The organism is Streptomyces sp. NPDC058000, from assembly GCF_042886435.1.
Classification (GTDB): Bacteria; Actinomycetota; Actinomycetes; order Streptomycetales; family Streptomycetaceae; genus Streptomyces.
The window spans coordinates 1-113,811 of record NZ_JBHVQS010000017.1; the positions used below are offsets into that span (position 1 = coordinate 1).

At 71.4% G+C, this 113,811-nt stretch carries 94 protein-coding genes, 4 pseudogenes and 2 riboswitches; of the genes and pseudogenes, 42 read left to right on the top strand and 56 right to left on the bottom strand.

Features of this window, described 5'->3' with window-relative positions; all coding sequences use genetic code 11:
* Window positions 1–15: 15 nt before the first annotated feature.
* The 5 genes and pseudogenes from ACFVT2_RS18620 to ACFVT2_RS18640 form a co-directional block, all read right to left on the bottom strand.
* A pseudogene (locus ACFVT2_RS18620) lies at window positions 16–236 on the bottom strand (transposase); the annotation flags it as partial.
* A 71-nt stretch (window positions 237–307) separates the two neighbouring features.
* On the bottom strand, window positions 308–3,574 hold the full coding sequence (locus ACFVT2_RS18625) for a tetratricopeptide repeat protein (RefSeq protein WP_390018855.1): 3,267 nt from the start codon (window positions 3,572–3,574) through the stop codon (window positions 308–310).
* A gap of 266 nt (window positions 3,575–3,840) precedes the next feature.
* Entirely contained in the window at window positions 3,841–4,767 is a 927-nt protein-coding gene (locus tag ACFVT2_RS18630) for a LysR family transcriptional regulator (protein WP_390018858.1), read from the bottom strand.
* A 2-nt stretch (window positions 4,768–4,769) separates the two neighbouring features.
* Window positions 4,770–5,606, bottom strand: coding sequence for a formate dehydrogenase accessory sulfurtransferase FdhD (gene fdhD, locus ACFVT2_RS18635; protein WP_390018860.1), 837 nt, complete (start codon window positions 5,604–5,606; stop codon window positions 4,770–4,772).
* A 130-nt stretch (window positions 5,607–5,736) separates the two neighbouring features.
* On the bottom strand, window positions 5,737–8,046 hold the full coding sequence (locus ACFVT2_RS18640) for an FdhF/YdeP family oxidoreductase (RefSeq protein WP_390018863.1): 2,310 nt from the start codon (window positions 8,044–8,046) through the stop codon (window positions 5,737–5,739).
* Window positions 8,047–8,635: 589 nt separating this feature from the next.
* Between ACFVT2_RS18640 and ACFVT2_RS18645 the strand changes: the two genes are divergently transcribed.
* Window positions 8,636–9,826, top strand: coding sequence for a molybdopterin molybdotransferase MoeA (locus ACFVT2_RS18645; RefSeq protein ID WP_390019100.1), 1,191 nt, complete (start codon window positions 8,636–8,638; stop codon window positions 9,824–9,826).
* A gap of 89 nt (window positions 9,827–9,915) precedes the next feature.
* Here ACFVT2_RS18645 and ACFVT2_RS18650 read toward each other — a convergent pair whose 3' ends face one another.
* A complete protein-coding gene (locus ACFVT2_RS18650) occupies window positions 9,916–10,674 on the bottom strand; it encodes a BTAD domain-containing putative transcriptional regulator (protein WP_390018865.1) in 759 nt (252 codons plus the stop codon).
* Between the two features lie 1,104 nt (window positions 10,675–11,778).
* Here ACFVT2_RS18650 and ACFVT2_RS18655 point away from each other — a divergent pair.
* From ACFVT2_RS18655 to ACFVT2_RS18685, 7 genes are all read left to right on the top strand, one after another.
* A complete protein-coding gene (locus tag ACFVT2_RS18655) occupies window positions 11,779–12,198 on the top strand; it encodes a hypothetical protein (RefSeq protein WP_390018866.1) in 420 nt (139 codons plus the stop codon).
* Window positions 12,156–12,431: a hypothetical protein gene (locus tag ACFVT2_RS18660; protein WP_390018869.1), complete on the top strand. Its 276-nt coding sequence runs from the start codon at window positions 12,156–12,158 to the stop codon at window positions 12,429–12,431. Before ACFVT2_RS18655 ends, ACFVT2_RS18660 begins: the two co-directional genes overlap by 43 nt.
* 62 nt (window positions 12,432–12,493) lie before the next feature.
* A complete protein-coding gene (locus ACFVT2_RS18665) occupies window positions 12,494–13,027 on the top strand; it encodes a nitroreductase family protein (RefSeq protein WP_390018872.1) in 534 nt (177 codons plus the stop codon).
* Complete coding sequence (locus ACFVT2_RS18670; protein ID WP_390018874.1) at window positions 12,984–13,310, top strand: DUF6092 family protein; 327 nt, start codon at window positions 12,984–12,986, stop codon at window positions 13,308–13,310. The genes ACFVT2_RS18665 and ACFVT2_RS18670 overlap by 44 nt, the downstream gene beginning before the upstream one ends.
* Before the next feature lie 30 nt (window positions 13,311–13,340).
* Window positions 13,341–14,123 carry a tRNA-dependent cyclodipeptide synthase gene (locus ACFVT2_RS18675; RefSeq protein ID WP_390018877.1) on the top strand — a complete coding sequence of 261 codons (783 nt, stop codon included), beginning with the start codon at window positions 13,341–13,343 and terminating at the stop codon, window positions 14,121–14,123.
* A gap of 581 nt (window positions 14,124–14,704) precedes the next feature.
* A complete protein-coding gene (locus ACFVT2_RS18680; RefSeq protein ID WP_016578941.1) occupies window positions 14,705–14,908 on the top strand; it encodes a cold-shock protein in 204 nt (67 codons plus the stop codon).
* 86 nt (window positions 14,909–14,994) lie between these two features.
* On the top strand, window positions 14,995–16,728 hold the full coding sequence (locus ACFVT2_RS18685; RefSeq protein WP_390018880.1) for a DEAD/DEAH box helicase: 1,734 nt from the start codon (window positions 14,995–14,997) through the stop codon (window positions 16,726–16,728).
* A 298-nt stretch (window positions 16,729–17,026) separates the two neighbouring features.
* Here ACFVT2_RS18685 and ACFVT2_RS18690 read toward each other — a convergent pair whose 3' ends face one another.
* On the bottom strand, window positions 17,027–17,854 hold the full coding sequence (locus ACFVT2_RS18690; RefSeq protein WP_390018882.1) for a 3-hydroxybutyrate dehydrogenase: 828 nt from the start codon (window positions 17,852–17,854) through the stop codon (window positions 17,027–17,029).
* A gap of 167 nt (window positions 17,855–18,021) precedes the next feature.
* Between ACFVT2_RS18690 and ACFVT2_RS18695 the strand changes: the two genes are divergently transcribed.
* Window positions 18,022–18,183 (top strand): hypothetical protein, encoded by a 162-nt coding sequence (locus ACFVT2_RS18695; RefSeq protein WP_390018885.1) that lies wholly within the window; start codon window positions 18,022–18,024, stop codon window positions 18,181–18,183.
* Between the two features lie 6 nt (window positions 18,184–18,189).
* On the opposite strand, the gene ACFVT2_RS18700 is transcribed toward ACFVT2_RS18695, so the two are convergent.
* The 3 genes from ACFVT2_RS18700 to ACFVT2_RS18710 all read right to left on the bottom strand — a co-directional run bounded on the left by ACFVT2_RS18700 (window position 18,190) and on the right by ACFVT2_RS18710 (window position 20,664).
* Window positions 18,190–18,966, bottom strand: coding sequence for a methyltransferase domain-containing protein (locus ACFVT2_RS18700; protein ID WP_390018887.1), 777 nt, complete (start codon window positions 18,964–18,966; stop codon window positions 18,190–18,192).
* 52 nt (window positions 18,967–19,018) lie between these two features.
* A complete protein-coding gene (locus tag ACFVT2_RS18705; RefSeq protein ID WP_390018889.1) occupies window positions 19,019–19,354 on the bottom strand; it encodes a TetR family transcriptional regulator C-terminal domain-containing protein in 336 nt (111 codons plus the stop codon).
* Between the two features lie 83 nt (window positions 19,355–19,437).
* Complete coding sequence (locus ACFVT2_RS18710) at window positions 19,438–20,664, bottom strand: MFS transporter (RefSeq protein WP_390018891.1); 1,227 nt, start codon at window positions 20,662–20,664, stop codon at window positions 19,438–19,440.
* A 54-nt stretch (window positions 20,665–20,718) separates the two neighbouring features.
* On the opposite strand from ACFVT2_RS18710, the gene ACFVT2_RS18715 reads away from it, so the two are divergent.
* The gene (locus ACFVT2_RS18715) at window positions 20,719–21,078 is read left to right on the top strand and encodes an ArsR/SmtB family transcription factor (protein ID WP_390018893.1); all 360 of its coding nucleotides are present in this window, start codon (window positions 20,719–20,721) and stop codon (window positions 21,076–21,078) included.
* A 143-nt stretch (window positions 21,079–21,221) separates the two neighbouring features.
* On the opposite strand, the gene ACFVT2_RS18720 is transcribed toward ACFVT2_RS18715, so the two are convergent.
* Both ACFVT2_RS18720 and ACFVT2_RS18725 read right to left on the bottom strand, forming a co-directional pair.
* A complete protein-coding gene (locus ACFVT2_RS18720; RefSeq protein WP_390018895.1) occupies window positions 21,222–21,644 on the bottom strand; it encodes a hypothetical protein in 423 nt (140 codons plus the stop codon).
* A gap of 75 nt (window positions 21,645–21,719) precedes the next feature.
* Window positions 21,720–22,334: a CatB-related O-acetyltransferase gene (locus ACFVT2_RS18725; protein ID WP_390019101.1), complete on the bottom strand. Its 615-nt coding sequence runs from the start codon at window positions 22,332–22,334 to the stop codon at window positions 21,720–21,722.
* A 392-nt stretch (window positions 22,335–22,726) separates the two neighbouring features.
* Between ACFVT2_RS18725 and ACFVT2_RS18730 the strand changes: the two genes are divergently transcribed.
* Entirely contained in the window at window positions 22,727–23,386 is a 660-nt protein-coding gene (locus ACFVT2_RS18730) for a TetR/AcrR family transcriptional regulator (RefSeq protein WP_390018897.1), read from the top strand.
* A 264-nt stretch (window positions 23,387–23,650) separates the two neighbouring features.
* On the opposite strand, the gene ACFVT2_RS18735 is transcribed toward ACFVT2_RS18730, so the two are convergent.
* From ACFVT2_RS18735 to ACFVT2_RS18755, 5 genes are read right to left on the bottom strand one after another with little or no spacing between them, the layout of a single operon-like run.
* Window positions 23,651–25,093 (bottom strand): MFS transporter, encoded by a 1,443-nt coding sequence (locus ACFVT2_RS18735; protein ID WP_390018899.1) that lies wholly within the window; start codon window positions 25,091–25,093, stop codon window positions 23,651–23,653.
* Window positions 25,090–26,385, bottom strand: coding sequence for a hypothetical protein (locus ACFVT2_RS18740; RefSeq protein WP_390018901.1), 1,296 nt, complete (start codon window positions 26,383–26,385; stop codon window positions 25,090–25,092). The genes ACFVT2_RS18735 and ACFVT2_RS18740 overlap by 4 nt, the downstream gene beginning before the upstream one ends.
* Window positions 26,382–27,164, bottom strand: a complete 783-nt coding sequence (locus ACFVT2_RS18745; RefSeq protein WP_390018903.1) for a creatininase family protein — start codon at window positions 27,162–27,164, stop codon at window positions 26,382–26,384. The genes ACFVT2_RS18740 and ACFVT2_RS18745 overlap by 4 nt, the downstream gene beginning before the upstream one ends.
* Entirely contained in the window at window positions 27,161–28,060 is a 900-nt protein-coding gene (locus ACFVT2_RS18750) for a dihydroorotate dehydrogenase (RefSeq protein WP_390018906.1), read from the bottom strand. The genes ACFVT2_RS18745 and ACFVT2_RS18750 overlap by 4 nt, the downstream gene beginning before the upstream one ends.
* Window position 28,061: 1 nt before the next feature.
* Entirely contained in the window at window positions 28,062–28,577 is a 516-nt protein-coding gene (locus tag ACFVT2_RS18755; RefSeq protein ID WP_390018908.1) for a hypothetical protein, read from the bottom strand.
* 695 nt (window positions 28,578–29,272) lie between these two features.
* Here ACFVT2_RS18755 and ACFVT2_RS18760 point away from each other — a divergent pair.
* The 8 genes from ACFVT2_RS18760 to ACFVT2_RS18795 are packed head-to-tail and all read left to right on the top strand — an operon-like array spanning window position 29,273 to window position 35,642.
* Window positions 29,273–29,542 carry an acyl carrier protein gene (locus ACFVT2_RS18760; RefSeq protein WP_390018911.1) on the top strand — a complete coding sequence of 90 codons (270 nt, stop codon included), beginning with the start codon at window positions 29,273–29,275 and terminating at the stop codon, window positions 29,540–29,542.
* Entirely contained in the window at window positions 29,539–30,924 is a 1,386-nt protein-coding gene (locus ACFVT2_RS18765) for an aminotransferase class III-fold pyridoxal phosphate-dependent enzyme (protein ID WP_390018913.1), read from the top strand. The genes ACFVT2_RS18760 and ACFVT2_RS18765 overlap by 4 nt, the downstream gene beginning before the upstream one ends.
* A complete protein-coding gene (locus tag ACFVT2_RS18770; protein ID WP_390018915.1) occupies window positions 30,921–31,469 on the top strand; it encodes an acyl-CoA thioesterase in 549 nt (182 codons plus the stop codon). Before ACFVT2_RS18765 ends, ACFVT2_RS18770 begins: the two co-directional genes overlap by 4 nt.
* A gap of 7 nt (window positions 31,470–31,476) precedes the next feature.
* On the top strand, window positions 31,477–31,860 hold the full coding sequence (locus ACFVT2_RS18775) for a 3-hydroxyacyl-ACP dehydratase FabZ family protein (RefSeq protein ID WP_390018917.1): 384 nt from the start codon (window positions 31,477–31,479) through the stop codon (window positions 31,858–31,860).
* Complete coding sequence (locus ACFVT2_RS18780) at window positions 31,854–32,963, top strand: beta-ketoacyl-[acyl-carrier-protein] synthase family protein (protein ID WP_390018919.1); 1,110 nt, start codon at window positions 31,854–31,856, stop codon at window positions 32,961–32,963. The genes ACFVT2_RS18775 and ACFVT2_RS18780 overlap by 7 nt, the downstream gene beginning before the upstream one ends.
* On the top strand, window positions 32,960–33,478 hold the full coding sequence (locus tag ACFVT2_RS18785; protein WP_390018921.1) for a polyketide synthase: 519 nt from the start codon (window positions 32,960–32,962) through the stop codon (window positions 33,476–33,478). The genes ACFVT2_RS18780 and ACFVT2_RS18785 overlap by 4 nt, the downstream gene beginning before the upstream one ends.
* On the top strand, window positions 33,475–34,833 hold the full coding sequence (locus ACFVT2_RS18790) for a class I adenylate-forming enzyme family protein (RefSeq protein WP_390018924.1): 1,359 nt from the start codon (window positions 33,475–33,477) through the stop codon (window positions 34,831–34,833). Before ACFVT2_RS18785 ends, ACFVT2_RS18790 begins: the two co-directional genes overlap by 4 nt.
* Window positions 34,830–35,642 (top strand): TIGR03619 family F420-dependent LLM class oxidoreductase, encoded by an 813-nt coding sequence (locus ACFVT2_RS18795; protein ID WP_390018927.1) that lies wholly within the window; start codon window positions 34,830–34,832, stop codon window positions 35,640–35,642. The genes ACFVT2_RS18790 and ACFVT2_RS18795 overlap by 4 nt, the downstream gene beginning before the upstream one ends.
* Window positions 35,643–36,013: 371 nt before the next feature.
* On the opposite strand, the gene ACFVT2_RS18800 is transcribed toward ACFVT2_RS18795, so the two are convergent.
* Complete coding sequence (locus tag ACFVT2_RS18800; RefSeq protein ID WP_390018929.1) at window positions 36,014–36,607, bottom strand: TetR/AcrR family transcriptional regulator; 594 nt, start codon at window positions 36,605–36,607, stop codon at window positions 36,014–36,016.
* 41 nt (window positions 36,608–36,648) lie between these two features.
* Between ACFVT2_RS18800 and ACFVT2_RS18805 the strand changes: the two genes are divergently transcribed.
* Window positions 36,649–37,209, top strand: coding sequence for a GNAT family N-acetyltransferase (locus ACFVT2_RS18805; protein WP_390018932.1), 561 nt, complete (start codon window positions 36,649–36,651; stop codon window positions 37,207–37,209).
* Window positions 37,210–37,266: 57 nt separating this feature from the next.
* On the opposite strand, the gene ACFVT2_RS18810 is transcribed toward ACFVT2_RS18805, so the two are convergent.
* The 12 genes from ACFVT2_RS18810 to ACFVT2_RS18865 all read right to left on the bottom strand — a co-directional run bounded on the left by ACFVT2_RS18810 (window position 37,267) and on the right by ACFVT2_RS18865 (window position 50,702).
* On the bottom strand, window positions 37,267–38,934 hold the full coding sequence (locus ACFVT2_RS18810) for a glycoside hydrolase family 13 protein (protein WP_390018935.1): 1,668 nt from the start codon (window positions 38,932–38,934) through the stop codon (window positions 37,267–37,269).
* On the bottom strand, window positions 38,931–39,800 hold the full coding sequence (locus ACFVT2_RS18815; RefSeq protein ID WP_390018937.1) for an endonuclease/exonuclease/phosphatase family protein: 870 nt from the start codon (window positions 39,798–39,800) through the stop codon (window positions 38,931–38,933). Before ACFVT2_RS18815 ends, ACFVT2_RS18810 begins: the two co-directional genes overlap by 4 nt.
* A complete protein-coding gene (locus ACFVT2_RS18820; protein ID WP_390018939.1) occupies window positions 39,797–40,792 on the bottom strand; it encodes a methyltransferase in 996 nt (331 codons plus the stop codon). Before ACFVT2_RS18820 ends, ACFVT2_RS18815 begins: the two co-directional genes overlap by 4 nt.
* A gap of 52 nt (window positions 40,793–40,844) precedes the next feature.
* Window positions 40,845–41,462 carry a DUF1349 domain-containing protein gene (locus tag ACFVT2_RS18825; protein ID WP_390018942.1) on the bottom strand — a complete coding sequence of 206 codons (618 nt, stop codon included), beginning with the start codon at window positions 41,460–41,462 and terminating at the stop codon, window positions 40,845–40,847.
* Window positions 41,459–42,316: an SDR family NAD(P)-dependent oxidoreductase gene (locus ACFVT2_RS18830; protein ID WP_390018945.1), complete on the bottom strand. Its 858-nt coding sequence runs from the start codon at window positions 42,314–42,316 to the stop codon at window positions 41,459–41,461. The genes ACFVT2_RS18825 and ACFVT2_RS18830 overlap by 4 nt, the downstream gene beginning before the upstream one ends.
* Complete coding sequence (locus tag ACFVT2_RS18835; RefSeq protein ID WP_390018948.1) at window positions 42,313–43,689, bottom strand: glycosyltransferase; 1,377 nt, start codon at window positions 43,687–43,689, stop codon at window positions 42,313–42,315. Before ACFVT2_RS18835 ends, ACFVT2_RS18830 begins: the two co-directional genes overlap by 4 nt.
* The gene (locus ACFVT2_RS18840) at window positions 43,670–45,454 is read right to left on the bottom strand and encodes a 1-deoxy-D-xylulose-5-phosphate synthase N-terminal domain-containing protein (protein WP_390018950.1); all 1,785 of its coding nucleotides are present in this window, start codon (window positions 45,452–45,454) and stop codon (window positions 43,670–43,672) included. The genes ACFVT2_RS18835 and ACFVT2_RS18840 overlap by 20 nt, the downstream gene beginning before the upstream one ends.
* Complete coding sequence (locus ACFVT2_RS18845; RefSeq protein WP_390018952.1) at window positions 45,451–46,767, bottom strand: aspartate aminotransferase family protein; 1,317 nt, start codon at window positions 46,765–46,767, stop codon at window positions 45,451–45,453. The genes ACFVT2_RS18840 and ACFVT2_RS18845 overlap by 4 nt, the downstream gene beginning before the upstream one ends.
* Window positions 46,768–46,935: 168 nt before the next feature.
* Window positions 46,936–48,018, bottom strand: coding sequence for a phosphotransferase (locus ACFVT2_RS18850; RefSeq protein WP_390018954.1), 1,083 nt, complete (start codon window positions 48,016–48,018; stop codon window positions 46,936–46,938).
* 43 nt (window positions 48,019–48,061) lie between these two features.
* Window positions 48,062–49,309, bottom strand: coding sequence for an ATP-grasp domain-containing protein (locus tag ACFVT2_RS18855; protein ID WP_390018956.1), 1,248 nt, complete (start codon window positions 49,307–49,309; stop codon window positions 48,062–48,064).
* A 46-nt stretch (window positions 49,310–49,355) separates the two neighbouring features.
* Window positions 49,356–50,099: an HAD family hydrolase gene (locus tag ACFVT2_RS18860; RefSeq protein ID WP_390018959.1), complete on the bottom strand. Its 744-nt coding sequence runs from the start codon at window positions 50,097–50,099 to the stop codon at window positions 49,356–49,358.
* Window positions 50,100–50,138: 39 nt separating this feature from the next.
* The gene (locus ACFVT2_RS18865) at window positions 50,139–50,702 is read right to left on the bottom strand and encodes a sugar O-acetyltransferase (RefSeq protein WP_390018961.1); all 564 of its coding nucleotides are present in this window, start codon (window positions 50,700–50,702) and stop codon (window positions 50,139–50,141) included.
* Between the two features lie 721 nt (window positions 50,703–51,423).
* Between ACFVT2_RS18865 and ACFVT2_RS18870 the strand changes: the two genes are divergently transcribed.
* Window positions 51,424–52,539: a SagB/ThcOx family dehydrogenase gene (locus tag ACFVT2_RS18870; RefSeq protein ID WP_390018963.1), complete on the top strand. Its 1,116-nt coding sequence runs from the start codon at window positions 51,424–51,426 to the stop codon at window positions 52,537–52,539.
* Window positions 52,540–52,624: 85 nt separating this feature from the next.
* Here the strand turns inward: ACFVT2_RS18870 and ACFVT2_RS18875 are convergent, their stop codons facing one another.
* A complete protein-coding gene (locus tag ACFVT2_RS18875; protein WP_390018965.1) occupies window positions 52,625–55,399 on the bottom strand; it encodes an AAA family ATPase in 2,775 nt (924 codons plus the stop codon).
* A gap of 241 nt (window positions 55,400–55,640) precedes the next feature.
* A complete protein-coding gene (locus ACFVT2_RS18880) occupies window positions 55,641–55,991 on the bottom strand; it encodes an ArsR/SmtB family transcription factor (RefSeq protein ID WP_390018967.1) in 351 nt (116 codons plus the stop codon).
* Window positions 55,992–56,081: 90 nt separating this feature from the next.
* On the opposite strand from ACFVT2_RS18880, the gene ACFVT2_RS18885 reads away from it, so the two are divergent.
* Entirely contained in the window at window positions 56,082–57,059 is a 978-nt protein-coding gene (locus ACFVT2_RS18885; protein ID WP_390018969.1) for a zinc-binding alcohol dehydrogenase family protein, read from the top strand.
* A 346-nt stretch (window positions 57,060–57,405) separates the two neighbouring features.
* Here ACFVT2_RS18885 and ACFVT2_RS18890 read toward each other — a convergent pair whose 3' ends face one another.
* From ACFVT2_RS18890 to ACFVT2_RS18905, 4 genes are all read right to left on the bottom strand, one after another.
* A complete protein-coding gene (locus ACFVT2_RS18890) occupies window positions 57,406–58,389 on the bottom strand; it encodes an acyl-CoA dehydrogenase family protein (RefSeq protein WP_390018972.1) in 984 nt (327 codons plus the stop codon).
* A complete protein-coding gene (locus tag ACFVT2_RS18895) occupies window positions 58,386–59,552 on the bottom strand; it encodes an acyl-CoA dehydrogenase family protein (protein WP_390018975.1) in 1,167 nt (388 codons plus the stop codon). Before ACFVT2_RS18895 ends, ACFVT2_RS18890 begins: the two co-directional genes overlap by 4 nt.
* Window positions 59,553–59,599: 47 nt before the next feature.
* Complete coding sequence (locus ACFVT2_RS18900) at window positions 59,600–60,427, bottom strand: enoyl-CoA hydratase/isomerase family protein (RefSeq protein WP_390018977.1); 828 nt, start codon at window positions 60,425–60,427, stop codon at window positions 59,600–59,602.
* Window positions 60,428–60,488: 61 nt separating this feature from the next.
* On the bottom strand, window positions 60,489–61,676 hold the full coding sequence (locus ACFVT2_RS18905; protein ID WP_390018979.1) for a CaiB/BaiF CoA transferase family protein: 1,188 nt from the start codon (window positions 61,674–61,676) through the stop codon (window positions 60,489–60,491).
* A gap of 121 nt (window positions 61,677–61,797) precedes the next feature.
* On the opposite strand from ACFVT2_RS18905, the gene ACFVT2_RS18910 reads away from it, so the two are divergent.
* A complete protein-coding gene (locus ACFVT2_RS18910; protein WP_390018982.1) occupies window positions 61,798–62,724 on the top strand; it encodes a LysR family transcriptional regulator in 927 nt (308 codons plus the stop codon).
* A 181-nt stretch (window positions 62,725–62,905) separates the two neighbouring features.
* Here the strand turns inward: ACFVT2_RS18910 and ACFVT2_RS18915 are convergent, their stop codons facing one another.
* The 5 genes from ACFVT2_RS18915 to ACFVT2_RS18935 form a co-directional block, all read right to left on the bottom strand.
* Window positions 62,906–64,165 (bottom strand): VWA-like domain-containing protein, encoded by a 1,260-nt coding sequence (locus ACFVT2_RS18915; protein ID WP_390018984.1) that lies wholly within the window; start codon window positions 64,163–64,165, stop codon window positions 62,906–62,908.
* Window positions 64,162–65,466: an AAA family ATPase gene (locus tag ACFVT2_RS18920; protein WP_390018986.1), complete on the bottom strand. Its 1,305-nt coding sequence runs from the start codon at window positions 65,464–65,466 to the stop codon at window positions 64,162–64,164. The genes ACFVT2_RS18915 and ACFVT2_RS18920 overlap by 4 nt, the downstream gene beginning before the upstream one ends.
* Before the next feature lie 96 nt (window positions 65,467–65,562).
* Window positions 65,563–67,026 (bottom strand): hypothetical protein, encoded by a 1,464-nt coding sequence (locus tag ACFVT2_RS18925; protein ID WP_390018987.1) that lies wholly within the window; start codon window positions 67,024–67,026, stop codon window positions 65,563–65,565.
* 391 nt (window positions 67,027–67,417) lie between these two features.
* On the bottom strand, window positions 67,418–69,310 hold the full coding sequence (locus tag ACFVT2_RS18930; RefSeq protein WP_390018988.1) for an alpha-keto acid decarboxylase family protein: 1,893 nt from the start codon (window positions 69,308–69,310) through the stop codon (window positions 67,418–67,420).
* The gene (locus ACFVT2_RS18935; protein ID WP_390019103.1) at window positions 69,307–71,361 is read right to left on the bottom strand and encodes a flavin monoamine oxidase family protein; all 2,055 of its coding nucleotides are present in this window, start codon (window positions 71,359–71,361) and stop codon (window positions 69,307–69,309) included. Before ACFVT2_RS18935 ends, ACFVT2_RS18930 begins: the two co-directional genes overlap by 4 nt.
* A gap of 691 nt (window positions 71,362–72,052) precedes the next feature.
* Here ACFVT2_RS18935 and ACFVT2_RS18940 point away from each other — a divergent pair.
* Entirely contained in the window at window positions 72,053–73,339 is a 1,287-nt protein-coding gene (locus ACFVT2_RS18940) for an ATP-binding protein (protein ID WP_390018989.1), read from the top strand.
* On the opposite strand, the gene ACFVT2_RS18945 is transcribed toward ACFVT2_RS18940, so the two are convergent.
* From ACFVT2_RS18945 to ACFVT2_RS18955, 3 genes are read right to left on the bottom strand one after another with little or no spacing between them, the layout of a single operon-like run.
* Window positions 73,317–76,076: a molybdopterin-dependent oxidoreductase gene (locus tag ACFVT2_RS18945; RefSeq protein WP_390018992.1), complete on the bottom strand. Its 2,760-nt coding sequence runs from the start codon at window positions 76,074–76,076 to the stop codon at window positions 73,317–73,319. The two genes, ACFVT2_RS18940 and ACFVT2_RS18945, sit on opposite strands and share 23 nt — an antisense overlap.
* Window positions 76,073–76,915 carry an FAD binding domain-containing protein gene (locus ACFVT2_RS18950; protein WP_390019106.1) on the bottom strand — a complete coding sequence of 281 codons (843 nt, stop codon included), beginning with the start codon at window positions 76,913–76,915 and terminating at the stop codon, window positions 76,073–76,075. The genes ACFVT2_RS18945 and ACFVT2_RS18950 overlap by 4 nt, the downstream gene beginning before the upstream one ends.
* A gap of 32 nt (window positions 76,916–76,947) precedes the next feature.
* Window positions 76,948–77,514: a nucleoside deaminase gene (locus ACFVT2_RS18955; RefSeq protein WP_390018994.1), complete on the bottom strand. Its 567-nt coding sequence runs from the start codon at window positions 77,512–77,514 to the stop codon at window positions 76,948–76,950.
* Between the two features lie 208 nt (window positions 77,515–77,722).
* Between ACFVT2_RS18955 and ACFVT2_RS18960 the strand changes: the two genes are divergently transcribed.
* Entirely contained in the window at window positions 77,723–78,706 is a 984-nt protein-coding gene (locus ACFVT2_RS18960; RefSeq protein ID WP_390018997.1) for an antibiotic biosynthesis monooxygenase, read from the top strand.
* Between the two features lie 161 nt (window positions 78,707–78,867).
* On the opposite strand, the gene ACFVT2_RS18965 is transcribed toward ACFVT2_RS18960, so the two are convergent.
* Window positions 78,868–80,286 carry an amino acid permease gene (locus ACFVT2_RS18965; RefSeq protein ID WP_390019000.1) on the bottom strand — a complete coding sequence of 473 codons (1,419 nt, stop codon included), beginning with the start codon at window positions 80,284–80,286 and terminating at the stop codon, window positions 78,868–78,870.
* Between the two features lie 276 nt (window positions 80,287–80,562).
* Here ACFVT2_RS18965 and ACFVT2_RS18970 point away from each other — a divergent pair.
* The 3 genes and pseudogenes from ACFVT2_RS18970 to ACFVT2_RS18980 all read left to right on the top strand — a co-directional run.
* Window positions 80,563–80,736: pseudogene (locus tag ACFVT2_RS18970) on the top strand (enoyl-CoA hydratase-related protein); the annotation flags it as partial.
* 6 nt (window positions 80,737–80,742) lie between these two features.
* Window positions 80,743–80,895, top strand: a riboswitch (cobalamin riboswitch).
* A gap of 35 nt (window positions 80,896–80,930) precedes the next feature.
* Window positions 80,931–81,152 carry a CbtB-domain containing protein gene (locus ACFVT2_RS18975; protein WP_390019002.1) on the top strand — a complete coding sequence of 74 codons (222 nt, stop codon included), beginning with the start codon at window positions 80,931–80,933 and terminating at the stop codon, window positions 81,150–81,152.
* A 21-nt stretch (window positions 81,153–81,173) separates the two neighbouring features.
* Window positions 81,174–81,926 carry a CbtA family protein gene (locus ACFVT2_RS18980; RefSeq protein WP_390019005.1) on the top strand — a complete coding sequence of 251 codons (753 nt, stop codon included), beginning with the start codon at window positions 81,174–81,176 and terminating at the stop codon, window positions 81,924–81,926.
* A gap of 131 nt (window positions 81,927–82,057) precedes the next feature.
* On the opposite strand, the gene ACFVT2_RS18985 is transcribed toward ACFVT2_RS18980, so the two are convergent.
* From ACFVT2_RS18985 to ACFVT2_RS19000, 4 genes are all read right to left on the bottom strand, one after another.
* The gene (locus ACFVT2_RS18985; RefSeq protein ID WP_390019008.1) at window positions 82,058–82,648 is read right to left on the bottom strand and encodes a histidine phosphatase family protein; all 591 of its coding nucleotides are present in this window, start codon (window positions 82,646–82,648) and stop codon (window positions 82,058–82,060) included.
* Window positions 82,649–83,101: 453 nt separating this feature from the next.
* The gene (gene metE / locus ACFVT2_RS18990; protein ID WP_390019010.1) at window positions 83,102–85,411 is read right to left on the bottom strand and encodes a 5-methyltetrahydropteroyltriglutamate--homocysteine S-methyltransferase; all 2,310 of its coding nucleotides are present in this window, start codon (window positions 85,409–85,411) and stop codon (window positions 83,102–83,104) included.
* 191 nt (window positions 85,412–85,602) lie between these two features.
* Window positions 85,603–85,823, bottom strand: a riboswitch (cobalamin riboswitch).
* 200 nt (window positions 85,824–86,023) lie between these two features.
* Window positions 86,024–87,034, bottom strand: coding sequence for a M56 family metallopeptidase (locus ACFVT2_RS18995; RefSeq protein WP_390019012.1), 1,011 nt, complete (start codon window positions 87,032–87,034; stop codon window positions 86,024–86,026).
* 4 nt (window positions 87,035–87,038) lie between these two features.
* The gene (locus ACFVT2_RS19000; protein ID WP_390019014.1) at window positions 87,039–87,452 is read right to left on the bottom strand and encodes a BlaI/MecI/CopY family transcriptional regulator; all 414 of its coding nucleotides are present in this window, start codon (window positions 87,450–87,452) and stop codon (window positions 87,039–87,041) included.
* A gap of 214 nt (window positions 87,453–87,666) precedes the next feature.
* Here ACFVT2_RS19000 and ACFVT2_RS19005 point away from each other — a divergent pair, with 214 nt between their 5' ends.
* From ACFVT2_RS19005 to ACFVT2_RS19035, 7 genes are all read left to right on the top strand, one after another.
* The gene (locus ACFVT2_RS19005; protein WP_390019016.1) at window positions 87,667–89,070 is read left to right on the top strand and encodes a glycosyltransferase; all 1,404 of its coding nucleotides are present in this window, start codon (window positions 87,667–87,669) and stop codon (window positions 89,068–89,070) included.
* Window positions 89,067–89,795, top strand: coding sequence for a polysaccharide deacetylase family protein (locus tag ACFVT2_RS19010; RefSeq protein WP_390019019.1), 729 nt, complete (start codon window positions 89,067–89,069; stop codon window positions 89,793–89,795). Before ACFVT2_RS19005 ends, ACFVT2_RS19010 begins: the two co-directional genes overlap by 4 nt.
* Window positions 89,796–89,889: 94 nt before the next feature.
* Complete coding sequence (locus tag ACFVT2_RS19015; protein ID WP_390019022.1) at window positions 89,890–91,005, top strand: M20 family metallopeptidase; 1,116 nt, start codon at window positions 89,890–89,892, stop codon at window positions 91,003–91,005.
* 68 nt (window positions 91,006–91,073) lie between these two features.
* Window positions 91,074–91,403, top strand: coding sequence for a DUF4232 domain-containing protein (locus ACFVT2_RS19020; protein WP_390019024.1), 330 nt, complete (start codon window positions 91,074–91,076; stop codon window positions 91,401–91,403).
* 255 nt (window positions 91,404–91,658) lie between these two features.
* Entirely contained in the window at window positions 91,659–92,747 is a 1,089-nt protein-coding gene (locus ACFVT2_RS19025) for a hypothetical protein (RefSeq protein WP_390019026.1), read from the top strand.
* A gap of 139 nt (window positions 92,748–92,886) precedes the next feature.
* Window positions 92,887–96,153, top strand: a complete 3,267-nt coding sequence (locus ACFVT2_RS19030) for a hypothetical protein (RefSeq protein WP_390019029.1) — start codon at window positions 92,887–92,889, stop codon at window positions 96,151–96,153.
* Window positions 96,143–100,777 (top strand): peptidoglycan-binding protein, encoded by a 4,635-nt coding sequence (locus ACFVT2_RS19035; protein ID WP_390019032.1) that lies wholly within the window; start codon window positions 96,143–96,145, stop codon window positions 100,775–100,777. Before ACFVT2_RS19030 ends, ACFVT2_RS19035 begins: the two co-directional genes overlap by 11 nt.
* Before the next feature lie 64 nt (window positions 100,778–100,841).
* On the opposite strand, the gene ACFVT2_RS19040 is transcribed toward ACFVT2_RS19035, so the two are convergent.
* The 3 genes and pseudogenes from ACFVT2_RS19040 to ACFVT2_RS19050 form a co-directional block, all read right to left on the bottom strand.
* Entirely contained in the window at window positions 100,842–101,777 is a 936-nt protein-coding gene (locus ACFVT2_RS19040) for a serine hydrolase (RefSeq protein WP_390019034.1), read from the bottom strand.
* Complete coding sequence (locus ACFVT2_RS19045) at window positions 101,774–102,784, bottom strand: LysR family transcriptional regulator (RefSeq protein ID WP_390019036.1); 1,011 nt, start codon at window positions 102,782–102,784, stop codon at window positions 101,774–101,776. Before ACFVT2_RS19045 ends, ACFVT2_RS19040 begins: the two co-directional genes overlap by 4 nt.
* 269 nt (window positions 102,785–103,053) lie before the next feature.
* Window positions 103,054–103,593, bottom strand: a pseudogene (locus tag ACFVT2_RS19050) (DUF779 domain-containing protein).
* Between the two features lie 249 nt (window positions 103,594–103,842).
* Here ACFVT2_RS19050 and ACFVT2_RS19055 point away from each other — a divergent pair.
* The 4 genes and pseudogenes from ACFVT2_RS19055 to ACFVT2_RS19070 all read left to right on the top strand — a co-directional run.
* Window positions 103,843–104,427, top strand: a pseudogene (locus ACFVT2_RS19055) (transposase); the annotation flags it as partial.
* 28 nt (window positions 104,428–104,455) lie between these two features.
* The gene (locus ACFVT2_RS19060; RefSeq protein WP_390019039.1) at window positions 104,456–104,842 is read left to right on the top strand and encodes a hypothetical protein; all 387 of its coding nucleotides are present in this window, start codon (window positions 104,456–104,458) and stop codon (window positions 104,840–104,842) included.
* Window positions 104,843–104,982: 140 nt separating this feature from the next.
* Complete coding sequence (locus ACFVT2_RS19065; RefSeq protein WP_390019041.1) at window positions 104,983–105,816, top strand: alpha/beta fold hydrolase; 834 nt, start codon at window positions 104,983–104,985, stop codon at window positions 105,814–105,816.
* A 315-nt stretch (window positions 105,817–106,131) separates the two neighbouring features.
* The gene (locus ACFVT2_RS19070; RefSeq protein ID WP_390019044.1) at window positions 106,132–106,848 is read left to right on the top strand and encodes a GntR family transcriptional regulator; all 717 of its coding nucleotides are present in this window, start codon (window positions 106,132–106,134) and stop codon (window positions 106,846–106,848) included.
* A gap of 280 nt (window positions 106,849–107,128) precedes the next feature.
* Here ACFVT2_RS19070 and ACFVT2_RS19075 read toward each other — a convergent pair whose 3' ends face one another.
* Entirely contained in the window at window positions 107,129–108,601 is a 1,473-nt protein-coding gene (locus ACFVT2_RS19075) for an FAD-dependent monooxygenase (RefSeq protein WP_390019047.1), read from the bottom strand.
* Between the two features lie 105 nt (window positions 108,602–108,706).
* On the opposite strand from ACFVT2_RS19075, the gene ACFVT2_RS19080 reads away from it, so the two are divergent.
* On the top strand, window positions 108,707–109,318 hold the full coding sequence (locus tag ACFVT2_RS19080) for a TetR/AcrR family transcriptional regulator C-terminal domain-containing protein (RefSeq protein ID WP_390019049.1): 612 nt from the start codon (window positions 108,707–108,709) through the stop codon (window positions 109,316–109,318).
* A gap of 452 nt (window positions 109,319–109,770) precedes the next feature.
* Here ACFVT2_RS19080 and ACFVT2_RS19085 read toward each other — a convergent pair whose 3' ends face one another.
* Entirely contained in the window at window positions 109,771–110,214 is a 444-nt protein-coding gene (locus tag ACFVT2_RS19085; RefSeq protein WP_390019052.1) for a MarR family winged helix-turn-helix transcriptional regulator, read from the bottom strand.
* A gap of 118 nt (window positions 110,215–110,332) precedes the next feature.
* Here ACFVT2_RS19085 and ACFVT2_RS19090 point away from each other — a divergent pair, with 118 nt between their 5' ends.
* Window positions 110,333–110,737: a nuclear transport factor 2 family protein gene (locus ACFVT2_RS19090; protein WP_390019054.1), complete on the top strand. Its 405-nt coding sequence runs from the start codon at window positions 110,333–110,335 to the stop codon at window positions 110,735–110,737.
* Between the two features lie 547 nt (window positions 110,738–111,284).
* On the opposite strand, the gene ACFVT2_RS19095 is transcribed toward ACFVT2_RS19090, so the two are convergent.
* Together ACFVT2_RS19095 and ACFVT2_RS19100 are read right to left on the bottom strand one after the other, a co-directional pair.
* Complete coding sequence (locus tag ACFVT2_RS19095) at window positions 111,285–111,575, bottom strand: hypothetical protein (RefSeq protein WP_390019057.1); 291 nt, start codon at window positions 111,573–111,575, stop codon at window positions 111,285–111,287.
* 72 nt (window positions 111,576–111,647) lie between these two features.
* Window positions 111,648–112,472 carry a hypothetical protein gene (locus ACFVT2_RS19100; RefSeq protein WP_390019059.1) on the bottom strand — a complete coding sequence of 275 codons (825 nt, stop codon included), beginning with the start codon at window positions 112,470–112,472 and terminating at the stop codon, window positions 111,648–111,650.
* A 415-nt stretch (window positions 112,473–112,887) separates the two neighbouring features.
* On the opposite strand from ACFVT2_RS19100, the gene ACFVT2_RS19105 reads away from it, so the two are divergent.
* Window positions 112,888–113,799, top strand: a complete 912-nt coding sequence (locus ACFVT2_RS19105; protein WP_390019061.1) for a LysR family transcriptional regulator — start codon at window positions 112,888–112,890, stop codon at window positions 113,797–113,799.
* Window positions 113,800–113,811: the final 12 nt, after the last annotated feature.

Genomic DNA, 113,811 nt, shown 5'->3' on the forward strand with positions numbered 1-113,811 from the left:
CAGGATTTTCGACCAGGTGCCGTCGGCCGACCAGCGGCGATGGCGTTCGTACACGGTCTGCCAGGGGCCGTAGCGTTCGGGCAGGTCACGCCAGGAATGCCGGTCCGCGTCCGATACAGCACGCCGTTGACAACGGTGCGGTGGTCGGCCCACCGCCCACCCGGTCCACCGGTTTCTGGCAGCAGTGGGGCTATGCGCTCCCACTGAGCGTTCGTCAGTTCATGCCGACGCACCATGACGGACTCCTGCCCGCAACGGCATTAGATCCACCGCCCCGAGCAAGAGCCATCAGACACTGCCTAGTTGGCTAGTTCGCCCGGAGCCAAGCCTGGACAGCTGACGTGTGGGCACGGAGCCCGGGGATCCCGGACAGGGAGTCGGCGGCGTTGTGAGCGTCCTTGGCGGCGGTCCGTGCCTGGTCGGGGCGGCCGAGGAGGTGCAGCCAGAGGGCGAGGCTGGTGAGGTTCAGGGCCAGGTCGCAGAGGTGGGCGTCGGACGGGATCGAGTTCAGCGCGGCGGCCGCCTCGACGGCTGCCGTCACGGCCGGCAGGAGCTCCGCCTGGCTTTCGGGGTCCGGCGGCCGGGCCGTGAGGGCGTCCAGCGTCCAGGCGAGCGAGGGCAGGTAGGCGTCGGCCAGGGAAGGGCGGTCGCGCACGGCGGTCACCACCCAGGCCAGCGCCGCCGCCTGGCCGCCCTGGTCGGCCGCTCGCATGGCCTGGTGGTGCGCGCCTCGGAGCTCGGGCAGTTGAGCGGTGGGGTGGGTGGGGGCCAGCGCGCGGCGGATCCGGACGGCGGCATCGGTCGCGGCGGCGGCCGGGTGCCGGCTCCGGTCGTTCCGCCTCCTGGCCCGCTCGCGGAACTCGGCGGCCAGCTTGGGCTGTCGACGGTGGTTGAAGGCGTCGGCCGCCAGTGGGTACGCCAACTCTCCAACCCAACCGGCACCGCCCGGATCGGAGATGAGGAGCGGGCCCGCGGCGTCGAGTGCCGCGACGGTGTCCCGCAGTGCCGCTTGCGGATCGTCGGGGAGCTGGTCCCGGCCCCGGCGCAGCAGCAGGTACACCAGATTTCCCCGGACGACGTGGGCGTTCCGGTCGCCGGGGGCGGGCAGACGCTCGCCGTCGGCCAGGACCCGTTGATGGAGGGTGACGGCATCGTCGACCCGATCGGCTTTCGCGTAGCAGACGGCGAGGCTCGACCGGGTGGCGTGGGTGGTTTGGTGGTCGGGGCCGAGTAAGCGCTCCTCCAGGACGAGCACCTGCTCCAACAGGGTGATGGCCGCACCGGTCCGGCCGGCGTCGGCGTATGCCTCGGCGAGGTGGGCCCGGGCAACGAGGGTCTGGGGGTCCTCGCCTCCGAGGACGCGTTCGCTGTCGGCCGCGACCCGCTCCAGTACGGCGATGGCCTCCTCGACGCGGCCCGCCCTCGCGTACGAGACGCCGAGACTGGTCTGGGAGCTCAGATGGTGGGGATGCTCGACGCCGAACCGGCTCGGAGCCGCCGCGACGACCTGCTCCTCCAGCCTGATCGCCGCGTCCCGGTGACCGGCCCGGCTGTAGCAGGTGGCGAGGTTGTGCCGGGCGGCGAGGGTGCTGGGATGGTCGGGGCCGAGCAGGCGCTCGGTCTCCTCCAGGACCTGTTCCAGCATGCCGATGGCCTCACCGGTGCGGCCGGACTGGAAGTAGGCGCCGGCCAGTCTGCTCCGCTGGGAGAGCACCTCCGGGTCCCGCGGACCGAGCAGGCGCTCGCTGGCGGCCACGACCTGTTCGCCCCACCAGACGGCCTCTTCGGTCCGTCCGACGCTCTGGTAGGCGGAGACCAGGTGCGCCCGGGCGTTGAGCAGCTCGCGACGGCGGCGCCAGGCGAATCGGGGGCGGCCGTGCAGCAGCGCTTCCAGGATGGCGATCGCCTCCTCGGCGCGGCCCGCCGCGAGGCAGCAGACGCCGAGTTGGCCCTGGGCGACCACGGCCTCCAGACGGCGCGGGCCCCGAATCTCCCGGGCCTTGGCGGCGATCCGCTCCCACTGCGCGATCGCGGCGCTGAACAGGCCGGCGTCCAAGAGGCTCTCGGCGGCCCGGTAGAGCACCGGGAAACTGTCCGGCCGCCAGAGGTCGTCGCCGGCGAGTTCGGCCAGGGCCTCGGTGCTGGACCGCAGGGCGGCGGCGAGGTCGCGGTCCGCGTGGTCCTCTTCGGGCCACAGTTCCAGCAACCCGGCGGCGGCCACGCGGTACAGGACGCCGGGTTCGGGGGTGGTGTCCAGCGCGGCGCGGGCGGTCAGGGCATGCAGGCTGACGGCGCGTGCTCCGGCCGCCGGGCCTTGGTCGGAGAGCAGGTTGTAGTTGTGCAACACGGCCACGGCACGCAGCGCCTCGTCCGCGCTGACCGGTGCGGCGGCGGTCCTGGCTCGTCGCCGCCGCCGGGCCGGCTCCGCCGCCTCCGGCGGGGTGGTGCGGTGCTTGGTGAGGTAGCGGGTGACGGCCTCGGTGGTCCACAGCTCGCGGGGGTGCCCGGACGGGTCGAGGACCGCGGCCAGTCGCATCGCGGGCACGGCCAGTCCCCGCGGTTCCTGGCGCTGCGCGGCGTCCAGGGCGAGCAGTAACGCGGCGGTGACGGGGCGTCCGTAGTTCTCGGCGTCGGCGCTGGCGGGCAGCACGGTGTCGAGGGAGTGGCTGCGTCGGGTGAGCAGGGTGAGGTAAGCGCCGGTGGTGCAGCCGGTGTTGATCATGTGGGCCGCCGCATAGCCAAGGGCGAGGGGCAGGCGCCCCAGCGCTTCGGCCAGCTCATCGGCCCGGTCGTCCAGCAACTGCGACCGCCCGGCCTGCGTCAGCCGCTCGCGCAGATAGGCGGCCGCCTCCTCCCCGGTGTAGCGGTCGACATCCACCAGCTTCCGGCCGGCCGCACTGGCCACGGCGTCGCGCCGACGCGTGGTGGCCAGCACCCGCCCGTTGCCGCGTCGCGACCCGCTCGGCCACAGTCCGCTCGCACCGAAGTCGGTGACGTTGTCGAGGACCACCAGCCAGCTCCGCTCGGTGCTCGCCAGCCAGTTCAGGAAGGACTCGGCGTCCCGCTCGGTACTTGCGAAGTCCCCGACGGCTCCCGGCGCTTGGACCGCGACCGCAGCACGCGCATAGACGCCGGTGACCGCCGACGCCTCACCCGCGTCGGCCCACACCACGACCTCGATCCCCTCGGCGACGGCCTGCCCTGCGTAATACGCCGCGAGTTGGCTCTTGCCGACCCCGCCCGCGCCGGACAGCAGCTGGGTCAGGACCACGGTCTCACTCCCGCTCCGGGCCCGCTCGATCGCCTCCCGCGTCGTGGTCCGCGGCTGGAACGCGCTCGCCAGCAACGGGATCCGTCCCACCACCTGCTGGGACGGAGCGACCGGGGTGACCTGTTGGACGGTCACCCGCAGGTCGCCGATGCTGCCGGCCATGATGACGGGGCCGTGGATGGTGCTGTCACGGATGCTGTTGGACACGGGCGCCGGGGGAGGGGTGGGCGCGGGCAGCGGCGTCGGGGTGCCGTGCGCGAGCCCGTTGCCGTCCTGGTCATTGCTGCCGCCAGTCACTGCCACCCCCAGTCGCCGCTGCCGCGATGCCTCACCGTCCACGTGAGCACCGAGCCCAGCCGCAACCACCTCGTCAACGGCCGTCAGGCGCTCATCCTGCCCTGCCCGGGCCGTACGGAGAAGGACGAACAGAGCACGGGTGTCTGGATCACGTCGGTCGAGGACTCAGACACGCAGGTCGGCGGCGCGCCGGGGGTGGACAAGTCGGTGCGGTCCAGTGTGCGGCCCGCGCTGCGTCGTCGGGCAGGCCGGGCCGCGCCCGGCGTGGGCGATCAGGAGCCCGCATGGTGGGGGAGGCTCTCCAGGACCGCGGCGGTGTCGGTGCGCCGGGCGGTCTCCAGCAGGGCGCGGGCCATGACCGAACCCGGCTCCCGAGCGGCGGTCACCAGCCCGATGGGCGCCGTGTGGTCGGGCTCCACCAGCGGCACTGCCTGCATGCCGTGCGGTACGCCGAAGACGTGCAGCCACGCGTACGGCACGATGCTGGCCCACTGGGCGGTTCTGACGTGGGCGAACAGCGAGGCCACCGAATCGGTCTCGACCCGCGGCATCGGCTGTAGGCCGACGCCGGCGAAGACCTCGTCCAGCACCCGCCGTCCCTGCATGCTCGCGGTCAGCAGGCACAGGGGCAGGTGGGACGCCTCGGCCCAGGTCGCGGTGGGACGGCGGGAGAGTTCGTCGGCCGCGTTGGTCAGCAGTACGTACCGTTCCTCGTAGAGGGCGACTGTCTGGAAGTTCTCGGAGATGCCCTGGCTCAGATAGGTGATGCCGGCGTCGATCTCGAAGTTCCGCAACCGGCGCAGCAGTTCCTCGGAGCGGAGGTCCGCCGTCACCTCCACGGTGACGAGCGGGTGCGCGGTGCAGAACGGTGCGGTGAGCAGCGAGACGGCGCCCGAAGCGGTCGGGACCGAGCCGATCCGCAGGCGCCCGCTGAGGCCGGTGCGCAGCGCGTCGACCTCGTCCTTGAGGGCGTCGCGGTCGGCCAGGATCCGCTGTGCCCACAGCACGATGCGCTCGCCCTCGGGGGTGAGGCCCCCGTAGGTCCGGCCGCGCCGGACCAGCAGGACGTCCAGTTCGTCCTCCAGCTTGCGGATCGCCTCGGAGAGGGCCGGCTGGGAGACGTAGCAGGACTGGGCGGCGCGGGCGAAGTGGCGCTCCCGGGCGAGCGCCACCAGGTACTCCAGCTGACGGAACAGCATCGCTATCTCCCGGAGGTGAGGCGGACCCGGTCGGCGCCGGTGTAGACGTTCATCGAATCACCACGGAGGAAGCCGATGAGGGTCACCCCACTCTCCTCGGCGAGGTCCACGGCGAGCGACGAGGGAGCGGAGACGGCCGCCAGCAGCGGGATCCCCGCCATCACGGCCTTCTGGACCAGCTCGAAGGAGGCCCGGCCGCTCACCATCAGCAGGGTCTCCCGCAAGGGCAGCAGGCCCTGCCGCAGGGCGTGGCCGACCACCTTGTCCACGGCGTTGTGCCGGCCCACGTCCTCGCGCAGGCACCGCAACTCGCCCTCGGCACCGAACAGTCCGGCGGCGTGCAGGCCGCCGGTGCTGTCGAAGACCCGCTGGGCCGCCCGCAACCGGTCGGGCAGGGCCGCCAGCACCTCCGGTGCGGTGCGCAGCGGGTCCTCGTCGACGGTCCAGGCAGCCGTCGTACGCACCGCGTCCAGACTGGCCTTGCCGCACAGTCCACAGGAGGAGGTGGTGTAGAAGTTGCGCTCCAACGACGCGTCGGGGGCGGCCACGCCGGGCGCCAGCGCGACGTCCACCACGTTGTAGGTGTTGCCGCCGTCGGACGTGGTGCCGGCGCAGTACCGGATTCCGGCCACCTGGTCGGCGCTGCGCACCACGCCCTCGCTCACCAGGAACCCGGCCGCGAGGTCGAAGTCGTTGCCGGGGGTGCGCATGGTCACCGTCAGGGGACGCCCGCCGACGCGGATCTCCATCGGCTCTTCGGCGGCCAGGGTGTCGGGGCGGTGGGAGGGAACTCCCTTCCGGAGGCGCAGCACCCGCCGTCGTACGGTCACTCGGCCCATCACTGGCTCCTTGTCAGATCGCACTGCACGCTGCCACACGGCGCGCCCGGCCGGCGTCGCGGACCGGTCGGCGGGAAACGGTTCAGGGGCGCCGCAGGCTGCCTGGGGCGCCGCCCCGAAGGCCGGGGCGTCAGCGGTCGGCGGGGGACGGTGCCGGGGCCAGCCGGATCAGGACGCCCTTCGAGGTGGGCGTGTTGCTGATGTCGGCCACGCTGTCGAGGGGCACCAGGACATTGGTCTCCGGGTAGTAGGCGGCGGCCGAGCCGCGCGTGGTGGGGTAGGAGACCACCACGAAACCCTCCGCGCGGCGCTCCACACCGTCGTGCCACACGCTCACCAGGTCCACCAGACCGCGGTCGGCCACGCCGAGGGCATCCAGGTCGGCGGGGTTGACGAGGACGACCCGGCGGGCATTGTGGATGCCGCGGTAGCGGTCGTTCATGGCGTACGGGACGGTGTTCCACTGGTCGTGCGAGCGCAGCGTCTGGAGCAGCAGATGGCCCTCCGGGATGTGCGGCATCGTGAAGTCGTTGCGGGTGAAGACGGCCTTGCCGCTCGGGGTGGGGAAGACCCCCTGGTTGACGGGGTTGGGCAGGCGGAAGCCGCCGGGTTCGGCCACCCGGGCGTTGAAGTCCTCGAAGCCGGGTACGACGCGGGCGATCCGGTCCCGGATGGTGCCGTAGTCCGCCTCGAACTCCTCCCAGGGGATGGCCGGGTCCGCCCCCAGGGTCTTGCGGGCCAACCGGGCGATGAGGGCAACCTCGCTGAGCAGGTGCGGGGAGGCGGGCGGCAGCTTGCCGCGGGAGGCGTGGACCTCGCTCATGGAGTCCTCGACCGTGTAGAACTGCACGCCGCCGGCCTGCACGTCCCGGTCGCTGCGGCCCAGGGTAGGCAGGATCAGGGCGGTGTCGCCGCACACGGTGTGCGAGCGGTTCAGCTTGGTGGAGATGTGGGCCGTGAGCCGGCACCGCCGCATCGCGCCCTCGGTGACGTCGCTGTCGGGGGTGGCCCGGACGAAGTTGCCGGCGACGCCCAGGAAGACCTTCGCCTTGCCGTCGCGCATGGCGCGGATGCCGTTCACCGAGTCCAGTCCGTGCCGGGTGGGCGCGCGGAAGCCGAACTCGCGTCCCAGCGCATCGAGGAACTTCTGCGGCATCCGTTCCCACACGCCCATGGTGCGGTCGCCCTGCACGTTGCTGTGGCCGCGCACCGGGCACACGCCCGCCCCGGGCCTGCCTATGTTCCCGCGCAGCATCAGGAAGTTGACGATCTCCCGGATGGAGGGCACACCGTGCTTGTGCTGGGTCAGCCCCATCGCCCAGCAGACGATGATCCCCTTGCTCGCCAGGACCTGTTCGTGCACCCGCTCGATCTCTTCACGGGGCAGTCCGGTGGCGGCGAGGACGTCGTCCCAGGAGATCTTCCGGGCGTGTTCGGCGAATTCGGCGAAGCCGGTGGAGTGGGTCCGGACGAAATCGTGGTCGAGTACGGTGCCCGGCGCGGCCTCCTCGGCTTCCAGCAGCAGCCGGTTGAGAGCCTGGAACAGGGCGAGGTCGCCACCGGCGCGGATGTGCAGGAACTGGTCGGCGATCGGCGTGCCGCGGCCGACCACGCCGCGCGCCTTCTGCGGGTGCTTGAAGCGGATCAGGCCGGCCTCGGGAAGCGTGTTGACCGCGATGACCTTCCCACCGTTGCGCTTGGTCTCCTCCAGGGCGGAGAGCATCCGGGGGTGGTTGGTGCCGGGATTCTGCCCCACGACGAAGATCAGGTCGGCGTGGTGGATGTCGTCCAGCGTGACGCTGCCCTTGCCGATGCCCAGCGTCTCCTGAAGCGCGCACCCGCTGGACTCGTGGCACATGTTGGAACAGTCGGGCAGGTTGTTGGTGCCGTAGGCGCGGGCGAACAGCTGGAGGAGGAAGGCGGCCTCGTTGTTGAGCCGCCCGGAGGTGTAGAACAGCGCCTCGTCGGGGGAGTCCAGCGCCCGGAGCTCCTGGGCGAGCAGGTCGAGTGCCTCGTCCCAGCCGATCGGCTCGTAATGGTTCGCGCCGGGGAGCTTGACCATGGGTTCGGTCAGCCGGCCCTGTTGGTTGAGCCAGTAATCGGACCTACGGCCCAAATCGGCGACGGAGTGCGCGCGGAAGAAATCGGCGGTGACGCGCCGCGACGTCGCCTCGTCGTTGATGTGCTTGGCGCCGTTCTCACAGTATTCGTTGAGGCTCCGCTTTCCCGGTGCGGGCTCCGGCCAGGCACAGCCGGGGCAGTCGAAGCCTTTGGCTTGATTGATGTTCAGGAGGGTCAGCGCCGTCCGCCGCACCGACGTTTGGGAAAGCGAGTATTCAAGCGCGTGGGTGACCGCGGGCACACCGGTGGCCCATGTCTTGGGCGGGGTCACCGACAAGTCGTCGATCGGGTCCTCGGCCGGGTCCTCGATGGTGCTCATGGCCTGCTCAGCCCCCTCCTGATGCTTCCGCGCACACGGTGCGCCCTGGTCGGCGGAGAACGTCGTCGGCGCCTGAATTCCCGGGCCCGGGACGAGTTACGTACCACCGCCGGGACAGTCTCCATTCGCTCGCCGAAGAAAGTCAAAGAGGCACTTCTTCTGGGGTGATAAATGGCGCCTATCAAGCCCTCGGAAGTTTCGCCGGTCCATGGCGCGAAATATTTCGTTTATCGAGGGATCTGGAAATTCCTTTTGACTTCCGTCGCCGAATGCGCCGATGATGGGGCCCGAATGGAATGTGGTGCTTGCGGGAATGCCGCTCGGGACGGCGGAGGCCGGTCCGCGCGACCTGCGGAATCGCGGACACCGCACGCCGCGCCACGACCCCCGACCATCGACCTGCGGGTCGCCACGACCGGAGCCGCCCCACGACCCCGGACAGTGCCGCGGCCGCGCCGGCGCATCTGCCGCACGCGGCGGGGCGCCCGGAACCCCAACTGCGCGAGAGGTGAATGCAGTGCGGACACGGATCGCCGACGTCACACCCCTCGACGGCCCCCCGCGCGGACCGGCCGGTCCGGCGCCGGCCATGCCGTGGGAGCAGGCGCGGACGGTCGCGCGGAACAGCGCCGGACGGCCGCTCGCGAAGATCCACCGCGGACTCCCCGAGGCCCTCGGCCACGCCCTGGCCGAACCGTTGACGGCCCGCACCGACCTGCCGCCGTTCGACACCTCCGCGATGGACGGCTGGGCCGTGGCCGGACCGGGGCCGTGGCGGCTGCGCGGCGGCGGCGTACTGGCCGGGGAGCAGCCCGCACCGCTGCTCCCCGGTACCGCCGTTCCCCTCGCCACCGGAGCCATGCTGCCGCCCGGCGCGACCGCCGTACTCCGCCGCGAGCACGGGGAGTCCGAGACACCGGACGACGTACCGGACGACGTGCTGCACCACCGCTCGCCGGGCCCGCTGGCACCGGGGCGCGACATCCGGCCGCGCGGCCAGGAGTGCCGTACCGGTGAACCGCTCCTTCCGGCGGGTACGACGGTCACGCCGGCCGTGCTGGGCCTGGCGGCGGCCGCCGGGTACGACCGACTGGCGGTGCACCGGCGCCCGACCGTGGAACTCCTGCTCCTCGGCGACGAGTTGCTGGACCACGGCGTGCCACGGGAGGGGCGGGTGCGCGACGCCCTGGGCCCGCTGCTCGCACCCTGGCTGCACCGTGGCGGCGCCGAAGTGATCGGCGCGCGCCGGGTGGCCGACGAACTCGGGCCGCTGTGTGCCGCGATGCGCCGTTCCCCCGCCGATGTCGTGGTCACGACCGGCAGCACCGCCGCGGGGCCCGTGGACTTCCTGCACACGGCGCTCGCCGAGACGGGCGCCCGTCTCCTGGTCGACTCCGTCGCGGTACGCCCAGGCCACCCCATGCTGCTCGCCGAACTGCCGCCCGCGGCCGACGACCGGCCCAGGCTCCTGGTGGGGTTGCCCGGCAACCCGCTGGCCGCCGTGGCCGGCGCCGTGACCCTGGCGACACCGCTACTGCGGAGCCTGGGGGGACACCGCGACCGGACGGTGCGCCGCGTCGCCGCTGCCGCCCTGCCGGGGCACCCCGGCGACACGCGGCTGCTGCCGGTGCGGCTCGCCGAGGGCGCGGCAGAGCCGATCGCCTTCGACGGCCCGGCCATGTTGCGGGGACTGGCACTTGCCGACGGCCTCGCGGTGGTCCCGCCGGGCGGTCTCGCCGCGGGCGCCACCACCGAGGTCCTGGCGGTACCCGGCCCGTGACCGCCCCGCTCCGTCCCGACCCCGGCCGCCTACCCGCGATCCCGGGCACCCCGCAGCACCGAACCGCTCCAGCGGCGCGGCGCCCGCGGTCAGGGCGTCAGTTCCAGCGAGATGTCGCTGGCGAGGATCTCCTGTAGGAGCCGCTGCACCGAGGGGGAGGGCTCCACGCCCAGTTCGCAGACCATGGACTTGCGCAGGTCGTGGTAGACCTGCAACGCACGGCCCCGGTGGCCGCTGCGGTAGAGGGCCAGCATGAACTTCGCATGCAGCCCCTCCTCGAACGGGTGGGCCTGGACCAGGCCGGCGAGTTCGGCCAGTGAGGAGTGGTGGAGACCGAGGCGCAGTTGGGCGTCGATCCGGCGTTCCCCGGCCGACAGGCGCGACTGGCGCAGGGACGCCGCCTCCGCCCGCAGTAGTGGGCCGTGTTCCACATCGCCGATCGCGTCGCCGCGCCAGAGCCTTTCCGCGTGTTCCCAGAATTCCACCGCTCTCTGGTCCATTCCGGCCGTGACGGCGGCCTCGGCCCGGGCCAGTGAAAGCCGGTATTCGTGTAGATCCAGGGAGCCTTCCGGAATCTCCAAGCGGTAGCTGGTCCCGCTGGTCTCCAGGACTTTCTTGCTCACCTCGGTGGAGGAAATACCAAGGCCGGCTGCTAATAATTTACGTAATTGCACGATGTAGGTCTGTGCAGTGGCGACCGCACTTTTCGGCGGTTCATAAGACCACAGTTCGCAGGTGAGGGAAGGAATGGAAATGTAGCGTGATTCATTCAGGAGAAGGAGTGCAAGGATCTGCCTTACCTTGTGTGCTGGCGGCTTCATCTCGATCAGATCAGAAGAGACGCGCACCGGACCCAGAATAGAGAATTTCATTTACTCCCCCGCTCAAGAGAAGAATGTCCCCATAGGTGTTGATTGCACATTGTTGCTCATTGTGACATGGCGGAGTCAAGTGTTGCAGCGGTTCTTTGCCTACGCTTTACCGAATTGCGCTTGACTTCGCCTGCGGTTGAGAGGGTCAACGGCCGGCGTCCGTACGGGCTCAACGCAGATCGGACCTGCCATGTCGTCGAGCTCGTGGACTCGGTATTCACCGGGAAGTATTCCGCCGGACATTTTCCCCGGGGCGGCCGACATGGCTGCTATCCGACGCTTTCCGGCCCCGCGGGTCGGTTTTTCGCCGGTGCCGCCGGCAGGCGCGACGTACGCGACGGATACCGAGGCGGCCCGCTCGCCGACCGCCGGGACGCGGCCCGGCACCCGGTATCAGACCGTGCCCGGGCTTGACCTACATTCAGAGCCGACCCGACCACGCCATAGACGTGGCCGCCGCCCGCGCATGGAGCGATTTGCCGTTTCCCCTCCCACCGCGAGTTCCGCAAACTCTCCCTGAACGGCGGCCGACGGGTAATCGCGGTCGTCACTATCCGCCTTCCCGGCACATCCCCCTGGCGCGAGAATTCGCCCCGGCTGCGTTATGAGGACATAGGTCAGCCGTGCCCGACCCCGAAGTCCATGAGCCCATCGGACCGGGATACAGGGACCGGGACGCGGCGGGAATCCACCCCGGATTGTGCCCGGTCTCAAACGGCCGGCACGAGAATCGCAGACGTCACGTCAACGGCCTTCCGGGGCCGGCAGGAACCGAATCGACGATGCCGGGATTCACCCCAGCACTTCCCACTCTCCCCGCGGGTCGTAGAACGACCGCGCCCGGCTCCCTCCCCCACGTCCCGTGCGCTGCGCGGGCCGCGGGAGACCAGGCAGGGACGGCTCACCTGCTGACCACCACCCGCCCCGGCACAGCCGAAACACGGCCCACACTCAGTCCAAACCCAGCCGATCTTCAAGTCCGGCCCACCACGATCAACGGGTGTCGACCGGACTGTCCGGACGATGCGGAATGGGGGATGGGGGACGGGGGATGTGGGGACTGTGGGGAGACGGAGAGACGTGCGGGAATCCCAGGGTGAAGGCGCCCCGGAGTCCGCAGCGTTCCGTCATGCTCGCGAGGCCGGGCTCCAGGACGCGTTCGGACGTCCGGCACGGTCCGTACGGGCGGCGGGCAGGCGGACCGCGCACGCAGCGGCACGGGAGCGCAAGGCGACGCCTCACCTGGCCGAGCGCCCCGCCACCGGGGCGCGACAGCCGGCCGCCCGGCTCGACGACGTCACCGTCACGAGCTTCTGGAACAAGGACACCCGCCCCCTGCTCGCCCACGCCGGTGCCACGATGCGCGGCGCGCTGACCGCCGGACTCGGCGGCCACGAACCGCCCCCACCCCCGACGGCGCTCAAGGGCGACAGCACCGCGCCGCCCCACCCCACGAGGTGCATCGGCGCCCGCGCCCCGGCGGCACCCTCGCCGCACTGACCCTCCGGTCCGCACCGGACCCCGTCCACCGGCATTTCCCCACCGCGATCGACGAGCGCCTCGGCATACGGAGCCACCACCCCGATGCCCTCGCCGCCGCCCTCGCCGAGGCCGGTACGACGCTTCGCTGCCTGGCGGAACCGAGAACGTTCCTCATCCTCACCGCGACACGCACGACACCACCCCGTACGGCGTATCCCACCGCCGGCCCAACAGGCCGGGACAACCAGTGAGAGAAGGGAAAGACATGTCTGCCGGCGATTCTCCGGGAACCCTCCCGGAGATCCTGCGAGTCATGTGCTCGCGCACCGTGTTGCGCAATTACGCGGCAAAACCCGTCGACGACGCCCTGGTCGAGCAGATGCTCACCGGCATGCTGGCGGCCCCGACCGCGTCCAACAAACAAGCCTGGTCCTTCGTCGTGGTACGCGACCCCGCGCGGGTCCGGCGGCTGCGGGCGTTCGCCCCGGGCATCATCGGCAGCCCCGCCCTGATCGTCGTCGCCTGCGTCGACAAGCGCCGGATGACCGGGGTCTCCGCCGAGGTCTCGCAGAAGATCTACGAGACCGCCAAGCTCTGCGTGGCGATGGCGGTGGAGAACCTGCTGCTCTCCGCCCACGCGCTGAACCTCGGCGGCTGCCCGGTCGGCAGCTTCCGCGAGGACGCGGTCCGCCTGCTGCTGGGCCTCCCGCCCTTCATCGAACCGTTGCTGACGGTCCCCATCGGTCATCCCGCGCACCAGACCACGCCCTCCCAACGCCGAGACAAGAGCGAGGTGATCAGCTATGACATCTGGGGACACCAGGACGCCGCAGGACAGGCTGCGTGAGGAACTCGCCCTGTTGGCGGTCTATCTGCTGAGCAGCGGCCGCGGACTGCTGGACGAGCCGCCGGACTACGGCGCGTTCCGCTGCACCGACGCCGCCCGCCGGGTGCTGCACATCCTGGAAGAAGACGGCCCGGTCAGCCCCGAACTGGCCGCCGTACGCGTCCGCCTGGACGACTTCATGTTCGCCCCCATGGGAGGCGACGACGTTGACCTCGCCGGACTCCTGGACGAGGCCTGCCTACAGATGGCCGTAGCGCTCCAAGGCACAGAGAAGCCCGCCTGAGCGGGCCCGAAGAGACCAGGAACACACGGCATGGAACCCGAATTACTGGCAGGCGCCAGCACCCTGCGCGCGGAACCGCTCAGCGAGGACTGCCGGCTCATCTGGAAGCGCGGTGATCACGCGCTCATTGGGATCAGCGGGGGAAACAGCTACTTCAACCAGGACCGCCTGACCGCGCTGCTGTGCTGGGCGGGCGAACACTTCACCGAAATCGACGTGGTCTACGTCGACATGCACATGGACGAGATGCTGGTCGCGGACGGCCACACCCCCGAGCGCGCCGCCCGTTCGGTCCGCGGCACGCTCAAGGACGTCCGCCGCCGGATCCGGCGTTCCCTGGAACGGCTCGGCCCCGAGGCGAAACGTTTCCGGGTCCGGGCCCTGTCCGAGGTCACGACCCTCCCGGCATACCAGTCCGTCCGCCACCGGATCGAGCAAGCCCTCGACACCGACCGCGACTTGTACGCGGCCTGCGACCGCATGGTGCGTCAGGTGGCCCACCACCGCACCCAGTCACACGCCGCCACAGGCATGCCCACCACCGAGGCCCACTTGACCGCCGGCCTCCACTACGTCACCGCCGAGGCCCCGCTCTTCATCGACTCCCCGGCCATCTTCGACGTCCCCTCCTCCACCCTCCTCTACCACCTCAGAACACCCGTCACCGATTACCTGGCGGGCCGACAGACCGGCTTCCGCGCAGCCCCGGGCCAGGGCTACGTCGTCGTCGCACCCTCCACCGGCACCCGCACCGAACACCTCAGCGGACCTGCTGAAACCGACCTGCTGGAGTCGACCGACCCGACGTCGTAGCCGCCGGCAGGTGAGCAGGTCCGCCCCCGGAAGCCCTCGACTTCCGGGGGCGGACCTGTCCCTGCCAAGCGATGCCTCTTCGGCCTCACGTCCGCTCATCGGTGCCTGGAACGGCTCGTTCCAGGCACCGATGAACGTCGGCTCCTGCCTGGTCTGCTCGGTCTGCCTGATCTCCTTGATCTGCCTGGCTGCGGTCGGAGGGCGCTGGACCCTCCGCAGCCGACGTGCGGAGCCCCGCTCCCGGATTGCGTCACAGTTCTTGGGTGACTGGGGACGCGGTCGCCGCTCTCCGCACAGTCACAGGCCGAACGGTCACCACCGGTCACTGACTGAGGCCACTCGGTCACATTTCGGGGCGGCTGATGGGTGGTTCGGGCCCCAGGGCGGGTGCGAGGGCTGTGGCGAGGCGCAGATCACGATCGTGGTTTCACCACGACCGCCGAGCTGTGCTACGGTTTCCGTGTTGCAGTTGTGGTACCCATGAACCTATGTGCGCCTGACGGGAATGTTCCTCCTCAGGCGCATTATTTGTTTTCCGGACTCTCCGGATGGGGCCTCTGCCTACCAGAAGGAGAATGGTCATGGCACAGGGAACCGTGAAGTGGTTCAACGCCGAAAAGGGTTTCGGCTTCATCCAGCAGGATGGCGGCGGCCCCGACGTCTTCGCCCACTACTCGAACATCCAGTCCCAGGGCTTCCGTGAGCTCCAGGAGGGCCAGCGGGTCTCCTTCGACGTGACGCAGGGCCAGAAGGGCCCGCAGGCGGAGAACATCGTCCCCGCGTAATCGCCGGACGCGTATCCGCTTACCGGGGTCCGCACCGCATGGTGCGGACCCCGGTTTGTGCTGTTTCCAGGAAGGCAAATAACTGCATGTCCCGCAGGTCCCAGAAGTCGAACCGGCGCGCCTCGTCGCCCTCGCCGTCCGCGTCGTCGCCGAGGGAATTCCGGCTACCGGAAAGCACGACACCCGCACTTCCCGCCGTCGAGGACTTCGCCGGTCTGGACATGCCTGCGGGGTTGCTGAAGACCCTCACCGCACAAGGAGTGACCACTCCCTTCCCCATCCAGGCCGCTACGCTGCCCAACTCGCTCGCCGGTCGTGACCTGCTGGGACGGGGACGCACCGGTTCCGGCAAGACCCTCGCGTTCGGACTGGCGCTCCTGGCCCGTACGGCCGGACTGCGTGCGGAGCCCAAGGCTCCGCTCGCCCTCGTGCTGGTGCCCACCCGTGAACTCGCCCAGCAGGTGGCGGACGCGTTGACGCCCTATGCGACGGCGGTGAACCTCCGGCTGACCACTGTGGTCGGCGGGCTGTCGATCATGAAGCAGGCCGGTGCGCTCCGACGCGGTGTCGAGGTGCTCGTGGCGACTCCCGGCCGGCTCAATGACCTCGTGGAACGCGGGGACTGCCGGCTCGACGGCGTACGCATCACGGTGCTGGACGAAGCCGACCAGATGACCGACATGGGCTTCCTGCCGCAGATCACCAAGGTGATCGAGAACGTGCGGCCGGACGGTCAGCGCATGCTCTTCTCGGCCACGCTGGACCGCAACATCGACCGCCTGGTGCAGCGGTTTCTGACGGACCCCGTGGTGCATTCCGTGGACCCGTCCGCGGGAGCGGTGACCACCATGGAGCACCACGTGCTGCACATCCTGGACGAGACCGACAAGAAGGCCGTCACCACGCGCATCGCGGCCCGTGACGGTCGGGTCATCCTCTTCCTCGACACCAAGAGGTCCGCCGACCGGCTCGCCAAGCGGCTCCTGGCCGTCGGTGTGCGAGCGGCGGCACTGCACGGCGGTCGTTCCCAGCCGCAGCGCAACCGCACCCTGGAACAGTTCAAGAACGGCCAGGTCACCGCGTTGGTGGCGACCAACGTCGCGGCCCGGGGCATCCACGTCGACGATCTCGACCTCGTCGTCAACGTCGATCCCCCCACCGACCACAAGGACTACCTCCACCGGGGAGGGCGTACGGCCCGCGCCGGCGGTTCCGGCAGTGTGGTCACGCTGGTCCTGCCCAACCAGAAGCGGGACGTCACCCAGCTGATGTCGGCCGCGGGCATCCGTCCCCGGACGGCCCGCATCACGTCGAGCGACGCGGAACTGTCCACCATCACCGGTGCCCGCGAGCCGTCCGGCGTGGCCGTCACCATCGAGGTCCCCCAGCCGGCGACACCGGCGTCCCGCTCGGAGCGGAAGCCCGGCACCGAGGGCGGTGGGCGGTCCGGCCGCCGACGCCGGAGCGGTGGCGGGGCCGGAGCGGCGAAGGCTGCCCCCGCCGGGACGGGGGGCCGGAGTTCGGACCGCCGTACCGCGGCCGGGGCGGCGCCGGCCGGTGGCGCTTCCGCCACCGGCGGGCGCAGCTCTTCCCGCCGGGCGGGAGCAGGCGGGTCCACCGGAGGTGCCGTCGGCGCGGGCGGCCGGGGCTCCGACCGTCGGGCCGCGGCCGGGGCGGCGGCCGGCGCCGCCGCCGGCAAGGGTGTCCGCCGATCCGGCCGCCGTACGGCAGCCGGCGGGGCCACGGGCGGCGCTGCCGGCAACGGCGCCGGTGGCCGGGGCTCCGACCGCCGAGGTGGCCGTCGCACCTCTGCGACCTAGTCGGCATCGGGCAGCGTTCGCCCCGTGGATCACTGCGGGTGCCTGCGCTGGAGCATTTCCCAGGTGACCGTGGCCGGGCTCTGCCTGGCCACGGTCACCTGGCTTTTCCGTTCGCTGGGGCCGGCTCGTCGTCCGCCCGGCGGCGGTGGCGGTCCGTGCCGGCGCGCCGCCGCGTCGCCCTGGGGGCGGCGAGGGGTCCCAACGGCGTTCCGTGCGGGGGTCGTTGGTGATCTCCAGGCGCGTCAGCAACCAGTCGCGTAGCACGCTGCCGTCGGCGCGGTCGAAGACTTGCCAAGGGTCAGCGGGCGGTCCAACCCCCGTCGAGGGGGAGGGACGTGCCGGTGATGCAGCCGGCCTGCGGGGAGCACAGCCACAGCACGGCCCGCGCCACTTCGTCGGGCTCGATCAGGCGCTTGATCGCCGTGCGGTCCAGCATCACGCGTGCCACCACCTCGTCCTCGGGGATCCCGTGGGCGCGGGCCTGGGTGGCGATCTGCTGCTCGACCAACGGGGTACGCACATAGCCCGGATTGATGCAGTTGCTGGTCACCCCGTGCTCGGCGCCTTCGAGGGCGACGACCTTGCTCAGGCCCTCCAGCGCGTGCTTGGCCGCCACGTAGGCCGACTTGTAGGGACTGGCGCGCAATCCGTGGACGGAGGAGATGTTGATCACCCGTCCCCATGCGCGCCCGTACATCTGCGGCAGGGTGCGGCGCAGGATGCGGAAGGGGGCCTCCACCATGACCCGTTGCATCAGACCGAAGCGGTCCGGCGGGAATTCGTGGATGGCGGCCACGTGTTGCAGACCGGCGTTGTTGACCACCACGTCGGCGTCATCGGGGAGCGTGTCCACCGCGTCCGGAACGGACAGGTCGACGATGTGGGCGGTGCCACCGATCGCCTCGGCGAGCCGTTCGGCCGCCTCCTCGGTACGGTCCACCACGCGGACGTGGGCTCCCGCGGCCGAGAGTGCCACCGCACAGGCCCGCCCGATGCCGCTGGCCGCTCCGGTGACCATGGCGGTCCGGCCGGCCAGGAACCGGGCACCGACCGCTACTTGATCGACGACATCGCGCGGATCGTCCGCCGCGTACGGCCCTTCATCGGGGCTGTGGCTGCTCTGCATGACCGAAACGATAGGAACGACACGGTCCTCGGCACATGGGAGCGCAGCACACTTTCCGGTGCGCGGGAGTGGGAGTGACCGCCATACCGAGGTCGCCGTGGGAACCGTATGCCGTCGGGACCGCCTCGTAGCGCTCCCGCCACCGCCCCCACCCGCACGGCGGCGCAATGGGGCCCGGCGCCACATCCGAGACCGACTGGTGCGGGACCACCGGCACCTACCAGCTCAACTCCCTCTGCTCCAGCTGCTACACGGCGACGTTCTTCGGGCTGGATGCGCCCTCGCTCACCCCGCGCACGGAGCGCAGCGGGGTGAGGCCGACGCGGTAGGGGCGTTCACGCCTCGGCCACGACGAGGTAGAACGTCACCGCGGCGAGGAACGGCCCCTGGGTGAGGTGGGCCAACCAGCGTTCTGCCGCTTCCTCGGTGAAGTAGCCGGCGGTGACCGCGCGGCGTGTGGTGCGTTCCAGGCCGAGGACCTGGTCGGCGACCCGGACGTCACGGAAGACCGACGTGAGGGGAATGACCGCAGGCACCGCGAATCCGGCTCCGGTCGCCAGGCGGGCAAGCTGCCTGCCGATCCCCGCATTGCGTACCACCTCGTCGGCGACGTGGCGGGTGTAGGCATGCGTCAGGGCCCCGTCGGGGTGGTCGACGGTCAGGGTTTCCCAGTCGGGCTCGCCCATGACGAGGCGCCCGCCCGGCCGCAGGACCCGACGGATCTCGGCGAGTGCCAGGCCGGGATCGGTGACGTGCTGAAGCACCCGGTCGGTGCGTGCCCGGTCAGCGGACTGGTCGGGCAGTGCCAGGTTGTGGATGTCGCCCAGCCGGACGTCCACCACGGGCTGGTCGGCGGTGCGTGCCCGGGCCGCGTCGACCATGGCCTGGTCGCGGTCGAAACCGAGCACGGCGCCCGTCGCGGTGGTCGCCTCGGCGAGGGCCCCGAGATCGGTACCGGGACCACACCCGAGGTCCAGTACCGTCTGGCCGGCACGGACCGCCAACTCGTCGAGCATGCGCTGCTTGTAAGAGCGGCCGAGATCGCTGGCGGCGAGCCGGTCGAGATAGCTGATCTGGTCGGGCTTCGCGGTCTCGAAACTGGGTGAGGTCATGGACATCAGTCAAGCAGTTGCCCGTGGCCGCTCCCGCCACGGGGACGCGAGGTCATCGGGCGGAGCTGTCGGTGAACAGCCGGTCCAGGTGGAGATCGATGGCGATGAGGGTGTCCTGGGGGTCGACCACGTCCAGTTCGATGAGGGTGGTGAAGCCGGTGAGGGCGAGGAGCAGGTTGGTCTCGGCCACCGGGTCGCGGTCCGGTGGGATGTGCCCCTCGGCGATTGCCCGGCGCACCAACTGCTCGACGACAGCGCGTCCTTGGGTGATCCCGTGCCGCGCCCGCGCGTGGATGTGCTCGTCGAGCAGGGCCTCCAGGACGTAGGCGGCGCTCATCCGGCTGGTCGCGCGGGCGTCCGGATGCAACGGGAGCATCTCGGTGAGCATCACCGTAGGACGTCGCGGGGGTGCGGCCGGTCACCGAGCTCCGCCAGGCCCCGGTCGACGCACGAGGTGGCCTGTGCCGGGCGTTATGCCTCGTTCGGGGTGGGCTCGGGTTGTCGGGTCTGGACGGGCGCCGTCTCCTTCGTCGTCCTGCGCTCGGGTGCGGTGAGCAGTGCGAAGCCCGCCACCAGGGTGGCGAGAACGGCGGAGGCCGGCGCCAGCCAGAGCGCCCCGCCGACGGAGAGCACCGCGCCGCCGATGCCGGCGCCGAGCGCGGTGCCGACGTAGTTCATCGACCCGTTGAGGCTCAGTGCGACGGTGGCCGCGTCGCCACCCGCGACGAACACCCGGCTCTGCTGGGGGATGAACAGCGCGGACCCCATCAGACCGAGGATGAACAGTGCCACCAGGGTGGGCGCGAACCAGTGCTGGACCACGGCCAGCAGGGCCGATCCGGCGGTGACGATGCCCAGTCCGGTGGTGAGTACGGTCAGCGAGGCGAACCGGTCCGCGAACGTGCCGATCAGCCGGTTGCCCAGGAAGAAGCCCGCACCGTAGACCAGGAGCGCCGCCAGGATCGCGTTGCTGCTGCCCGAGGTGCTCGTCCCGACGATGGCCGCGGTGTAGGAGGAGATCAGGAACGTCGGCGCGAGCACCAGGGCGCTCACTGCGAGCAGGATGAGGATGCGCGGGTTGACGAGCACTGCGACCCTCTCCCGCATCGTCGTCGTGGGAAGCGTCATCGACGGCATCGCGATGCCCGCGAGCACCGCAGCCACCGCGGCCAGCACGACGATCGTCCACAGGGTGCCGCGCCAGCCCCACAGTTGGCCGATCAGCAGCCCGAAGGGCACGCCGAGAACCGCGGCGAGGCTGGGCCCCGCACCGATCACCGCGAAGGCCCGGGCCCGCTGCTCGGGCGGGGCCAACACCCCGGCAACGGCAAAGGCGTTGGCCTGGAACGCCGCTGCGCCCAGCGCCGCGACGACCCGGCCCACCAGCACGACCGCGTAGGTCGGCCCCGCGGCCTGGAGCACCATGCCGACGAGGAAGGCGATCATGCCCGCGCCGATGACGACGCGCCGATCCAGCCGGCCCGTCAGTGTGGCGATGACGGGCGAGCCGATCGCGTAGGCGACGGCGAAGGCGGTGGTGAGCTGACCCGCGGCGGACGTGCTCACCGCCAAGTCCTGGGAGATGTCGGGGAGTAGCCCCGGCAGCACGAATCCGTCGACGCCGAGTACGAACGTGCCGACGGCAAGGATGACTAACCGCCAGGTCGGCGATGAATTCGATGATTGTGGAATCGTCATATCGTGGAGGCTAGTCTACGATTCGATGACTATCAAAGAGTGGAGGGTCTGCGGATGCCACGCACACTGCCCGAACCGTCCGTCGACTCGTTCGACCTGACGGTCATCCTGAGCGCGCTCGCCGATCCGGGGAGGCGCACGTTGATGCGGGCGCTCTACGAGGCCATCGACCCGATCGACTGCGCGATCCTGGTGGCGCGGGCGGACCTGGGTCTGAGCAACCCGACCGTCTCCCACCACTACCGGGTCCTGCGTGAGGCGGGCCTGACGAGGACGGTCGTCGACGGCCGTAAGCGGGTGGTCCGCGTCCGCCGCGCGGACATGGAACGCCGCTTTCCCGGCCTGCTGCAGGCGATCCTCGGGGCTCCCGAACGATGCGCGGGTACGGGGGAGTTGCGGGAGGAGCGGGTGTGAGCTCCGGTCATTCGGCGGAGGTGGCACCGGGCGATTTCCGTGTGGGGGACACTCCAGTCACCTCGGCCACCCCAGTCACCTCGGTCGCCCCAGCCAACGCGGGCGGTAGAGCGAGGGACCGCGGGCCGCGGTCCCAGCGCGTCTCACATGTCGTCGAGGTTGTCGGCGACGGTGGAGGTCGGGGTGTGGAGGATGGCGTCGAACGCTTCGAGGACGGGGGTGTGGAGGTAGGCGCTTTGGATCCGGATGCGGTCGGGGCCCGGGGCGAGGTCGGCGTTTCCGCACGCCGGTGGGTGCGCCTGGTGGAAATCGGCAATGCTGAGCCCGAGTTCGGCGTCGGAGAAGGCGGCTTCGACGCTTCCCGGCTCGGCCGGCTCCAGCGCGGTGGCGTCGATGGTGAAGCCGAAGCGCGTGTTCTCGTCGCGGGGCATGTCCGCGGTGTGTCCGGTGGTGGCGCGCAGCGGCTCCAGGTCGTCGAGTGATGCCTCAGGGTCGAGGTGGGTGAGGGGGACGGCGTGGGTGCGAAGCCACTCGGCGAACGGGTTGTCGTGGGACGAAGTCGGCATGCTGATGACTTGATTCCCCAACTCCGGGACTCTGAGGTGAACTTGGGAGCGGTGACGTGCTGGCGCGCGAGTAGATCACTGTTGCGGGAGCGCGGGCGCCGCGTTCTCCAGGTCGTCGATGCTGCCGGACATGATGGTGCGGACGTTTTCGGTGAGGTGCTGGAGCGGCCAGTCCCACCAGGCCAGGGTCAGGAGGCGGTTGATGTCGGCGTCGCTGTAGCGGCGGCGGATGAGACGGGCGGGGTTGCCGCCGACGATGCCGTAGTCGGGGACGTCGTCGACGACGACGGAGCCGGAAGCGATGATCGCTCCGTGGCCGATGCGGACGCCGGGCATCACCATGGACCGGTAGCCGAACCAGACGTCATGGCCCACCACGGTGTCGCCGCGTCTGGTCAGGCCGGTGATGAGGTCGAAGTGCTCGGACCAGGAACCGCCCATGATGGGGAACGGGAACGTCGAGGGGCCGTCCATACGGTGGTTGGCGCCGTTCATGATGAACCGCACACCCTCGCCCAGCGCGCAGAACTTCCCGATGACCAGCTTCTCCGGCCCGTAGTGGTACAGCACGTTGCGGGTCTCGAACGCGGTCGGGTCATCGGGATCGTCGTAGTAGGAGAACTCCCCGACCTCGATCAGCGGCGAGGTGATCAGCGGCTTCAGCAGCACCATCCGCGGCTGCTCGGGCATCGGATGCACCACGGTCGGGTCGGCGGGAACAGGCGGGGTCACGAATTGCTTCCTTTCTGTAGGGATGTCTGTAGGCATGTCTGTAGGCATGTCTGTGGGGATGTCTGTGGGGATGTCTGTGGGGCTGGAGGGCCTCGGCGTACGCTGCTCGGCGGCAGGCACTTCACTCAGGGTCCGGTCGATGACCTGCTGGACGGTGGCCGGCGGCTCCATCCGTGCGTTTTGGGCCAGTTGGCCGACGCCACCGGTGGCCTGGACGACGACCTCCCCGTCATCGGGCCGTTCGCGCCGGGTGAGCGCTTCGGAAGAGCATCGATCACTCCACTAGTGCGACAGTTGCTGCTTTAAGATGTTGGCATAATGCCGTCCCGCCGAGCAAACGATTAGCAGTGATGACTTCCACGGACTCAGAACCAGGCCCGGAACCAGAAGGCACCCGGCCGCCGCCGCCCCGGCGCCGCCCCGGAGGCCGCACCGCCCGTATCCGCACGCAGGTCCTCGACGCGGTCCGTGCCGAGCTCGGCGAACACGGTTACGACGGGCTCACCACCGACGCCGTCGCCGCCCGCGCAGGTGTGCACCGCACCACGGTGTACCGGCGCTGGGGGGACGTCGGTGGCTTGCTCGCCGATGTCCTCGACGCGGCGAGCGACGACGACTGGCAGCCACCGGACACCGGCTCGCTGGAAGGTGATCTGGCAGCACTGAACGAGGAGATCCAGGCAGCCCTGACCGCACGGCCACCGATCGTGGTAGCGCTGATCGCCGCCTCGTTCCGCTCCGAGAAAGCCGCCCAGGCCCAACAGCGGCTCTGGGAGGACCGCTACGCCCGCTGCGAGATCATCGTCGGCCGGGCCGTCCGGCGCGGCGAGCTCCCACCGCCAACCGACGCTCGGCGACTGCTCATCGCCGCCACCGCGCCGCTGTACCACCAGCTGGTGCTCCTGCGCACACCCGCCGATCCGCAACTGCCCGGCCAGGCAGCCAGAACCGCCGCCCTCGCCGCAGCCGCCGGCGCCTTCGTCGAACCGCCGTCAGTGGACGAGACCTGAACGGCGCTCCCCGTACCAAGCCAGTTGGGTCGCTTTGCGGAAGTCAGTTGTCGTTCGGCGGATTCTGAGGGAGGGGCCTGACGCGGAACCACGTACGAAGACACGCGTCCTGGGTGTTTGGACGTGGTTCCACTTCTCCCGCGCATGCGATCTCGGCCTGGGGGTGGGGGAGGGGCAGGTTCAGGAGGTCCGCCCGGTGGTCTTTGGACCGGACGGCTCGTCACTTCACGCGTGGGGCGAGAACGCCGGTCGAACAGCTGGCACTTACTGGGGATCCCCGGGCGGAGCGTGAGTCGCTGGTGATTTCGGGGTGGCCAGGAAGATCGTGGCCAGGGTGAGGGCGGCGGCCAGCCATGTGGTGGTGTGGAACGCCTCGGCGAACGCCTGAGCCGTTTCCGGGGAGTTACCCGCTTCCAGCGGGGACGTCGACGTGCCCGGGGGGAGAAGCGAGCGGTAGGCCACCGCGGTGACCGTGCCGAAGATGGCGATTCCCAGGCCGGCACCGGCCTCGTAGGAGACGGACTCGATGCCTGCCGCCGCACCCGCCTGGGAGGACGGCGCGGTGGCCATGATCAGGTTCGAGGCGACCATTTGGACCAGCCCGTGGCCGAACCCGATCAGGGCCAGGCCGAGCGGGACCAGCGTGCCGGAAGCGACCAGGACGTACCCGCTCACTGCGAGCAGCAGGCCGGCGGGCACGTCCGCACGCGGTTGTCCCACCCGCGAGAGGATCATTCCGCCCACCGGGCCCGCCACCATCGCGGCCACCGGCATCGGGATCAGGTACAGGGCGGCGGCCTCCGCCGACAGTCCCTCGACGAACTGGAGGTACTGCACCAGTTGGAGTTCGAAGCCGACCATCACCAGCACCGGCAGCACCGAGGCCACCACTCCGGCACGCAGCCCGGGCAGCCGGAACAGCGACAGGTCCAACATCGGGTGCGGCGCGCGCTGCTGCCGTCGTACGAACAGGACCAGTGCGGTCAGGCCCATCACGGCCGGCAGTGCCACCTCCAGCGGTCCGACGCCGTCGTGGGTGAAGGTGATGATGGCGTAGGCACTGCCCAGGAACCCCACGATCGACAGGACGGGCGAGGTGGCCTCCCAGGGTTGCCGCTCGGCCTCGACCTTGTTGCGCAGCAGCAGCGCCACAGCGGGCATGGCCAGCGCCACCACCGGCAGGTTGACCAGGAAGATCGAACCCCACCAGAAATGCTGGAGCAGGAAGCCGCCCACCACCGGCCCCAGCGCCGAGGCTCCGGCGGCGACCGCGCTCCACGCCCCGATGGCCACCGCGTGGTCGCGGCCGTCGCCGAACGTCTGCCGGATGAGCGCCAGCGTGGCCGGGATGATCATCGAAGCGCCGACCGCCAGCAGCGCCCGGGCACCGATCAGGGTCAGCGGCCCCGATGCCATCGCGCACAGTGCCGAGGCCGCGCTGAAGACCGCCAACCCGGCCAGCAACAGGCGCTGGTGTCCGATCCGGTCGCCCAACGGCCCGCTCACCAGCACCAGTCCGACCATCAGGAGCGAGTACACGTCCACTGTCCACAGCACTTCGGACGGGGTCGCGTGCAGCTCGTGGGCGAGGGTCGGGACGGTGATGGTGAGGATGGTGACGTCAATGGCCGCGGGCAGGAAGCACCACAGCACCACGGTCAGCACCAGCCAGCGCCGGGCCCCGACCACAGGCAGCGTGCTGGTCACCGGCCGGGGCCCAGAGCCGTCCTGACTCTGATGATCAGATCGTCCAGCTCGGCCAGGTTCGAGGCGTAGAACATGCAGCTCAGTCTGCCAGTTCGCAGATCCGTCAGCTCGGTGGGAACCACACCCCGTTCGGCGTGCCGGGGCGAGGCCACCAGCCGTCCGAGCAGGCGCAGCACTTCCGGCAGATCCAGTCCGGCCGGCAGTCCGTAGAAGTCGTAGTTGCCGACCGCGTGGGTGTCGAGGTAGCCGGGGCCGATGAGGTGCTCGCCGAATTCGTGCACATGGCTCGACCCGGTGCGACGGGCGTTGAGGTCGTGCATGTAGACGACGTCGTCGCGGGCGATCGCGTCGATGCCGAAGCGCCCGCGGTAGCCGCGCCGTTGCATCTCCTCGGCCAGCCGGAGTCCGCCGTCGGTCAGCGGGCGGTACCACCATCGGTCACGCAGTTCCCGCGCGGTGACGTTGCCGCGCAGGTGGGTGGCGCCCTCGAACAGCATGTCGGTCGTGTAGCACAGGTGGGGCGGGGCGTCCACGGGCACCATGTACTCCACGGACGGGAAGGCGATGTCGCCGTCGAGGAACTCCTCGACCACCACCGGATCTTCGTCGTAGAACGTGCTCGCGGCCAAGCGTTCGGCGATGTCGTCGTCGCCCGGCCGGAAGATCAGCAGACCGAGGCTCGCCTCCCCGCGGTCCGCCTTGACGATGCAGGGCGTGCCCGTCGCGAGCATGTTCCGCACCGCCGCCGGCACCTCGTGCTTCCCGGAGCAGTGCGTACCGGGCGGGATGCGGCAGGGCCCGTCGGTCATGCCGAGGTCGGTGGCCAGGTCGCGCAGGCCGGTCTTGGTGTCCAACAGGTCGCGCAAGCCCTGTTGCGGCGGGCTCTCCGGCAACTCGACTGCCACGCCGTACCGGGTGCGCAGGACCTCGGTGAACCGCCACAGGTCGGTGGTGGTCGTGTGCGGGATCAGCCGGAGCCGGCGGCCCGGCCCCGCGTGGGCGGCCACGGCGGCCATCAGCCCGGGATCGGCGAGCGTGTCGGCGAACAGTGAGCCGGTGCGGCCCGCCGGGCTGAGGTTCACCACGTCGTCGATCTCCAGGAACTTCCGCTGCCAGTCCAGGTCTCCGATCGGCTCGTAGGTGATGAGCATCTTGTCCAGCGGTCCCCAGAACAGCGCCTGGTCCTGCTGGGCGTAGCACTCCGACAGCAACGCGTCGACGTCGTCGGCGCGGACCGCGAAGTCGCGCAGGGTGTCGACGGCGTTGCTCACGCAGAGGGTGGGTGTGGTCATGTCTGCTCCTCGCGCAGCAGTCCGTTGCCCTCGGAGACCAGGGCGACAGCGGCCGAGACCACGTGCCAGAAGAGGTCCTTGCCCAGGGCTGCGGTGGCGTCCGAAGTGTTCGACAGGACACCTTGGTTGGTCGTGCGGTTCACGTCGACGGGGTGCAGATAGATCCCCGGGCGGGGTGGGTCGGCGTGGTCGGGCCGCGCGGCCGAGACCAGGTCCGGACGGAGGTAGAGCATCAGGCTGGTCTCGGTGATCCCCGCGTGCTCGGCGTGCCACCCCGGGAAGAGCGGCACCCGCCCGGCCAGCCAGTCCGTGTCGACCAGGCTCCACCAGCTCAGTGCGATGAACTCCTTGCCCGCGGCCGCTGGCCGTCGCCCCACCTCGTCGAGGGCCTCGAACAGGAACGGCTCGTTCTCGAAGTGGCCGTTGACGATCAGCAATCGGCGCCACGGCAGGGCGCACAACGACTCCAGCGCGTCCTCAAGGAAGGCCAGCAGGGACTGACCTCGTACGTGGACGGTGCCGGGAAAGGCCAGTCCGCCCCCGCTCTGCGGCAACGACCGCGCCGCGATGGACTGCGCCGGCAGGGTCAGGGCGTTCAGCTCGTAGGCGATCTGCTGGGCGAAGGCGTCGGCCAGGAGGGTGTCCACGGACAGCGGCAGGTGCGGACCGTGCTGTTCGATGGACCCCACTGGCCACGCCAGGGTCTGCCCGGCGGTGGCCGCCAGGATCTCGGCGCTGCTCAGGTCGCACAGGTGCGGCCCGGCCGATCGGGGGGTCATGACCGCACCTGCTCTGATCGGTCGGCTCCGGTGAAGGGTTCGGAGCCGTGGTCGGTGTTGCGCAGCCCGGTGGCCTCGGCCACGATCCGGGCCAGTGTGGGGCTCATGTCGGTGTGCAGCGCGGTGTACACCTGGGCCGCCACCGCGCCGACCCGCAGGTAGTCGTGGACGTCCCGGCCCGATTGCACGCCGCCGGAGCCCAGCACGGGCAGCGGGAACCCGGCTCTGCACAGCTTCCACAGTGAGGCCAGTACGAGAGGTTTGATGCCTGGTCCGGAGTAGCCGAACACTCCGCCGAGGCGGAGGTCGCCGGACTCCGGGTGTACGGCGGCGGCGGGCAGGGTGTCGCTGATGGTCACCGCGTCCGCGCCGGCCCGGGCGGCGGCGAACGCCCGGGCGTGGAGGCCCTCGCCGCTGGCCAGTTTGACCGAGAACGGCACCCGCGTCGCGGCGCGGGCGGCCGCGGTGTAGGCGTGTACCCGCTCGGGAGTGTCGTCGAGGCCGTCCGTCTCATTGAGGCAGGAGATGCCGAGCTCCAGTGCCCGGCAGCCCGCCGCCTCCACCTGGGCCGCCAACTCGGCCAGTTCCGCGGGGCTGTCGGCGTGCAGCGACGCGATGACCGGCAGCCGGTCCCGTGCCAGGTCGCGCAGGATGCCCACCCAGTGGTCGACGGACCGTTTGGAGTAGGTGGTGCTGTTGATCATTCCGGTGGGCAGCCGGACGATGCGCTCGTCCAGGCCGGTTGGCGGGTTGGGGTGGATGGTTTTGGTGATGACCGCGCCCGCACCGGAGTTCAGCAGTCTGCGGATGTTGCGTTCCTGGTCGGTGAGCAGGCCGGAACCGACCACGACCGGATTGGCCAGGTCCATCCCCAGCACATGTGTCGTGGCCGCCATGTCAGACGGCCGTCCTGGTCCGGCCCAGCGCCGCGAGCACGCCGTCGACCAGCAGCGCCGGTTCGGTGGCGATCTCCTCGGCGGACAGGAACGTGGCGGCGGCGACCTGGGCGAGCCCCTTGAGCAGGTGGCTGGCCGACTCGGCGAAGGGCTGGTCGGTGATGCCCACGATGGGGCGGCCCAGCGCGCTGGCCCACCCCAATTCGATGTGTGTGCCGTCCGTGCGCAGCAGGGTGCCGTCGAGCACCGGCAGGACCGGCACGAACACATCGCACTCGCGCATCCAGGCGTAGTCGCGTACGGACACCTCTTCGGGGGTGAACGAAGCGGTGTCGGCGCCGAACCGCTCTGCCACGTGTGCGGAGAGCACCGTGGCGCCGGCCCGTTGGGACTGATCGATGGTCAGGCTCACGCATTCGCGGATCGGCGTCGCCATTCCGCCGGGCACCAGGGCGTGCTGGATCGGGCCGCCGACAAACAGGGTGACGCCACGCAAGGCGTCCGGGGTGACACTCATGACTTTTCGCGGTTCCTTCGAAAGTTTCTGCCGGTGGCCGTGCCATCGGGCGGACTTCGGCCACCGGAAAGGCCGGAAAGGAAGGGACTGGGCAGCGCAATCACATAATGCGCTTGCGGTGAATCGCAGGGGATTCCGGGCGCGAAACCCGACGGTGTTGTCACCGGGGCGCCCGGTTGCCTACTCGTTCCGCACTCGGCGTCCACCAGGTAGGCAAATAGACGACTTGAGTCTAGTCCGGGGCGATTCATCACTACAAGCGCAGTCTGCGCCAGGTGGAAATGTGTGACAAATAACGAAAAAGGTGCATAACGATCGCTCTGAAACGCGCCTCGACCGGCTCCGAGAAACGCTCTTCGTGCTGGATCCGCGGGCGTGGGCGGTGGTCCAAGGGATTCTGTTCCACAGGTATATCCATCGCCGAACGCGAGTGGCCGAAACGCCGCCGAACTCATGTGCAAAATCCCAATGAGGTCGATGCTCGAAGGTGGATAACGAGCAAAATCGGGGACCGCATTGACAGGCGGTAAAGCCTCAACTAGCTTCGGTGAGCGTGAATGGCTGGCACCGCCATGTTTCCGATCGGTGCCGGCTCACCTCCGGCCCGACTTTCGCCGCGATCTCATCTCCCTTTCCCATGTGCCGGACGCCGGCCGTGGCCTTTTGGATGAACCCACGCTGAGGGGAAAACCCTGGTGAACTCTTTGCAAACCATCAAACGCATTCTGCACTCCGATGTGCTGGTGGAGGTGCCGATCGATCAGATGCGGCTCGACGACAGCCTCCGCGAGAGCTACGGCATGGACTCCCTCGGATTCGTGGAACTGCGCGTGCAGTGCGAGGAGGCGTTCGGCATCAACATCCCCGACGAGGCCGTCGCCGCGGGGGAGTTGTCCACCCTCGGCGACGTACTCGCACTGGTCGAGCGGCTGTCGGGGGCCGAACACCCCCCGGCCGTCCCGTGAGTACGGCCCCGGTCGCCCGGGACGACCGCGCCGAGGAACCGACCGGAGTGCTGTCGCGCGGCACGGACCTGCACCTGAACCACTACGGGACGGCGCGGCTGCCGTTCGCCTGTGTGGGCGGGCGCGGCCTGGAGCTTGAGGTGGTCGACCTGAGCCCGGCGGGCCGGGGCAGACGGCTGCGGCTGCTGGACGCCAGCGGCGGCTACGCCAGCGCGACCCTGGGCGGCGACCACCCCGTCGTACGCGCGGCGCTGACGCGCGGCACCGGGGTCGGCAACGTCACCGACGAACTGGGTTCGCTGGAACGGGCGGAACTCCTCGACCGGCTCTTCGGCCCCGGCGGACTGTGGACCGCTCACTTCCCCGCGGGGCAGTACCACGTCAGCGGACGCAACTCCGGCTCGGAGGGAAACGAGTTGGCGTTACGGCTCGTGCTGGAGTCCCGGTTCGACGGCCGGCGGCTGCGCCACCGCCCGGGCAAGGAGCGGCGCGACACCATCCTGGCCTTCCAGGGTGCCTGGCACGGCTGGACCGGTGGGCTGGTGCAGCTGCTCAACCGCAGGTACTACCGGGCCGGACTGCCCGCGCCGGACCCCGCCGGTTCGTACGGCGTCCGGGTCGAACACATCCCGTTCGGCGACCTCGACGCCCTGGCGGAGTACTTCGCCGCGTCCGCCGACCGGCTGCTGGCCGTAGTGGTCGAACCGATCCAGGGAGACGCGGGCATTCTCCTGCCTCCACCCGGCTACCTGCGCGAACTCGCGCGGCGCTGCACGGCCGACGACGTGCTGCTCGTGGCCGACGAGGTGCTGACGTTCGCCAAGACCGGCGACTGGTTCGCCATGCGCGACGCGGACGGGCCGGTGCCCACCGACATCACCGTCATCGGGAAATTCCTGGGCATGGGCGCGGTGTCCACGTCGATGGTGATCGCCCGCAAGGATCTGGCCGTCCGCTCCTCCGGCGCCGTGACCACCTCCGATCTACGGCCGCTGAACTGCGCGGTGATCCGTGACGGCATCGAACACATCGAGACCGAAGGGCTGCTGCGACGGTCGGCCGACGTCGGCGGGAACCTGGCCGAATACCTGGACGCCGCCTTGGTGGGCCGCCACCCGGACGTGTTCAGCGAGGTCCGCGGTACCGGGGCCATGCTCGGAGTGGAGCTGACCGCCGCGGCGGCGGATCGGATCGGCGAGCTGCGCCGGGAGCTGATCGAAGCGGGCGTGTACGCGGAGTTCATGGCGGGCGCGGGGAAACGCCTCGGCGGCCGGCGCTACGTCCATCCCACCCTGCGGATCGTGCTGCCGCTGATCGCCACCGCGACGCAGGCCCACGAGATCGTGGACCGGGTGGCGGCAGGCGCCCGGGCGATGCGGTGAGCGCGGGGTTCCGCACCCGGGTCGAGCACGTCGACACCGACGCGACCGGGATCGTGCACTTCTCCCGCTACACCTCGCTGATGGAGACCGCGGGCACCGAACACCTCGAAGCGCACCACGCGGGTCTGACCGCCTTCAGCGCGGCGGGCGTCGACCTGGTCGCCGCCGACCTGCGGGTGACCTATCTCCACAGCGCCGGGTACCGCGACGTGATCGTCGCAGACACCCGGGTCGACCACGTCGGCGCGGCCTGGTTCGCGCTCGCGGTAAGTCTGCTGCGCGAGGAGGAGGACGGCGCCCGCACCCCGCTGGTGACCGGCGACCTCGTCTTCGCCGCCGTCGACCCCGCCACCCGGCGTGCGGTGCCCCTGCCGGCGCCGCTGCGAAAGACACTGAGAGGAATCGTCCCGGATGCGGCACACGAACGAATCGGCACCCCCTCCCGCAGCGGTCCGCGCGGCTCGGCCGCTGGGTACCTCGGCAATCGCCGCCCTGGTGCGCGGACGCCATCCCCGACTGTTCATCGACCGGGTTCTGGACCATGAGCCCGGTGTGTTCCTGCGCAGTATGTTCGCCGTCTCGGCCGAGATGGGCGCACTGTCCGGGCACCTGCCCGAGCGCGGCCTGACCCCGGGGGTGATCCTGCCCGGCAGCCACACCATGCAGGCTTTTGCCCAATCCGGCGTGCTGCTCTACCAGTTGAGCAGCGCCCCGCTCGCCGACGACGAGGTGACCCTGGTCGGCACGGTCAAGTCCCGCTTCCTCGCGCCGGTCGTGCCCGGCGACCAGGTCGTGCTCGACGTCCGCGCGGACCGACTGTCCGGCCACACCTTCGCCTTCTCCGCCGCGGTGACCGTGGAGGGCCGGTCGGTCGCCGGGTTCCGCGGCGCGATGAGCCGGGTGAAGGTCGATCCCGCGGGGGCCCGGCCGTGGTGACCCCGGTGATCACCGGACTGGCCTGGGACACTCCGCTGGGCCGGGACCCGGAGGCGGTGTGGGAGCGGCTGTGCGCGGGTCACTCGGGTCTGGCGCCGGTCGACTCGCCGCACCGGTTGCGCAACACCTTCGCGGCCGTCATCGAGTCGGTGCCGTACGGGACTCCATCGAGCGAGCGGCAGCGCGTGCTGGCCCGGCGGGCGCTGTCCTCCGCGTTCGCGGACGCCGGTCTGTCCACCACCGACCCCGAGGTCGGCCTGGTGCTGGGCACCAGCTTCGGCGCCGCGTTGGACGAGGCGGAGCCGACGCTGCACGCCTGGGCCGACGACGCGGCGGCGGACATCGGGTACCCGGGTACGCCGGTGTGTGTCATGACCGCGTGCTCCGCGGGGTCGGACGCGATCGCCGTCGCGCACGCCCTGGTGCGCTCGGGCCGGCGGCGCGTCTGCGTGGCGGGCGGGGCGGACGTGGTCACCGAGGCCAAGCGGCTCGGGCATTCCGCGCTGGGCACGATGAGTCCCACCGGCATACGGGCGTTCGACCGGGCACGCGACGGCATGCTGCTCGGCGAGGGCGCGGCGTTCGTGGTGGTCGAGCACCCCGACTCCGCCCGGCAGCGCGGCGCCCGGGTGTACGCCCGGCTGCGCGGGACCGGCGCGGCCAACGACGCCGCCGGGCTCACCGCACCGGACCCGTCCGGACGAGCCGTGGTGCGCGCGGTGGAACGCTGCCTGGCATCCGCGTGCCTGGCACCCGCGGATATCGCAGTCATCAACGCCCACGGGACCGGAACACCACTCAACGACGAGGTCGAGGCGCGCAGCCTGCTGGAACTGTTCGGGGATCACGGGCCGTTGACCTTCGCCACCAAAGGGGCGTTCGGGCACAGCCTGGGCGCCACCGGAGCCATCGAGGCCGTGGCGACGGTACTGGCCCTGCGCCACCGACGGGTTCCGCCGGTCGTCGGGCTGCGCGATCCGGCGGCACCGCTGCGGCTGGCTACGGGATCGGCGCAACCTGTCGGCGCCGGCGCCGGATTGAGCCTGACATTGGGGTTCGGCGGGTTCAACACGTGTCTGCTGTTCGAAGGGGTGGGGGCATGACACAGATGCCGCCGGGCACACGGCTGCTGGGTTCGGCGACGGTGACCGCCGAGGACCCGGCCGACTACGCGATCAACAAACCGTCCTTCTACGCCGACCCCGCGGCCTGGCTGGTCGCCGAGACCGTGGACCGGGCGCTGACGGACTGCACGGAGCCCGTACTCGACGCCGCCGACGACACCGCGATCCTGGTGATGAGCGCGACCGGGAGCGAGCGGACGATACGCCGCATCGCCGACTCCGTACCGCGGTCCCGGGTCTCGCCGCTGCGCTTCGCCGGAGCGAATCCGGGGGTACTGGCCGGGCTGCCCGCCCTGCGCCACGGGCTGCGCGGGCCGTCCCTGATGCTGGCGGCGCATCCGGACGAGGCCGCCCCCGTGGCGTTCACGGTGATCGACGGTTGGTTCGCGGACGGCCACGCCCGGCACGTGATCCTGGTCGGCCTGCAATCCACCGCGGAAGACCGGGAGACGTGCCGCTGCCTGGTCCTGACCCGGGCCGGGGAGGACCGGTGAACGGCCTCACCCGGTCCGGGGTGGCCGACTTCCTGACCCGGGTCCGCGGCACCCCGGCCCGCCTGGACACCGGCGCCCCGGCCGGGGTGGACGACGTACTGGCGGACCTGGCCGGGCTGGGTCTGGCACCCGGCGACGCGGTCGTGCTCTGCCTGGCCAACGGAGTGGAACTGCTGCGCGTGCAGCTTGCGTCGCTGCTGCTGGGTCTGGTGCCGCTGGCCGTGCCTCCGAGCACGCCGTGGCAGCGGGTCCGCGCGCTGGCAGGGCACGTCGGCGCCGGCGTGGTGGTGACCACCCGACTGACCGGCACGGGGCCGCGGGTGCCGGTGGGCGGCGCGTTCGCCGTACCGACCGGGCACCCCGCCACCCCGTACCGGTCGGGCGAAATCCTGCTGTCCACCTCCGGCACCTCGGGGATGTTCAGCGCCTGCGTGCACCAGGTCTCCTCGCTGCTGCACAACGCCCGCCTGCACGCCGCGGCCACCGGCATCACCTCGGCCGACACCCTGCTGGTGAACCTGCCGCTGTACTACTCCTACGCCCTGGTGGCGCAGGCGTTCGCCGCGTACGTGACCAAGGCGCGACTGGTGCTCGACGGCCCACCGTTCTCGCCGGTCGCGTACCGCGAGGTGGTCACCGCGTACGGGGTCACCCACTCCGCGGTGACACCGACGATCGCCCGCCAACTGCTGGCCGACCCCGGACTCATGCCGTGTGGTCTGCGGGCGCTGGGGGTCGGCGGGGACCGGCTCGCGCCCGCGGAGGTGGCGGACCTGCTGGCCGCGCGACCGTCCGCGGAGCTGTATCTCACCTACGGGCTCACCGAGGCCGGGCCGCGCGTGTCCACCCTGGCCGCGCACGCCGAGCCCGCACACCGGTACGGCTCGGTCGGCCGCCCGCTGCCCGGGGTGCGCGCGTCGCTGCGCGCGGTACAGGGCGAGGTGGGCGAATTGGTGGTCGAATCCGACACCGTACTGCTGCGGCGGGTCGGGGAGCACAGTGGGAGAGTCCTGCTGGGACCGCGGACCATCGCCACGGGGGACGCCTTCTCGATCGACGACGGCTATCTGACCTTCCACGGACGCCTGTCGGACTTCGTGGTGCTGCGCGGCGAGAAGGTCTCGCTGAACACCGTCCGGCAAGCCGCACACGCCATCCCGGGGGTGGTGCACTGCGTGCCCGAGGTGGTGAACGAGGACGGCACGCAAGTGCTCGACGTCCATCTGTCGGTCACCGGCTCCTTGCCCGGCGGGGCGAAAGCGGTAAGACGCCTCCTCAACTCCCAGTTGCTGCCCGCCGAACGCCCGCGTGCGGTCTTCCTCTCCGCCGCCGATCCGGAGACCTTCCGCAAATGACCTTCCGCCTCGGCTGGACCGTTCCCACGACCCTCTCGCCCGCCGGACTCCGTGAATTCGCCGTGACCGCGGAGCGCCTCGGGTACGACCATCTGTCCGTCCCGGAACGCCTGGTGTCCAGCACTCCCACCTACGAGAGCCTGACGCTGGTGGCGTTCCTGGCGGCGGTCACCACCCGGATCGAACTGTCAACCGCGATGACGATCCTGCCGCACCGCCCGGTGGTGCTCGCCGCCAAGCAGGCCGCGCAACTGGCCCACCTCAGCGGCGACCGGCTCCGGCTGGGCATCGCCCTCGGGTCCGATCCCGCCGAGTCCGCCGCCCTCGGTGTCGCTCCGGGAGCCCGCGCGGCACTGTTCGAGGAACAGGTCCATGCGCTGCGCCTGCTGTGGACGCGGCCGGAAGCGGATTTCGCCGGCGAACACGTCGCGTTCTCCGGCGTCACCCTCACTCCCCGGCCGCGTCGGATACCGCTCTGGATGGGCGGCGGCACCCTGCGCACCGGAGGCAGACCGGGCGCACTGCGCCGGATCGCCACCCTCGCCGACGGTTTCACCATGTCCGGCCTGCTCGCCAACCGGGTCAACCGCGGTGCCGCACTCATCGCCGAGCTGCGTACGGCGGTGACCGAAGCCGGCCGTGACTGGGCCGCCTTCGGCACCGAGGCCCGCCTCCGTCCCGTCCCCGGCCGGCCGGACACCTGGCGCTCCCTTGCCGACGCATGGCGGTCCGCCGGCGCCACCCACCTCACCGTCACCACCGACGACGTCTCCCTGCTGGCCCCACTGCACGCGGCGTTGACCGGGTAGCACGAACCCCCGGTGCCTGGCGGAACCGGAACCGGAACCGGAGGCGGCAGGCTCCGGGCGGAGCGCGGTGCGCTCGGAGCAACACGTCGGCGTGCCGCGTCTACGGGGTCCGTGAGTGACTACCGCGCCGCCGCCTCTTCGCCCACCTCACTGACGGTCGGCCCCTGCCTGTGGCGCGGGCGTGTAGCGCACCGTCGCATCAGCCTGCCCAGCCGTGAGGGGTGCGGTGCAAGCAGCGTCGCGGCGCCGGCCAGCCTGGTGCGTCATGCGTCGTGCGTCATGGTCGCGGCGCGACGGGGTTTCGTCGATCGGTTCGTCCGGCGGGATGACCGTGGGGAGTTGCAGTTGTCTCTCCCGTGCGGGGGTGCGGGTCAGCCCTTGCGGAGTGTGGTGAGGAAGCCGTCGACCGTCGCGGCCTGGGTTTCCGCGGGGAAGCGTTGCGGATCGAACAGGGCCTGGATCACCAGGCCGTGGATGAACGCGACCACCGTCGTGGCGAGTTGGTCGAGATCGGTGGTGGCCGGGAGTTCGTCCAGTGCGCGGGCGGCTTCCAGGTGGGGGCGGACCGTGGCGCGGATGCGGACGTAGCGGTCGGCCTGGTCGGTGTGCAGGCCCTGGTCGGCGAGGGCCAGGTCCCAGGAGCTGACCCAGATCCGATTGCGTGCGGTGTTCTCCTGGCCGATCGGCAGGAAGTCCAACAGGACGGCGCGGAGCGCGGCGAGACCCTCGTGGGGGTGGGCGCGGCGCGGGCGTTCCGCGCTGCTCTTCTCCAGGAGTTCGAGGGCGTGCACGACCAGGGCCCGTTTGGTCGGGAAGTAGTGCATCAGCAGTCCGGTGGAGACGTCCATCTCGGCCGCCACGGCGCGCAGGGTCAGGCCGCCGAACCCCTTGGCGGCCAGTATTCGCCATACCGCTTGGGAGACGTGCTCGCGGCGGGATTCGTGATCGACGGGCGCGGGAGGCATGGGATTAGAGTACGTACCGAACGCTTGTTACGCACCCCTGGATGCAGACGGAGGACCATATGTTCGCCTTGCCGCTCGATGACGGCGCCCAGCTACGGCCCTTGGAGCCCTGGCAGGCGCAGGAGTTCCTCGCCCATATGGAGCGTGCGCGGCCGACGGTGGACCCCTGGATTCCGTGGGCGACGCGCAGTACCGATCTGGAGTCCGCGATCGACGTCCTCCAGGGCTATGCGGACGGCCAGGCCAAGGACGGTGCCCGCATCTACGGCATCTGGTTGGAGGGGGTGCTGGTCGGCGGGGTGATGTTCACGCAGTTCGATGCCGCGCTGGGGGTCTGCGAGATCGGCTGCTGGTTGGAATCGGCGGGGGAGGGGCGCGGCCTGGTGCACCGCGCCAGCCGGATACTGATCGACTGGGCCTTCCGGGTGCGCGGGATGAGCCGCGTGGAGTGGCGGACGACGCCTGCCAACAAGCGCAGCGTCGCGGCGGCCCGCCGGCTCGGTATGAGCCGGGACGGGGTGCTGCGCCAGCAGTTCCCGTACCAGGGCGTCCGGCACGATACGGAAATCTGGTCCGTGCTGGCGGAGGAGTGGAACGGGTGAGTGGGGCGGGTGAGTGGGGCGGGCCGGCGCCCTGGGGTGGGCGCGCCGGCCCGGGTGCTACGCCGGACGCAGCCAGGCGGTGGTGTCCGGGGGCAGTGTGCCGCCGGTCGGTGGTGCGCTGGCGAGGAGGACGTCGTGCCGGGCGGGCAGCGGTACTTGACGAGGCATCAGGTTCGTCCAGCAGATGAGGGTGCCGGGTCCGTGGAAGGCGAGAACGCCTTCGGGGGCGGGCAGCCATCGGAGGGCGGAACGGGTGGCGGTCGGGCCGCTGGTCGCTGCGCGGCGCAGGCGTAGCGCCGAGCGGTACAGGTTGAGCGTCGAATCGGGTGCCGCCTGCTGTGCCGCCACCGTGCGGGCCGCCCATGCGGGCGGTTGCGGGAGCCAGGGGTCCGAGCCGTCGGGGCCGAAACCGAACGGCGGGGCGGTGCCGGACCAGGGCATCGGGACGCGGCAGCCGTCGCGGCCCGGGTCGGCCCCGCCGGACCGGAGGTGCATCGGGTCGCGCAGCCGGTCGGCCGGCAGGTCCTCCACCTCGTGGAGGCCCAGTTCCTCGCCCTGGTAGAGGTAGACCGAACCGGGCAGGGCCAGGGTGAGCAGCGCGGCGGCCCGGGCCCTCCGGGTGCCGAGGGCCAGGTCGGTGGGCACGCCGTGGGCCTTGCGGGCGAAGTCGAAGGAGGTGTCGGCGCGGCCGTAGCGGGTGACGGTGCGGGTCACGTCGTGGTTGCACAGCACCCAGGTCGGCGGCGCGTCGACCGCCGCGTGGCCCGCCAGGGTCGCGTCGATGCAGGCGCGGAGCCGGTCCGCGTCCCAGGGGCTGCGCAGGAAGTCGAAGGTGAAGGCGGTGTGCAGCTCGTCCGGGCGCAGGTAGCGGGCGAGCCGGGCGGGGTCGCGGAGCCACATCTCGCCCACCAGGACGCGGGCGTCGGGGTACGCGTCGGCGATCCGGCGCCAGGCGCGGTAGATGTCGTGCAGGTCCTCCCGGTCGACGTACGGGTGCGGCCCCTCGCCGGGCAGGTCGGGCAGTGCGGGGTCCTTGGCGAGGAGGGTCGCCGAGTCCACCCGGATACCGGCCACGCCCCGGTCGAACCAGAAGCGCAGGACGGACTCGTACTCGGCGCGTACCCGGGGGTCGGCCCAGTTGAGGTCCGGCTGTTCGGGGGCGAAGAGGTGCAGGTACCACTCGCCCGGTGTGCCGTCGGGCTCGACGACGCGCGTCCAGGCCGGTCCGCCGAACTCGGAGGGCCAGTTGTTGGGCGGCAGGTCCCCCGCCGGACCGCGGCCGGGACGGAAGTGGAACCGGGCGCGCTCCGGGCTCCCCGGTGGGGCGGCGAGCGCGGCCCGGAACCACGGGTGGGCCTCCGAGACGTGGTTGGGCACGACGTCCACGAGGGTGCGCAGGCCGCGCCGCCGCGCCTCGGCGATCAGCTCCTCGGCGTCGGCGAGGGTGCCGAACACCGGGTCGACACCGCGCGGGTCCGACACGTCGTAGCCGCCGTCGGCCATGGGGGAGGGGTACCACGGGGTGATCCACAGCGCGTCGACGCCGAGCGTCACCAGGTGGTCCAGGCGCTGCCGCAGCCCGGCGAGGTCGCCCACACCGTCCCCGTCGCCGTCCGCGTAACTCCGGGGATACACCTGGTAGATGACCGCATCGCGCCACCAGTCGGGTGCGCGGTGGGGTGGTTCGGTCGGTCGCACGGTGGCCGGTTGCCTTTCGTGGGTCATCGGCGGCGGAGCCGGATGGTGACGGGGCGGTGGTCGGAGGCGGTGGGCCGTGCGTCGGGCGGCGCCGGGCGCGGATCCAGGGCCCGGTAGGCCACCAGGTCGGGGACGAGGGACGGGGAGAGCAGGAACAGGTCGATGCGGCGCTCCGCCTCCCCGGGGAGGAACTGCCCGTACGTGGGCGACCGGTCGCCCAGGTGGGCGCCGGCGTCGACGAGCAGCGGATCGGCGGGGGCGCCGAGCAGGCGCCGCAGCGGCGTCCGGTCGGCGCGGTCCTCGTCGGGGAGCAGGTGGTCGTCCCGGCGGTGCCGGGCCACCCGGGTCCAGTCGGGTTCGGGGTCGCCGGGCGGGACGCAGTTGGCGTCCATGGCGAGCACGAGCGGTGGCAGGGCGGGGTCCGCGTGCCGGCGCAGGTGGTCCGCCTCGATGCGTCGGCCCGGGGGACTGAACGGGTCGAGGTGGGCGACGAGGAACCGCAGCGGCGTGGTCCAGCCCGGCAGCCGCAGGGTGACCAGGCCGTGGCCGTGCCAGTGGGCCAGCTCGGGGGCGAGGCGCTGTACGGCCACCCGCTCGACGTCGGGCTGCCAGAACACGGCGAGGTGGCAGCCGGTCTTCGCGGTGAACAACTCGCCGGCCATCCCGAAGGCCGCCTTGGCGTCCTCGAAGAGCGCCCCACCGTCGCGGTGCCAACCCCAGCCCTCGGTCGTCAGCAGCACCCGCGGCCGGTGGGCGGCGATCAGCTCGCACTGGGCGTGCCACCGGTCGTGGCGGCCCTGGAGGCGCTCGATGCCGGTCTCGTAGAGGTTCCAGAACATCACCAGGTCGGTGCCGGCCGGGGCGTCGTCAGGGGCGGTCGGTGCGGTGCTCACTTGATGCCGACCACCATGGACTCGGGCCCGTCCAGGTGCTCGACGTAGGTGTCCTTGAAGCCCGTCCGGCGCAGCCACGCGCGGCATTGCGCACCGGTGTAGTCGAATCCGCCGGGCACCTCGGCGTGCATGATCAGGCTGAGGATCAGGCCGACGGCGTTGCTGCGGCGCTCGTCGTCGATCAGGGTCTCGTAGACCACGACGGCCCCGCCGGACGGCAGCGCCTCGTACGCCTTCTCCAGCAGCCGGAGCTTCTCCTCCTCGCCCCAGTTGTGCAGGACGTGGCCGAAGACGACGACGTCGGCCGGGGGCAGCGGGTCGTGGAAGAAGTCACCGGGCCGGAACTCGACGCGGTCGGCGACGCCCAGCCGCGCCGTGTACTCCTCGAAGCCCGCGCGGGCGACCGGGAGGTCGAATCCGACGGCGGTCAGGTGCGGGTGGCTCCGCAGCAGCCAGCCGGGCAGGGCGCCCTCCGCGCAGCCGACGTCGACGAGGGTGCGGTAGCGGTCCCAGGGGAACCGCTCGGCGAGGGCCCGGGCCGATCCGATGCTCAGGGCGGTCATGTCCCGCTGGAACGCGCGGACCGAGTCCGGCGTGGCGTAGGTGCCGGAGTAGAAGTCCCGCCCGTCGCGGCGGGCCTGGGCCGCCTGCCCGGTACGCAGCACGGACACCAGATCGTCGGCGAGGCCGGTGCCCCGGGACAGGAAGCTGTCGCCGAGGTAGGTGGCGGGCTTGCCGGCGTCGAGGTACTCCTGTGCCTCGGGCGTGTTGGCGTACCCGTCGCCGGAGCGCTCCAGCAGGCCGAGCGCCACGAGGGCGTCGAGGAAGTCCGCGGCGGGGCGCCGGTGCAGACCCGTGCGGTCGCACAGTTCCGCCGCGGGCAGCGGTCGCTCGGCGAGTTCGGTGCACACGCCCAGCTCGACGGCGCTCAGCATGATCTTGGTCTTCCAGTGCGCCCACAACAGGTCGGTGACGGGCTGCGGCGAGATCACGAGCGGAACTCCCTTGGTACGGAGGGGTGGTGGAAGGGGCGGTACGGGCCGGTCACCGCCGGTCGGCGAGTGCGACGGGGGCATGCCGGAGCGGGGCGAAGGAGGCCGTGCAGGCGTCGGAGAACGGCGCCTGCGCGAACAGCCCGACCCGGACGTCCGCGCCGGCGGCACCGAAGAACGTACGGACGAACCGCCAGTCCCCGCCGTCGTGTTCGCGGTGGAACACGGCGTGCCGCCGGCCCTCCCGGGTGATGAGGAGCTCGGCGCCCGGGCCGGCGAGGGCGGGGCCCGCCGCCTCGTCGGACACCGGGCGGGAGACGACGGTGACAACCGCCCACCCGCCGGCGCGGGTGCGCTCCACGCACGCCTTGAACCAGCCCTCGCCGTCGTGGACGACGATGCCGCCGGCGTCCCCGAACTCCCGCCCGTCGACGGTGACCCGGGTCCACAGGGTGTGGTCGCCGGTGACGCGGCGGCTCAACCGCGGGATCCCGGACGCCTCGTACGCGCCCGGCATGCGGAACAGGTCGGCGCCGCGCGGGGCGCGGACGCGGAGTTCCGAGGCGTGGCGCACGAGTGCGGTGCCGGGGCCGTCGAAGCGCCAGCCCGGGTCGTCGAAGCCGATCGCCCGCGTCCCCGGCGGGTCCGCCGGGTCCAAGGACGCCGTCACGGTGCGCTCATCCCGCCGTCCACGCTGATCGCCTGGCCGGTGACCCTGGGCGCCGACGCCAGGTAGAGCACCAGGCCGGCGATGTCCTCGGGCGTCTGGAACGCGCGCTGCGGGATCATGCCGCGCATCCGTTCCCAGCACTCGTCCTCGGTCTCACCGGGCCGGACGAACTCCGACAGCAGATAGCGCCACATGTTGGAGCGCACGATGCCGGGGCAGACCGCGTTGACCCGGATGTTCTCCTTCGCGACCTCCTGGGCGAGGGCCGCGGTGAAACCCACGACACCGAACTTCGCCGCGCAGTAGTGCGCGACCTTCGCGAAGCCCGAACGGCCCGACACGGACGAGAAGTTGATGATCGAACCGCCTCCGGAGGCGCGCAGCAGCGGCAGCGCCGCCCGCGAGGAGAGGAACACCCCGTCCAGATTGCCGGAGACGACGTGCCGGAACTCGCTCAGCTCCATCTTCTCGACGGGGCTGACATGGGTCACCCCGAAGGCGTTCACGACGGTGTCGAGGCGGCCCGGACCGTCGGCGATGCCCTCGTAGAGGCGGCGGACCGCGTCCTCGTCGGTGGCGTCCGCGGCGGCGGCCGTCACCGACAGGCCCTCGACGGCGAGCCGGTCGGCCAGCTCGCGGGCCTCGGCGTAGCCGGTGACGGCGGTCGAGCGGTAGTGGTTGTACGCGGAGGGCAGCCGGTCGGTGTCGGCGACGACGACGTGCGCCCCGCGCCGGGCGAAGCCCTCGACGACGGCGGCCCCGATGCCGCGACCGCCGCCGACGACGAGGGCCACCTCGCCGGCGAACTGCTCGGCCGGATCCGTCGTCCCGGCCGGTGTCACGTCTGACGTCATGCGGTGTCTCCTGTCGTGGCGGCACCCACGGGGGCGGGTGCGAGGGTGTAGGTCAGTGGGGGCAGGACGAGGGCGTCCAACAGCCGGGGGAAGGCCCGGTAGTCGGCGAGGTTGCGGTGCGGCGCGGCGACGATGCGGCGCAGCGCCGGGTCGTCCCGGCCGGTGCGGGCGGCCAGTGCGTCCAGGGCGGCCGTCACCGTGTCGTCGCGACGCTCGAAGAAGGCCCGGAACAGCCGGGTGGCCGCCGCGGTCCGCTCCGCCGGGTCGCCACCGGTGCGCGGCGCGACGCGGAGCGCCGCCGGCAGGGTCCGGTCGTGGACGACGTCCACGGGGGCCGGGGGGCCGGCGAGCGCCCGTAGGAACGCCGCGTCGGTGTAGGGCGCCGGGCACCGCACGGACGCCTCGGCGAAGTCACGGGTGAGGACCTTCGCCACCAGGGCGTCCTCGTCGACCCGGCCGAGCGGGCCGACCCGGCCCATGTCGAAGGTGCCGGCCGTGTCGAGCGTGGTGGGCACCAGGTTCCGGGCGGGGAGCAGTTCGACGGCCGGGCCGACGTCGGCGGCCAGCACCGGCACGCCGTGCGCGAGGGCCTCGACGACGACGCGGCCCAAGGTCTCCCGCGACGCCGTGCTCGGGAACAACAGGACGTCGACGGCGTCGAAGAACTCCGCGAGGCGGGCCTGCGGCCAGACGCCCTCGATACGGACCGAACCGTCGGCCACCCCGGCCGCCCGGAGCCCCGCGCGCACCGCGTCGGCCTCCCAGCGGGGGGCGTTGGGCTTGCCCGCGCACACCAGGTCCACCCGCCCGCCGGTCTCCCGGTGGCAGCGGGCGAAGACCGACAGGACCTGGTCGAAGTTCTTCGCCAGGGACAGCGCGCCGAGGTAGCCGAGACGCAGGCGCCGCCCGGCCGGCGGGACCGGGCGGGGCGCGCGCCGCGGCATCCGGTCGAGCATCGGGTAGGCGACGGCCGATCCCCCCTCGGTGACGGCGGGGAAGTTCCGCAGGAAGAGCTCACGCGTGTACGCGGTGGGGAAGAGCGCCAGGTCCCCCGGGCGCACCAAGGGCGCGCACAGCTCCTCCTGGGCCCAGTAGCCGGACCAGAGCGCGGTGTGCACCTCCCGGACGATCCGGAAGTCGCCGCCGGTCCGCTCCCGCCAGTGGTGGTACAGGAAGGCATAGGGCCCCGAGCCCGCGTACACCGTCTCCCCGGCGCCCACGCCCGCGACGCAGTCGGGTCCGCGGGTCAGGTCGTCCCAGGCGACGGAGGTCCGGCGGGTCAGCAGCTCGGACATCTCGCGGTGCATCAGGATCGCGCCGTCGACGATGCCGTCGGAGTCCGCCGCACGGTAGTCATGCGTGTGCAGGCGCACGGCCGGCCTCCCGGCTCTTCAACAGGGCCGCCAGGCGCTCCCGCAGCGCGGTCGGGGTCATACCGTGCAGCGGCAACTGGCGGGCGTGCACCTGGTTGGCGATGTCCCGACGCACCCCGTGCACCTCGACCGGCAGCAGGTACTCCGCGCGCAGCCACTCGCCGAAGCCGCCCCGCGCACCGTTGTACTCGACGCTCAACAGGCGTCGGCAGCCCCGCAGTACGGCCAGGTCGGCGGGGGCGAGGCGCGGGGCGAGCGCCGCGCAGTGCAGGTGCGGCACGCCGAGGTCCCGGTTGGCCTGGTCGACCAGGACGCTCGCGTACCCGAAGGTCACCACCGCCGCCTCGGTCCCGGCACCGCCGGGCGGGGTGAGCCACACCGCGCCGTCGATGTCGGCCGAGCAGTCGCGGGACGGCGGGTCGAACCGCGCATCGACCATGCTGACGACGTGCGCGGTGGCCGGGTCCCGGCCGAGCCGGTCCAGGCACGCGGCGAACTCCCCGGCGGTGACCGGCTCGTGGACCCGGGTGCGGAGCAGCAGGCCGAGCAGGTTGGTGGCGTTGTGGGCACCGCCCCAGGCACCCCAGCTGCGCCCGGCGAGGACGAGCAGGTTCCGCACACTGGTGGTCGCCTCGGTGAGCATGCTCAGCGAGTCCATGTAGTACATCGCGTCGGTGGCCACCACCTTGAGGGTGTCCGCCGGCAGCGACAGGGTCATGCCGACCGTCAGCGTCTCGGCCAACCCGGTGTTGGTGTACGGAACGCGGCCGCGCAGCCCGAACCGGGCGGCCATGTCGGGGGTGAACACGGCCAGGTCGCGTCCGGTGCGCTCCTGGTGGGCGGCGAGCATGTGCCCGGCCGTCGCCGCGAACGTCGGACGGGCGGGGGCGGCGGCCGCGGCGCCGGCCGGCTTGAAGCTGTGATCGCCCTTGTGGGTCCGGCACACCAGCGCCGCGGACCCGGGGACGGCCAGCAGCGCGCCGAGCGCCTCCGCCACGGCGTGCTCGTCACGGCCGTCGGCCTCCACGACCCGGCCCAGGTAGGCGCCGAGGTACCCGGTGCTCACCGGCTTGGCCAGCGGCTCGATGCCCTTGGCGTTGGCGTCGACGACGAGCACGAGATTGGTCAGGCCCATGTCGTGGGCGAACCGCAGCGCCTCGAAGGCGACGCCCTCGTGCAGTTCGCCGTCCCCGGCGAGGCACACCACCGTGCGGTCCTCGCCGCGTCGGGCCAGGTCCCAGGCCAGGCTGACCGCCTGGGCCACGCCGACGCCGAGGCTGTAGCGCATGGTGTTGCGGAAGCCCAGATCGCGGTGGACGACCCCGGTGAGCCCGCCTTGGTGGAGGGCGGCCAGCGGGGTGAACGGCAGGGTGCCGCGTACGTAGTGCTCGGCGTAGAAGGCGGGGGCGATGTGGCCGCGGCCCACGATGAGTTCGGCCGGTCCGCCCCCGCTGTCCGCCCCGCCGTCGCCGACGAGGCCCAGTGCGAAGCAGGCGCGTACCAGTGGCAGCGACGACAGGTTGCTCTGGTGGTTGCCCGAGCCGGCGATCTCGTGCATGCGCAGCAGGACGTCGGCGCTGTCGGTGTACAGCCGCTCCGGGACCCGCGCGGCGAGCTTGCGCAGGCCCTCCAGGAGAGAGCCGCCCCCCTGGTCGCCGTGCTCCAACTCCGCCAACTCCCGCTGGACCACGGCCGTTTCGTCCGTGGTGAGCCGGGCCAGCGCCGCGCGGGCCGGCCCGGCGAAGCGGTCCCGCAGCGCGTTCACCGGTGGTCCCCGCAGACCTCGTCGAGGGCCTCGCCGAGGGTGTGCAGGATCTCGTCGGCCTCGGCGGTCGTGGTGACGAAGGCGGGCGCCAGCACCACCCAGTCGTCCTGACCGCGGAGGATCAGGCCGTGTCGCAGACAGGCCGCGGCCACACGCTCGCCGAGGTCCGCCACCCCGCCGGCGAGCTTGACGCCGTACAGCAGGCCGACGGCGCGAACCGTGCCGCGCTCGCCGACGACGCCGCGCAGCCGGGGCTCGATGTACCCGGACAGCTCGCGGATCCGGTCGGGGTAGCCGCCCTCGCGGAAGTGGGTGACGGAGGCGAGCCCGGCGGCGGAGGCCAGCGGGTTGGCGGCGTAGGTGTGCGAGGGCGCGAACGACGTCGGCCCGCCGGACTCGCCGAGGACCGCCGCCAGGTGCTCGGCCATGAGGACGGCGGCCAGCGGCGCGTAGCCGCCCGAGATGCCCTTGCCGACGCACAGGATGTCCGGGGTGACGCCGAAGGTCTGGGCGGCGAAGGGCGCCCCGGTGCGGCCGAAGCCGGTGACGATCTCGTCGAACACCAACAGGACGCCGTGGCGGTCGCACACCTCGCGGACGCGGGTGAGGTAGTCGGCCGAGGGGATCGCCATACCGCGCAGGTGGATGACGGGTTCCATGACGAGCGCCGCGACCGAGTCGGGTCCTTCGGCCTCGATGGTCCGCTCGATCATGGCGGCGGCCAGCTCGCCGGACCGCTCCCGCGGCACGTCCCAGAACTCCTCCAGGCAGTCCGGCGGCCACACGTGCACGACGCCGGGGAGGCCGGGCCCGAACCGGGTGACGTCGGGCCGCCCGGTGAGGGAGAGCGAACCGAAGGTGGCGCCGTGGTAGCCGTGGTAGTAGCTGAGGACCTTCACCTTGCCGGGGTTGCCGTGACTGCGGTGGTACAGCCGGGCCAACCGGACCGCCGCCTCCACGCTCTCGGAACCCCCGTTGACGAGCTTCGCCGCGGTGATGCCGGGCGGGGCGAGGTCGACGAGCGCCCGGGCCAGCTCCAGGGCGGCGCGGTTGGTGCCGTGCAGCGGCGGATTGAAGGGCAGGGTGCGCAGCTGGTCGGTGACGGCCCTGACGATCGGCTCGCAGTCGTATCCGAAGCAGGTGACGAAGACGCCGGAGAGGGCGTCGAGGTAGCTGCGGCCCGCCGCGTCGGACAGGCGGACGCCCTTGCCGGACTCGAAGAGGAGGGACTGGTCCGAGTGCGGTACCTCGAAGCAGAACGCGGAGAGGTCCGTCGGCCAGGCGGACAGCGGCGTCGGGTCGGCGGTGGTCATGGGCAGCTCCTCGCTGGCGAGTGGATCGGACGGCGGGCGGGGGAGGGCGCTCGGGTCGGCGGGCGGGCCGGGGCGGAGCAGGGGACGGGGCAAGTGAGGGGGCAACGCGGCGGGGCGGCGGGGACCGGAGCGGGCAGGGGGCGACGGTGCGGGTGGGGCCGGCCGGGGTCAGGGGCCGTCGGCGCCGGTGAGCAGGCGATGGACGGTGCGGCGCCGTGCGGGCGACAGCAGTGCGAAGTAGTCGAGCCACTGCGCGGCGAGGATGCCGCGGTCGAGGATGTCCTTGGCGATGTCGACGATCACCGGCAGCGAATGCGCCAGGAGCAGCGGCATCAGGCGTTCCGCGTCGCCGGGGCCGAGCAGCCCACGCCGCCGCCCGGCGGCCAGGAAGTCGGCCACGACTCGGCGGGCCCCGGCGAGGTCGTCGCCGCAGGCGTACACCGCGGTGTCGGCGAGCCAGGCCAGGTCCAGCAGCCGGTCGTGCACGTGCAGGTTGTCGAAGTCCAGCACGGCCACGACCCGCGCCGGGGCCTGCGGGGCCAGCAGGAAGTGCTGGATGTGCAGGTCGCCGTGGACGACCGCCGGGCGCGCCGCGGAACCGGACGCCTCGCCGACCGGGTCCCGGCGCAACAGCGGTGCCACGGCGGCCAGTTCGCGCAGGACGGTGGCGGCGGCGCGGTGCCAGCGGTCCTGGCCGGCCGTCGCCTTCGGCAGCAGCCGCCGCTCGGCGTCGTCGAGGGCCGCCGGCCAGTGCTCCTCCTCGACCAGCCGGGGCAGGTGGACGGTGGCGAGCTCGTCGGCGGTGCCCGGCGGCAGGCCGTCGAGCGCCTGCCGCAGGTCCAGACCGGTGCGGACGATCGCGGCGGCGTGCGCCCGGCTGCCGGTGCTGACCGTGCCGTCGCTGCGGGGGCTCAGCTCACAGACGACGCCGTCGTGCCGGGCACCGGGGCTGCCGTCCGCGGTCGGCACCACCGGGAGGACGGGGATCCCTTGGCGGCGGCAGTGGGTGAGGATGCGGTCCTTGAGTGGGGAGAACGGCTCGGCGCGCACGGCCTCGGCGGTGAGCTGCACCTTCAGGACGTGGTCGGCCCCGGGGCCCGTGACGTGCCAGAGCCCCGCCGTGTGCGTCAGGGGTGCGGCACCGCCGACGGTCAGCGGAGCCAGTGCGCCGGCTCCCCACCGGGCGCCCCAGTGGACGGTGAGGACGTGACGTATCCAACCCTCGGTTCCTGCGGGGGCGGTGACGGTCATCGGCTCTCCTCTCTCACTCCTCGGCCCTCCCGGGGGAGCACGGTCAGTCGACGTCGTAGAACTCTTTGCCGTCGAGGTAGCGAACGGTGGCGAGGTCGCGCAGCACGACATCGAGCACGTCGTGGCGCAATTCGACGAGCAGGGGGTACGTCAGGTCGTCGACGGTCGGTACGATCCGGTCGCCGGGCCGACGGAATTCCCGCACACCGTGGTAACTCTCCAACTTCTTGAGCGCGTCGAGGCCCCGGTATCCCCGCAAGGTCCCCTCGACCGGCGAGATCATCGGCGCGCCGGCGATGAACTGCTGGACCTCGTAACGCTCCGGGCAGCGTGCGAAGAACCGCTCCGGATCGGTATAGGCGTCCACCGTCCAGTTCAACTGCGATTCCCCGATGCCCAACCGCGCGTAATGGTCGGTGTACCCACCTCCCATCCGCGCGCCGATCTCGATCAGGCACGGACCGGTCGGGGTCAGCTTGACGTCGATGTGGGCCGGGCCGTGGCGGATGTCCATCGCATCCAGGACCTGCTCGCAATAGGCGACCACCCGGTCGATCTTCTCGCCCTCGTGCGGCAACAGGACCAGACCGTCACAGAGGTCGAGGACCCCGTTCGCGGTGATCTGGGTCGCGGTCCAGATGTCGCACACGTGGTGCTTCCCGTCCCGGCTGACGGTGTTGATCGCGTATTCGGTGCCGACGAGGTATTCCTGCGCCAGCACCGCGTCATTGGGCATCGAGAAGATGTTCTCCGTGCCGGCCAGCGCCTCGTACGCACGCACCGCCTGCTCGGGGGTGTCGCAGTAGTGCACGCCCTGGCTGCCCGCGCTGCTGAGCGGTTTCACCACGATCCGGCAGCCCAATTCCCGGTGCCAGGAGGCCAGTTCCTCGGCATCCTTGGCCAGCAACTGCCGTGCGCCGCGCAGCCCGGCCGCTTTGATCGTCTCGATCATCACGTACTTGTCGCGCCGGGCGGGACTCTTGTCCGTCCCGTTCGACAGCAGCCCCATCTTCTCGCTCAGCAGATCCGCGAAGGGAACCCCGAACTCGCTGTCCGGAAGGACCGCGACCGGCTGGTAAGCGGAAAGTCGCTCGATGGTGCGGTCGAGGTCGCCGTCATGGATGACCTCGCCGACATAGCCGGTGGGCACGACCTTCTCGTACATCTTCGGGCGCACGGGAGCGCTCTGCACGTGGACGGACGCGTAGCCGGCCTTCTCGAACTCGGAGACCAGGCCGCCGGAAAGGCCGGCGGGGCTCGCGTCGACGATCGCGACGTAACCTTTTCGCATTCTTCTCGCCTTTACTGATCGCACGCACTCTGAACGGACAGCGCCTTCACCGCGGTGGCACCGGATCGATGGCCGGCCACAGCCTCCGCACTTCGTGCAGGTCCGAGGCGACACAGTCAGCCGACGCATGGTCGAGATGACGCGTGAGGCGGGTCGGGACCGCAACGACGGTGCATCCGGCGGTTTTGGCGGCGGCTATCCCCGTCAACGAGTCCTCCACGGCAAGGCATCGCGCCGGGGGCACACCCAATTCCGCAGCCGCCACCACGTACGCCATCGGATCGGGCTTCTTCCTGGCCACGTCATCGCCCGACACGACCACCGAGAAATGCCGCTCGATCGCGAAGTGCCGAAGCCAGCGGGTGACCCATTCCCGGTCGGACGACGAAGCAACGGCCAACGGCCGCCCGGAAGAACGGAGTTCATCGAGCAGGGCGCCCGCTCCCGGCAGCAGCGTGACGTGTTCCGGAGTGAAGAAACGGTCCCACTGGACGGCGAGCCGGTCCTGCAACTCCGCATCGGTCAACGCGACCGCCGCCCGCTGCCGAAGGACCTCGAAAAGAGCCGGGTATCCGCCTACGCGACCACACACCTCGCGCGCCCAGAAGTCGGGGGTGAACTCGGCACCGCATTCCTCGAAGAGCGCCGAACAGGCCAGGAATTCCGGCCGCACCGAATCGATGAGCGTCCCGTCGAGGTCGAACACCACGGCGTCGAAGTCGAATGAGCAATCCACGTGTCCCCATCCCTCACCGGCACAGCCGGAAAAGCCCTTGTGGCGCGGCGCCACGTCGGCCCCGCGGCCGATACGGGACGGGCGCGCAACGCCTCAGCCGAGCGCCCGCACCACGCGCGCCGGGTTTCCCACGGCGACCACCTCGTCCGGAAGGTCCCGCGTCACGACGCTGCCGGCCCCGACCACCGTGTTGGCGCCGATCGTGACGCCCGGCAGGACGATCACCCCGCCGCCGAGCCAGGCACCGTCCTTGACCCGAATGGGTTGCGCGCTCTCCCACATGCCGTGCCGCAGCTCGGCGGAGTGCGGATGATTGGCGGTGTACAGCTGACAGCGAGGACCCATCCGGACGTCAGCGCCAATGGTGATCGGCGCGCAGTCGAGGAAAACGGCATCGAAGTTGATCCGCGACCGTTCGCCGATCTCGATGAAGAACCCGAATTCACAGAGGAATCGGGGCACCACCCGGACGCCCTGCGCGACGGATCCCAACAGCTCCGGAAGGAGCGCGTCCCTTCCCCGTTGGTCCCCGAGCGCCGTGGCGTTGAAGTCGTCCAGCAGTCTTTCGCACCGCTTGCGGTACGGCCGTAACGAGGGGTCGTTGGCCAGATAGGGCTCGCCACTCGCCATCCGGCTTTTGAGCTCGTCGAGTTCCACCGTCCACACTCCCCCTCAATGGCCAGGATGCGGTAGGAGCGGACTCCGGGCGATCGGGGGCCGGACAGGCCGGCCCCCGATCGAACTACCCGGACGCTCAGCGCTGGAAGTGCACCTTGATGGAGCGACCCTCGACCGGCTTGGCAGCGAGTGCAATCTTCTTCATCACGCTCTCCTTTCGGATGGTGAGCCCGTTTGGCTCGCTGCACAGTCAACCCGTGCGGTGACATCGACGGCATCAGTCGGACGACCGGTTCGGAACGGTCGGTGCTCGCCGGGCGGACCATCCGCCAGCACCCTCCGACGCGGTGACGTAACCGCCGCATCGGTAAGACGACTTGACTTACGCAACACGACCGGGAATTCCTCGGCGCGCCCGTCCGCATGCGCAGCCACGTCACTCTACTGATGCGCAAGGCAATCCCTTGTGACGACGGTGGGGGCGCCCACCCGGCCCTGTCACCTACCGGACGCACCGGACCGGTCGCCCGACGGATGCCGCCGCCCGCGTCGCACGGGTTCACTGGGCGTCGAGCCGAACGGGCTCTCCAACAGAGCCGAACGGGCTCTCCAACAGAGAGGAGTGCGTGATGAAGAAGATGGATCTCGCTGCCAAGCCGGTCGAGGGTCGCTCCATCAAGATTCACTTCCAGCGCTGAAGCATCACGAGATAACCGATCGGGGGCCGGACACACCGGCCCCCGGTCCTCAAGGAGAAGCCATGCTGTTGCGGCGCGCGCACAACCTCGTCTGCTATTGGCGCGACGGGTCCTTCGTCATCCAGAACTACCTCGGTGGCACACCGATCTCGCTCGCCCCGATGGCCGCCGACATCCTCGCCGCGTTCACCGACTGGACGACCGAGGACGACGCCCTGAAGGAATTCCCGGAATACGACCCGGACTCCTGCCGCGCGGCCGTGCGGGAACTGCACACCTTCGGTTTCCTCGTCTCCGAAGGCGAGAGCGAGCGCGACGGACTCCTGGCCACGCACTGGGAGACCTGGTCGCCGGAGGCCACCGCGCTGCACTTCTCCAGCAAGGACGCCGACTACACGGAATCACCGGAGGTCAACGACGACTTCCGGGCCGGAAAGCGTCCCGCTCTGTTCAAGAACTACCCGACCGCGGACCGGATCCTGCTGCCCCGCGGCCCGCTCGAAACGGATGCCGACTTCGTCCGGACCCTTTACCAGCGTCGCACCCACCGGAGTTTCGCGCAGGTGGCCCTGCCGCTGCCGCTGCTCTCCGGATTGCTGGCGATGGTGTTCGGCCCCAGCGAATTCCTCGACGGTCAGGACTTCGGGGCCCTGATGAAACGCACCAGTGCGGCGGGCGGCGCCCGCCACGAACTGGAGGCGTACGTCGGGATTTTCGCCGTCGACGGGGTGACCCCGGGGCTCTACCACTACAACTGCCTCGAACACTCGCTGGAACTGCTGGACGGCGCATTCACCCGCGAACAGGCGGCACACCTGTGCTTCGACCAGTCCGGGGTCGGCGACGCCGCGCTGGTGGTGTTCGTGACCGCCGTGGTCGAGCGCATGAGCAGCAAGTACCGGGCCCCCCGCGCCTATCGAGTGATGTTGCTGAACGCCGGCCACCTCGGGCAGACCTTCGCCCTCACCGCCACCGCGCTGGGCCTGGGGCCGTTCCAGACCGCGGCCTTCCGCGACAGCGAGGTGGAGGACGCCCTCGGTGTGGACGGTATCCGCGAAACCGCCCTCTACGTCCTGGCCGCCGGGATGCCGGACGACCAGTCGGACGCCGGCTACACCGCCGGACTCGACGCCTTCCAACAGGCGGTGCTGTACCCGCGGCACGACCAGGACGGCTGAGCGGATCCGGAGACCGCGTCGGGACGCGGCCACGACCCGCAGACCGACGCGGCCGGTATCGACCGCGTCGGTCAGCCGCGCCCGCTCAGGTGCGGACGGACGACGGCCGCTCCGCCACCTCCAGCCGCACCGCCCGCAGTTGGTGCCGGGAGGTGATGCCGAGCTTGGGGAACACCTTGTACAGGTGGTGCCCCACGGTGCGCGGACTGAGGAACAACCGCGCCGCGATGGCGCTGTTGCTCATCCCCTGGGCAGCGAGGCGCACGATCTCCAGTTCCCGGGGCGTGAGCCGGTGCGGCGCGTCGCCGGGACCCGGAGCCGGTTCCTCGACCTGCTCACCGGCGGCCCGCAGTTCGCACAACGCCATGTCCGCCCAGGGCGCGGCTCCGGCTGCCTGGAAGGACTTCAGCGCCTGGTGGAGGTGGTCCCGGGCGGGCTTGATGCGGCGGGCCCGCCGCAGCCACTCCCCGTAGTGCAGGTGGGTGCGCCCGGCTTCGAAGACCGAGGGGGCATCAGCCGTCAGGGCCGCGGCGAACAGGGAGTCCGCTGCGTCGTTGGCGGCGAGCAGGGCCCGGCACCGCTGCCATGTGGTGTGCAGGGCGGGCACGTTCGCGGGTGCGGCACAGCGTTCCCACTGCTCCAGTGCCGAACGGGCGAGCTCCGGCTGCCCGGCGCGCACGTACGCCTCGACGAGGTCGGGCAGCACGAGCCAGCTCATCATGAAGTGTTCCCCCTGGGCGCCGGGCGTGGTGACCTCGCGCAACAGTCGGGCGGCGCCGGACGCCTTGCCCTCGGCCAGGGCGTTCAGGCCCAGCGCCCAGTACGTGAGCGCCGCGGTCGACGCGATGCCCTGCGGCACGGCGAAGTCGAGGGCCTGCTCGGCCAGTTCGCGACACCGGTCCCCCTCGCCGCGGGCGGCCGCGATCCAGGCGAGCGCGGCGCGCAGGTCAGCGGCGGCGGCGCGTTGCCCGGTCTCGTCGGCGGGCAGGAGCGCTTCGGTCGCGTGGGCGGTCGCGGCGGTCCACTGACCGGTGATGAGCTGGAGCGAGACGAGGGGGAGGACCGACAGCGGAAGGGCCCCCAGCGCACCGTTCTTGCGCAGCGAGGCGACCGCCCGCTGGAGGGCGTCCAGCGCGGATTCGGTGTCGCCCATCAGGTGCGGTAGGAACGCCGGCGGCCACATCCACGGCCGGGCGTCGGCCGTGCAGTACCAGAGTGGGGCACGGTCGGCGGTGGCACGCGGGAGGTACGCCGGGGAATCGCCGCGGGGCGCCGCATCGCACGACAGACCACCCAAGTACGCGAGCTGCGCCCGGAAGTGGTCCGGAACCCAGCCCGTCGAGGAGCGGGTCCGGGCCAGGAGCGCGGCGATGCGTCCCAGTTCCTCCGGACGGTTCGCCACCCACGCGGAGCGGGCCGCCAGCACCAACAGCTCCTCGGCCAGCCCCGCGTCACCATCGAGGACGAGGCGGGCGCCGTCCAGGAGCGTGCGGCAGGCGAGCGCGGGGTTGCCGCCGGCGTGGATGACGGTGCCGCGGACCCGGGCCGACCGGGCGCGTAGCGCGGGCTCGGAGACCAGGGTCTCGGCCTCGTCGAGCAGGGGCAGGGCGTGCGCGGGATCGGAGGCTTCCCAGGCACATCCGGCGGCGTCGATGAGCCAACGTGCCCGGGCCCGGGGCGTGGTGGCGAACGCGGCGGCCCGGCGCAACGCACGACCGGCGGTGACCACCCCGCCCGCGCGCCGGGAACGGTCCGCGCAGAGCGCCAGCAGATCGGCCACCGTGTCGTCCGCGCCCATGGTGGCGGCCGCCAGGTGCCACACCCGACGCTCGTCGTCCGCGGCCAAGCCACGGGCCAGTGCGTGGTGCGCGGCATGGCGTGTGCGGACCGGAGCCGCTTGGTAGAGGGCGGAGCGGACCAGCGGGTGACGGAAGCGCACGCGCTGCTCGTCCAGGTCGATCAGCCCGGCCGCCGCGGCGGCATACAGATCGGCGGTCGCCGCATCCCGGTCGTCGCTGGCGTCGAGGATCACCGTGAGATCTCCGTCGTGCTCGATCGCCGCCAGTAGCAGGGCATCGCTGTGCCCGTCGGACAGCCGGGCCGTGCGGTCCAAGTAGATCTGCTGCAAACGGGTGTTGAGGGGGAGGTGTTCGGGGAGGGGAGTGCTGCCCCGCAACTGTTCGGCGGTGAGCGCGGTGGGCAGTTCGCACAGTGCGAGCGGATTGCCTTCGGCCTCGCGCAGCAGGCGTTGACGTACCGCGCGGACGGCCTCCGACGCCGTACGGGACAGCAGCTTCTCGGCGGCGTCGGGGGGCAGCGGCCCCAAGGCGAGCTCGGGCAGGCCCGGGGCGTCGAAGCGACCGCAGCCGTCCCGGGCGGCGAAGATCATCACCAGGCGCTCCGCCTCGATCCGCCGGGCGATGAAGGCCAACGCGTCGGCGGACGCCGGGTCCAGTCGGTGCGCGTCGTCCACGAGCACCGCCACCGGTGCCTCCTCGCAGGCGTCGGACAGCAGGGTCAGCCCGGCCAGCGAAACGAGGAAGCGGTCGACGGGGGCCGAACCCAGCCCGAACGCCGCGCGGATCGCCTCGGCCTGCGGATCCGGGAGCCGATCCAGCCGCGGCAGGAGCGGACGCAGCACCTGGTGCAGGCCCGCGCAGCACAGCTCGACCTCGCTCTCCACGCCGACGACACGCAGCACCCGGACGTCAGGAGGGACGGTGTGCGCCACATCGTCCAACAGCGCGCTCTTGCCGATACCGGCCGGGCCGCGCAGGACGACCGAGCCGCTCCGACCCTGCCGTGTGCCGCGGACCAGATCGGCCAGCCGCTGCTGTTCCCGCTCCCGCCCCAAGATCATGAGATCGGTGTCCCTTCGTCATGACGTCAGTCGCGTGACGGATGCTTCGTCCCCGCACGTGGCGGATGACTTCTGTCACTTGACCATGACGGGACAGCGGTGGTCCACGTTCTCCAACTTAAGTATGTCCGGGCAGGTCATGTGTCAGATGAGGGTCGATACCGCGGGCCGGTTTGGGCCTTCCGGTCGTACGGTGCGTCACGACCCAAGAGTCACAAGAGAGACATCGGCCACCGACGGCTCACGGAGTGAGCGGGTCGGGGCGCAGCGCCAGGGCGAGGAGTCCAGGGAACCGGGCGTCGAACTCCTCGCGGCGCAGACGGTTGACCCGCCGCGGCCCCGCGTCGCGCTGCTCGACGAGGCCCGCCTGGCGCAGCACGGCGAAGTGGTGGCTCAGCGCGGCCTTCTGCACCGGTACGTCGAAGCTGCCGCAGGCGCGGGTCCAGTCGGCGCTGCCGGCGAGTTCGCGGACCAGTTGCAGCCGGACCGGGTCGGCCAGTGCGGCCAGCGCGGTCTGGAGCGGGACGTCGTCGGGGTGGAGGTGTGTGGGGGCGGCCCGGTGGCCGGTGGTGTGCGTGGTGTGGTCTGCCATGTCGTACCCCCTTGCCCGGTGTTCGATGAGGATCATACACTCCGAGTGTTCGAAACTCGTTGAACACTCGATTCGGTGAGGTGCATCCGTATGCGTGCGGTCCGGTTTGAGCGGTATGGCGACCCGGAGGTCCTTTCGGTCGTGGAAACCGAGGCGCCCGAGCCCGGCCCCGGGCAGGTGAGCATCGACGTCGCCTTCGCCGGGGTGAACTTCGCCGACGTCAAGGCGCGGGCCGAGGGCTACCGCGTCCCCGCGCTGCCGTTCGTACCGGGACTGGACGTCTCCGGCCGGATCCGCGCGGTGGGCGAGGGGGTGACGGCGTTCCGCATCGGTCAGGAGGTGGCCGCCCTGATGCCCCACGGGGCGTACGCCGAAGTCGCCGTCGCCGACAGCGCGACCGTGTTCCCCGTACCGGACGGCCTCGACCTGCGCACCGCCGCCACCCTGCCCACCGTCCTCCCCACGGCCCATGCGCTGCTCCATGAAATCGGGCGGCTGGGGAAGGGGGAGAGCGTGCTCGTCCAGGGGGCGGCCGGCGGTATCGGCACGGTCGTCGGCCAGTTGGCGAAGGCCGCCGGAGCGGGCGCGGTCTACGGCGTCGTCTCCCGGCCCGACAAGGCCGACCACGCCCGCACGTACGGCTACGACGCGGTCTTCAGCATCGACGACTTCCCGGAAGAGGTGCGCCGGGCCACCGGCGGCCGGGGCGTCGACCTCGCGCTCGACCCGGTCGGCGGCGACACCTTCCGCCGCAGCCTGGACTCGCTGGCGGCCTTCGGCCGACTGGTCTCCTTCGGCAACGCCTCCGCGGCCGACCCCTGGCAGGTCGGCCAGCCTGAGCTCTACCCGATGGGCCGCTCCGTCGCCGGCCTCTCCGTCCTCTCCCTGGCACAGGCCGCCCCCGAGGCGCTGCGGGACCTGGCCCAACGCGCTTTCCGCACGGTCGCCGACGGCACCGTGGAACTCCCCGTCACCGCCGAATTCGCCCTCGCCGACGCCGCCGAAGCCCACCGACTCCTCGGCAGCCGAACCACCACCGGCAAACTGCTGCTCCGCGTGGGCGCCTAGGGTCTGCCCGGTGGGACAGGGCCCGGTAGGCCCTTAGGGCCTGTCCGGTGGATCATGGCCGGGGCCGCGGCGTCTGGCACGGCACTCCCCCAGCTAACGCTGGGAGGTGCCCCCCACGCCGCGTTGCCGAAACGTCCCAATAGCTCCGCTATCAGGCCGCTCCGGCGCCTTGCGATGCACCGCGCCAGACGCCGCGGCCTATCCGACCCTGATCCACCGGACAGGCCCTAGTCGCGACGCCCCGCCAGGCTTTGAGCTCGTCGGCCAGACGCTCGACGGTGTTCCGCTCTTCGTAGCCGGAGGGTCGGCGTCCGTAGGCTCGACCGAACCGCGGGTCAGTCGTGGGTCAGTCGCCGGTCACCTGCGGCCACAGCCGGCCGCTGTCGCCGTCGAGTACGCGCCGGCCGATCCTTTGCTGCCAGGCCCGTTCGCCGCTGTCCTCGTCACGCCAGGACCACATGCGGGTGGTGGCCAGGTGGAGCGGGCTGAGTTCGGTGAAACCGATCGCGCCGTGCAGTTGGTGGGCGATGCGGGTGATCTCGGCCACCGAGGCGGCGGCCTGCGCGGCTGCGAGCCACGCGGTGAACTCCGCGGAGTCCGGTTCGGCCAGGGCGGCCGCGGCCGCCTCGACGGCCGCGGCGACCAGGGCAGTCTCCTCGACGAGCTTGGCCTCCTCCTGCTTGACGGCCTGGAAGTGGCTCAGCGGTCGGCCGAACTGCATACGGGAGGTGGTGTGAGCGACCGTCAGCTCGACACAGCGGCGTGCCGCACCGGCGATCAGGGCGGCCCGCGCCAGGCCGGAACGCCATTCGGCCTCCCGGACCAGCGCGGCCGGAACGCGGCGGACCCGCTCGGCGGGGACGGCCACGTCGAGCAGTACCAGGTCGTCCCGGGGCTCGCCCGCCAGGTTCGTGCCCGCCACCTGCCGCCACTCGGCGGCTTCGAGGAGGAGGAGCACGGGTCCGCCGGACGGTCCCTCGGTCAGCACGACCGCGGCTTCGGCGTCCCGGGCCCACGGCACCCGGTGCAGCGTGCCGCTGACCCGCAGGGCGTCATCGGTGCCGGCGGCTCCCGACGGTCCGACCCTGCTGTCGGTGTCCACGTGGGTGAACCGCACGTCGAGCGGGCCGGCTGCCACCGTGAGCGGGCCGTCCGGGACGGCGAGCCCGGCCGCGGCCAGCAGCGGGCGTGCGACGAGCAGCGTCTCGGCGAGGGGTGCCGGCGTGCCGCGGTAGCCGGCTTCCCGCGCCAGGGCCACCAGCGTGGTCGGGGCCGTGTCGAGCGGCGGCAGGGCGTCGACGGCGCGTTCGACGGAGGATTCGGTGCTCATCGGGACAGCTCCAGACCTCGGGTGATGATGCCGCGCAGGATTTCGTTGGTGCCGCCGCGCAGTGTGTATCCCGGCGTATGCAGGATCGCGGTGGCCAGCAGTTCGGGGTAGCTGCCACGGGTGGCGTCGAAGCGGGCGGCGATCGGAAGGATCTCGCGGACCTCGTTGACGAGTTCGCCCTCGAAGCGGGTCCCGAGGTCCTTGACCAGTGCCGCCTGCACGTCGGCGGGGCGACCGGCCGCCAGCGCCGCGGCCACCCCCAACGACAGCTGCCGGATGGACGACAGGCGCGCGGTGAGCCGGCCCACGCGGGCCTGCTGCTCGGGACTGCACCCGCCGGTGCGCTGCAACTGTCCCACCAGGGCGGTCAGGAGCGGCAGCGTGGACAGGAAGCGCTCGGGCCCGCTGCGTTCCAGGGCCAGTTCGCCGGTGACCTGCTGCCAGCCGTCACCGGGGCGCCCGAGCAGCGCGTCGTCGGTGAGCTCGACGCCTTCCAGGTGGCAGTAGTTGAAGGTGTGCTCGCCGCTGAGGAGACGGATCGGCTCGACCCGGACGTGCGGATCGCGCAGGTCGACGATGAACTGGCTCAGCCCGGCGTGGCGGTCCTCGGACTCGTCGGTCCGGGCGAGCACGATCGCGTGGTCGTTGACGTGCGCGCCGCCCGTCCACATCTTGGTCCCGGTCAGCCGCCAGCCGTTGGCGGTCCGCTCCGCCCGGGTCCGTACCGAGGCCAGGTCCGAGCCGCTGTCCTGTTCGCTCATTCCGATCGAGAAGAAGCACGCGCCGGCGGCGATCCGGGGCAGGTAGTGGCTCCGCTGCGCCTCGGTGCCGTGGCGCAGGATGGTGGGCCCGGCCTGCCGGTCGGCGACCCAGTGGGCCGAGACCGGGGCACCGGCGGCCAACAACTCCTCGATGACGACGTAGCGTTCGAGGTTGTCGCGCCCGCCACCGCCGTACGTCCGCGGCAGGGTCATGCCCACCCAGCCGCGCCGGGCCAGACGGCGGGTGAACGCGGGGTCCCAGCCGGTCAACCAGGAGTCGGGCCGACCCAGGACGGTGCCGGCGGCCCGCTCCGCGGTGAGGAAGTCGCGCACCTCCTGTCGTAACTGCCGTGTTTCGCGGGGTAGTTGGACGGCGCCGAGATCGAGGGCGGAGAGGGTCATCGGGTGCTCCTCAGGCGGAGTGATGGGTACGTGGTCGGCGGTGGTGGTCAGGCGCCCGTGAAGTGCGGGCGGCGGTGTTCCCGGCGGGCCTGGATGCCCTCGCGGAAGTCGTCGGTGGTGGTCGTCACCGGCTGGGCGAGCGCCTCCCAGGTCAGCGCCCGTTCGACGGTGGGCTGGCCCTGGGCCAGGCCGCTCTTGGTCAGCCGGACCGCCAGCGGGGCCGCGGCGGCGATCTCGTCGGCCACGTCGAGCGCGGCCCGAAGCACCTGCTCGGCCGGCAGCGCCTCGTTCACCATGCCGATGGTGGCGGCTCGCGCTCCGCTGATCAGCCGCCCGGTCAGCAGCAGTTCCCGTGCCCTCGGCGGTCCGACGGCCTCGGCGAGCAGGGCGGTGGTGGCCATGCCCGGGTGCAGGCCGAGTCGGACGAACGGCGCGCCGAGCTTCGCCTCCGCCGCGGCGTACCGCAGGTCGCAGGCCAGGGCCAGCGCCAGCCCGGCGCCCACCGCGTGGCCGTTGAGGGCCGCCACGGTGGGGACGGGCAGGTCACGGACGGTCAGCCAGGTCCGGTAGAAGTCCGACAGCTGGGCCCGGGTGCCGGGGAGGCCCTGGCCGTGTCGGTCGGCGAGTTCCCCCAGGTCGGCGCCCGAGCAGAACGCGGGGCCGGTGCCGGTGATCACGACGGCGCGCAGGTCGGGGTCCTGGCGCAGGGACCGCATGGCGCGCCGCCACTGTGCGGTCAGCCGCCCGGTCATGGGATTGCGCTTGTCGGGATTGTCGAAGGTGAGCACCGTGACGCCGTTCGGCCGGTGCTCGACGCGCAGCGGTTCCCGCTCGTTCGGCGCTGCCTGTTCGTCCAGGGGTGCTTGCTCGTGCACGGGTCCTCGATTCGGTCCGCGGGTGCGGGCGTTGGTGACTGTTGCTGTTGCTGTTGATGGCTCAGGCGGACGGTCGGTGGCCGATCTCGGCGAGGACCTCCTCGGTGTGCTCACCGATCCGCGGGCAGTGCCGGTGCAGGCCGGCCGGCGTGGCCCAGAAGCGCACGGGTTGGCCGATGAGGTGGTAGCCGCCCTCGGTGGGGTGCTCGGCCTCCCGGAGCAGACCGCCTTCGGTGGCGTAGGCGCTGGTGGCGGCCTCCGTCAGGCTCAGCACCGGGGCGGCGGGGATGCTGGTCGCGTCGCAGAACTCCTGCCATTCCGCGTTGGTGTGCCGGGTCGTGAACTCACCGACCAGTACGTAGAGTTCGTCGGCGTTGCGGACGCGTGCGGTGAACGACGCGAAGCGTGGGTCGTCGGCCAGTTCCGGGCGGCCGACGAAGGCGAAGAAGTCACGCCAGTTGCGGTCGCTGTAGGGCAGGATGCACATCCAGCCGTCCGCCGTGCGGGAGGCCGTGCGGCGGGGGCTGAGTGCCCGCGGGTAGCCGATCGGCCCTGCGGGCGGGTTGAGGGTCGCCGCTGCCAGGTGCTCGACGAGGTTGAAGGCCAACATGGTGTCGGCCATCGGGACCTCGACGTGCTGGCCTTGGCCGGTGCGGTCACGATGGTGGAGCGCGGCGAGCACCGACTGCACGATCACCAGGCCGCAGATCTTGTCGGCCAGCACGGTGGGGACGTAGTACGGGACGCCGCTGACCTGCTCGTTCAGCCACACCAGGCCGGATGCCGCCTGCACGACGTCGTCGTACGCCGCGTGCCCGCCGAGGGTGGAATCGCTGCGGAAGCCCTGGGCGTTGAGGTAGACCAGGCCGGGGTTGACGGCCGCCACGTCCTCGTAGGCCAGGTCGAGGCGCCGCAGGGCCTGCGGGCGGACGTTGGTGAGGAGGACGTCCGCGCTCGCGAGGAGGGCGAGCAGCGCGTCGCGGCCGCCCGGGGCCTTGAGGTCGAGGGCGACGCTGCGCTTGTTGCGGTTGAGGTTGAGGGTCATCACCCCCATCCCGGGGCTGCGGGTCGGCGGGTAGTGGCGGGTCAGGTCACCGGTCGGCGGTTCGACCTTGATGACGTCCGCCCCCAGGTCACCGAGCTGTTGGGCCGCGTACGGGCCCATGATCACGCTGGCCAGCTCGACCACCCGCACGCCGTGCAGTGGACCGACGCCACCGTCACCGTCCGCTTCTCGCCCTGTCGACATGGCACGTCTCCGATCTCCGCCGGGGCCGGCTTCGCGCGCCGGACCGTTGACAGCCAGTCAAATCCTCGGCGCCCCATATCGTCCAATACTTCTTTCCGGCGACTTCCATATGCTGTGCAATATGGAATTGACCCAGCGCATCCTCCAGCAGGTCGTCGTGTTGGCCGAGGAACAGCACTTCGGCCGCGCTGCCGAGCGGCTCGCCATGCGGCAGCCACCGCTCAGCCAGGCGATCCAGCGACTGGAGCGCGGCCTCAACGTCACCCTGTTCGACCGCCTTCCGCGGGGGGCCCGGCTCACCCCGGCCGGCCGCGCGTTCGCCGAGGACGCCCGGCGGCTGCTCGAAGCGCAGGCCGCCGCCGTGGACCGGGCCCGGCGGATCGCCAGCGGACACGAGGGCGAGCTCCGGCTCGGGTTCATCAGCAGCCTCGGCTACGACTTCCTGCCGCGCCTGCTGCGCCGCACCCACGCGCAGTTGCCCGGTCTGCGGCTGCACCTGGGCCAACACCCCTCCGCGGAGCTGGTCGACATGCTCCACGCCGGGACGCTCGACCTCGCGCTGGTCCGGCTCCCCGTCACCGGCACGGAACGACTGACCGTCCGGCGGATCGGCGTGGAACGGCTGGTTGCGGTCCTTCCCGAACACCATCCGCTCGTCGTCAAGTCACGCCTCGACCTGCGGGAACTCGCCGAGGAGCAGTTCGCGGTGCCCAAGCCGGGCGCCCTGCCCGGGCTGGCCGAGCAGGTCGCGCTGGCCTGCGCGCAGGCCGGCTTCACGCCCCGACCGCGCGGCCAGGCGGACGACCTGCCGGGGCTGCTCAGCTACGTCGCCGCCGGCCTGTGCCTGGCGCTCGCCCCCGAGCAGGTACGCACGCTGGGCATCCCGGGCGTGGCCTACCGTCCCCTGCACGGCGATTCCCCCTACCTGGAGACCGCGGTCGCCGCCGTGCACCGCTCGGACGGCCCCGACGCCGCCGTGCAACAGGTCCTGAAGCTGGTCGACGCCTGCGACCTGCCGGCCGACGCCGGGTCGCCGACCGGCCCCTGACCGGGCCCCGCCAACTACCCTGTGCTCAGGGGTGGGCGAGCGACGTTGCCGCCTGGTACGCGTGGTGCCCGCTCCGCGCCTCGATGGTCTGGATCAACGGCCTCCTGCAAACACCTGATTGATCACAACCTCACAGGGCAATACACCCAGGACCTGCCCGGCGGACGCGGCCTCCAGGGGCTCACCGACCCGGCGGAGCGGATCCGATGTCCACCACCCGTGCCCACGCAGGCGGCGCGTCCGGCACGTAATCGGGATCGTTCTCGTCCCACGAACGGGCCGGCTGCTGCCGGGAGAACAGCCCCACCACCGTCCGGCATGGCGGTCGGGTGCCAGGCCAGGGCGTCTGCCCGTCGGTAAGGACCACGAGGACATCCGGTCGGGGCCGCGCCCGCAGCGCCTTGGCGAAGCCGGCCCGCAGATCCGTCCCCCCACCGCCCAGCAGCGGGATGCCCTCGGCGCGGCACAGCGGGTGGACGATCCGGGCCGCCGCGTCGCACGGCACCACGCTGACCAGATCGCGACGGCCGCCGACGGCACGGGAGATCGCGGCAACCTCCCTGAGCGCACTGCCCAGTTCGGTGTCGCTCACCGAAGCGGACGTGTCGATGACCACGCCGACCCGGGGCGGCCGGCGCCGCAGGCTCGGCAGCAGAGCGCCGGGTACCCCGGCCGACCGGCGCGACGGACGACCGTAGCTGTAGTCGGACCCGGCGCCGGGACCGGAGGTCGCCGAGCGGACCGCCGCGCCCAACAACTCCCGCCACGGCTGCGGTGGGTGGAACACCTCTTCCGCCCACCGCCGCCACCCCCTCGGGGCGTTTCCCGGACGGCCGGTGATGCCCTGCGCCACCCGGAACCGGACCGCGTCCCGTTCCTGCGCGCTGAGGCCGTGTGCGCCGTCCGGTCCCAGGTCCCAGTCCCGATCCAGCCCGTCGGCGCCGCTGCCGCAGTCCAGCCAGGCCAGGTTCTGGGTCCGCGGCCCGAGCCGGAACTGCCGCAGGTAGTCCTCCATGAGCTCCCCCTCGGGCAGCCCCAGCACGCCCGGCTCGACGGCACCCTCGGGCCGGGGCAGCCCGTCGCCGAACGCGTCGTCGTTGATCTCGCAGTCCGCGGCGATGTTCATCCGCAGCCGTTCGCCCGGTCCGGTCAGCCCGCGCTCCCGAGCGACCCGGTCACTGCGCCCGTGGTGGTCGCGCAGCAGGTGCGACACCTCGTGCACCCATACGCCGGCCAGTTCCTCCACCGGCATCCGCGTCACGAACGCCGGCGAGACGTAGCACCGCCAGTGCCGGTCGACGGCCATCGTCGGTACCAGCCGCGACTCCACGGTGTGCAGGGCGAACAGCGCCGTCGCCAAGTAGGGCCGGACGCGGGCGGCGTACAGTCGGGCCGCGTAGAGCTTGTCCAGGTCCAGTGTCCCCGGTGCGTCCGGGCTCATCGGCCGGTCCCCGCGGTGGCCCGGGTCGCCGCCAGGGCCGCTGCCCGGTCCGCCCGTCGGGACAGGGACACCGCGCCGGCCAGTCGTTCGATCGACGCCGGCACGTCCCAGTCCTGTTGGCGCAGCGTGGCGAGGGTGGTCGCGGGGACGACCACCAGGTCCGGGGCTCCGGTTTCCATCGCCCGCACCAGCAGCGTCCACGCCGCGTCCCAACGCGACTCGTCCGGGCGCTCGCGGACCGCCGCCACCACACCGTCCAACACGGCCTGGCGGAGGTCCCCCCGCTCGGGCAGGACGGCGGCCGCCGGGTCGGCGAGCAACACCTCGGGATCCGGGAGGTCCATCCGGTCCATGCCGGCCAGCAGCTCCAGCCCCGGCCCGTCCCCGACCGTGCCCCTGACCAGCAGGGAAAGCACCTCTCGGGACGAGCCGGCGGCGGTCGCGAAGGCGATGAGGCGCAGGGTCATCTCCCAACTGCGCGGCGACGGCCAGGGACCACCCCGACGGGTTTCGCCGCTCGGCAGCCGGTGGACGAGCCCGGGGCGGGCGGCGAGGAACCCGCAGACGGCCCGGCGGGCGAAGGCAACGGCCGCCGACAACCCCTCGGGGTCGAGCCGCGGGAGGGTGGCCCGGGGCCACGTCCCGCCGAGGCCGCGCACCACGACCTCGTGGTCATGCGTCCACTGGAGGTGGACGAACCGGTTGGCCAACGGCGGGCTCAACTCCCAGCCGTCGGCGGCCGAGGACTGCGGGTTGGCGGCGGCCACGATCCGGATCCCCGGCGGCAGTTGCAGCGAGCCCACCCGCCGCTCCAGCACCAGGCGGAGCAGGGCGGCCTGCACGGCCGGTGGCGCGGTGGACAACTCGTCCAGGAACAGCAGCCCCCGGCCGGCCCGCACCAGTCGCACCGCCCAGTCCGGCGGGGCCATCGGGACGCCGTGTGCCGCGGGATCGTCTCCCACGATGGGCAGCCCGGAGAAGTCGGACGGTTCGTGCACGCTGGCGATCACGGTGGTCAGCGGAAGGTCCAGGGCGGCCGCGAGCTGGGTGAGGGCCGCGGTCTTGCCGATGCCAGGCTCGCCCCACAGGAGGACGGGCAGGTCGGCGGCGACGGCCAGGGTCAGCGCCGCCAGCTGGGTGTCGGGGCGAGGTTCGGTGGTGGCGTCGCGCAACAGGGCCAACAGGTCGCCGGCGACGTCGAGTTGGGCGGCGGGGGTCGGTTCGGCGGCGGTGTCGAGTTGGGAAGCACGGGCCGGGTCGGCGGAGGCGGCGGTGGCGGCGAACGGGGTGTGTGCAGGCATGTGTGAGCACCTATCAGGCATGTGTGGGCACCTATGGGAGGAGTGCGGAGCGCGGGGTGAGCCGGGCGGGTGGGAAGGGGGCCGAAGACCCCTGGGTCAGGGGGACGTCGCGTGGCGCGGGTGCGCGCGGTGGTCGCGGGGACGGTGCCGGTCCGGGCGGTTGCGGTCGGGTCCGGGCCCGGCCAGGCCGGCCCGGAACAGCCCGTAGCGGATCCGCCGGCGCGCAGCCGCCTCCAGCGCGTCCCGCAGAGCGCCGTTGCGCAGCAACGCATCGGGACCCAACAGGTCCTCGACGACCGCCAACGCACCGGCGCCGTCGCCGTGGTCCAGGCGTGCGCGGACGTCGGGGAGGCACTCCGGATGCCGGTGTGCCTGATCGACGGCCTGTAGGCAGGGGAGCGGAGTGCCGGTCAACGCGGCCAGCAGCTCCTCACGGTGGATCTCGGCCGGGTCGTGGTCCAACGGGGCCAGTACGCCGTCGACCAGCCCGATCCGGTGCCGGGCCCCGCGGCACTCCACGAGGCGCGCCGACCCCGCCCCCGCGGGAATCCGGCCCCTGCCGGGCGGCGAGTGATCCGGCGGCGGTCCGGAGCCGGTCGGTACCCGTGCCGAGGCGGTCGGTACGAGTGCGGAGGCGGCCGGTACGAGTGCCGAGGCGACCAACGGATGCAGCCGATCGAGCCCGATCGCACCGGTGCGGAGCAGTTCGAGGTCGGGCAGCACCCAGGTCGCCGCATCGGGCAGGACCGGCAGCGCGCCCGCACTGCCGCCCGCGCCCACCGCGATCCGCACCGCGGGCGGCCCGAGGCCGTCCCGGTCCGCGACCAGCTCCAGGGCCAGCCGATGCCGGCCCCCGAGCCGTACGTCGACGGCGCCGGTGGAGCGCCCCTCGGCACGGAGCAGGATCTCCGCCTCGGCCCCCCACCGCTCCACGGCACAGCGCCGCCCGGCTGGCACGGTCACCTCCGCATCCGGCGGCAGCACGGCCGGACCGTCGTCCGGCGGCCGCTCCGCCCCGCACCGTATCCGCAGCTCATCGGCCCTACGGGCATCCCACAGGTGACGGTGCAGGTCGAGGCGGAACCGCCGGTGCGGACGGGGATGCGGATGTCGGCCGGCGGCGGCGTCGGAGCGGGTCCCGTCCCACAGCGCGAGGCCGATCCGCTGACCGGCACCCGCCCAGGCAGGCGGAGTCCTGGCCACCAGGCACACCGGGGCCGAGCCCGCTCGCTCCGGGGCGTCGTACCGGGCCAACGCAAGGGTCAGCCCCGGGCGCAACAGCCCGTCAGGAGCGATCCTCGGCAGGTGCCAGCGCAACAGGTCAGGAGCCAGGTGCCGGAGGTCGGCCCGGAGCCGGGCGGCGAGTTCCCGTCCGTGCCGGCGCGCCACGGACCGCAGATCGACATCGACGTCGATGCCTGCGGCGGCGCACGCCCCTGCCCAGTCGCCGGCACGACGCCGCGCGGTCGCAGTCTCGATCATGGAGGGCGGCACGGCGAACTCGCGCACGCGCAGCCAGAAGGAAAGTCGGGGATCCCCGTTCGCGTTCTGAGTGAGCATCAGCACTCACCTTGCGCGGACGGGTCCCCCAATCTGTTCGAAGATTGAGTCGTCATCGCGGGGAGCATAGCCCTCCTGCCTCTCGTCCACCAGGCATTTCCGGCTCGGCCCGAAGACGCACCGGCCCGGCGTCCGAGCGAGGCGGCCGGAGGCTCCTTGCCATCTCGGCATCGGCACCCCGCAGACCAGGCGGAGCCGCAGGCGCACCCAGGCGGAGCCGAGTCGCAGGCATCCGCGCGGTGCGGACCGTAGCCACGGGAGCTATGGGCCTTGCCTGGCACGTCGGTGGGCGCCGGGTGGAGCCCCGGACGCCCTCCGGCCCGCTCGTGGCGTGCCGGAGGGCGTTGGCCGACCCTGGTGGTCGGGGACGGGTGCCTGGTGGCGTTCGGGCCTACACCGTCCGTTCCTTGAGCACCACGCCGACCGGCGGCGGACAGTTCTCCTCGATCTTGTACTTGAGCGCCTCGGGGTAGTCGTGCCGGGGGAGGGCGACCCGAACGATGATCGGGCCGTGGTTGATCGGGTTGTTGGGCTCGCCGATCTTCTTGAGCAGCGCGGTGAGGTCGTCGTGGGTGGTGACGGTGCACCCGTGCATCGGCTGCTTGTCGGTGCCGAAGACCTCGGCGAGCTTCTCGTAGTTCCAGGGGTGGAGTTCGTTGTAGAAGTCGGCCCCGTCGGAGGGCGGTGCGCCGTTCGACTTGTAGTAGCAGGGGTGCACCAGCATCTGCTCGATGCCGTAGAAGCCCTCGTTGTCCAGTACGAACACCACCGGCTTCAGGCCCTGCCGGACGTGCGTGGACATCTCCTGACAGGTCTCCTGGAACGAGCCGTCGCCGACGAAGACCATCGGTCGCTTGCCCGCGTCCAGGCGGCCCAGGCCCACCCCGGTGGCGAAGCCGACCGAGTAGCCGATGGACAGCCAGCTGTTCTGCGCCAGGTACGAGGCGCGCTCGGGCATCCGCAGGTTCATCGAGCCGATCAGCGCGAACGCGGCGTCGCTGATCACGGTGAACGGGGTGGTGCGCTGTCCCGCGCGGTCTGCGGTTTGGGCGGCGAGGAACTCGTTGAGGTGCCGGAAGAAGCTGTCGTAGGTCGGGTGCGTCGGGTAGGGGCCGCCGGTCAGGGTGTCCAGGAAGGCGGTGACGCTGTCCGGGACGTCGAGGCCGGCCTGGTGGGCGTCGGCGAAGTAGTCGGCGGAGAAGTGCCCGGTGCCGAACTCCTCGACGAAGGCGTTCCGCAACGCCGGGATGAACTGGGCGAGTTGGACGTCTGGGAAGTACGAGGCGCCCACATGCACCCCCTCATGGGCGGCGACCACCCAGTCATCACCGATGGACAGCTTCCCGCCGAGGTTCTTCGACGTCGCCCAGGTGCCCAGCCCGATGCGGCAGCCGGCGTTCTGGAACACCGCGGCTACGTCCGGATTGCTGGCCTTGCCGTTGTAGACGCCGCTGAAGCCCGGGGTGTCCTCGGAGATCACGGACTTGGCACCGATGGTGGTGCAGTACGGGATGAGGGTGGCCCGCACCAGTTCCTCGAACGGGTCGGCCAGGTTGAACCGGTCGATCTCCTCGCCGGCCCACAGGATCGGGTTGGCGCCGTGTTCCTTCACCAGCTTCACGCACGCCGTGACCGCGTCGTGCAGCATCTTCTCGTTCCGCGGGGTGAGCGGCCGTTCCTGTCGCCTCAGTCGGCCGCGCGGCGCCGGGCAGCTCTCCTCCCAGACATCCTCCATGAACTCCAGGTAGACCGGCCTGCGGTGGGACAGGCAGGCGACGATCGCGTTGTCGATCTGACTGGGGGCCAACCCCGGGTTGGAGATCGCCTGGGCCTCCACCGTCACCTGCCGGTAGACGTCGAGGTTGCTCTCCGGGCGCTGGGACATGTGCGAGGTGAGCAGGCCGATCGCCCGTTGGTTGATCCACTGCTCATACGTGGGAGCCCCGTTGATCGCGATCAGCGGGATGTACTCGGTGTAGCCGCCGCCGATGGCATTGAGCAGGTTGAACGCGCCCACGCCGTAGGTGACCGCGACCGCGCCGACGCCCTGTTCGCCCAGCTCGACCTGTGCGTCGGCGACCTTCACCCGGGCGTAGGCGTCCGCGGCCTGACCGGCGCCGCCCTCCGTGGGAGTGCCCACCCAACGCACCTTGGTCTTGTCGTGCAGGGTCGACAGGAACGGGCCCAGGTGGTTGCCGGGCACGCCGAACAGGTGGGTGATGCCGAGCTGTTCCAGTCGGACGGCCAGGTACTCGGCCACCGTGCAGGTCTGGGAGGTGGTCATGACGTCAGTGCTTCCTCTCGCGTCGGTTCCGTTGCCGCGGCGGCCCCACGGCGGCTGGTGGCTGTGATGACGCCCGCGTCTCCCACGGGCGCCTGGTTGACGGCGATGGCAGCCCGTACGGCGGTTTCCACCGCCCCCTCGATCCAGGCGTGCTTCAGCGACACATGCTCACCGGCGAAGTACACCGGCCCCTCGGGCCGGACCACGTCCAGGTGGAAGCTGGTCATCTGGTGCGGGGTGTAGACCGCCGCCTCGCCGCACGCGTACGGGTCGCGCAGCCAACTCTGGGTCTGGCCGGCGCCGGTGTAGAAGACCTCGATCCGGCGGCCGTGCACCGACTGGAGGTTCTCCAGGGCGTAGCCGTAGCGCTCGGCGTCGTCGAAGGAGTCCCAGCGGGCGGCGTCGTCCGACCAGGAGTAGGCGGCCAGCACCACACCGCCCTGACTCCCGGGGACCGGGTGGGAGGGGTAGTACATGAAGCGGTTGGCATTGTCGGTGGTGGAGCCGCCGCCGTAGGCGTTGGTGGCCGGCCGCACCCCGCCGCGCAGTTCGGAGTTGCGGTAGTACTCCACCTGCTCCTCGCTGATCCGGCTCTCGTCCACGCTCGGGTGCGCGCCCAGCAGCCCGGTGGGCAGGTTCCGCACGCTCTGCGGAAGCGCCAGTGCGGCCTCGGCGTCGTCCTCGCCCCACTGCTGGTAGTACTCGTAGAGACCCGGTGCGATCGCGTCCAGCTCCCGCTTCCAGTCCGCCTCGGTGAACTCCCACCAACGCCGCGAGAACTCCAACAACACCTTGGTGGCCTGGTCGTAGTGGGTCTCGATGACGGCGCGGCGCTTCTTGTACGAGAACGGCGGGGTCACCTTGACGAACCGCAGGCTGGAGAACGGGACGGTGACGATCGCCAGGTCGCCGGTCCAGGTCTGGGTCGCCTCGTACGGCGCGGCCTCGGGGATGGTCTGGATGGCGACGGCCGGTCCGCCGGGGCCGGTGAGTTCGCCGTGGTGCCCGTCGCGGCCCGGGTCGTAGTACTCCAGCCGCACCATCCGCTGACCCATCACGATCTGGTCCCGCAAGTCCTTGGCCAGCGTTTCCGGCAGCAGGCGGCTGCCGCCCTCGATCTCCCAGTACGTGGCGTTGGGGTCGATGTCGCTGCGACCCAGGAAGCTGTGGAAGAACGCCAGGTGGAGCCGCGAGGTCATGTTCTCGATGGTGCCCATCGCCTCGATGGCCTCGTCGCTGAATTCCGCGTACTCGCGCAGGAAGCGCCCCATCGAATAGCCGTCGAAATCGCGGACGACGTCGGCCCAGCCCGTCAGCCACTCCTTGAACGGCTTGTTGACCCGCGTCCCGTCTTCCTGCTTCACGGAGTAGTAGTCGCGCACCGGCTCCAGTGCCTGGTTGACCATGTGCGAGACGGTCAACCGGGTCTCGCAGCCGGTGAGGTGGAAGCCCTCGTTGATGCTGGAGGGGTCGGTGGCGTACTGGGCGCGCCGCACCTGTTCGCGGTTGGTGCGGATCCACGTGTGGTTGCGCTTGTCCGGCTCCTTGAACTCCGGGCTGGGCGCGCCGTTGGTCCAGGTCTTGCCGTCCTTGAAGGACTTGTAGAACACCGGGGGGACCGGCGCGTCCTGGTTGCCGGTCTGCGGATCGACATCGACGTTGTAGAATAGCCTCCGCTTCAGGCCGAGTTTGTCGATCAGCGCCAGGGTCAGCGGGTGGAAGCTGGGCAGGCGCATCGCCCCGGCCTCCGCGAACTGCGCCGGGTCGGTGAAGGGCGACCGCTCGCCCTTCTTGGTGTGGAAGGTCTTGATCCGCCCGCCGACCCGGTTGGCGTTGGCCTCCAGGATCGTCACGTCGTGCCCGGCGCGGGTCAGCAGATCACCGGCGACCAGACCGGCGATACCGGCCCCGACGATCAGGATGCGCTTGGGCGGTCCGGGGGGATTGAGCCCGTTGTCGATCAGCACGTCGAGGTACCGCAGCCTGAGGTCCTCGTTGGCGGGCGCGGGGCCGACCAGCAGCAGTTCGCGGGCCAGCTGCTCGTAGGTCATCTCGTTGGCGCGTTCGGCCCCGGTGTGGTGGCGGGCGGTGTTGGTGGTCACTGTTCTCCTCTGCGGGCACGGGCCGGCAGCGCGGGCAGACGGGACGGCACAGGGCTTCGCCCACGCGGAACCGGCAACCCTGGTTCTCGGGCATGCGGAGACCACGTGGAGCGGGGAGGGCATATTCCGCTGTCAGCTGCTGCACGGCAGGTGGCACCAGCCCACCACCGAACCCGGTGGTCCGCATGCGCAACGTGGCGATCGGGCGGCCACCCACCCACGTGCCTGGGCACGGCCGTCCCCGGCCGCCGCCGGTGGCCCGGGACGGCCGCCGTTCACCCCCGACCGCCGCGGCGGCCGCCGGTCGGCCGGTCCGCCGTGGACCGTGCGCACCAAGTCCCCATGTTCACAGCGTAGTTGGTCGCCCGGCCAAGGCCGGGCGGTCGGAATTCGGTCCGGTGTTCCCCTGGCTGGACGGCACATCCGTCCCGGATGACGTGGACGAAACGTCCATGCCTGGCCGCACGCCCCTCCCGTCCCTCGCGTCACGCAGCGCGGCGAGTGACAATCGCGGGGAGGGATCGACGACCAGGAGTACCGGCGACGCCGGTCCGTGGTCCGCTCCTCACTGGGTGGAGCGGCGCGCGCCCGACGTTCTGCGGCGTGATCCATCGGCAACGCTCGGGAGAGGTGATGAGGAATGTCTCCATGGCGGGTCCGTGCGCTGGAGGAGAGCGATCTGGACCAGGTGGTGCGCATCTGGGAGGAGGCGCCGGACACCGCCGTGGACCTGGCGGCGAGCCTGGCGGAGGCAGTGAGCGCACTGCACGCCGAGGCGCCTGCCGTGGTCGCCGTGGTGGGGGACCAGATCATCGGCGCCGCGGTGTCCCTGATGGCACAGGAGCGTGCCTGGGTGCTGCGGATGGCAGTCGGCCGGCCGTGGCGGGGGCACGGCGTCGGGCAGGCGCTGCTGGCGGCCCTGGAAGAGCGGCTGGGGCGGTCCGGCGTGCGCCGCATCGGGGCGCTGCTGCCGGACGGGGAGGCCGGGGAGCGGGCGTTCACCCGCGCCGGATACGTGAGCCGGCCGGACCTGTGCTACGTCGAGAAGCAGCTGACCGCGGACTCCGCCGAGGCCACCTTGCTCGACCAGCTCGGCGGGGCTGTCCCGGACGACGGCCTGTGGGAGAGCATCGCGGGCATGAGCGCCGAGAAGACGCTGATCGAGCGCCGCCTGGTGCTCCCGCTGGAGCACCCCGAGGTCGCCGGGCAGTACCAGCTGGTGCCGCCCCGCGCCGTGGTGCTCTTCGGCCCGCCCGGCACCGGCAAGACCACCTTCGCGCGGGCGGTCGCCTCCCGTCTGCGCTGGCCGTTCATCGAGGTGTTCCCCTACCAGCTCGCCGATGACGCACACGGTGTCGCGGCCGGGCTCCGCCGACTGTTCGCCCGCGTGGAGCACCTGGAGCAGGCCGTGTTGTTCTTCGACGAGGCGGAGGAGATCGCCTCCGAGCGGCACGATCCGACGACACTGGCACACCGGGTCACCAATGAACTCCTCAAGCTCATCCCGCAGTTCCGGCGGGGCGAGCGCCGGCTCCTGATCTGCGCCACCAACGTCGTGCGCTCCCTCGATCCGGCGTTCCTGCGCCCCGGCCGCTTCGACTACCTCATCCCCGTCGGCCCGCCCGACCCCCAGGCCAGACGCGCCATCTGGATCCGCTACATCGGCCCCGACCGCGCGGCCGGCATCGAACTCGACGCACTGGTCGAGGCCAGCGACCGCTTCACCCCGGCGGACATCGAGTACGCGGCGCGCACCGCCGCCCAGAGCGCCTTCGAACGCCACCTGGCCTCGGGCGCGGAGGAGGCCGCCGACCCGGTCCGGCTCACCGGCGACTACCTCCAGGCCATCGCCCACACCCGGACGTCCCTGACGGAGGAGGACATCCGCGCCTTCGACCGCGACCTCAGGACTGCCGCCCGAGTGTGAGGTAGGCCCCGGCGGTGGTGGTCTCACGGTCGGCGGCGAGGGCCAGGCAGACGCGGTCGCGGGACAACGGGAGGGTGCCGAAACGGATCCCGGTGGCGTCCCGGACCGCATTGGCCAGGGCCGGGGCGACCGGGGTGAACGGGCTCTCGCTCATCGATTTGGCGCCCAGCGGTCCGAGCGCGTCCGCGGTGTCGGCGAAGTACACCTCGGTCCGTGGCACATCGCCGAAGGTCGGGACGTGGTAGTCGCGGAAGGTGGTCGTGACGAGGTGTCCGTCCTCGTCCAGCGGCAGCGACTCGTACAGGGCCGCGCCGATGGCCTGGGCGACGCCGCCCTCGATCTGTCCGCGGCACTGCATCGGATTGACGACCCGGCCGGCATCGGCCGCATGGATGCTGTGCAGGATCCTGACCTCGCCGGTTCCGGTGTGCACCGCGACCCGGAAACCCTGGACGTTGAACGCGACCGAACGGGGGGAACCCTCGCTCGTCCCGGTCGCGGACAACGCCTCGCCGGCGGCCCGGGACCGCGTCGCGAGGTCGGCGAGCGGGATACGGGCCTCGCCGCAGCGCACATGGTCGCCGGCGAGCGCACAGGCTGACGGCTCGACACCGGCGTAGCGCGCCCCGGCGGCGATGATGCGTGCGCGCAGCGCCTCCGCGGCACGGGTGGCCGCCAGTCCCGCGACCACGATCCCGGTGGAACCGAACGCCCCGGTGTCGTGGCCGACGCGGTCGGTGTCCGCGTGCACGATGCGGATCCGCTCGGGGCGGGCAGCCAGCACGCTCGCGGCGAGCTGTCGATGCACGGTCGTCGTACCGTTGCCGAACTCGACGGTACCGACGGCCAGTTCGTAGTGTCCGTCGGCGCGTAGCGAGAGCCGGGCCTCGGCGTGGTGCCCGCGGGGCGGGATCGTGTCGATCATCCCCAGCGCCATGCCCTGTCCGACGCGCCACTCCGCTCCCTTCGGCGGGCGTACGCCGTTGCCGCGGTCCAGTGCCGCGCCGACCAGCGCCAGGCACTGGTCCAGGCCGTAGCTGCCGATCTCCACGTCGTCCGGGTCGGTGCTGAAGCTCAGCATCGGATCGCCCGGCCGGATCACGTTGCGTTCCCGGAAGGCGATCGGGTCCATGGCGAGCGCACGGGCGAGCTCGTCCAGCGCCGACTCGACGGCGAAGATCGTCTGGCTGAGCCCGTATCCGCGGTAGGCCCCGGAGGGCACGGTGTTGGTGTAGACGGCGTAGCCGTCGACCTTCTTGTTCGGGCAGCGGTAGACGGCGATCGACTCGTTGCAGCCGTGGAACACGGTGCTGGCGTGGTTGCCGTATGCGCCGGTGTTGGAAATGACCCGCAGTTGCAGTGCGGTGAGGGTGCCGTCGCGCCGGGCCGCGGCCTTGACCCGCACGCTGACCGGATGGCGGACGGCGGTGGAGGTGAACTGCTCGGCACGCGTGAACTCCAACTGCACCGGCCGCCCGGTGCGCAGCGCCGCCAAGGCGACGACGTCCTCGGTGAACATCTCCTGTTTGGCCCCGAAGCCGCCGCCGACGCGGCCGCACAGCACCCGTACCTTCTCCGGGGGTAGGCCGAAGAGGGTGCACAGGGCGTTCCTGGTGAGGAACGGCACCTGGCTGCTGGTCCGCACGGTGAGGCGGCCGGCGGCGTCCAGCCAGGCGATCGAGGCGTGGGTCTCCAGGTGCGCGTGTTGGATGCGGTGGCTGACGTAGGTGTCCTCGTGGATGACGTCGGCCGTCGCGAAGGCCGCCTCGACGTCGCCGATGTCCCCGTGCACCTCGGCGGCGATGTTGCGGTCGGCGTCCGCGAGGTGCTGCGCGGGCCCCTTGTCGCCGTGCAGCACGGGGGAGCCGGGCGTCATCGCCACCTCGGGGTCGAACACGTCCGGCAGCACGTCGTAGCTGACGGCCAGCCTGCGGCAGCCCTCCTCCGCGGCGGCCACACTGTCGGCCACCACTGCCGCGACCCGCTGCCCGGCGAAGCGGACGACGTTGTCGAAGAGCAGCGTGTCGGCGGGGTCGAGGGTGGGGTCCTCGTGCCGCCCCGTCGAGTACGGCCGGGACGGTGCGTCCTCGTGGGTGAACACGGCCCGCACCCCGGGGACGGCACGGGCGGCGCTGGTGTCGATCGCCGTGATCCGGGCGTGGGCGTGCGGCGAGCGCAACAGCTTCATGTGCAGCAGGCCCTCGACCTGGACGTCGAGGGTGTAGCGGGCCGTGCCGGTCACCACCTGCGGGCCGGCGGGCGCCGGCAGGTTCCGCCCGAGCGGCTGCCCCTCCGGAGCCTCCTCGACCCGTACGATCCCTTGGACGGCGTCCTCGATCGCACGGTAACCGGTGCACCGACACAGGTTCCCCTTCAACGACTCGGGGAGGTCCTGCCGTTGCTCGGCGTCGAGCGCGGCCACCGTCATGATCAACCCCGCCGTGCAGAAGCCGCACTGGAAACCCTGCGCCGCCAGGAAGTCCCGCTGCACCGGATGCAACCCGGCGTCGCCGACGAGCCCTTCGACCGTGGTCACCCGGCGGTCGGCCGCGCGGAACGCCGGAAACAGGCAGCTGTGCACCGGCTGCCCGTCGACGTGCACGGTGCACGCACCGCAGTCCCCGGCATCGCAGCCCTGCTTCACGCCGAACCAGCCGAGGTCCCGCAAATAGGTGCGCAGGCACTGCCCGGGGCGCGGCTCCCCGGTGAAGATCCGGCCGTTGACCTCGGTCCTCATCGCCGTCCCTCCTCCTGTTGTGACGACGCCAACGCGGACCGGATCTCCTCGGCGAACCGGACGGTCATGAGCCGCCGCCAGGCGGGGGCTCCGTGCACGTCGTCGTGGTAGAGCTTCGGCGGGACGGCCCGTTCCAGCATGGCGAGGAGTTCCGCCGCCCCGGGCAGTCCGTGGAACGCCAGGCGGACCGGGCGGACGGTGGAGGCGGTCACGGTCAGCACGAACGAACCGTCCCGGGGGTCCCGCCTGCCGATGAGCAGCGCCGCGGAACGGCCGTTCGGGGTCAGCGAGATCCAACGGAAGGCGGTACGGCAACGCAGTGCGGAGGCCGGCAGCGTGACCGAGCGCAGCAGCTCGCCGGGTGCCAGCACGTTGCGCTGCGGACCGGTGACGAAGTCGACCGCGGCGACCTGCCGCGCTCCGCCGTCGGGCCGCCAGATGGTGCAGCTGCCGTCGAGGGACGCGGCGAGCGCGATCATCGGGCCCGCGGGCAGCGCCAGGCACAGGTTGCCGCCGACGGTGGCCTCGTTCCAGACCTTGAACGACCCCAGCAGCGCCTGCCGGCACTGACCGATCAGCGGGGCCGCGGTCCACTCCACCGGCGTGGGGATGTCGGAGAGTTGGGACAGCGTGCAGGTGGCCGCGATCTCCAACCCGTGTGCGTCGACCCGGAACGGCTGCCAGCCGAAACCCCGCAGGTCGATGAGGCGGCGGAGCCGCGGCTGGGGTGCGGAGAGCAGCCAGGTGCCGCCGGCGAGCCAGGCATCGCCCGGTTTCCAGGTTGCCTGGGCCGCGCGGGTGGGTGACGTCACGACCGCGGTGATGGTGTTGAGGTCCATCCGGTGCTCCCGGGCGTACGGAGGGAAGACCGTCAGTACGGGTGGCGGTTCGGCTTGTCCGCCCATGCCTGGTAGGCGTGGGTGCCCAACTCGGGATACATCTGCGCGATGGTGATGCTCCGCTCGCTCGGGGGCTTCCGGAAGTCCTCGTACTGGAAGGCGTCGCTGAACCCGATCGCCTCGGTGGCCTTCCAGTCACAGCTGTAGTAAACGGCGTCGATCCGCGACCAGTAGATGGCGCTCATACACATCGGGCAGGGGGCGCCGCTGGTGTAGATCGAGCAGCCCTGGAGCATGCGCGCACGCTCGGGTAGGCCGTCCGGGGATCCCTCCGGGCGGGGCACCAACTCCAGCGTGTACTCGTTCTGGTGTTCCTCGGAGACCGTGGGGGCCTCGGGATTGAGGAATTGCACCGCCTTCCGGATGGCTTCCACCTCGCCGTGCGCCGTCGGGTCCGCCGTCAGCAGTACGCGGTTCTGGCCCCGCGCGATGATCTGGTCGTCGCGGGTGATCACCGCGCCGAACGGGCCGCCCCAGCCCTTCTCGACGGACTCGACGGCCAACGCGACCGCCTCGGCCATGAATTCTCTGTGCCCCATGATCGGTGCCTCCGAGCAGAGCGTCGCGCTTGAACCTTGATGGGCGGATGACCCTTGTCCGGCAGGGGCCGCTTTCACGTCCCCTGCTTCACGTCAAAAGAACCTTCACGTCACAAGAATCCTCCGCATCGAGCGATACCTCGACAATTCAACAATTCGAAGGTGGAAGTTTGTACCATATGTCCTTTTGTGGATTAGTCTAGTAAGGGTGAGTTCCCGTGCAAGCCGTGGCTCCCGCAACGACGTCGCGACCGTCGTGATCTCGCAGAAGGTCCGGGTGGGTCGCGAAGACGACTACCGGCGCTGGCAGGATCGGACGAGCGAGACCGTGCGGGGGTTCGCCGGATTCGAGGGTACGGAGCTGTATCCGCCGGATTCCGCCGGAGAGGATTCCGCCGGAGAAAACGAGTGGGTCGTCGTCTTCCGTTTCTCGCACCTCGACCAGTTGTCGGCCTGGCTGGATTCCGACGCCCGCCGCGAACTGATCCAGCAGGGCAGTGACCTGTTCGAGGAGCCTCCCACCCAGGAAGTCCTCGTCGGCGGCACCCCGGTACACGACTCCGTGACGGCGGTGATCGCCCACGAAGTACGGCCCGACCAGGAGCAGGATTTCGTGCGCTGGCAGGACAAGGTGCTGGCGGCCCAGCGGGCCTTTCCCGGATTCATGGGGTCGGAGTTGTTCCGCCCGGTGAAGGACGTCCAGGGCAAATGGGTAGCGGTTTTCCGATTCGACAACCGCCAACACCTCGATGCCTGGCTCGAATCCCCGGCACGCGAAAAACTCCTGGACGAGGGCCGTGCCTTCTTCGTCTCCTACGACGTGCGCAAGGTCGGGTCGGCGTTCGGCAGTTGGTTCCGCTTCGACACGAGTTCGGAAGAGGGCGCACCACCCAACTGGAAGCAGGCCATGTCCGTGCTGCTGGCCCTCTATCCCACCGTCAAGGTCCTGGACCTCACCGTGGGTTCCTACTTCGACGCTCTCGGGATGCCGGGATATCTCAGCCTGTTCCTGTCGAACGTGCTGAGCGTCTCCATCCTGACGTGGCTGCTGTTGCCGTTGCTCAACAGGCTCCTCGCCTTCTGGCTCATGCCTGGCCGGGCGCAGTCACTCCGCACCGATGTGACGGGCGCCGTGCTGGTGGTGCTGTGCTGGGTGACGTTCCTGGTGATCTTCGGTCTGACCATTGGTTGAGCCGTGCGGCGCGGCGCGCAGTGCCGTCGTACGGGCGTGGTCTGCCTGTCTGGCCCGGGACAGGCGTTGGGAAGCCATCCGTTCCCGTCCCCACGCACAGTGGCCCGCCCGCGGGATTCCTCCCACGGGCGGGCCACTGTGCGTGCCTGCCGCGCCGGCGACTACGGCTGAGCGGCGCCGGCGGTCCGCCGGTCGCGCCGCTGCTTGAGGCGGTCCGCGGCGATCAGTGCCGCCACTACGACGGCGGTGCCGGCGAGTTGGTGACGGCCGTCCGAGGAGGTGGCCATCACGGCGAAGACACCGAGGATGGCCGCCAACGCCACCCACGTCAGATACGGGAAGCCCCACATCCGCACCAACAGCAGTTCGGGCGTCTCGCGCTCCAGGCGGCGGCGCATCCTCAGCTGGGTCAGGCAGACGATGGTCCAGACGACCAGCACCGAGCAGCCGGCGATGTTCAGCAGCCAGGCGAACACCGTGGTCGGCCAGACGATGCCGGCGATCACGGCGGCGAAGCCGAACATGCAGGACGCCACCACCGCCGCTGCCGGCACGCCGTTGGTGACCTTGCTCAGGAACCGCGGACCCTGGCCCCGGGTGACGAGGGAGTACGCCATGCGGGACGAGCCGTAGATGTTGGCGTTCATCGCGGAGAGCAGCGCCACCAGCACCACGATCTGCATGATCGTGCCGGCCGCCGGGATGCCCAGCCGGTCGAGCACGGTGACGTACGGGCCGTCCGTGGCGACCTTCGGGTCGTTCCACGGCACCAGGGTGACCACCACGGCCATGGAGCCGATGTAGAAGACCGCGATGCGCCAGACGGCGGTACGGACCGCGCGGACCACGTTGCGGCTCGGCTGGTCGGACTCCGCCGCCGCGATGGTGACGGTCTCCAGACCGGCGAAACCGGAGATGGTGGTCAGCAGTCCGGCGGCGAGTCCGGCGGCGCCGGTCGGGAAGAAGCCGCCGTGGCCGGTGAGGTGGCTCGTACCGGGTGCGTTGCCGAAGACACCGAGGATGCCGAGCACACCCAGCACCAGGAAGGCGACGATCACGGTGACCTTGATGGTGGCGAACCAGAACTCGAACTCGCCGAAGTTCTTGACCGCGGTCAGGTTGCTGGCGCAGAAGAACACCATGAAGACCGCCACCCAGCCGTAGGCGGGGAGGAACGGTGCCCAGGTGTGCATGATGGCGCCGGCCGCGGTCGCCTCGGCGGCCACACCGGCGCAGAGCATCAGCCAGTACATCCAGCCCGAGGTGGTGCCTGCCCAGGAGCCGAGTTCCTCCTCGGAGTGCACCGAGAACGAGCCGGTGGAGGGCCGGGCCGCGGACATCTCACCGAGCATCCGCATGATCAACATGACCAGTGCGCCGGTGGCCGCGAAGAGGAGGACGATGGCCGGCCCGGCCGCGGCGATGCCGACACCGGAGCCCACGAAGAGTCCCGCGCCGATGACCCCGCCGAGCGCGATCATCGAAAGGTGTCGCTGTTTGAGGCCGTGGGACAACGGGGGCGCAGCATCCTGCACGGCCCGCGGGGAGTCCTGGGGTGACCGGGTGATACTCCGAGTCATGGGCGTGCCTGTCCATTACTTGAGACGATCATTGAGTCCACGAGTCTGCGGCGACACGTTGCGTGAACGGTGTGAACGCCCGCTATTCGGACGCCGCGCTCACGCATGGTGAATATGCGGACACGGCGTCGGCCGGCCGGTGCGGGGTCCGCGTCTGCGTAAGGGGCGCCAAGAGGCGGGCCCGGGGCGGCCGTTCGCGTCGGGAGGGATCTCGAAGTGCGGCCGGGGGTGGATTTACTAGGACGTCCAACTGTATTTTGCGGGCGAAGGCCCACGGTCGCCGGGTACGCCCTCGGCGGCGGCTGCGAACTGGCCATGCTCTGCGACGTACTCCTCGCCGCCGACACCGCCGTCTTCGGCCAGCCGGAGATCGAACTGGGCGTCATCCCCGGCATCGGCGGCTCCCAGCGGCTGACCCGCGCGGTCGGCAAGGCCAAGGCCAAGGAGCTTGGCCATGCCCCTGACACGCGGTACGGTCTCTTCGGTATCGACGACGGTTGAGCGGAAGCCGGTGGGAATCCGGCACGGTCGCGCCACTGTGAACGTCTCGCCCCCGCGCGCCGGGAGCGTTCGTGAGTCAGACCCGCAGCCGTCGTCCTGTGCACCACCGAGATGGGACGCGAACTCCCAGAGGAGGCCCTGCCATGGCGCAGCACGTCGCCCTGCCGACCGCCACCACCCCCGCCGTACCCGCCACGCTGCCGCTGAAGGCGATAGCTCCCTGGGCGGTCTTCTTCGGCATCCTGATGCTCGTCCTGCTGTACTTCGTCGGCGCCGAACAGGGCGCCACCTCCGTGTTCAACGGCACGGACGTCCACGAGTGGGTGCACGACGCCCGCCACCTGCTCGGCTTTCCCTGCCACTGACGCGAGGGACGCCGCACACCCATGAACTCCGCAACGGTAAGAAACCTCCTGGTACGGGGCATGCTCGCCGGCCTGGCCGCCGGCGTGCTCGCCCTCGTCGTCGCCTACTTCCTCGGCGAACCCGGCGTCAACAGCGCGATCGGCTTCGAGGCCGCCCACTCCCATGAGCACGAGATGGAGGTCGTCTCGCGCTCCCTCCAGTCCACCGCCGGCCTCGCCACCGGCGTGCTGGTCTACGGCGTGGCCTTCGGCGGCATCGCCGCGCTCGCCTACTGCTTCGCACTCGGCCGCGTCGGGCGCATCGGCCCGCGCGCCACCGCACTGCTGCTGTCCGGCTGTGCGCTGCTCGCCGTGTATGTCGTGCCGTTCCTGAAGTACCCGGCCAACCCGCCGTCGGTCGGCGACCCCGACACCATCGGCGAGCGCACCTCCCTGTACTTCCTGATGATGCTGCTGAGCGTCCTCCTCGCGATCGCCGCCACCCTCCTGGGCAAGCGACTCGCCCCCAGCCTGGGCACCTGGTGGGCGACCGTGGTCGCGGTAGCCGCCTTCGCCGTCGTGATCGGTCTGGCGTACGCCTTCCTGCCGGTCATCAACGAGGTGCCGAAGGACTTCCCGGCGACCCTGCTGTGGCGGTTCCGGCTCTCCGCGCTGGCCATCCAGACCGTCCTGTGGGGCGGCTTCGGCCTGGTCTTCGGCGAACTGGCCGAGCGACTGCTGCACCCCGGGTCCGTGACGGCGACGTCCGGACAGGCGGTTCCCGCCCCGCAGTGACGCCTCCACACCGAGAGGGCCCTTCGGCACCGTCCGGGGGCCCTCTGGCGTTCCCCGGGCAGACGGGCAACAGGCAGGCAGAGAAACAGTCGGGCGGACAACCGCCGACCGTTGACTGCCGACCGCCGGCGTCAGTGACCGGCTTCGTCCTCCGAGGAGCCGAGGGCCCGTCCGAGCCGCAGGTTCCAGCGCCCGGACCGGCCGCTGAGCTCGGTCGCCGAGAGCGGTGGCACGTCCACCCGCCAGAACGCGGCCTCCGGCGCGCCCAACACGCGGACCACTACGGCCCGTACGATCTCCGGCTCGACCACGGCGAGCGTCCGCCCGGCGACCTGACCGCAGGCGTCCAACCACCGGGAGACCCGCTCGCACAGGTCCCGCACCGACTCACCGCCGTGCGGGGCCGCACCGGGATCGGACAGCCATCGGGCCAGTTCCGCGGGCTCGTCGGCCGCCACCTCGTCCAGTGTCCGCCCCCGCCAGCGGCCCACGTCCAGACCCGCGAGTTCCGGACCCGCCGAGCCGTCGAGACCGAGCGCTGCCGCCGTCTCCCGGCAGCGGACAGTGGGGGAGACGTAGACCTGGCCGGCGGCGGGCAGGGACCCGGCCGCCGATCCGGCCCGGGCCGCTCCACCGTCGTCGAGCGAAGAGCCGTCGTCGAAGCGGGCCTGCCGCAGCGCCGGGTTGGTCGCGGGTGAGATGAGGGTGACACGGCTGGTCACGCGGTCGTTCCTCCTGCTTCCGGCAGGGGACGGTGTCCTTCCCCTGCATGACGACGATTTCGGCTTCCGAGAAGATCTCCGCGTCCACGCCGAAGACCTCTGTGTCCACGTCGAAGATCTCCGCGAGGCGCGGCAAGCACCGGCGCGGATCGGCGTGGGCGTAGAGGTCTTCGGTGCGGCCGGTCGTCGGGCCACCGCACACCTCCTCGACCTGGCCGTTCGCATGCCTGGACGGTGGCAAAAATAGCATTCGCGCCTTGCACGGGCTGCGCCGATCCGCAGCCCGGAGCGGTACGGATCCGGCAGGTTGGTCGTGGCCGTCATCTGGTGCCCACGGGCCAGGAGTTGCGGCACCGCGGGGCCCGGCACGTCACCCCGAACGCGTCGGTACCGTCCGGCGCGCCCGCCCCGGTCGCCACGACCGGGGCGGGCGCGGTGCCCACGGGCCGCGTACTACAGCTCCGTGCGCACCGTCCGGGCCGCGGCGACCAGGCTCGCAAGTGAGGCCCGGACCTCCGGCCAGTCGCGGGTCTTCAGGCCGCAGTCGGGGTTGACCCACAGGCGCTCGGCGGGGATGGCCCGCAGACCGGCGCGCAGCAGGTCCGCCGACTCCGCCGAGCTCGGTACGCGCGGGGAGTGGATGTCGTACACGCCGGGGCCGGCCTCGCGCGGGTAGCCGTGGGCGGCGAGCTCCCGGGCGACCTGCATGTGGGAGCGGGTGGCCTCCAGACTGATCACATCGGCATCGAGGTCGTCGATGGCCTGCACGATGTCACCGAACTCGGCGTAGCACATGTGGGTGTGGATCTGGGTGTCGGGGCGCACCCCGCCGGTGGTCAGCCGGAAGGCTTCGGTGGCCCACGCCAGATAGCCGGGGTGATCGGCGGCCCGCAGTGGCAGCGTCTCCCGGAGCGCGGGCTCGTCCACCTGGATGACCGATGTCCCGGCCGCCTCAAGGTCGGCGACCTCGTCGCGCAGCGCGAGCGCGACCTGGCGCGCGGTCTCGCCGAGCGGCTGGTCGTCGCGGACGAAGGACCAGGCGAGCATCGTGACGGGGCCGGTGAGCATGCCCTTGACCGGCCGCCCGGTCAGCGACTGGGCGTACGTCGTCCAGCGGACCGTCATCGGCTCGGGGCGGGAGATGTCACCGGCGAGGATCGGCGGGCGGACGTAGCGGGTGCCGTAGGACTGCACCCAGCCGTGCCGGGTGGCGAGATAGCCGGTGAGCTGTTCGGCGAAGTACTGGACCATGTCGTTGCGTTCGGCCTCACCGTGCACCAGGACGTCCAGCCCGGCCTTCTCCTGGAAGGAGATGACCTCCTGGATCTCGGCCTCGATGCGCGCCTCGTAGCCGGCGGTGTCGATCCGTCCGGCCCGCAGGTCGGCGCGCGCCGTGCGCAGTTCGCCGGTCTGCGGGAACGAGCCGATGGTGGTGGTCGGCAGCAGCGGCAGGCGGAGGTGACTGCGCTGGGCGGCGGTCCGCTCGGCGTACGGCTGGGAGCGACGGGCATCGGCCTCGGTGACGGCCGCGGCGCGGGCCCGTACGGTCCGGTCGTGGGTGATCGGGGAAGCGGCCCGGGACGCCAGATCGGCGCGGTTGGCCGAGAGTTCACTGGTGATGGCACCGGTGCCGCGCGCCAGGCCCTTGGCGAGGGTGACGACCTCGGCGGTCTTCTGCCGGGCGAAGGCGAGCCAGCGCCGGATCTGTGGTGCGATGTCCCGCTCGACCGCCGCGTCGAGGGGGACGTGCAGCAGGCTGCACGAGGCGGCCACGTCGACCCGATGGGCCAGGCCCAGCAGCGTGGCCAGCACGGACAGGGAGTTCTCCAGGTCGTTGACCCAGATGTTGCGGCCGTTGACGATGCCGGCGATCAGGCGCTTGCCGGGCAGACCGCCGACGGCGGCGAGCGCGTCCAGGTTGGCCGCGGCCGCCTCGGTGAAGTCCAACGCCAGCCCGTCGATCGGGGCCTTGGCCAGCACCGGCAGGGCGTCGCCCAGCCGGTCGAAGTAGGAGGCGACCAGCAACTTGGGCCGGTCGGTGTGGGCGCCGAGATCGCGGTAGGCCCGCGCGGCGGCGTTGAGTTCGGCCGGGGTGCGGTCCTGGACGAGGGCGGGCTCGTCGAGCTGTACCCACTCCGCGCCCGCCGCCCGCAGATCCGCGAGGACCTCCGCGTACACCGGCAGCAGCCGGTCGAGGAGGGTGAGCGGGTCGAAGCCGTCGGCCACACCGGGGGCGGGCTTGGCGAGGAGGAGGTAGGTGACCGGACCGACCAGGACCGGCCGCGCGGTCAGCCCCAGGGCGAGGGCCTCCGTGAATTCCGCGACCTGCCGGGTGGAGTCGGCCGTGAACACGGTGTCCGGGCTCAACTCCGGGACGAGATAGTGGTAGTTGGTGTCGAACCACTTGGTCATCTCCAGCGGTGCGACGTCCTGGGTACCGCGGGCCATCGCGAAGTACCCGTCGAGCGGATCGGCGGCGACGGCCGCGCGGTGACGCTCGGGAACCGCGCCGACCATGACGCTGGCGTCCAGGACGTGGTCGTAGTAGGAGAAGTCGCCGGTCGGGACTTCGTCGATGCCGGCGTCCGCCAGCTCCTGCCAATGGGTCCGGCGCAGTTCCGCGGCGGTGGCACGCAGGGCGTCGGCGGTGACGCGGCCCTTCCAGTAGCCCTCGACGGCCTGCTTCAACTCCCGGTGCTGTCCCTGCCGGGGGTAGCCGTACACGGTGGCCCGTGTGGTCACGGCTTTGGACTTGACGGTCACGGAGATCTCCTTCGCGAGATGAATCCCTGAGATCCCGGCAACGGGACGAGAGCGCGAAGGGGTGACGGACCCGGCGGAGCGCAGTCGCCCGACAGGGCGCGCTGGTCCGCCTGGTATGAACTCCCCCGGATTTCGTCCGGGGGCACCCCCCAGCCCGCCCTCGGGGTCACCGGGATGTCCGCGCACGAGTCCTTCGCGCACGGGCAGTTGGCAGGTCTTCGGACTCGCGGGCGCGTCTCGTGTCGTACGAGATTCCTAGTGGCCGTCGCTTCCCAGGCCCGGCCGGGCCCAGTGCGTATGACGGCGGTCGTTCCCACTCACCGCTGCGGGGCAGTCCCGGATTCCCACCGGGTTCCCTCTTGCGACGCCTCCCGCCTGGCGGACGGGGCGAACCAGCTGCACCGGTCAGCCTACGGTGCGCGCCAGCGGCGCGTCGGGTCCCGTCCATCATGCGGAAGGTGAGATGGGACAACCGGCTGACGCGTTTGTTCCGGGCCGAGGGTGGGAAAGGCCGTCCGCGCGCTTCTGCCCGGCCCGGTGGGTTCACGTCCGGTCGCGGCAGGCACTCAGCTGCTGATCAGGACGACAGCGGTCTCAGTGGTCGCAGTTGTTTCAGTCATCCCGGTGGTCCCGGTGCCCGTGATGGTCGCGGCAGTCCTCGAAATCCTGCCGGGGGCGTGCGACTCCCGGGGCGTCCATGGCCATGACGAGCGCCACGCACCGTGCCCGCTGCGCGCGCTCGACCATCTGGTCGCTGTCGGATGCGGCGTTGGCCAGGCTGGCGCAGCACACGGTGAGCAGGAGGGCGCCCGCCGCGAAGGGCAGGGTGCGGGGCGGGGGTGGGGGCGCCAGCAGGGCCTGCACCCGCTGGGGCACCGGCCCGCCGGTCGCGGCCAGCACGCCGGGCCGGGCGGCGGCGGAGGTGGCCAGGGCGGCTCGTCCGACGGCGCGGGCGACCACCGTGCGGCTGCCGACCCGGGCCGCCGCCGCTTCGTCGGCCCAGCGCTCCAGTACGAAGGCGCCGGCGTCGGCCATCGGGCGGAGCAGGGGATTGACGGCGGTGGTGAGCTGCCACACGACCTGGAAGAGGTAGTGCCGGCCGCGGAGGTGGGCCCGTTCGTGCGCCAGCAGGGCCGCGCACTCCTCGCCGCTGAGGCTGCGCAGCATGCCGCGGGACACCACGATCCGGCCGGGTGCGCCGGGCAGGGCGAAGGCCCGCGGGACCTCGTCGTCGAGCACGGTCAGTTCCGTGTCGCCGAGCATCCGGGCGCACTCCTGCCGGGCCCGAAGGACCTGGCGGACCTGCCGGACGGCGGCCACCCCCAGTGATACGGCGCTCCAGGCGAGGGCCGCGGCGCTGAGGGCCGCAACGGCGAGGGAGACCGGGTCCTCGGCGCGCAACGCGGTCACCGACCAGTGGCCCTCCCGGGCGACCTCGGGGATCTGCGCGAGGCCGGTGAACGCCAACAGGGCCAGCGATCCGAGCCAGCCGGTGGCCGTCACCAGCGCGGCGCAGGCCAGGGACCAGGCCGACGGTCGCGGAGGCAGCCGCCGGGCCGCACGGGGGGCGAGCACGGCGAGGACGAGGGTGATCAGGAGCGGGACGTACACACTGATCGTCACCGGCTCATCGCCCTTCGTCGGCGCGGTCGGCGTCGGGGCCGGCCAGCAGTCGGTGCAGCAACTGCTCGTCCTCTTGGGACAGTTCGGAGACGAAGCGGGTGAGCACCGCTTCCCGGTCCGAGCCGCGCTCCAGCAGGGTGCGCATCCGCTCGGCGGTGTGGGACGCCTCGTCCCGGGCCGGCGCGTAGGCGTAGCCGCGGCCCGCGCGGTGCCGGACCAGCATGCCCTTGTCGTACAGCCGCGTCAGGATCGTCAGCACGGTGGTGTAGGCCAGGTCGCCGGGTAGTCGCTCCATGGCCTGGCGGGCGGTCAGTGGTTGCTCGGCGCCCCAGAGGGCGGCCAGTACGCCGCTCTCCAGCTCGCCGCGGGCCCGCCTGCCGGATGCCTCGCCGTCGTCGTCGTGCTTCCGCTCGTGCACCGTTCATCGCCCTTCCCGTTCGGCGCCCCAGCCTACTCCGGGGCTACTACGGCTTGTAGAACGCGGGGATCCGGTTCGGGCGCGGAAACGCTCTCCGTGCGATCTCCTACATGTTGTACGAGTTGATCTACTACATGTTGTAGAGTTTCGCCGCCCCGCTCCGGCTGCACCGCGGAGCGCTCGGTCCCCTGCTCCTGCTGCGGAAGAACACACCATGCTCTACCTCGGAAGCACGGCACACCTGCGCGCGCTCGCGGCCGCCACCCTGCGCCCCCTACCAGCGCCGACGGCCACGACGACGCAGCGCGTCACGATCGTCTCCGCGAGCATCGGAGCAGGCCACGACGGCGCCGCCGCCGAACTGGCCCGCCGGCTCACCGCGGACGGCCTCACCGTGGACCGGTTCGACCTGCTCGACCTGCTGCCCGCCCGGATCGGCCGGCTGGTACGCGACGGCTACCACCGGATGCTCGTCCAGGCCCCCTGGGCCTACCAGCGCGTCTACCGCAGCACCCAGCGCGCCGGAGGCGGCGGCCCACTGGCCCGCGCCCTGCTCCGCACCGCCGAGGACCGCATGCTGCGGGCCCTGCCGCCGGACACCCGCGCGGTCGTCGCCACCTACCCGGGCGCCAGCCGGGTGCTGGGCAACCTCCGACTCGACGGCCGGTTGACCGTCCCCGTCCTCACCTACCTCACCGACTTCTCGGTGCACCCGCTGTGGGTGGCCGACGGCGTCGACGTCCACCTCGCGGCGCACCCGGTCCCCGCGGCCCAGGCACGGCAGGCCGGGGCGCCGGACGTCCGGGTGCGCGGACCGGTGACCGACCCCCGCTTCCGCCCCGCCGACGCACAGGCCCGCGCCGCGGCCCGCGCCCGCTTCGGACTGCCGGCGAACGCCCCGCTTGCACTGCTGGTCGCCGGCTCCTGGGGCGTCGGACCGGTGCGGCGGGTGGCCAGGGAACTGCGCGACTGCGGCGCCGCCGTACCGGTCGTGGTCTGCGGCCGCAACGAGTCACTGGCCGCACAGCTGCGCGCCGACGGAGTCGACCACGCCTTCGGCTGGGTGGACGACATGCCCGGACTGATGCACGCCGCCGACGTGCTCGTGCAGAACGCGGGCGGCCTGACCTCCTTGGAAGCGTTCGCCGCCGGCCTGCCGGTCGCGAGCTACCGCTGCATACCGGGCCACGGCCTGACCAACGCCGCCGCCCTGGAGGAAGCCGGCGTCGCCGCCTGGATCCGCGACCCCGCCGACCTCGCGGAGGTCCTCGGCGACCTGATCGACGGACCGCGCGGGCTCCTCCAGCGCGAGGCGGGCCTCGCCCTGTTCGCCGGGGCGCCGGACGGCCCCGCCGCCGAGATCGTCCGGGTCAGCCGAACGGTCGCCCGCCCCGCCGCCGTACCGGCCCCCAAGCGGCGTGCCAGGCAGGCCCTCCGACGACTCGTCACCACCGCCGTCGTGGCCTGCACCGTGTGGGCGGGCGCGATCGGCACCGCGGTCGCCACCACCCACGACGGCCCCCGCCTCATCCACGCCCTCGGCCACGAACTCGACTTCGACGACGCGGCCCACTTCCACACACCGGCAGGCCACCACCCGGAGGGGCACCGCTCATGACCCGCACCCGCCTGCTCCGCACCACCGCCTACGCCGTACTGCCCGCACTCGCCGCCGCCCACGCCGCACCCGTCGCCGCCACCTTCGGGCCGCTGCGCAACCGCGTCATGCCCCGCCTGGCCGGCCGGGGCAGCGCCGGCCACGTCGCCCTCACCTTCGACGACGGCCCCGACCCACGGTCCACCCCCTTCTTCCTGGAGACGCTGGCCGAACGCCGCGTGACCGCCACCTTCTTCCTCCTCGGCAACCAAGCCCACCGGAGCCCCGGCCTGGTGCGCGACATCGCCGCAGCCGGACACGAGATCGCGGTCCACGGCTGGCTCCACCGCCCGCTGCTCCTGCGCGGCCCCCGGGCCACCTACGACGACCTGGCCCGCGCCCGGGACCTGGTCGGCGACCTCACCGGCCGCGCCCCCGCACTCTTCCGGCCCCCGTACGGGGTGATGTCGACCGCCGCCCATCTGGCCGCCCGCCGCCTGCGCCTCACCCCGGTCCTGTGGACCTGCTGGGGCAAGGACTGGACCGCCTCGGCCACCCCGCAGTCGGTCCACCGAACGGTCACCCGCGACCTGCACGGCGGCGGCACGATCCTCCTGCACGACTCCGACTGCACCTCTGCCCCCGGTGCCTGGCGCTCCGCCCTCGGGGCCCTGCCCCGCATCCTCGACACCTGCGCACAACGGGGCTACGAGGTGGGCCGACTCCGCGACCACGGCTGGTCCTGACCGGACCGGCGGCCCGCTGCCCGCGGCGTTCCTCCTGCCCGTCGTACGCCAACTGCCTGGAATTCCGCCCCGGCCTGGCGGCTACCCTTGCGCCATGACGCTGCGCAAGTCCACCCCCGTGCGTGTTGACGCGATGCTTGAGGACCTCAAGACACTCGTCGAAACCGAGTCTCCCTCGCGCGATGTCGATGCCTTGAAGGCATCGGCCGAAGCCGTCGCCGCCGTCATCGAGCGCCGCCTCGGCGGGCGCGCCAACCTCGTCGAGAGCGCAGCCGGACCGCACGTCCACTGGTCGGCCGGCGGGGAGCCCACCGTGCTGATCCTCGGTCACCACGACACGGTGTTCCCGCTCGGCACCCTGGAACGCCGCCCGTTCACGGTCCGGGACGGGCAGGCGACCGGTCCCGGGGTCTTCGACATGCTCGGCGGACTGGTGCAGGCCATCCACGGTCTGGCGACGCTCGACGACCGGTCGGGCGTCGAGATCCTGGTGACCGCCGACGAAGAGGTCGGCTCCCACTCCTCGCGCGCACTCATCGAAGAACGAGCCCTGGCCTGCGGCGCGGTGCTCGTGTTCGAGGGCGCCGCGGACGGCGGAGCCCTGAAGACCGGCCGCAAGGGCTGCGGCACGTTCCAGGTCTCCATCGCGGGCCGGGCGTCGCACGCCGGCCTGGAGCCCGCCGCCGGCATCAACGCCCTGGTCGAAGCGGCACATCAGGTACTGGACATCGCCGCGCTCGGCCGCCCCGACATCGGCACGACCGTGACCCCGACCGTCGCGTCCGCGGGCACCCTGGACAACGTCGTTCCCGCGGAGGCGACCGTCGTCGTCGACGTCCGGGTCGAGTCGGCCGGCGAGAAGGACCGCATCGAGTCCGCGTTCGCGGCACTGGTTCCGCATCTCGACGGGGCGGAGGTCACGGTCCAAGGAGGCATCGGCCGCCCCCCGATGCCCGAATCGGCATCGACCGAACTCTTCGCGGTGGCACGGACGCTGCTGCCCGGCCTCGAAGGCACGGCGGTCGGCGGCGGAAGCGACGGCAACTTCACGGCCGCCCTGGGGGTTCCCACGCTCGACGGCCTCGGCGCGGTCGGGGGCGGCGCGCACGCCGACCACGAGTACCTGGTGGTCGACGCCATGACCGAGCGGGCGAACCTCGTCGCCGGACTGGTGCACGCAAGGCAACACCCGACCGGGGCCCGCCCCTGACGTCAGCCGACCGGGACCGCAATGGGCCACCGCGCCACCGCCGTTGAGCTGCGCAACTGCGGACCACGATGTACCGCGTCAACGGCTACCCCGTCATCGAGGCCCTCGACAAGGACCGCGACCCGGTACCGCTGAAGATCACCCACGACAACCCCTACACCGACGCCGGCCGCAACAAGGGCCCCGCCCCACTGACGTTGGCCCCGGGGGAGAGCGCCACCGCCCACCTGCACTGGACGAACCGGATCACCTCGTTCGACGCCGCGCGCCAGGGCGCATACCTGAAGGTCGCCCCGGCGCCCGGCGAAGCGGCGCGGATCCGGCCGTTCTTCCTGGACATCGGCACCGACGCCCAACTGGACGTCACTGCCTGGGGCGCGAAGTTCCGCCCCGAGTGACCTGTCGCGGTGCGCCCGGTCCACCCCATCAACTCGCCCGGCCGCGGCCGCCGAACACACCGGCATCGTCACGTACTTGTCCGGCGGGCCGCCGCTGTCACCGCCCAGCAGCAGGTACGCGCCCACACCGAGCCCCGCCGCGAGCACCGTCCCCGCCACCATCCACGTCACGGGGCGTCGCCGTCTGTGCGACAACTCGCGCTCTTCCGGGTGGTGACTAGGCTTGTGACATGGGCCGATGACGAGGAGGCCGCGATGCTCTTTCCCAATCGTTTTCCGGATCTGCTGAGCCCCGATCCCCAGATGGTCGCGGCGTTGACCACTGCCCAGGCGCTGACGGGGGTGACGTTTCCGACGTTGGGGGTGCACCTGAACTGCCCCATCTCGGTGGCGGCAGTGCGGAATCCGACCAGCACCTCGCCGTCCTTCGCCTACGCCGGCTTCCGTGACAAGGAGATGCACTTCTCCGGCAGCTTGCTGAAGGTGGCGGCCATGATCGCGGCCTTCGAGCTGCGGCAGAGCGCCGCCGATTTCGCGGTCACCGAAGGCGACTGCAGCGACGGCGCAGTGTTCGGACATCTCAAGACCGCCTTCAACACCGATATCCAGGCTGCCGCGCCGCGGTTCCAGAGCGAGCCGGGAATCACCGAGCCCATGCGGGTGCCCAAATACCCCACGGTCTTCGGGTCACCGCAGGGGCTCGCCAGTGGCGGATGCCTGATGTCGTTCAATTCCACCTTCGATTCGAACGTGCGGGGCATGATCGTGCCCAGCAACAACGAACAGACCTCCGCCACGGTCCAAGCACTCGGCTACAGCTGGATCAACGGGCTCCTGGCCAAGGCCGGCCTCTTCGATCCGAGTGCCAATCGGGGCATCTGGCTGGCCGGAACGTTCACCGGCGCCTTTCCCGCGGTGCGGGTGCCCTCCGTGAACGACGGCCCCTCGGCGCAGGCGACCACGACGATCGACATGACGCGATTTCTCGCGCTGCTCATCGAAGGTACGACGCTCGACGCGCGCAGCTCCGACGGCATCGTCGGGGACATGCAGGGCCTGCTGTCCGATGCCCAGACCGTTGGCGACTCGTCCTTCATGACGACCGGAGCGCGTCCCGGCGTCAACGGCCTCGGCGCCGGCTTCACGATCACCCACTCCAAGATCGGACTGGGCAATCTCATGGCGGGAGGCGACGTGGCCTCCGAGGCGACCGTCCTCACCCATGACGACAGCGGCCAGCAATTCCTCGTCGTCTGGCAGAACTTGAAGAACCTCAACGACCGGCACAACGCGATGTCGTTCATGGTGCGCCGGACCCTGCTGACGTTCCTCGGCATTCCCTGACCGCCGTCGTGCCGCTGCCCAGTGGCGGAGGCCCGCGGTCGGAGTGAGCATGGAAGGGACGTGAGCGAAGTCGTCGCACTGTGCGCTAAGTCGTCGCACTTCGCCATCGCTCCCATGACCTCGCGATGAGGCGTTCCCCATGTCATTTCCCCCCGCCCATACGGTCGCCCTGAGGCTCTGGGAAGAGTTGCGCGGCGCTCCCGCCGAGGCTCAGCACGACCACGGTGGTGAGCACGGTGACCACCACGGCGGGGGCTTCGGCGGCGGGTTCGGCGGGGGCTTCGGCGGGGGGCACCCCGGCGGCCCGCCGCACGGTCCGCACCCCGGCCACCATCCCGGCCCCGACCAGCCGCCGGACACCGGGCCGCACGAGCCACCTGAGCCGGACGAGGACGACAGCGCGGAAGGACCGTTCCGGGTGGTGCGGCCGGCGGACATGCTCGTCGTCGACCTCGGCCTGGTCAACCTGCGCTTCGACGGGCACCGCCTGGTGCGGCGCGACCCCGCTGCCCCCGCGCTCGTCCTCGTCGGGCTACCGCCGCAGCACGTGCGGGAGGAGGTTCCCCCGACGATCGGCAGCACCACCCCCGCACTCGGCCCCATGCGGGCCTTCACCGCCGACCCGACCCGCCTGGCCTTCTCGGTACCGGCCAACGTGGACGGCCTGGACCTGTCGTTGGAATCGCTGCTCGACTGGGCGCGCCTGGTGCCGATGACGGTACCGGTGGGCCTCCAGAGCCCGGACACCGCGGGAACGACGGTCTTCCAGGGCATCCCCAGAAGCGTCATCGAGTTCCCCGCCCGACTGCTGATCACCTACGACGAGCCGGTGGACTGGGTGGCCCCGCCACCGCCCCAACAGGGCGACGGCCGCACGGCGTTGTGGCATGCCCGGCTGCACGGCGCACGGGACGGCGACGTCCTGCTGCGGGCCTTCGCGACGGTCGCGGGCCGGGGCCCGCTGTTCGAACTCAGCCCGCTCAGGGACGAGAACCTCGCGGACCTCGTCACCCTCACCAGCCGGGCCGAACTGCCCGTCCCGCCCGGCGACGTGCCGATCACGGTCCCCAGCGCGCCCCTGCACGCCGAGCAGTTCATCGTCACTCCGCAGGGCGCCTCGGCCCACCTGCACGGAGCCTGGGAGGCACCCCCGCCACCCGACCAGCCACGGTACGAGCAGATCGGGCGGCACTTTCCGGACCTGGCCGCGTACGACCACATCACGGGCCTGGGGCGGGACCAGTTCCTCCGCGTCGTGATCCGCGGCCACCTGTCCACCGGTCACGAGGCCCTCGATGTGAGAGAGGCCCGGCGGGTGTTCGTGGCGCGCCCGGACGACGGTATCGTCGCCTACCTCCAACTGGAGGAATACATCGTCATCAAGCAGCCGGAGGTCCCGTACGGGGCGAGCTCCGGCTACACGCACGCGGGGCGCGAAATGCCGTTCCGCTCGCTGCGCATCACCGACCGCGTCACCCCGCTGATCGAGCCGCACCTTCCGCCGATCCAACAGCACGGCCAGCAGCCCCAGACGAACGCCCAGCCGTCCGATCCCTTCTGGGTGCGGCTCCGCGGTTCCGGTGACGACTTCGACTTCACCATGATCGGCACGGATACGGAGGGGCGGAAGATCAGCTTCACCATGCCGCTGGTGTTCGTGCCCGACGGACTGCGGAATGCGCAGGAGCGGTTGGCGCTCCTGTTCGCCCCCGACCCCGATCCGCTGAAGGACAAGCTGCGGATACGTCGCACGACCCGGTCGATGGGCGGCCAGGTGATGGCCATGGCGCAGCCGCCGGACGACGCTCCCGGCAGCACCAGCCACGCGGTCGGCACCCTGACCTTCGGGCTCGGCACCCTCGGCCCCGGGGGCGGCCCCGTGGTGGGTCTGCCGCGCGTGGCCGCCGCGACCGTGCGGGTCCCCGCCGTCGAGCAGTTCACCCCGCACGGCGGTGACCTTGAGGTCCAGTTCAACGGCACCTATCTCCAGCAGACGATGGAGAAGCATCCGGCCGGCGGGTACCTGGACCTGATGCCCGCGGTCGCGCTCACCTTCGGGGCCGAGCAGGCCGGGGGGCTCGCCAGTCCCAACGCCGCGGTCAAGACGATCACCAGCCGGGCGGGCGTCGTACCGGACGTCTTCAAGACCGACCCCACCACCGGTGAGGTCGTCGGCGCGATGCCCCTCACCGACATCCAAGCGGCCTTCGCGGGTGCCAAGCTGCTCGGCTTCATCGACCTCGGCAAGTTCCTGAACTCCCTCACCAAGGGCAACCTCGACACCCTGCGGCAGCTCGGTGACGATCAGATCGAGGCCATCCTGCGCGACCCGCAGGGCCTGCTGCCGGCGCCCGTGCTGCGCATCCGCGACCTGGCGGACGGACAGGGCAAGGAGCTGCGGTACGTGTGGAAGCCCTCGTTGGCACAGCCGATGAAGGACGGGAAGAAGGACCCGGGCGACGTCCTCGATGTGCGCGGCGCCTCGTTGGTTCTGGACGCCCGCACCGTCCGCTCGAAGGACGCCGTCGCCCAGGCCACCGTCGAGGGCACCCTGAGCAACTTCGCGCTGGACTTCGCCGGGATCGCCCAGGTGGTGTTCGCGGAACTGCACTTCAAGACCGGAGCGGGCCGGAAGCCCGACGTGACGGCCAGCGGCGTGGAATTGAAGTTCAGCAACGAATTGGAGTTCGTCAACACCCTCCGCAGTGCCCTGCCCGCCGACGTCTTCGGGCCCGGCGCGTTCGTGGACGTCCAGCCCAGCGGCATCCACGCGGGCTACCAACTCGCGCTCCCCGCCATCGGCCTGGGCGTCTTCTCCCTGTCCAACGTGGCACTGTCGGCCCAGCTGACGATCCCCTTCGACAACAAGCCGGTCTCGTTCCGCTTCTCGGTCTCCGAGCGGGAGCACCCCTTCAACGTCAGCGTCTCCCTGTTCGGGGGCGGCGGCTACTTCTCCCTCCTCGTCGGCGCCGACGGCGTGGAGCAGGTCGACGGCGCCCTGGAGTTCGGCGGCAACGCGGCACTGGACCTCGGGGTCGCCAGCGGCGGGGTGTCGGTCATGGCGGGCATCCGCTTCACCTTCGCCAAGGGGGAGGTCTCCTTGGGCGGATACCTCCGGTGCAACGGCTTCCTGTCCGTGCTGGGCATCATCACGGTGTCGGTGGAGTTCTACCTGGAGCTCACCTACGAGAAGCACGGCCACGAGTCGGTGGTCCGCGGCCGGGGCACCCTCACGGTCAGCGTACGGATCGCCTTCTTCAGCAAGTCCGTCGAACTCACCCTGGAGCGGAGCTTCTCCGGCGCGCCGGGCGACCCGACCTTCGCCGCCTGCGTCGCGCGGGACGACTGGCAGGTGTACTGCGAGGCGTTCGCCCCGATCCCCGCGGGAGCCGACCATGGCCGCTGAACAGCACCTCACCTGGACCGTTCTGCCCGCCGGGCTCTCGGAGGACGGTACCCAGGCCCGGGTGTCGGTCTTCCTCGCGCCCCGCCTCGACACCCCCGGCCAGCCGGCCGAGACCACCCTGGGGAACTTCCCCGACTTCCTCACCTGGCCGGACAAGGTCAAGGCGGCCACGTTCGACTTCGCCACCGGGGACGGCACGCCCGCGGCGGCCACGTCCGTCGCCGGCCCGCTGACGCCGCAGGGCCCGGGCCCCGACACGCACGTGTGGACGAGCCTCTTCCACTCGGACACGCCTCTGCAGCCCTACGTCTTCGACGACCCCGCCCAGCGGCAGTACCGCACCTACTCGGCCAAGGGAGTCAGGACGGTCACCCGGAACACCTACGTCGACACGGCCACGTCGTCGCCCGAGACACCGCCCCCGACCGGCGGCGTGCTCGGCTCGCTGGGCACCGCACCCACGGACGCCGACGACGTGGCCGCGCCGACCGGCGGCGCCACCGGATCCGATGCCGAGCTGCGCCAGGCACTCACCGACCTGGGCACGTTCCACACGACCCGCGGGTCGCCCAAGTTCCACGGCCAAGAGCCCGCACCGCCACCGCGACCGAGCCTGCCGCCGGTGGACTTCCACCAGATGCTCACCTCGCTCGGCGACCACCCCGCGCTGCTCCGGCGCCTCGGCCTGGTCCTGGACTTCCTCCTGCCGGCCGACCGGCTGCCCGTCTCCTCGGGCGAACGGTTCCTGACCGTCACCCCCCACTGGACGTCCGCACTGGGGTCGGACTCGCACGACGTACCACTGCGCACCCGGTACGTCTTCCTCCTGGACTTCCTCCCGGGCCGCCACGTCTTCGCCCCCGGGGCCCGGTCCCGGACGGCCGCCGACCCGCTCGCGCCGCCGACCCGCGGTGTGGAGGCGCTGCCCGAGGCGACGTTCTCCGTCGAACAGGCCGATATCGACGGTGCCGCCCTCAAGTTGCTGTCCCTCCCGTCGGACGCCACGGGACTCTCCACGGTCCGCACCCATGGGATCTCGCTCGTCCGGGACAAACGCCTGGACAGCCTCATGGCGGAGTTCGGACGGGCCGCGGAGCACCACACGGCCCTGACCCGGGTGCTGGCACTGGACGGCGCGACCGTCCCGGAGCCGGAGCCGGATCCGGACTCCGCACCTCCGGGAGCCGCCCCGGCCGACGCACACCCCCCCGACGCCCCCGAGATGTTCGCCGAGGACCTGATCCGCGGCCACCGGATGGACATCTGGGACGAACAACAGCGCCACTGGTTCTCCCTGCACGAGCGCGAGGTGGAGTACCGGCAACCGCATGGCGGACCGCTCCTGCTCACCGCCTCCGACGAGGGCTTCTTCCAGGTCAACCTGGTCTCACCACCGCCCGAGAACCAAGACCGCCACCTCGCCGTACCCGAGCAACTGGTCACCTGGGACGGATGGTCGCTGTCCACGCACCGCCCGGGCCGGGTGCTGGACATCGACGAGGGATCCGTCGAGAACGACAGACCCCCCAACCCTCCGGTGTCGATCAGCAACGAGGCGAAGACGCAACTGCCCCTGGAGATCACGGCCACGGCGCGGCCCGGCTCGCTGCCCAGGCTGCGGTTCGGCCACGAGTACCGGGTGCGACTGCGCACCGTCGACCTGGCGGGCAACGGCCCCGACGTCCCGGAGGCCGACGAGCTGATGAAGGGGGACGGCCTGGCGCTGCCCGGTGCCGGGTTGCTGATCTTCCGGAGGTTCGAGGCCGTCCCGGCGCCCGCCGTGGCCCCCAGACTGCCCTTCGGGGAAGGCGCCTCGGCCTTCCGGATGGTGATCCGCAGCAGCCCGGGGGCCGGACCGCCGCCGGCGACTCCGCCCGGCCCCGGGGGGAGTCCGGTGCGGGTCGCCCTCGCCCGTGTCCGGTTCGGCGAGACCAACGACGACGTCCGCATCGTGCAGCAGGCCCTCATCGACCGCGGCCACTCCCTCCCCGGAGGCGCGGACGGCGTCTTCGGCAACCAGACCAGGGCCGCCTACGCACAAGAGCAACGCGACCAGGGCTTCACCGGGAGCGACGCCGACGGCATCCCCGGCTGCACCTCCCTCACCGAACTCGGCCGCAAGAGCGGCTTCACGGTCGACTGCGGCACCGATACCACTGCCGCCGGCCCCGGCCCCGGGACGGGCCGCACGGCGGAGCAGTACGCCGCGGACTTCAACCGCTCGTCGCTGGTCACTGTGGACGGACACGCCCCGTACCAGGGCGTCGACGAACGCCATGTGGTCGCCCCCAAGGCGTCGTTGCGCTGCGTCGAGTGGCACGGACGGCTGGACGCGGCCATCGGCTCCACCGACCGCAACGTCCAGAACACCCTCTACGACCTGGCCGTACGCGAGAGCGGTTCGCTGGACGATCCGTCGCAGCCGAACGTCCACCTGGAGCCGGTCAAGTCACCGGCGGCAGACCCCAAGAACCCGGCGAACAACGCCCTGCACACCGGCGACCAGATCGAACTGCCCTACCTTCCCGACCCGTTGGCCACGGGGGCCGTCTTCCTGGACCTGCCGGGCATGCCCCCCGGCGAGCCCTTCCCGGTCCCCTGGGGCGGCGAGGTCTGGCACCGTCCCCGGTCCTTCCGACTGAGGCTGGCCGAAGGCACCGGACCGCCCCGCTTCGACGAGGCGTCCCGAGTCCTGACCGTATTGCTGCCGAAGGGCGCCGTGGCTACCGTCCGGGTGTCCTCCCGGATCGACTTCGACGAGCGGATCATGGGTGTGGCCGCGTGGTGCCGGGAGTCGCCCGACCAGGCAGCCCTGCTCACGGCCGGGACGGAAGCGGACGCGGCGGCGGGGCGGACGGCCGACCAGCACCTGGCCGACGAGACACTGGCACTGGCGGCGGCCAGCCGGCACTGGATGTTCACCCCCTGGCACGAACTGACGCTCATGCACGCGGTGCAACAGCCCCTCCGGACACCGGTGTTGGAGCTGTCCACCCCCGCGTCACCACGCGCCGCCGGCGCGACCGCCGAACACCTCGCCGGTACCGTCGCCCTCGACGAGGGGACCACCGGCCGCATCGACCTGGTCGCCGAGTGGACCGAGGTGACGGACGGCGGGCCCACCGGCCGTGACGCCCGACCGATGACCGTCCCGGTGTTCGGCCTGCTGACGGCACGGGCGTCCAAGGACGGCGTCCCCGGCGCCGAACCCGCCGTCCTGCACGACGGCGTCCTGACCTTCAGCACCCAGGCGGCCGAGGACAAGGCGAAGGCGATCCAAGCCGACCCCAACAGCCTGGACAAGTCCCCGCCCGCACCCCAGAAGCACGAGTTCGGCGACACCAAACACCGAATGGTGCGTTACCACCCCATCGCCGGCAGCACGTTCGGGGACTGCTTCCCTCCGCAGTTCGCCGAGCCCGGCCAGCACGTGCTGACCGTCGAGGGGGACGCGAAGGAACACTCGGTGCCGAGCAGCGCACCCCCCACCGCGCCACGGCTGCTGTACTGCATGCCCACCCTCGGCTTCGAGCCCGTCGACGGACCACCCGGCACCCTCGTCCACCGCCGACGCGGCGGCGGAATCCGGGTGTACCTCGACCGCCCCTGGTTCTCCTCCGGCGACGGCGAACTGCTCGGCGTGGTCCTCGGCGAGCCACCGGGCGGCGACCCGACTTCCGTACGGGACGCCTGGGTCACCCTGATGGGCCGCGACCCGATCCACCGTTCCGCGCCCGTCGTCGCCCCGACCGCAGCCACGTTCCCCCGCGCGCAGCGGCAGTCCGGGAACCTCTCCGTCCTCACGCCCTCCGGCCCGCTCCCTGTCACGGTCGTGGGCTTCGCCCCGCAGTTCGAGGCGGATGCGAAGGGCGGCCGCTGGTTCTGCGACCTGGACCTGGACACCGGGGACGCCTGCCTGCCCTTCGTCCGGCTCGCCCTGGTCCGCTTCCAGCCGGAGGCGATCCCCGGAGCCGAGATCTCCCGGGTCGTCCTCGCCGACCTGGTGCGCACCCTGCCCGACCGGGAACTGCGGGTCACACTCGGCGAGGCGTTGACGGTCAGCGTCACCGGCCCCTCCTGGGACCCCACCGGCTCGCAGCCACCGCGGATCACCGCCACGCTCCAGCGCCGGAACCGCGTCGTCGACGACGCGGACCTCGGCTGGGTGACGCTCGACGACACCGCCACCGCACTCACCTCGATCGACGCGGAATCCTCCCGGACGCCCTTCTACACGGGCCAGGTCTCGATACCCCCCGAACACCGCGGCGCCCCGCTGCGCCTGCTGGTCATGGAAACCGAGGGCATCCCGGCCGACGGAACCACCCCATCCACCACCCCGGGCCCGGTCATCTACTGCGACACCGTCAACCTCCCACCGGTGCACGGCGGCCCGGACGGCGACCATGGCGGGCATGACGGCCACGACGGCGATGGCGGGGACGACGGGCCGGGCGACCACGGTGGGCCCGGCGGTCACGGGGATCACGGCGACCACGGCGGTCCGGGCTTCCACGGCGGTCCCGGCTTCCCTGGCGGTCCCGGCTTTCACGGGGGCCCCGGCTTCCACGGCGGTCCGGGCTTCCACGGGGGCCCCGGCTTCCACGGCGGGGGCCACCCCTGAGTGACTCCGGCCGCCGCGACCACAGAGACCGGGCAACGCGAAGTCCCCCCTCGCACCGAGGCCGTCAGCGGCGCAGCGCCTCGAAGGCGCGCCGCGCACCCATCCCGATGGCGAGGTCGATGTCCGGCGCGAGGTTGGCCCGGCGGTCGGAGCGGGTGAGCGCGGCCATCGCCACCCGGTCGCCGACCTCGGATTCCACCACGCCGATCTCGTGCCGCAGGTGCAGGAACGTGCCCGTCTTGCCACTCACCCGGAGCGTGTCCGCACGCAGTTCGCTCGCCAGCCGGTGGGTGTAGACCTGCCGTCCCATCAAACGGCGCAGTTCCGCGCAGGCATCGGGATGCGCGATCTCGTCCCGCCACACCCGTTGCAGCAGGTCGACCAGAGCGGTGGCGGTGCCGGCGTTTGCGTGCGCCGGATCCAGCGTCTCAATGGTGTGCCGCCCCGAGTGGTCGTCGCGGATGGCCAGTTCCAGGGCGAGGGAGAAGTCGTTGCCCGCGGCACCGGCGGCGCACTCGTACATGCGGTTCAGCCGATGCCGCACGCGCAGGTCAGCGCACCCCCAGGCGCGGAGCCGGGCATCGACCTCGTCCGCCGGAACCAGGTCGAACAAGGCGTCGGCGGCGGCGTTGTCGCTCACCGACAGCATCAGCAGAAGCAGGTCGCCGACGGCCACCGTGGCCGGGTGCCGGAACGCCGCCAGTCCGGTGGGCCCGACACTGCTCGTGGCGGGGTCGATGACCACGGGCCTCGCCGCGTCGAGCTCCCCGGTCGCGATCCGGTCCAGCGCGACGAGGGCGAGCGGGACCTTGACCACCGAGGCGAGCGGTACCGATGCGCCGACGTCGAAGCCGAGTTGCTCACCGGTGTCGATGTGCCGGGCCAGGAACGAGCCGCGGACACCAACGGCCGCCCACTCCGCTGCGATCGCCTCGGCGACATCGAAGAGGTCTGCGTCATCGGCGACACAGACCGGCCCAGGTACCTGTCGGGCGCTCATCCGTGCGCCGCCAATCGGGACGCGCCGTCCTCGCCCGCGACCCCGGCCTCCGCCGTGGTCGGCTCGGCCGCGGCGGCACCGACCGCGGCGGCCAACAGCGCAACCAACCAGTGCGGTACCTGCGCCGGGCCCCGGTCGCGGTCCGCCGCGCGCAGGTCGTACCCGCGGTGCAGCGCGGCATCGCCCAGCGGCGCCCAACTCGCCCCGTGCCGCTGGGCGAACGGCTCGGCACACAGCAGCGTCACCTGCCCGGCCAGGGTCTCGACCAGTGCGGCCGCCACCGGCCCGGCCGGCCGGACCGTGGCCTCCGGCAGCCCGGCCCGCGCGACGGCGCGGCCCAGCCGGTCCTGCGCGTAGGGGACGTGGTCCTCCACCATCGTGAGGATCGGCACCGCAGCCGGTCGCTCGTGCCGCGCACCCCTCCCGCGCCGCGGTCGCAGATCCTCCAGGTGGACCGCGCGCCGACGCGTCCGCAGCCGGCCCTCGGACGACCCGGGACGCGCACCGCCCGGGACGTCCGACGGCGCGGACGCCAGGCCGAGCGGTACCCGCAGCGCGGCGTTCTCCGGGGGAACCCGAACCAGCGCGTACGCCAGCGAGGCATCGGCCAGGCCCGCCGCCCGCTCCTCCGGCGGTAGCTCCCGCACTCCGAACGTGGCGCCGCGCTCGGCACCGGCGCGGAGGACGCGGGCCAGCGCCGCCGCGCCGCAGTCCGCCGGCACTCCGACGGCACGGACCGCCGACTGCCGGGCCGACCGGGCGACGTGCCGCAGCCGTTGGGCCCGGTCCAGCACGTCCCGGGCGTACGGCAGCAGGAGGACACCCAACTCGGTGGTGGCGACCTGCCGCCGCGAACGGTCGAACAGCTGGCCGTCGAAGTGCGCCTCCAGCGTCTTGATGCGTCGGCTGAGGAGCGGTTGGGCGATCCCGAGCCGCTCGGAAGCGCGCGAGAAGCTCGCCTCGTCGACGGCCGCGACGTACGCCTCAAGGTGCGCGAGCAGGTCCATGCTGCACTCATATCAATAAGGCATCTGATGCGTCCATTTAGCGGAGATCGTTCCTGATGGCAAACGTGCAGGTCACAATGGAGGAGCCCCGGAGCGAACCGGGGCTCTTGCGCTACCCGTGCTGACTGTGTGCTGACCTGTAGGCACCTGTCATCACCCCGGGCAACCCGTCCCGTGCTGGGTCGCTGCTGATCTGTTGTGCGGTCCGTCTCGGGCGTGGCGTTGCCGTGGTAGTCGACCACTGCGGCTGCGTGTAGCAGAGGGTCATCTCAGCCCCGTCTGCAACGCGCTGCCGGCGCTGTGAGAGTAGAGGGGCGGTTCCGTCTCGTCGTGCTCCACTCGTCGTTGGTGAGCAGCCGGGAGCGAAGCAGGAACCGTACGCCCTGCGGGGTTCCCAGGGACAAGCCGCCGCCCCGGTCGGTGACCACGTCCACGGTGAGGTGGGTGTGCGACCAGTACACGTACTGGTCCGCGCTCATTCAGAAAGGGGTGCCGCCGGCCACGTGACCGAGCTGGACCTCCGGGGCACCGCCCCGGAGGTAGCACATGGGCGCGCCACCGTCGCAGCAGCCGCTGGAGTGGTGGAACATCACCGCCCCGTGCGCCCAAGCCAGTCGTCGCACCAGGTTCTCGGCGGTCGGCGTCAGCTCGACGCGCCCGGTGTGGGCGTCCATCAGAAGCACCCAAGCTTCTGGCCGGGGTAACTGACCAGCAGGTTCTTGGTCTGTTGGCGGTACAGCGCTCATAGTGGCGCTGACCTGTGGCAATGGCGGCTGTGGATGCCGCCGGAAGAGAGTTGGTCCGTGCATGGTCCGGATCTTGCCGTCAGCTATCCGAATGCAGGGGTAGGTAGGTCCGTCGGTGCCGCTCGGGAGGGCGACCTTCGGCAGGCCCCGGCGCTGAGGACGACGCGGTGGCGACCCTCGTTGCCCCGGCGACAACCGCACCACTGCTGAGAGGGTGGTATGTGACGTGATGTCGTAACTGTTGTCACCGGGTTGTGTGGGACCGCAGCATCCGCGCTAACCAGAGGGCCCGGCCATGCTGGAGTGTTCCCCGTGAGCGACCGCCAGCCCTACAAGAGCGACTTATCCGACGAGCGCTGGGCCCTGATCGAGCCCGTGATCACCGCCTGGAAGGCTCGACACCCAGAGCCTGCATGCCGCCGCCGGAGTCCCGGCCGACACCACGGGGCGGGATGCGAACAAGAAGGTGCCGGGGCGCAAGCGGGGACTGGCCGTTGACGTGCTGGGCCTGGTGATCGCGGTGGTGGTGCTGGCCGCCTCCGTCCACGACAACGCCGTCGGTACCGCGCTGCTGGACAGAGTGGTTGCCGCCACCGAGCCGGGCACCGTGAAGAAGGCCCTGGTGGACCAGGGGTTCAAGAGCACCGTCAAGGCCCACGGGGCGAAGGTGGGCATCGAGGTCGAAGTCGTGAAGCGCAACCCCGGCGACGCCGGGTTCGTTCCCCAGCCCAAGAGGTGGGTGGCGGACAAGACGAACGGGGCCTTGATGCTGCACCGCAGGCTGGCGCGCGACTACGAGCACCGGCCCGCCTCGGCCGAATCGAGGTGTACTGGGCCATAAGCGACCTGTTGTCGAGGATGCTCACCGGGCCCTCCGTCTCCACCTGGCGCGGCGCATGGCCGGCGGGAACTGACCTTGGGGGCGGTGCACGTGCAGCTGCAGGAGCAGGAGATCGCCGTGCAGGCCGAGACGGCCCGGGAGAAGATCGCGGAGCTGACCGTTCTGCTGGACGGGTTCGACAAGGCCGCCGAGGAGATCCGGATTACCCGCAAGACGCTGCCGGAGCTGCCCGATCCGCGGCCGCCCGCGCCGCCGTCCGCGAAGCTGCCGGACCATCCGGCCTATCAGCCGATCACGGTGGTGTTCGCCGCAGCCGAAGCACCGTTGCGGGCGCGGGCGGTGTGCGAGGCGATGGACGTGGAGATCGCTCCCAACAAGGTCAACAACGTCCGCCTGAAGCTCAAGCGGCTGGCCGAGCGCGGGATCCTGGCCGAGACCGAGCAGGGGTTGTTCACCCGGCCCCGGCCATAGCCGCCCCGAGAGCCCGCGACCAGGCCGCAAGCTGAGATCTCAACTTGCTTTATAGAGATCTTAGATGCCTTAATGCTGACAGTGAGCCGCTGTCATATGGCCGACAAAATCCCTGTACGTGGCCAGCAAGGAGTTGAGCGATGACGATCTTCGAACCGATCACGGGCCGCTATGTCGCGGTCAATGGTGCGCGCACCTACTTCGACGAGGCCGGCGAAGGCGTCCCGATCGTGTGCATTCACCCGGGGGCCACGGACTCTCGGATCTACCGGCACCTTCTGCCGTTGCTCGCTGAACGCGGATATCGCGCGATCGCGCCCGATCTTCCAGGGCACTGCCGTTCCTACCCGGCACAGTGGCAGCCGGGGACTTCCATTCACGACCACGCCGAGTTCGTGCACGCGCTCGTGCGCACGGTGCTGCCTGGAATCTCGCCCTTTGTGCTCGGCGCCTCTGTCGGGGGCCTGGCGGCACTGGATCTTGCCGCTCACCACGGAGAGAGCTATCGAGGTGTCGTGGCGATGCAAGCAGCGTCGTGGACACCGCTGTCGGCCGAGGCTGCCGCGTTGCTGGCAGGTCGGACAAGCGCGCCCGATGCCGGCTGGACGGATCACCTTGAGTATGTGGCGGTGACCTCGGCGAGCAAGAAGCTGACGGCCGAGCAGGAAACCGAGCTGAGATGGCTCCAGCGCAGCACCTCCCAGCAGGCCGGTCAGTTCGACGGTCAGGCGTGGGCTTCCCATGATCTGCGCGGCCGACTCGGCAATGTGCGGTGCCCGGTCCTGCTCGTGCAGGGCACCGACGATTTCTTCGTGCAGGATGAGCTGGTCGATGACACGGTCGCCGAGATGGGCTCGGCGGCGCAGTTGCTGAGGGTGCCTGACATCGGGCATTACCCGCCGCTTGAGAATCCGGAGTGGGTTGCGCAGGTCGCAGACACTTTTGTGAAGCAGCTGACGGCAGCGGCGGACTGATCGTTCGCCCTGGCCCCCTGTTTCGCCACCCTCAGGCAGACGGGTTCGATTGCGCCCCCGCGAGGTCCGGCGAGGAAAATGCCGACAGAGGGGCCAGGCAAGACCGGACAGCGGCGGCAACTGCCACGAGGCGCAGCCGACAGCCGGCCGCGAAGACGATCGCGACCGGCGTCTCGCGGGCCACCTTTACGGCGTCGGCCGCCACCGGCGGCACATGATCTCCCCGGACGAACCACCTGCCGGATCCAGCGCCTTCACGCACACACTAAGATCCAAGGACTTCTAGCTGAGATATCAAATCCCTAGGATGGGTACGTGAAGTATCTGCCCGCCATCCTCAGCACGGACCACCCCAGCCTGAGCGCCACCGAGCGCGCATATCTCGCGATCAAGCGGCGGATCATCGAGCTTGACCTGGCGCCCGGCGCCCGTGTCACCAAGACGGATCTGACGCGGTTGACCGACGCCGGCGCCATGCCGGTGAGAGAGGCTCTGACCCGGCTGCAGCGCGATGGGCTGGTCGATGCGCTCCCTCGCTCGGGATACCGGATCCTGCCTGTGACCTTGAAGGGGGCACGCGATCTGTGCGCTTTCCGCCGGCTTCTGGAGACGGAGACCGCTGCCCTCGCGGCAGAGCGCGGCTGCCCGCAGGATGATCTCGCCCGTATGGAAGAACTTCTCGGCCAGTCCTACGAGCCAAGCGATACGGAGAGCATCGAGGCGTTCCTCCGCGCCACTTTGGAGTTCGATGCGATCATCGCCGACAACTGCGGCAACGACAGGCTGGCTCGGTCGGTCATCCAGGTCTTCGACGAGCTGGAACGAGTTCTGCGGATCACCTTGGGCTCGCTTCCGTTCTCGGCATCAGCCGCGCATCAACGACGCGCGGTCTGGGAAACGATCCGCGACCGCGATCCGGTCGCGGCCCGAGCCGCCATGGACAACCGCACGCGAACCTCTCAGCAGCAGATCATCGACGCGCTCACAGCCAGCCCATCGATCGCCGAGGCCAGCATCACCATCTCCCGATGAGACGTCTCCGTTGACTGCGGACGCCCTTTCTTCAGGTAGGGGATTCCTGGCTCGGGCCGCCTCCTGGAGCAGCGCTCCAGGAGGTCTTACGCCCTCGGCACCAGCCGGGGTCCCCTTTGTCGGCAACGGGCCCGCCCCTGCACGCCGCCCACCACCCCGCCAACAGACCTGGAAAGTGTGTTGGGGGCGACCCGTCACGAGTTCGAATCTCGTATCCTCCGCACCCGCCCACCGCACTGATGGGCCGGCGTTGTCCGGCGGGTGGGCTCACCGAGCGCGCTCAGCGGCACAGGGTGCGCAGGGCGGTGAGGCAGTCCGCGGCCCGGCACTGCGGGTCGGTATCGGTGCTGGCCCAGGCGATCCGGGCGTCCGGCCGGATCAGAACGGTGGTGACGTCCCGCCAGATCGGATCCGCCGCTACGGTGTTGACGGTGACCGTCCGCTGTTCCAGACCGCCTGCGGAACACGGCGTCCGCGTCCCGCCGAGGTCCAGCAGCAGCGGCCGGCCGTGATGCATCAACGGGTGGGCGGTGGGTGCGTCGGCCGTGTCCAGGGCGAGGCCGGCCAGTCGCGTGCCGTTCAGCGGGTGCGCGCCGGGTGCGGTGTCGGCGGGGAGCGGGTCGTCGAAGCCGGCGATCCGGCGGGCCCACTGGCGGTTGGTCTGCGGTTCGGCCAGCGCGGCGGACCAGACCTCGCGCAGCGCGATCTGCTCCGGGCTCGCCGCGGCGAACAGGGCGAGCTGCGCGCGGGTGTTGTCGATGACGGCGCGGGCGGCCGGCCGGCGCTCCGTGTCGTAGCTGTCGAGCAGCCCGTCGGGCGCCCGGCCCTGAAGGGTTGCGGCCAGCTTCCAGCCCAGGTTGGTGGCGTCCTGGATACCGAGGTTCATGCCCTGCCCACCGGCCGGGAAGAACATGTGCGCCGCGTCCCCGGCCACCAGCACCCGACCGGCTCGGCACCGCGCGGCCTGGCGGGTGGCGTTGCCGTAGCGCGACAGCCACCGGGGGTTGCGGATGCCCAGGTCCCGTCCCAGTAGCGTGCGGGTCTGCTCGCGCACCTCCTCCAGAGTCAGCGGTTCACCGGTGCCGTGGTGCATGGTGGCCGTGGACAGGCCCGCCAGTCGGTGGACGCCGTCGCCGATCGGGGCTGCCAGGAACGAACCGGCCGGCCCGGTGGCGGCGAGCGGCGCGGTGGGCGGGTCGTCGAGTTCGACGTCGGCGAGCCACCCGGTCAGGGTGGTGTCCTGACCGGGGAAGTCGATACCGGCCGCCTGGCGCACCGCGCTGCGGGTGCCGTCGCAGCCCACCACCCAGCGGGCCCGTACGGTCCGGTGGGTGCCGCCGGCCCGGACCACCGCCTCGACGGCGTCCGGCCCCTGGGTGAGCGAGACGACCTCCTCCCCGCGCAGCACCCGGGCGCCCACGGCAACCGCGTGCTCCTCCAGGAGCTGTTCGGTGACGGACTGACCGAGCGCCAGCATGAACGGGTGCACCGCCCCGACCGTGGAGAAGTCCAGCCGGGTGGTCGCCGCGCCGAAGTGGCCGGTCGGCACCGGGGTGCCGCGTTCGATGAACCGCTCCGCGAGTCCGCGGGTGGCGAAGGTGTCCAGCGTGCCGGCCTGCATGCCGACCGCGCGCGACCGTCCGTCCGGTGCCGCCCGGCGTTCCACGACGGTCACCTCCACCCCGTGCAGGCGCAACTCCGCGGCCAGCCAGAGCCCCACCGGGCCGGCCCCGGCGATGAGCACGTCGAGCATGACAACCACTTCCTCTCGCTCTTGTCCATTGGACAAGGGTGAGCATGCCCTAGAATTGTCCATTGGACAACAGGGGTGCGGAAGCCGACCAGGAAGGCGCATCGGATGGGCACGACACAGGACGAGATCGTCACCGCCACGCTGGCGGTCCTCGACGAGCACGGGCTGGACGGGGTGACCATGCGCGCCGTCGCGGCCCGGCTCGGGGTGCAGCACAACACCGTCCGCTGGCACGCCTCCAGCAAGGGCCGCCTGCTCGAACTGGCCTCCGATGAACTCCTTGAGCACTGTCTCGACGAGCCGCTGCCCGAGGCGTTCCCCGACCGGCTCAAGGAACTGAGCCGCCGCTGCCGCGCGGCGCTGCTCTCCCACCGCGACGCCGCCAGAATGGTCGCGGGCGTCTTCGCCGCCGAGCCCCGCACGCTGCGCTACGCCGACACCGTGATCGCCACCCTGCTGGCGGCCGGCCACTCGCCGCGCACGGCCGCGTGGACCCACTGGTCGATCTTCTACCTGACCCTGGGCCTCGCCCAGGAACAGCAGGCCGCCCAGGAGACCGCACCGGCCCTCCTCCCGGACCAGGTCCCGGCCGACACCTACCCGGCCCTGGCCGCGGTCCTGCCGTACGTCGGCCCTGACAACTTCGACCAGCGCTTCGAATTCGCCCTCGACCTGATCGTCGCCGGCCTTCCCCGGATCGAGGGGCCAGTCGGCTAGCAGTCGTGAAGAAGAGTTCCCGCTGGACAGGCGTCCGGCGGGGCTCGGTCAGCTCCAGCAGTTCCGCACAGAGTGGGGTACGGCGCCGCTTGCAAGCTAGCTGGAGCACGTAGCCGGTCGGTGCACTCGGGTGTGCGACGGTGGAGTGTCCAGGCAGGCCGGCCCACGAGCCGAGCGTGAAGAAACACGACCGCAGTGAGTGCAGCGTGGCTCGTGATCGCCGCGCATCCTCGAATCACCACCCCCTGCAAGAGCCGCAGCCAACGACGTTTGACCTCGGAGATCGCCAGCGTCGGTCAAATTTCGGTGAGCCGGGTGATCACCGGCCGGGTGCGGCGCCCTCCAGGGCGGTGGTCGGCGAGTGTGGACGTCGGTGGCGGCTTCGCGGGTGACTGGGTCGGGGTCGTCCAGGTGGGCGGCGATTGTGAACGATCACGTAATTCGGTTCCGGATCAGGTGAAGGGGCCGTCGGTGACGAAGCGCTGGAGGTGGTGGGCGAAGGTGCGGGCCTCGGCGGGCGGCCAGGAGGCCAGGGATGCCTCGATGTGCGCGGCGAGGCGGCGTCGGGTGACGTCCACGGTCTGCTGCCCGGTCTCGGTGAGCGCGAGCAGGGTGGCGCGCCGGTCGCGGGGGTCGGGATCGCGGCGCAGGAGGCCGGCGTTCTCCAGGCGGGTGGCGCGGCGGGTGACGCCGGAGCGGTCCAGGTCGATCTCGCTGGCGAGGTCGGCGGCGCTGCGCGGGCCGATGCGGGCCAGCCCGCTGAGGACGGGGTAGGTGGTCTCGTCCACGGCGTCGCCCAGGCCCTCGGTCAGGCGTTGGTACAGCTGTGTCCGGGTATCGCGCTTGAGCAGCGCTGCCAGCGCGTCGGCGATCTCGTGTCCTACATCGTTCGGCATGCCCTCCAGATTAGCGTGCGCGGCGCACGCAGTCTGTAGTACTCTCCAGATGCGTGCTCGACGCACGCAAATCCCCGATCCGGGAACCCGTGTTCCCGACCCTTCTGTGAGGACAGCCATGACCACCACCGCCTTCCGTACCGACGTCGTCTCCGCCATGACCGACCTGCTCTTCACGCCGGGGCTGGAGCTGTCCGAGGCCGTGGACCGGCACTTCGCTCCGGACTACCGCCAGCGCACCGACGGCCGTTGGGACGACCGGAGCGAGTTCACGGCCCACATCGCCCACCTGCGCGGCATCGTCGCGGGTGGCTCGATCCGGGTGCTGGACGAACTCGTGCAGGGCGACCTGTACGCCGACCGGCACATCATCGATGTCGACAAGACCGACGGCTCCTCCGTCCGCGTGGAGGTCTACCTCTTCGGCGAGTTCGCCGCCGACGGGCGTTTCCGGCGCATCGAGGAGACCACCCTGATGCTCCAGGGCGCCGACGGCGACCGCAACATCGGCAGCGCTCGATAGGCCGCGTCCGCATACAGGTGGAGCATCTGGGCGGCACCATCGATACTCCTCATGTGTGGCGTTGAACTGTTAGTGAGCGCTTGCCAGCGGCGCCCGATCGCCGGGATCAGCGATGGGTACACGACCAGGTGTCGAAACGGCGCGATCGCGGCCATGTAGGCCCTCCCGGAAGGTCCGTTCAGGTACGGGGAGGTGAACGAGGACGCATGGAACTCCGGGCCCGGTGAGTCGCGCAGGTCCCGTGGCATCCGCTCACGCAGCGACCGAACCCGCGTGCCGACGCCGCCATCTCGCTGGCCTGCGGTTTCGTGTGGTGTGCGTTATGGGCGTTACAGACGATAACTTGACGCACGAATGACGCACTCTCTGAATCTCCGTCAGGTATGCAAAAGTCGCCCCTGTACCCGGATTGATCCGGGTACAGGGGCGACTTTCGCGTGGTCAGTGAGAGCTTCGGCGCGGACCTGCGTGGCGACTGCCGAGGACGCCGAGACGGATGGCGTGGGGTCCGTACCTGTGTGCTGCGCCGCATCTGCCTCGCGATGGCTCAGCGGTCGACTTGCTTGCCTGATGGGGCCGCGAAGAGCGGGCCCTGCTCACGGTCGCCAACGGCTTCTCCCGGTGGCTGGTTCGCCTGCTCAATGACGGGTATCCCGCGGCGGGTGGCGGGGAGGACGTCTTCCACGTTCAGGGCAGGGACGTCCGCGGTCTTCATGTTGCCTTCCCGGAGCAGTTGGGCGATGGCGCGGAGGTGCGCAGGCATCTCCAGGGCCTTGAGCGGATGGTCCCAGGCTGCGGGGTCGGTGAAGTCGGTCCGGAGGACGGAGGCGGTGTCCATGCGGGGGGCAGGCGTATCGGCTTGTGATCGCGGTCCATGCGCTGCACGACAGAGTGCTTGATGTGTGTCAATTTACCTTGCGAGCTGGGCTGTTGGCGTGTGCGGGGAGCGGGATCCCTTCGGTGGGCGTGCCGGGTAGTCGGCGAATGGCTGAAGGGCCGTCAGGAAGCTTCCGAGGGCGCCTGGCGTGACTGGGAGTCGTCCGGCGTTGGCGTGGTCTCCTGGGGCAGGGGTAAGGCGTGGGTCTCCCGCATGCGGAAGGCGGCCGGGAGGCCGAGGAGGCTGACGGCTAGGGGCAGCAGCAGGGCGAGGTGGTAGTTGCCGAGGGTGCGGTGTGACGCGTCGCCGGCGAAGGCGTCCAGCAGGCGGCTGAAGAGGGGTTGGATGAGGGCGGGGCGAGACGCCGGAGTTCACCACGGACAGGGTGGTTGCCGCGCCGCGGCTGCCGACGCTTTCCTTGAGCGCGGCGAAGGACACGGTGACCTGGGCGGCGGCCAGGCCCACCAGTCCGTACAGGGCGAACGCCGACCAGCCGGGGCTCCAGGGTGTCCACGCCAGACCGGCCCGGCCGAGGACCACGGCGACGGAGGCGGTCACCACGAACGGTTTGCGGCGCCCGGCCCGGTCCGAGAGCAGGCCGGTCAGGAGTGAGCCGACGCCGTATAGCGCCAGGGACGCGGTGGCGTACCAGCTGGCAGCGACATCGGACAGTCCAAAGCCGTCGGTGAGCAACGGGCCGCCCCAGAGCGCGGAGAAGGCGTAGAAGGTGCCGTTGGTGCCGACGGTGCACCAGAACAGGAGCCACATCCGGCGAGAGGTGAGGGTGATGCGCAGGGCGCGCCATCCGCCGGAGGTACGGAGGTCCGGCTGCCGGAGCAGCAACGCAGGCGTGGTCAAGGTGGCCGGCGCGAACCGGTGTCCGCGTGGCAGGCGTACCGAACGATAGAGCTCGGGGTCGAAGAGATCGGCATCGGCGATGGGCCGATTCCCTTTTCTCGGGGTGGTGCGGTCGGCTGGATTCGCGGTTCTGAATTACGCGCTGACGGGCGGTGAGGAATTGCGGTGAGGGTATGGCGAGCGGTCGGCGGCGGGAGAGGAATGGGATGGAAAGGCACCGGATTGAGGTTGAATCGGAAAAGGTTCGGGGGCGCGGCTGGGGGCGTTATGCGGAATGCACTACCGCACGGCGTGAACAGTGATGGCCATCACGTTAGAAGCGCGTCAGGGAAGCGGTGGGTGAGCGGCAAAGAGGGCTCGGCTTGTATGCTGCGGCACGTGCCGCATCTGACGGGGATCCGACGGGGGGAAGGTTTTGGAACTGCGCCGGTTACAGTACTTTGCCGTTCTGGCCAAGCATCTGCATTTTGGACGGGCCGCGGCGGAGATCGGAATCGCACAACCTGGTCTCTCTCAGCAAATCAAGGTGCTGGAACGCGAGTTGGGCGCCCAGCTCTTCGACCGGGGCGGCCGGGCCGTCAGGCTGACGCCCGCCGGGAAGGTGCTGGCGCGTGAGGTACCCGCCCTGTTCAACCTCTCCGACGCCATCCGGAGTTCGGTGCAGGCGGCCGCGGAGGGTGCTCTCGGCGCACTGCGCGTCGCCTACACCCGATCCGGTGCCGACCTGAACCTCGGTGAACTCGTCCGCCGGTTCCGCCGGCTCCATCTGCGGGTCGACGTGGAGGCGATGACGGGCTGGACGACGTGGAACCTCGACCTGCTCCGCGACCACAGCGTGGACGTCGCCTTCGTCCGCGGCCCGGTGCAGGAGGAGGGGGTACGGGCCCTCGGGCTCGGCGTGGAGGAACTGGTCGCCGTCGTGCCCGAGGGGCATCCGCTGTCCCTAAGCGACGCGTTGCGTGCCGGCGACCTCGCCGACGAGCCGGTGGTGCTCTGGCCGCGGCACCAAGGGACCGCGTACTACGACGAGATCGTGCGACAGGTATGGCCGCGGCGCCCGCCGAGGATCGTGGAGGAGGAGCCGGACCCCGAGCACATTCTCGCCGCCGTCGCCAATGGTGCGGGGGTTTCGGTGATCGGCCGGAAGCGGGCGGTGAAGCTGTGCCCGCCGGGTGCCGTGGTGCGGGGCTTCGCGGGGAGCCAGCCCACCGCGTCGGTGGCGGTGGCCTGGCGGGACGGGGACGGTTCGCCGACGGTGCGGGACTTCGTCGCGTGCTGCCGGCAGGCCGCCACGGAGGTGTGCCCGGGAGGCCGGGCGGTGGGCTGAGCGCCACGGGTG

What these genes read in the sequence shown, in the direction of transcription:
- ACFVT2_RS18630 (WP_390018858.1), bottom strand. Translation starts at nt 4,767, where the DNA reads ATGCTGTTCCGTCAGCTGGAGTACCTGGTGGCGCTCGCCCGGGAGCGC.
- fdhD (WP_390018860.1), bottom strand. Translation starts at nt 5,606, where the DNA reads ATGGGCCGAGTGACCGTACGACGGCGGGTGCTGCGCCTCCGGAAGGGA.
- ACFVT2_RS18640 (WP_390018863.1), bottom strand. Translation starts at nt 8,046, where the DNA reads ATGAGCACCATCGAGGACCCGGCCGAGGACCCGATCGACGACTTGTCG.
- ACFVT2_RS18645 (WP_390019100.1), top strand. Translation starts at nt 8,636, where the DNA reads ATGCCGTGGGAGCAGGCGCGGACGGTCGCGCGGAACAGCGCCGGACGG.
- ACFVT2_RS18665 (WP_390018872.1), top strand. Translation starts at nt 12,494, where the DNA reads ATGTGCTCGCGCACCGTGTTGCGCAATTACGCGGCAAAACCCGTCGAC.
- ACFVT2_RS18670 (WP_390018874.1), top strand. Translation starts at nt 12,984, where the DNA reads ATGACATCTGGGGACACCAGGACGCCGCAGGACAGGCTGCGTGAGGAA.
- ACFVT2_RS18675 (WP_390018877.1), top strand. Translation starts at nt 13,341, where the DNA reads ATGGAACCCGAATTACTGGCAGGCGCCAGCACCCTGCGCGCGGAACCG.
- ACFVT2_RS18680 (WP_016578941.1), top strand. Translation starts at nt 14,705, where the DNA reads ATGGCACAGGGAACCGTGAAGTGGTTCAACGCCGAAAAGGGTTTCGGC.
- ACFVT2_RS18685 (WP_390018880.1), top strand. Translation starts at nt 14,995, where the DNA reads ATGTCCCGCAGGTCCCAGAAGTCGAACCGGCGCGCCTCGTCGCCCTCG.
- ACFVT2_RS18690 (WP_390018882.1), bottom strand. Translation starts at nt 17,854, where the DNA reads ATGCAGAGCAGCCACAGCCCCGATGAAGGGCCGTACGCGGCGGACGAT.
- ACFVT2_RS18695 (WP_390018885.1), top strand. Translation starts at nt 18,022, where the DNA reads ATGGGGCCCGGCGCCACATCCGAGACCGACTGGTGCGGGACCACCGGC.
- ACFVT2_RS18700 (WP_390018887.1), bottom strand. Translation starts at nt 18,966, where the DNA reads ATGACCTCACCCAGTTTCGAGACCGCGAAGCCCGACCAGATCAGCTAT.
- ACFVT2_RS18705 (WP_390018889.1), bottom strand. Translation starts at nt 19,354, where the DNA reads ATGCTCACCGAGATGCTCCCGTTGCATCCGGACGCCCGCGCGACCAGC.
- ACFVT2_RS18710 (WP_390018891.1), bottom strand. Translation starts at nt 20,664, where the DNA reads ATGACGATTCCACAATCATCGAATTCATCGCCGACCTGGCGGTTAGTC.
- ACFVT2_RS18715 (WP_390018893.1), top strand. Translation starts at nt 20,719, where the DNA reads ATGCCACGCACACTGCCCGAACCGTCCGTCGACTCGTTCGACCTGACG.
- ACFVT2_RS18720 (WP_390018895.1), bottom strand. Translation starts at nt 21,644, where the DNA reads ATGCCGACTTCGTCCCACGACAACCCGTTCGCCGAGTGGCTTCGCACC.
- ACFVT2_RS18725 (WP_390019101.1), bottom strand. Translation starts at nt 22,334, where the DNA reads ATGCCCGAGCAGCCGCGGATGGTGCTGCTGAAGCCGCTGATCACCTCG.
- ACFVT2_RS18730 (WP_390018897.1), top strand. Translation starts at nt 22,727, where the DNA reads ATGACTTCCACGGACTCAGAACCAGGCCCGGAACCAGAAGGCACCCGG.
- ACFVT2_RS18740 (WP_390018901.1), bottom strand. Translation starts at nt 26,385, where the DNA reads ATGACCACACCCACCCTCTGCGTGAGCAACGCCGTCGACACCCTGCGC.
- ACFVT2_RS18745 (WP_390018903.1), bottom strand. Translation starts at nt 27,164, where the DNA reads ATGACCCCCCGATCGGCCGGGCCGCACCTGTGCGACCTGAGCAGCGCC.
- ACFVT2_RS18750 (WP_390018906.1), bottom strand. Translation starts at nt 28,060, where the DNA reads ATGGCGGCCACGACACATGTGCTGGGGATGGACCTGGCCAATCCGGTC.
- ACFVT2_RS18755 (WP_390018908.1), bottom strand. Translation starts at nt 28,577, where the DNA reads ATGAGTGTCACCCCGGACGCCTTGCGTGGCGTCACCCTGTTTGTCGGC.
- ACFVT2_RS18785 (WP_390018921.1), top strand. Translation starts at nt 32,960, where the DNA reads ATGACACAGATGCCGCCGGGCACACGGCTGCTGGGTTCGGCGACGGTG.
- ACFVT2_RS18795 (WP_390018927.1), top strand. Translation starts at nt 34,830, where the DNA reads ATGACCTTCCGCCTCGGCTGGACCGTTCCCACGACCCTCTCGCCCGCC.
- ACFVT2_RS18800 (WP_390018929.1), bottom strand. Translation starts at nt 36,607, where the DNA reads ATGCCTCCCGCGCCCGTCGATCACGAATCCCGCCGCGAGCACGTCTCC.
- ACFVT2_RS18805 (WP_390018932.1), top strand. Translation starts at nt 36,649, where the DNA reads ATGCAGACGGAGGACCATATGTTCGCCTTGCCGCTCGATGACGGCGCC.
- ACFVT2_RS18810 (WP_390018935.1), bottom strand. Translation starts at nt 38,934, where the DNA reads ATGACCCACGAAAGGCAACCGGCCACCGTGCGACCGACCGAACCACCC.
- ACFVT2_RS18830 (WP_390018945.1), bottom strand. Translation starts at nt 42,316, where the DNA reads ATGACGTCAGACGTGACACCGGCCGGGACGACGGATCCGGCCGAGCAG.
- ACFVT2_RS18845 (WP_390018952.1), bottom strand. Translation starts at nt 46,767, where the DNA reads ATGACCACCGCCGACCCGACGCCGCTGTCCGCCTGGCCGACGGACCTC.
- ACFVT2_RS18850 (WP_390018954.1), bottom strand. Translation starts at nt 48,018, where the DNA reads ATGACCGTCACCGCCCCCGCAGGAACCGAGGGTTGGATACGTCACGTC.
- ACFVT2_RS18855 (WP_390018956.1), bottom strand. Translation starts at nt 49,309, where the DNA reads ATGCGAAAAGGTTACGTCGCGATCGTCGACGCGAGCCCCGCCGGCCTT.
- ACFVT2_RS18870 (WP_390018963.1), top strand. Translation starts at nt 51,424, where the DNA reads ATGCTGTTGCGGCGCGCGCACAACCTCGTCTGCTATTGGCGCGACGGG.
- ACFVT2_RS18875 (WP_390018965.1), bottom strand. Translation starts at nt 55,399, where the DNA reads ATGATCTTGGGGCGGGAGCGGGAACAGCAGCGGCTGGCCGATCTGGTC.
- ACFVT2_RS18880 (WP_390018967.1), bottom strand. Translation starts at nt 55,991, where the DNA reads ATGGCAGACCACACCACGCACACCACCGGCCACCGGGCCGCCCCCACA.
- ACFVT2_RS18885 (WP_390018969.1), top strand. Translation starts at nt 56,082, where the DNA reads ATGCGTGCGGTCCGGTTTGAGCGGTATGGCGACCCGGAGGTCCTTTCG.
- ACFVT2_RS18890 (WP_390018972.1), bottom strand. Translation starts at nt 58,389, where the DNA reads ATGAGCACCGAATCCTCCGTCGAACGCGCCGTCGACGCCCTGCCGCCG.
- ACFVT2_RS18895 (WP_390018975.1), bottom strand. Translation starts at nt 59,552, where the DNA reads ATGACCCTCTCCGCCCTCGATCTCGGCGCCGTCCAACTACCCCGCGAA.
- ACFVT2_RS18905 (WP_390018979.1), bottom strand. Translation starts at nt 61,676, where the DNA reads ATGTCGACAGGGCGAGAAGCGGACGGTGACGGTGGCGTCGGTCCACTG.
- ACFVT2_RS18910 (WP_390018982.1), top strand. Translation starts at nt 61,798, where the DNA reads ATGGAATTGACCCAGCGCATCCTCCAGCAGGTCGTCGTGTTGGCCGAG.
- ACFVT2_RS18915 (WP_390018984.1), bottom strand. Translation starts at nt 64,165, where the DNA reads ATGAGCCCGGACGCACCGGGGACACTGGACCTGGACAAGCTCTACGCG.
- ACFVT2_RS18920 (WP_390018986.1), bottom strand. Translation starts at nt 65,466, where the DNA reads ATGCCTGCACACACCCCGTTCGCCGCCACCGCCGCCTCCGCCGACCCG.
- ACFVT2_RS18925 (WP_390018987.1), bottom strand. Translation starts at nt 67,026, where the DNA reads ATGCTCACTCAGAACGCGAACGGGGATCCCCGACTTTCCTTCTGGCTG.
- ACFVT2_RS18930 (WP_390018988.1), bottom strand. Translation starts at nt 69,310, where the DNA reads ATGACCACCTCCCAGACCTGCACGGTGGCCGAGTACCTGGCCGTCCGA.
- ACFVT2_RS18935 (WP_390019103.1), bottom strand. Translation starts at nt 71,361, where the DNA reads ATGACCTACGAGCAGCTGGCCCGCGAACTGCTGCTGGTCGGCCCCGCG.
- ACFVT2_RS18940 (WP_390018989.1), top strand. Translation starts at nt 72,053, where the DNA reads ATGTCTCCATGGCGGGTCCGTGCGCTGGAGGAGAGCGATCTGGACCAG.
- ACFVT2_RS18945 (WP_390018992.1), bottom strand. Translation starts at nt 76,076, where the DNA reads ATGAGGACCGAGGTCAACGGCCGGATCTTCACCGGGGAGCCGCGCCCC.
- ACFVT2_RS18950 (WP_390019106.1), bottom strand. Translation starts at nt 76,915, where the DNA reads ATGGACCTCAACACCATCACCGCGGTCGTGACGTCACCCACCCGCGCG.
- ACFVT2_RS18955 (WP_390018994.1), bottom strand. Translation starts at nt 77,514, where the DNA reads ATGGGGCACAGAGAATTCATGGCCGAGGCGGTCGCGTTGGCCGTCGAG.
- ACFVT2_RS18965 (WP_390019000.1), bottom strand. Translation starts at nt 80,286, where the DNA reads ATGACTCGGAGTATCACCCGGTCACCCCAGGACTCCCCGCGGGCCGTG.
- ACFVT2_RS18975 (WP_390019002.1), top strand. Translation starts at nt 80,931, where the DNA reads ATGGCGCAGCACGTCGCCCTGCCGACCGCCACCACCCCCGCCGTACCC.
- ACFVT2_RS18980 (WP_390019005.1), top strand. Translation starts at nt 81,174, where the DNA reads ATGAACTCCGCAACGGTAAGAAACCTCCTGGTACGGGGCATGCTCGCC.
- ACFVT2_RS19005 (WP_390019016.1), top strand. Translation starts at nt 87,667, where the DNA reads ATGCTCTACCTCGGAAGCACGGCACACCTGCGCGCGCTCGCGGCCGCC.
- ACFVT2_RS19010 (WP_390019019.1), top strand. Translation starts at nt 89,067, where the DNA reads ATGACCCGCACCCGCCTGCTCCGCACCACCGCCTACGCCGTACTGCCC.
- ACFVT2_RS19015 (WP_390019022.1), top strand. Translation starts at nt 89,890, where the DNA reads ATGACGCTGCGCAAGTCCACCCCCGTGCGTGTTGACGCGATGCTTGAG.
- ACFVT2_RS19020 (WP_390019024.1), top strand. Translation starts at nt 91,074, where the DNA reads ATGTACCGCGTCAACGGCTACCCCGTCATCGAGGCCCTCGACAAGGAC.
- ACFVT2_RS19025 (WP_390019026.1), top strand. Translation starts at nt 91,659, where the DNA reads ATGCTCTTTCCCAATCGTTTTCCGGATCTGCTGAGCCCCGATCCCCAG.
- ACFVT2_RS19030 (WP_390019029.1), top strand. Translation starts at nt 92,887, where the DNA reads ATGTCATTTCCCCCCGCCCATACGGTCGCCCTGAGGCTCTGGGAAGAG.
- ACFVT2_RS19035 (WP_390019032.1), top strand. Translation starts at nt 96,143, where the DNA reads ATGGCCGCTGAACAGCACCTCACCTGGACCGTTCTGCCCGCCGGGCTC.
- ACFVT2_RS19040 (WP_390019034.1), bottom strand. Translation starts at nt 101,777, where the DNA reads ATGAGCGCCCGACAGGTACCTGGGCCGGTCTGTGTCGCCGATGACGCA.
- ACFVT2_RS19045 (WP_390019036.1), bottom strand. Translation starts at nt 102,784, where the DNA reads ATGGACCTGCTCGCGCACCTTGAGGCGTACGTCGCGGCCGTCGACGAG.
- ACFVT2_RS19065 (WP_390019041.1), top strand. Translation starts at nt 104,983, where the DNA reads ATGACGATCTTCGAACCGATCACGGGCCGCTATGTCGCGGTCAATGGT.
- ACFVT2_RS19075 (WP_390019047.1), bottom strand. Translation starts at nt 108,601, where the DNA reads ATGCTCGACGTGCTCATCGCCGGGGCCGGCCCGGTGGGGCTCTGGCTG.
- ACFVT2_RS19080 (WP_390019049.1), top strand. Translation starts at nt 108,707, where the DNA reads ATGGGCACGACACAGGACGAGATCGTCACCGCCACGCTGGCGGTCCTC.
- ACFVT2_RS19085 (WP_390019052.1), bottom strand. Translation starts at nt 110,214, where the DNA reads ATGCCGAACGATGTAGGACACGAGATCGCCGACGCGCTGGCAGCGCTG.
- ACFVT2_RS19090 (WP_390019054.1), top strand. Translation starts at nt 110,333, where the DNA reads ATGACCACCACCGCCTTCCGTACCGACGTCGTCTCCGCCATGACCGAC.
- ACFVT2_RS19095 (WP_390019057.1), bottom strand. Translation starts at nt 111,575, where the DNA reads ATGGACACCGCCTCCGTCCTCCGGACCGACTTCACCGACCCCGCAGCC.